The sequence below is a fragment of the Nocardia pneumoniae NBRC 100136 genome (genome assembly GCF_000308755.1).
Taxonomy (GTDB): Bacteria; Actinomycetota; Actinomycetes; order Mycobacteriales; family Mycobacteriaceae; genus Nocardia; species Nocardia pneumoniae.
Window position 1 is genome coordinate 57672 of sequence record NZ_BAGF01000084.1, and the last position, 113382, is coordinate 171053.

At 68.9% G+C, this 113382-nt stretch carries 107 protein-coding genes (2 of these 107 running past the window's edge); 53 read left to right on the forward strand and 54 right to left on the reverse strand.

Going from position 1 to position 113382, the window contains the following annotated elements; genetic code table 11:
* The 3 genes from ON34_RS27095 to ON34_RS27105 all read left to right on the forward strand — a co-directional run.
* Window positions 1-450, forward strand: partial view of a crotonase/enoyl-CoA hydratase family protein gene (locus tag ON34_RS27095; protein ID WP_040784719.1) — the 3' portion only. 306 nt of this gene lie to the left of the window's left edge; only the last 450 of its 756 coding nucleotides appear in the window; its start codon lies off the left edge, out of view; its stop codon occupies window positions 448-450.
* Between the two features lie 178 nt (window positions 451-628).
* Complete coding sequence (locus ON34_RS27100; RefSeq protein ID WP_040784975.1) at window positions 629-1735, forward strand: glycoside hydrolase family 183 protein; 1107 nt, start codon at window positions 629-631, stop codon at window positions 1733-1735.
* A 178-nt stretch (window positions 1736-1913) separates the two neighbouring features.
* The gene (locus ON34_RS27105; RefSeq protein ID WP_040784721.1) at window positions 1914-2588 is read left to right on the forward strand and encodes a class I SAM-dependent methyltransferase; all 675 of its coding nucleotides are present in this window, start codon (window positions 1914-1916) and stop codon (window positions 2586-2588) included.
* 41 nt (window positions 2589-2629) lie between these two features.
* Here ON34_RS27105 and ON34_RS27110 read toward each other — a convergent pair whose 3' ends face one another.
* Complete coding sequence (locus ON34_RS27110; protein ID WP_040784723.1) at window positions 2630-3220, reverse strand: alpha/beta hydrolase family protein; 591 nt, start codon at window positions 3218-3220, stop codon at window positions 2630-2632.
* A 333-nt stretch (window positions 3221-3553) separates the two neighbouring features.
* On the opposite strand from ON34_RS27110, the gene ON34_RS27115 reads away from it, so the two are divergent.
* From ON34_RS27115 to ON34_RS27125, 3 genes are all read left to right on the forward strand, one after another.
* Entirely contained in the window at window positions 3554-5389 is a 1836-nt protein-coding gene (locus ON34_RS27115; protein ID WP_040784725.1) for an acyl-CoA dehydrogenase, read from the forward strand.
* 200 nt (window positions 5390-5589) lie between these two features.
* Window positions 5590-6339 (forward strand): helix-turn-helix domain-containing protein, encoded by a 750-nt coding sequence (locus ON34_RS27120; protein WP_040784977.1) that lies wholly within the window; start codon window positions 5590-5592, stop codon window positions 6337-6339.
* A 68-nt stretch (window positions 6340-6407) separates the two neighbouring features.
* A complete protein-coding gene (locus ON34_RS27125) occupies window positions 6408-7493 on the forward strand; it encodes a glycoside hydrolase family 183 protein (protein WP_040784727.1) in 1086 nt (361 codons plus the stop codon).
* Between the two features lie 61 nt (window positions 7494-7554).
* Here the strand turns inward: ON34_RS27125 and ON34_RS27130 are convergent, their stop codons facing one another.
* The gene (locus ON34_RS27130; protein ID WP_040784729.1) at window positions 7555-8157 is read right to left on the reverse strand and encodes a DUF6069 family protein; all 603 of its coding nucleotides are present in this window, start codon (window positions 8155-8157) and stop codon (window positions 7555-7557) included.
* Between the two features lie 174 nt (window positions 8158-8331).
* Entirely contained in the window at window positions 8332-10104 is a 1773-nt protein-coding gene (locus ON34_RS27135; RefSeq protein WP_245548217.1) for a VanW family protein, read from the reverse strand.
* A 439-nt stretch (window positions 10105-10543) separates the two neighbouring features.
* Here ON34_RS27135 and gnd point away from each other — a divergent pair, with 439 nt between their 5' ends.
* On the forward strand, window positions 10544-11572 hold the full coding sequence (gnd, locus tag ON34_RS27140) for a phosphogluconate dehydrogenase (NAD(+)-dependent, decarboxylating) (protein WP_040784979.1): 1029 nt from the start codon (window positions 10544-10546) through the stop codon (window positions 11570-11572).
* An 81-nt stretch (window positions 11573-11653) separates the two neighbouring features.
* Here the strand turns inward: gnd and ON34_RS27145 are convergent, their stop codons facing one another.
* Entirely contained in the window at window positions 11654-12976 is a 1323-nt protein-coding gene (locus tag ON34_RS27145) for an acetyl-CoA C-acetyltransferase (protein WP_040784732.1), read from the reverse strand.
* Window positions 12977-13181: 205 nt separating this feature from the next.
* On the opposite strand from ON34_RS27145, the gene ON34_RS27150 reads away from it, so the two are divergent.
* The gene (locus ON34_RS27150; RefSeq protein WP_040784734.1) at window positions 13182-14540 is read left to right on the forward strand and encodes a 3-oxoacyl-ACP reductase; all 1359 of its coding nucleotides are present in this window, start codon (window positions 13182-13184) and stop codon (window positions 14538-14540) included.
* Window positions 14537-15427, forward strand: coding sequence for a MaoC family dehydratase (locus ON34_RS27155; RefSeq protein WP_063821746.1), 891 nt, complete (start codon window positions 14537-14539; stop codon window positions 15425-15427). Before ON34_RS27150 ends, ON34_RS27155 begins: the two co-directional genes overlap by 4 nt.
* A 51-nt stretch (window positions 15428-15478) precedes the next feature.
* Here ON34_RS27155 and ON34_RS27160 read toward each other — a convergent pair whose 3' ends face one another.
* The 3 genes from ON34_RS27160 to ON34_RS27170 form a co-directional block, all read right to left on the reverse strand.
* Entirely contained in the window at window positions 15479-16747 is a 1269-nt protein-coding gene (locus ON34_RS27160; RefSeq protein ID WP_040784736.1) for a DUF5685 family protein, read from the reverse strand.
* A 109-nt stretch (window positions 16748-16856) separates the two neighbouring features.
* Entirely contained in the window at window positions 16857-17456 is a 600-nt protein-coding gene (locus ON34_RS27165; protein ID WP_040784738.1) for a TetR/AcrR family transcriptional regulator, read from the reverse strand.
* A gap of 128 nt (window positions 17457-17584) precedes the next feature.
* Window positions 17585-18745 (reverse strand): glycoside hydrolase family 3 N-terminal domain-containing protein, encoded by a 1161-nt coding sequence (locus ON34_RS27170; protein ID WP_040784740.1) that lies wholly within the window; start codon window positions 18743-18745, stop codon window positions 17585-17587.
* Between the two features lie 226 nt (window positions 18746-18971).
* Here ON34_RS27170 and ON34_RS27175 point away from each other — a divergent pair, with 226 nt between their 5' ends.
* From ON34_RS27175 to ON34_RS27190, 5 genes are all read left to right on the forward strand, one after another.
* Window positions 18972-19445: a universal stress protein gene (locus tag ON34_RS27175; protein WP_085997150.1), complete on the forward strand. Its 474-nt coding sequence runs from the start codon at window positions 18972-18974 to the stop codon at window positions 19443-19445.
* Between the two features lie 69 nt (window positions 19446-19514).
* Window positions 19515-20609, forward strand: a complete 1095-nt coding sequence (locus tag ON34_RS27180; RefSeq protein ID WP_040784741.1) for an isochorismate synthase — start codon at window positions 19515-19517, stop codon at window positions 20607-20609.
* Between the two features lie 162 nt (window positions 20610-20771).
* Window positions 20772-20942, forward strand: a complete 171-nt coding sequence (locus ON34_RS35000; protein WP_083889821.1) for a DUF2613 domain-containing protein — start codon at window positions 20772-20774, stop codon at window positions 20940-20942.
* Complete coding sequence (locus ON34_RS27185) at window positions 20923-25290, forward strand: alpha-(1->3)-arabinofuranosyltransferase (protein ID WP_083889822.1); 4368 nt, start codon at window positions 20923-20925, stop codon at window positions 25288-25290. Before ON34_RS35000 ends, ON34_RS27185 begins: the two co-directional genes overlap by 20 nt.
* Window positions 25291-25424: 134 nt before the next feature.
* Window positions 25425-25925 carry a DinB family protein gene (locus tag ON34_RS27190; protein ID WP_174372079.1) on the forward strand — a complete coding sequence of 167 codons (501 nt, stop codon included), beginning with the start codon at window positions 25425-25427 and terminating at the stop codon, window positions 25923-25925.
* Window positions 25926-25945: 20 nt separating this feature from the next.
* On the opposite strand, the gene ON34_RS27195 is transcribed toward ON34_RS27190, so the two are convergent.
* The gene (locus ON34_RS27195) at window positions 25946-27130 is read right to left on the reverse strand and encodes an acyltransferase family protein (RefSeq protein WP_040784742.1); all 1185 of its coding nucleotides are present in this window, start codon (window positions 27128-27130) and stop codon (window positions 25946-25948) included.
* Window positions 27131-27333: 203 nt separating this feature from the next.
* Between ON34_RS27195 and pgfA the strand changes: the two genes are divergently transcribed.
* Window positions 27334-28485, forward strand: coding sequence for a cell envelope lipid trafficking protein PgfA (gene pgfA, locus ON34_RS27200; protein WP_040784743.1), 1152 nt, complete (start codon window positions 27334-27336; stop codon window positions 28483-28485).
* 65 nt (window positions 28486-28550) lie between these two features.
* Here pgfA and ON34_RS27205 read toward each other — a convergent pair whose 3' ends face one another.
* On the reverse strand, window positions 28551-28910 hold the full coding sequence (locus tag ON34_RS27205) for a VOC family protein (protein WP_040784744.1): 360 nt from the start codon (window positions 28908-28910) through the stop codon (window positions 28551-28553).
* 25 nt (window positions 28911-28935) lie between these two features.
* Complete coding sequence (locus ON34_RS27210) at window positions 28936-30180, reverse strand: polysaccharide biosynthesis protein (RefSeq protein ID WP_051023183.1); 1245 nt, start codon at window positions 30178-30180, stop codon at window positions 28936-28938.
* A gap of 248 nt (window positions 30181-30428) precedes the next feature.
* Here ON34_RS27210 and ON34_RS27215 point away from each other — a divergent pair, with 248 nt between their 5' ends.
* Entirely contained in the window at window positions 30429-32267 is a 1839-nt protein-coding gene (locus ON34_RS27215) for an MmpA family trehalose lipid delivery protein (RefSeq protein ID WP_245548219.1), read from the forward strand.
* Between the two features lie 24 nt (window positions 32268-32291).
* Here the strand turns inward: ON34_RS27215 and ON34_RS27220 are convergent, their stop codons facing one another.
* Window positions 32292-33464 carry a glycosyltransferase family 4 protein gene (locus ON34_RS27220; protein ID WP_040784745.1) on the reverse strand — a complete coding sequence of 391 codons (1173 nt, stop codon included), beginning with the start codon at window positions 33462-33464 and terminating at the stop codon, window positions 32292-32294.
* A 112-nt stretch (window positions 33465-33576) separates the two neighbouring features.
* On the opposite strand from ON34_RS27220, the gene ON34_RS27225 reads away from it, so the two are divergent.
* Complete coding sequence (locus ON34_RS27225) at window positions 33577-34362, forward strand: class I SAM-dependent methyltransferase (protein WP_040784746.1); 786 nt, start codon at window positions 33577-33579, stop codon at window positions 34360-34362.
* A 5-nt stretch (window positions 34363-34367) separates the two neighbouring features.
* On the opposite strand, the gene ON34_RS27230 is transcribed toward ON34_RS27225, so the two are convergent.
* Window positions 34368-34670 (reverse strand): hypothetical protein, encoded by a 303-nt coding sequence (locus ON34_RS27230; protein ID WP_040784748.1) that lies wholly within the window; start codon window positions 34668-34670, stop codon window positions 34368-34370.
* 209 nt (window positions 34671-34879) lie between these two features.
* On the opposite strand from ON34_RS27230, the gene ON34_RS27235 reads away from it, so the two are divergent.
* On the forward strand, window positions 34880-36325 hold the full coding sequence (locus tag ON34_RS27235) for an aldehyde dehydrogenase (protein WP_040784749.1): 1446 nt from the start codon (window positions 34880-34882) through the stop codon (window positions 36323-36325).
* On the opposite strand, the gene ON34_RS27240 is transcribed toward ON34_RS27235, so the two are convergent.
* Together ON34_RS27240 and ON34_RS27245 are read right to left on the reverse strand one after the other, a co-directional pair.
* Window positions 36326-36529, reverse strand: a complete 204-nt coding sequence (locus ON34_RS27240; RefSeq protein ID WP_040784750.1) for a hypothetical protein — start codon at window positions 36527-36529, stop codon at window positions 36326-36328.
* A 347-nt stretch (window positions 36530-36876) separates the two neighbouring features.
* Window positions 36877-37827, reverse strand: a complete 951-nt coding sequence (locus ON34_RS27245; RefSeq protein WP_040784752.1) for a GlxA family transcriptional regulator — start codon at window positions 37825-37827, stop codon at window positions 36877-36879.
* A 114-nt stretch (window positions 37828-37941) separates the two neighbouring features.
* Between ON34_RS27245 and ON34_RS27250 the strand changes: the two genes are divergently transcribed.
* On the forward strand, window positions 37942-38694 hold the full coding sequence (locus ON34_RS27250) for an HD domain-containing protein (RefSeq protein ID WP_040784753.1): 753 nt from the start codon (window positions 37942-37944) through the stop codon (window positions 38692-38694).
* 78 nt (window positions 38695-38772) lie between these two features.
* Here ON34_RS27250 and ON34_RS27255 read toward each other — a convergent pair whose 3' ends face one another.
* The 4 genes from ON34_RS27255 to ON34_RS27270 all read right to left on the reverse strand — a co-directional run bounded on the left by ON34_RS27255 (window position 38773) and on the right by ON34_RS27270 (window position 44560).
* Window positions 38773-40605, reverse strand: a complete 1833-nt coding sequence (locus ON34_RS27255; protein WP_040784755.1) for a phosphoenolpyruvate carboxykinase (GTP) — start codon at window positions 40603-40605, stop codon at window positions 38773-38775.
* Window positions 40606-40824: 219 nt separating this feature from the next.
* Window positions 40825-42471, reverse strand: coding sequence for a hypothetical protein (locus tag ON34_RS27260; protein WP_245548220.1), 1647 nt, complete (start codon window positions 42469-42471; stop codon window positions 40825-40827).
* 106 nt (window positions 42472-42577) lie between these two features.
* Window positions 42578-43711 carry a GTPase Era family protein gene (locus ON34_RS27265; RefSeq protein WP_040784757.1) on the reverse strand — a complete coding sequence of 378 codons (1134 nt, stop codon included), beginning with the start codon at window positions 43709-43711 and terminating at the stop codon, window positions 42578-42580.
* Window positions 43712-43777: 66 nt separating this feature from the next.
* Entirely contained in the window at window positions 43778-44560 is a 783-nt protein-coding gene (locus ON34_RS27270) for an SDR family oxidoreductase (RefSeq protein WP_040784759.1), read from the reverse strand.
* 148 nt (window positions 44561-44708) lie between these two features.
* On the opposite strand from ON34_RS27270, the gene ON34_RS27275 reads away from it, so the two are divergent.
* From ON34_RS27275 to ON34_RS27290, 4 genes are read left to right on the forward strand one after another with little or no spacing between them, the layout of a single operon-like run.
* Window positions 44709-46055: a lipase family protein gene (locus tag ON34_RS27275; RefSeq protein WP_051023185.1), complete on the forward strand. Its 1347-nt coding sequence runs from the start codon at window positions 44709-44711 to the stop codon at window positions 46053-46055.
* Between the two features lie 59 nt (window positions 46056-46114).
* Entirely contained in the window at window positions 46115-46927 is an 813-nt protein-coding gene (trmB, locus tag ON34_RS27280) for a tRNA (guanosine(46)-N7)-methyltransferase TrmB (RefSeq protein WP_040784761.1), read from the forward strand.
* Window positions 46924-47652 (forward strand): NYN domain-containing protein, encoded by a 729-nt coding sequence (locus tag ON34_RS27285; protein ID WP_040784763.1) that lies wholly within the window; start codon window positions 46924-46926, stop codon window positions 47650-47652. Before trmB ends, ON34_RS27285 begins: the two co-directional genes overlap by 4 nt.
* Window positions 47652-50642, forward strand: coding sequence for an MMPL family transporter (locus ON34_RS27290; RefSeq protein WP_040784765.1), 2991 nt, complete (start codon window positions 47652-47654; stop codon window positions 50640-50642). Before ON34_RS27285 ends, ON34_RS27290 begins: the two co-directional genes overlap by 1 nt.
* Before the next feature lie 210 nt (window positions 50643-50852).
* Here the strand turns inward: ON34_RS27290 and ON34_RS27295 are convergent, their stop codons facing one another.
* The 3 genes from ON34_RS27295 to ON34_RS27305 form a co-directional block, all read right to left on the reverse strand.
* Window positions 50853-52922, reverse strand: coding sequence for a DUF2339 domain-containing protein (locus tag ON34_RS27295; RefSeq protein ID WP_040784767.1), 2070 nt, complete (start codon window positions 52920-52922; stop codon window positions 50853-50855).
* A gap of 161 nt (window positions 52923-53083) precedes the next feature.
* A complete protein-coding gene (locus ON34_RS27300) occupies window positions 53084-53536 on the reverse strand; it encodes a hypothetical protein (protein ID WP_040784769.1) in 453 nt (150 codons plus the stop codon).
* Window positions 53537-53540: 4 nt separating this feature from the next.
* Complete coding sequence (locus ON34_RS27305; RefSeq protein ID WP_040784770.1) at window positions 53541-53762, reverse strand: hypothetical protein; 222 nt, start codon at window positions 53760-53762, stop codon at window positions 53541-53543.
* A 148-nt stretch (window positions 53763-53910) separates the two neighbouring features.
* Between ON34_RS27305 and ON34_RS27310 the strand changes: the two genes are divergently transcribed.
* The gene (locus ON34_RS27310; RefSeq protein ID WP_040784773.1) at window positions 53911-55101 is read left to right on the forward strand and encodes a helix-turn-helix domain-containing protein; all 1191 of its coding nucleotides are present in this window, start codon (window positions 53911-53913) and stop codon (window positions 55099-55101) included.
* On the opposite strand, the gene ON34_RS27315 is transcribed toward ON34_RS27310, so the two are convergent.
* From ON34_RS27315 to ON34_RS27335, 5 genes are all read right to left on the reverse strand, one after another.
* On the reverse strand, window positions 55098-55466 hold the full coding sequence (locus ON34_RS27315) for a MerR family transcriptional regulator (RefSeq protein WP_040784775.1): 369 nt from the start codon (window positions 55464-55466) through the stop codon (window positions 55098-55100). The two genes, ON34_RS27310 and ON34_RS27315, sit on opposite strands and share 4 nt — an antisense overlap.
* A gap of 25 nt (window positions 55467-55491) precedes the next feature.
* A complete protein-coding gene (locus ON34_RS27320; protein WP_040784993.1) occupies window positions 55492-56136 on the reverse strand; it encodes a DUF1707 SHOCT-like domain-containing protein in 645 nt (214 codons plus the stop codon).
* 138 nt (window positions 56137-56274) lie between these two features.
* Window positions 56275-56940, reverse strand: a complete 666-nt coding sequence (locus ON34_RS27325) for a response regulator (protein ID WP_040784777.1) — start codon at window positions 56938-56940, stop codon at window positions 56275-56277.
* A gap of 19 nt (window positions 56941-56959) precedes the next feature.
* Window positions 56960-58135, reverse strand: coding sequence for a MacS family sensor histidine kinase (gene macS, locus ON34_RS27330; RefSeq protein WP_040784779.1), 1176 nt, complete (start codon window positions 58133-58135; stop codon window positions 56960-56962).
* On the reverse strand, window positions 58113-59465 hold the full coding sequence (locus tag ON34_RS27335) for an AI-2E family transporter (protein ID WP_373291982.1): 1353 nt from the start codon (window positions 59463-59465) through the stop codon (window positions 58113-58115). The genes macS and ON34_RS27335 overlap by 23 nt, the downstream gene beginning before the upstream one ends.
* Window positions 59466-59597: 132 nt before the next feature.
* Between ON34_RS27335 and ON34_RS27340 the strand changes: the two genes are divergently transcribed.
* The 3 genes from ON34_RS27340 to ON34_RS27350 are packed head-to-tail and all read left to right on the forward strand — an operon-like array spanning window position 59598 to window position 62642.
* A complete protein-coding gene (locus ON34_RS27340) occupies window positions 59598-61121 on the forward strand; it encodes an adenylate/guanylate cyclase domain-containing protein (protein ID WP_085997153.1) in 1524 nt (507 codons plus the stop codon).
* A 4-nt stretch (window positions 61122-61125) separates the two neighbouring features.
* Window positions 61126-62214 carry a lysylphosphatidylglycerol synthase transmembrane domain-containing protein gene (locus ON34_RS27345; RefSeq protein WP_040784781.1) on the forward strand — a complete coding sequence of 363 codons (1089 nt, stop codon included), beginning with the start codon at window positions 61126-61128 and terminating at the stop codon, window positions 62212-62214.
* A gap of 29 nt (window positions 62215-62243) precedes the next feature.
* Window positions 62244-62642 carry a DUF3054 domain-containing protein gene (locus tag ON34_RS27350; RefSeq protein ID WP_040784783.1) on the forward strand — a complete coding sequence of 133 codons (399 nt, stop codon included), beginning with the start codon at window positions 62244-62246 and terminating at the stop codon, window positions 62640-62642.
* Here the strand turns inward: ON34_RS27350 and ON34_RS27355 are convergent.
* A complete protein-coding gene (locus tag ON34_RS27355; RefSeq protein WP_245548221.1) occupies window positions 62613-64241 on the reverse strand; it encodes an NTF2-like N-terminal transpeptidase domain-containing protein in 1629 nt (542 codons plus the stop codon). The genes ON34_RS27350 and ON34_RS27355 overlap by 30 nt on opposite strands.
* A 428-nt stretch (window positions 64242-64669) precedes the next feature.
* Between ON34_RS27355 and abmR the strand changes: the two genes are divergently transcribed.
* Together abmR and aroQ are read left to right on the forward strand one after the other, a co-directional pair.
* The gene (abmR, locus tag ON34_RS27360; RefSeq protein ID WP_040784784.1) at window positions 64670-65266 is read left to right on the forward strand and encodes an ATP-binding transcription factor AbmR; all 597 of its coding nucleotides are present in this window, start codon (window positions 64670-64672) and stop codon (window positions 65264-65266) included.
* A 43-nt stretch (window positions 65267-65309) separates the two neighbouring features.
* A complete protein-coding gene (aroQ, locus tag ON34_RS27365) occupies window positions 65310-65765 on the forward strand; it encodes a type II 3-dehydroquinate dehydratase (protein WP_040784787.1) in 456 nt (151 codons plus the stop codon).
* A gap of 28 nt (window positions 65766-65793) precedes the next feature.
* On the opposite strand, the gene ON34_RS27370 is transcribed toward aroQ, so the two are convergent.
* A complete protein-coding gene (locus tag ON34_RS27370; protein WP_040784789.1) occupies window positions 65794-66243 on the reverse strand; it encodes a nitroreductase/quinone reductase family protein in 450 nt (149 codons plus the stop codon).
* Between the two features lie 222 nt (window positions 66244-66465).
* Complete coding sequence (locus ON34_RS27375) at window positions 66466-67599, reverse strand: NAD(P)-dependent oxidoreductase (protein ID WP_444543834.1); 1134 nt, start codon at window positions 67597-67599, stop codon at window positions 66466-66468.
* Between ON34_RS27375 and ON34_RS27380 the strand changes: the two genes are divergently transcribed.
* Window positions 67521-67838: a winged helix-turn-helix transcriptional regulator gene (locus ON34_RS27380; RefSeq protein ID WP_051023229.1), complete on the forward strand. Its 318-nt coding sequence runs from the start codon at window positions 67521-67523 to the stop codon at window positions 67836-67838. The genes ON34_RS27375 and ON34_RS27380 overlap by 79 nt on opposite strands.
* On the opposite strand, the gene ON34_RS27385 is transcribed toward ON34_RS27380, so the two are convergent.
* Both ON34_RS27385 and ON34_RS27390 read right to left on the reverse strand, forming a co-directional pair.
* The gene (locus ON34_RS27385) at window positions 67835-68959 is read right to left on the reverse strand and encodes a glycerate kinase (protein ID WP_040785000.1); all 1125 of its coding nucleotides are present in this window, start codon (window positions 68957-68959) and stop codon (window positions 67835-67837) included. The genes ON34_RS27380 and ON34_RS27385 overlap by 4 nt on opposite strands.
* 398 nt (window positions 68960-69357) lie before the next feature.
* Complete coding sequence (locus tag ON34_RS27390) at window positions 69358-70947, reverse strand: alpha/beta hydrolase (protein ID WP_040785002.1); 1590 nt, start codon at window positions 70945-70947, stop codon at window positions 69358-69360.
* 159 nt (window positions 70948-71106) lie between these two features.
* Between ON34_RS27390 and ON34_RS27395 the strand changes: the two genes are divergently transcribed.
* Window positions 71107-71418 carry a GNAT family N-acetyltransferase gene (locus ON34_RS27395; protein WP_040784797.1) on the forward strand — a complete coding sequence of 104 codons (312 nt, stop codon included), beginning with the start codon at window positions 71107-71109 and terminating at the stop codon, window positions 71416-71418.
* A gap of 84 nt (window positions 71419-71502) precedes the next feature.
* Here the strand turns inward: ON34_RS27395 and ON34_RS27400 are convergent, their stop codons facing one another.
* Window positions 71503-72264 carry a lysophospholipid acyltransferase family protein gene (locus tag ON34_RS27400; protein ID WP_040785003.1) on the reverse strand — a complete coding sequence of 254 codons (762 nt, stop codon included), beginning with the start codon at window positions 72262-72264 and terminating at the stop codon, window positions 71503-71505.
* Window positions 72265-72401: 137 nt separating this feature from the next.
* Between ON34_RS27400 and ON34_RS27405 the strand changes: the two genes are divergently transcribed.
* The 3 genes from ON34_RS27405 to ON34_RS27415 all read left to right on the forward strand — a co-directional run bounded on the left by ON34_RS27405 (window position 72402) and on the right by ON34_RS27415 (window position 74477).
* Window positions 72402-73046, forward strand: coding sequence for a YqgE/AlgH family protein (locus tag ON34_RS27405; RefSeq protein WP_040784799.1), 645 nt, complete (start codon window positions 72402-72404; stop codon window positions 73044-73046).
* A gap of 133 nt (window positions 73047-73179) precedes the next feature.
* Window positions 73180-73707, forward strand: a complete 528-nt coding sequence (locus tag ON34_RS27410; RefSeq protein WP_085997146.1) for a sigma-70 family RNA polymerase sigma factor — start codon at window positions 73180-73182, stop codon at window positions 73705-73707.
* Window positions 73704-74477, forward strand: coding sequence for an anti-sigma factor family protein (locus tag ON34_RS27415; RefSeq protein ID WP_040784801.1), 774 nt, complete (start codon window positions 73704-73706; stop codon window positions 74475-74477). Before ON34_RS27410 ends, ON34_RS27415 begins: the two co-directional genes overlap by 4 nt.
* Window positions 74478-74537: 60 nt before the next feature.
* On the opposite strand, the gene ON34_RS27420 is transcribed toward ON34_RS27415, so the two are convergent.
* The 3 genes from ON34_RS27420 to ON34_RS27430 all read right to left on the reverse strand — a co-directional run bounded on the left by ON34_RS27420 (window position 74538) and on the right by ON34_RS27430 (window position 76932).
* A complete protein-coding gene (locus tag ON34_RS27420) occupies window positions 74538-75308 on the reverse strand; it encodes an ABC transporter permease (RefSeq protein WP_040784803.1) in 771 nt (256 codons plus the stop codon).
* The gene (locus ON34_RS27425; protein ID WP_040784806.1) at window positions 75305-76279 is read right to left on the reverse strand and encodes a daunorubicin resistance protein DrrA family ABC transporter ATP-binding protein; all 975 of its coding nucleotides are present in this window, start codon (window positions 76277-76279) and stop codon (window positions 75305-75307) included. The genes ON34_RS27420 and ON34_RS27425 overlap by 4 nt, the downstream gene beginning before the upstream one ends.
* Window positions 76280-76401: 122 nt before the next feature.
* Window positions 76402-76932, reverse strand: a complete 531-nt coding sequence (locus tag ON34_RS27430) for an EXLDI protein (RefSeq protein ID WP_040784808.1) — start codon at window positions 76930-76932, stop codon at window positions 76402-76404.
* Window positions 76933-77072: 140 nt separating this feature from the next.
* Between ON34_RS27430 and ON34_RS27435 the strand changes: the two genes are divergently transcribed.
* The 5 genes from ON34_RS27435 to ON34_RS27450 are packed head-to-tail and all read left to right on the forward strand — an operon-like array spanning window position 77073 to window position 81703.
* Complete coding sequence (locus ON34_RS27435) at window positions 77073-78752, forward strand: thiamine pyrophosphate-binding protein (RefSeq protein WP_051023190.1); 1680 nt, start codon at window positions 77073-77075, stop codon at window positions 78750-78752.
* Window positions 78753-78803: 51 nt separating this feature from the next.
* Window positions 78804-79460: a hypothetical protein gene (locus tag ON34_RS27440; protein WP_040784811.1), complete on the forward strand. Its 657-nt coding sequence runs from the start codon at window positions 78804-78806 to the stop codon at window positions 79458-79460.
* A gap of 10 nt (window positions 79461-79470) precedes the next feature.
* On the forward strand, window positions 79471-80514 hold the full coding sequence (locus ON34_RS27445; protein WP_051023231.1) for a 3-oxoacyl-ACP synthase III family protein: 1044 nt from the start codon (window positions 79471-79473) through the stop codon (window positions 80512-80514).
* Entirely contained in the window at window positions 80511-80669 is a 159-nt protein-coding gene (locus ON34_RS36355) for a hypothetical protein (protein WP_157172441.1), read from the forward strand. The genes ON34_RS27445 and ON34_RS36355 overlap by 4 nt, the downstream gene beginning before the upstream one ends.
* A complete protein-coding gene (locus tag ON34_RS27450; protein WP_051023193.1) occupies window positions 80666-81703 on the forward strand; it encodes an aminotransferase class I/II-fold pyridoxal phosphate-dependent enzyme in 1038 nt (345 codons plus the stop codon). The genes ON34_RS36355 and ON34_RS27450 overlap by 4 nt, the downstream gene beginning before the upstream one ends.
* A 202-nt stretch (window positions 81704-81905) precedes the next feature.
* Here the strand turns inward: ON34_RS27450 and ON34_RS27455 are convergent, their stop codons facing one another.
* Genes ON34_RS27455 through ON34_RS27460 form a run of 3 tightly spaced genes read right to left on the reverse strand, consistent with a single transcriptional unit; the run spans window position 81906 to window position 82566 of the window.
* Complete coding sequence (locus ON34_RS27455; RefSeq protein WP_040784812.1) at window positions 81906-82094, reverse strand: hypothetical protein; 189 nt, start codon at window positions 82092-82094, stop codon at window positions 81906-81908.
* On the reverse strand, window positions 82091-82261 hold the full coding sequence (locus tag ON34_RS36360) for a hypothetical protein (protein ID WP_157172442.1): 171 nt from the start codon (window positions 82259-82261) through the stop codon (window positions 82091-82093). Before ON34_RS36360 ends, ON34_RS27455 begins: the two co-directional genes overlap by 4 nt.
* Entirely contained in the window at window positions 82258-82566 is a 309-nt protein-coding gene (locus tag ON34_RS27460; protein ID WP_040784813.1) for a hypothetical protein, read from the reverse strand. Before ON34_RS27460 ends, ON34_RS36360 begins: the two co-directional genes overlap by 4 nt.
* Window positions 82567-82788: 222 nt before the next feature.
* Here ON34_RS27460 and ON34_RS27465 point away from each other — a divergent pair, with 222 nt between their 5' ends.
* Window positions 82789-83982: a helix-turn-helix domain-containing protein gene (locus tag ON34_RS27465; protein ID WP_245548222.1), complete on the forward strand. Its 1194-nt coding sequence runs from the start codon at window positions 82789-82791 to the stop codon at window positions 83980-83982.
* A 76-nt stretch (window positions 83983-84058) separates the two neighbouring features.
* Here ON34_RS27465 and ggh read toward each other — a convergent pair whose 3' ends face one another.
* Window positions 84059-85396, reverse strand: coding sequence for a glucosylglycerate hydrolase (gene ggh / locus ON34_RS27470; protein WP_040784815.1), 1338 nt, complete (start codon window positions 85394-85396; stop codon window positions 84059-84061).
* Between the two features lie 229 nt (window positions 85397-85625).
* On the opposite strand from ggh, the gene ON34_RS27475 reads away from it, so the two are divergent.
* Complete coding sequence (locus ON34_RS27475; protein WP_040784817.1) at window positions 85626-86315, forward strand: SDR family oxidoreductase; 690 nt, start codon at window positions 85626-85628, stop codon at window positions 86313-86315.
* 57 nt (window positions 86316-86372) lie between these two features.
* Here ON34_RS27475 and leuS read toward each other — a convergent pair whose 3' ends face one another.
* Window positions 86373-89219 (reverse strand): leucine--tRNA ligase, encoded by a 2847-nt coding sequence (gene leuS, locus ON34_RS27480; protein WP_040784819.1) that lies wholly within the window; start codon window positions 89217-89219, stop codon window positions 86373-86375.
* Window positions 89220-89381: 162 nt separating this feature from the next.
* Here leuS and ON34_RS27485 point away from each other — a divergent pair, with 162 nt between their 5' ends.
* Window positions 89382-89789: an SdpI family protein gene (locus ON34_RS27485; RefSeq protein WP_040784821.1), complete on the forward strand. Its 408-nt coding sequence runs from the start codon at window positions 89382-89384 to the stop codon at window positions 89787-89789.
* Window positions 89790-89816: 27 nt separating this feature from the next.
* Here the strand turns inward: ON34_RS27485 and ON34_RS27490 are convergent, their stop codons facing one another.
* Window positions 89817-90194 carry a cupin domain-containing protein gene (locus tag ON34_RS27490; RefSeq protein ID WP_040784823.1) on the reverse strand — a complete coding sequence of 126 codons (378 nt, stop codon included), beginning with the start codon at window positions 90192-90194 and terminating at the stop codon, window positions 89817-89819.
* A gap of 143 nt (window positions 90195-90337) precedes the next feature.
* On the opposite strand from ON34_RS27490, the gene ON34_RS27495 reads away from it, so the two are divergent.
* A complete protein-coding gene (locus ON34_RS27495) occupies window positions 90338-91084 on the forward strand; it encodes a glycoside hydrolase family 25 protein (RefSeq protein WP_040784825.1) in 747 nt (248 codons plus the stop codon).
* 125 nt (window positions 91085-91209) lie between these two features.
* Here the strand turns inward: ON34_RS27495 and ON34_RS27500 are convergent, their stop codons facing one another.
* From ON34_RS27500 to ON34_RS27510, 3 genes are all read right to left on the reverse strand, one after another.
* On the reverse strand, window positions 91210-93273 hold the full coding sequence (locus ON34_RS27500; protein ID WP_040784827.1) for a PhoX family protein: 2064 nt from the start codon (window positions 93271-93273) through the stop codon (window positions 91210-91212).
* 234 nt (window positions 93274-93507) lie between these two features.
* Window positions 93508-94308, reverse strand: coding sequence for a hypothetical protein (locus ON34_RS27505; protein WP_040784829.1), 801 nt, complete (start codon window positions 94306-94308; stop codon window positions 93508-93510).
* 100 nt (window positions 94309-94408) lie between these two features.
* The gene (locus tag ON34_RS27510; RefSeq protein ID WP_040784830.1) at window positions 94409-94933 is read right to left on the reverse strand and encodes a lipoprotein LpqH; all 525 of its coding nucleotides are present in this window, start codon (window positions 94931-94933) and stop codon (window positions 94409-94411) included.
* 174 nt (window positions 94934-95107) lie between these two features.
* Between ON34_RS27510 and ON34_RS27515 the strand changes: the two genes are divergently transcribed.
* The 5 genes from ON34_RS27515 to ON34_RS27535 all read left to right on the forward strand — a co-directional run bounded on the left by ON34_RS27515 (window position 95108) and on the right by ON34_RS27535 (window position 100871).
* Window positions 95108-96478: a hypothetical protein gene (locus tag ON34_RS27515; RefSeq protein WP_040784832.1), complete on the forward strand. Its 1371-nt coding sequence runs from the start codon at window positions 95108-95110 to the stop codon at window positions 96476-96478.
* Between the two features lie 159 nt (window positions 96479-96637).
* A complete protein-coding gene (locus ON34_RS27520; protein WP_040784834.1) occupies window positions 96638-97657 on the forward strand; it encodes a hypothetical protein in 1020 nt (339 codons plus the stop codon).
* 1 nt (window position 97658) lies between these two features.
* A complete protein-coding gene (locus tag ON34_RS27525) occupies window positions 97659-99185 on the forward strand; it encodes a tetratricopeptide repeat protein (protein ID WP_040784836.1) in 1527 nt (508 codons plus the stop codon).
* Window positions 99182-100444: a CHAT domain-containing protein gene (locus ON34_RS27530; RefSeq protein WP_040784838.1), complete on the forward strand. Its 1263-nt coding sequence runs from the start codon at window positions 99182-99184 to the stop codon at window positions 100442-100444. The genes ON34_RS27525 and ON34_RS27530 overlap by 4 nt, the downstream gene beginning before the upstream one ends.
* A 214-nt stretch (window positions 100445-100658) precedes the next feature.
* A complete protein-coding gene (locus ON34_RS27535; protein ID WP_040784840.1) occupies window positions 100659-100871 on the forward strand; it encodes a hypothetical protein in 213 nt (70 codons plus the stop codon).
* Between the two features lie 62 nt (window positions 100872-100933).
* On the opposite strand, the gene ON34_RS27540 is transcribed toward ON34_RS27535, so the two are convergent.
* The 5 genes from ON34_RS27540 to ON34_RS27560 all read right to left on the reverse strand — a co-directional run bounded on the left by ON34_RS27540 (window position 100934) and on the right by ON34_RS27560 (window position 105408).
* Window positions 100934-101338, reverse strand: a complete 405-nt coding sequence (locus tag ON34_RS27540; RefSeq protein ID WP_040784842.1) for a nitroreductase family deazaflavin-dependent oxidoreductase — start codon at window positions 101336-101338, stop codon at window positions 100934-100936.
* A 197-nt stretch (window positions 101339-101535) separates the two neighbouring features.
* Entirely contained in the window at window positions 101536-101832 is a 297-nt protein-coding gene (locus tag ON34_RS27545; protein ID WP_040784844.1) for a hypothetical protein, read from the reverse strand.
* A gap of 108 nt (window positions 101833-101940) precedes the next feature.
* Entirely contained in the window at window positions 101941-102666 is a 726-nt protein-coding gene (locus tag ON34_RS27550; protein ID WP_040784846.1) for an amino acid ABC transporter ATP-binding protein, read from the reverse strand.
* Window positions 102667-104463: an ABC transporter substrate-binding protein/permease gene (locus ON34_RS27555; protein WP_040784848.1), complete on the reverse strand. Its 1797-nt coding sequence runs from the start codon at window positions 104461-104463 to the stop codon at window positions 102667-102669. It lies immediately after the preceding gene.
* A gap of 150 nt (window positions 104464-104613) precedes the next feature.
* Complete coding sequence (locus ON34_RS27560; RefSeq protein WP_040784850.1) at window positions 104614-105408, reverse strand: LLM class F420-dependent oxidoreductase; 795 nt, start codon at window positions 105406-105408, stop codon at window positions 104614-104616.
* Between the two features lie 214 nt (window positions 105409-105622).
* Between ON34_RS27560 and ON34_RS27565 the strand changes: the two genes are divergently transcribed.
* Window positions 105623-106705, forward strand: coding sequence for an ABC transporter ATP-binding protein (locus tag ON34_RS27565; protein WP_040785008.1), 1083 nt, complete (start codon window positions 105623-105625; stop codon window positions 106703-106705).
* 191 nt (window positions 106706-106896) lie between these two features.
* On the opposite strand, the gene ON34_RS27570 is transcribed toward ON34_RS27565, so the two are convergent.
* Window positions 106897-107421, reverse strand: a complete 525-nt coding sequence (locus ON34_RS27570; protein WP_174372080.1) for a winged helix-turn-helix transcriptional regulator — start codon at window positions 107419-107421, stop codon at window positions 106897-106899.
* 99 nt (window positions 107422-107520) lie between these two features.
* On the opposite strand from ON34_RS27570, the gene ON34_RS27575 reads away from it, so the two are divergent.
* Complete coding sequence (locus tag ON34_RS27575; RefSeq protein ID WP_040784852.1) at window positions 107521-108693, forward strand: thiolase family protein; 1173 nt, start codon at window positions 107521-107523, stop codon at window positions 108691-108693.
* A gap of 100 nt (window positions 108694-108793) precedes the next feature.
* Here ON34_RS27575 and ON34_RS27580 read toward each other — a convergent pair whose 3' ends face one another.
* Together ON34_RS27580 and ON34_RS27585 are read right to left on the reverse strand one after the other, a co-directional pair.
* Window positions 108794-109132 carry a hypothetical protein gene (locus tag ON34_RS27580; protein ID WP_040784853.1) on the reverse strand — a complete coding sequence of 113 codons (339 nt, stop codon included), beginning with the start codon at window positions 109130-109132 and terminating at the stop codon, window positions 108794-108796.
* A gap of 36 nt (window positions 109133-109168) precedes the next feature.
* Window positions 109169-109567, reverse strand: coding sequence for a hypothetical protein (locus ON34_RS27585; protein WP_040784855.1), 399 nt, complete (start codon window positions 109565-109567; stop codon window positions 109169-109171).
* Between the two features lie 107 nt (window positions 109568-109674).
* Between ON34_RS27585 and ON34_RS27590 the strand changes: the two genes are divergently transcribed.
* From ON34_RS27590 to ON34_RS27600, 3 genes are all read left to right on the forward strand, one after another.
* Window positions 109675-110649, forward strand: coding sequence for an o-succinylbenzoate synthase (locus ON34_RS27590; protein ID WP_040784857.1), 975 nt, complete (start codon window positions 109675-109677; stop codon window positions 110647-110649).
* Between the two features lie 540 nt (window positions 110650-111189).
* The gene (locus ON34_RS27595) at window positions 111190-111585 is read left to right on the forward strand and encodes a hypothetical protein (RefSeq protein ID WP_157172443.1); all 396 of its coding nucleotides are present in this window, start codon (window positions 111190-111192) and stop codon (window positions 111583-111585) included.
* A 42-nt stretch (window positions 111586-111627) separates the two neighbouring features.
* Window positions 111628-112068 (forward strand): hypothetical protein, encoded by a 441-nt coding sequence (locus ON34_RS27600; protein WP_157172444.1) that lies wholly within the window; start codon window positions 111628-111630, stop codon window positions 112066-112068.
* 275 nt (window positions 112069-112343) lie between these two features.
* Here the strand turns inward: ON34_RS27600 and ON34_RS27605 are convergent, their stop codons facing one another.
* A complete protein-coding gene (locus ON34_RS27605; protein ID WP_040784863.1) occupies window positions 112344-112856 on the reverse strand; it encodes a TIGR04338 family metallohydrolase in 513 nt (170 codons plus the stop codon).
* A 103-nt stretch (window positions 112857-112959) separates the two neighbouring features.
* Window positions 112960-113382: the 3' portion of a DUF2786 domain-containing protein gene (locus ON34_RS27610; protein ID WP_040784865.1), read on the reverse strand. The gene runs 423 nt beyond the window's last position; the window shows 423 of its 846 coding nt (coding positions 424-846); its start codon lies off the right edge, out of view; its stop codon occupies window positions 112960-112962.

Consider the following 113382-nt stretch of genomic DNA (forward strand, 5'->3'; position numbering starts at 1 on the left):
GTCCCGGTGATCGCGGCGGTGCACGGGCGCTGCTACGGCGGCGGACTGCAGCTCGCGCTCGCCGCGGACGTCCGCTTCGCCGCCCCGGACGCGGCGTTCTCCGTGATGGAAGCCAAGCACGGCCTCGTCCCAGACATGACCGGAGCGGCAACGCTATCCCGGCTGGTCGGCGTGGATAAGGCGCTCCTGCTGGCGATGACCGCGGACACCGTGGACGCCGCCTACGCGGCCAGGATCGGCTTGGTCACGGAGGTGGCGGCCGACCCGGTCGCCGAGGCGGAGAAACTGGCCGACCAGATCGCGGCTCGGCCACGGCACGCCGTCGCGGCCGCCAAGCGGCTGTTCGAGAAGACCTGGCACGCCTCGCCGCGGCGCACCTTCGCCGTCGAGCGTGCCACCCAGCTCCCACTGATCCTGCGGAAGGCAATCAGCAATCTAACAGCAAGATAGCTGAACGCTAACCAGTCTGCGACGAAAGCCCCGAATCCGCCGGTTGCGCTGCTACCATTTGCACGATTTGCCAGCCAGTCGATCTAGCGGTGCGAGGCACACTGCGAAGGAGTCTGTGTATCGCGGGACGTCTGTGTTTCGCACCGCTCCCGGCACGAAACCGGAGGGCTCACAGACCTTGATCAGAACCGCATCCTTGCTGCTCTCGGCGCTGGCGGGTATCTCGGCCCTGCTCTGCCCAGCGACTAGCCCCGCATTCGCCAATCCGAACGCCATCAACCCGATTCCCGTGCTCAACGGCACCACCGGACTGCCCAATCTGGTCGGCCGCGCCAGGGCGGTCTTCCAAGTGACGGGTATGGCCAGTCCGAACAACACCCAGAATTACAACGTGCTCGGGACCGACCTGGGGATCATGTGGGACAACGGGCACGGCGAAATGCTCACCGCGTTCGGCGATACCGCCGGTTTCGGCTTCCCGAATCTGCTCGCGGGCAGCATGTGGGCCTGGCGCAGCAATATCCTGCTCCGCAGCCATACCACGGATCCGGCGGAGGGCATCTATTTCGACAGCGCGGTCCGCGACGTGTTCGGCCAGGCGCGTGATCTGGTTCCCAGCCCGAAGATTCCCTTTCTGGAGATCAGCCGCATTCCCACCGCGGGCATCGCGGTCGACGGCGTGCAGTACATGAGCTTGATGTCGGTGCGGAGCTGGGACGACGTCGGACGGTGGAGCACCAATTTCTCCGGACTGGCCGTCTCCGGCGACAACGGCGAGACCTGGGCGGAATTGCCGGAAACCCGGCGCCCGAACGAGGGCGGAAACGCCAACTTCCAGATGAACGCCTTTCTCGCCGACGGCGGATACATCTACGAATACGGCACCCGATCCGGGCGCAACCACACCGCCCACGTGGCTCGCGTCCGGGCGCATGACATCGCCGATCTCAGCGAATACGAATATTGGGACGGCAACGGTTGGCGTAAGAACGACGTGAATGCCGCGGCACCCATCATGTGGGGTGTGAGCGAGTTGTCGGTGATGTACAACGCGTATCTCGGGCAGTTCATTTCGCTCACCACCGACCCGTTCAACTCCGTGGTGATGCGCCGCGCGTCCTCTCCGGTCGGCCCGTGGAGCGAACCCGAAGTGCTGATCGACTCGCGCGAATTGCCCACCGCCTATGCGCCATCGATCTTTCCGTACCAGACGGGTCGTGATCTGTACTTCCTCACGACCGTGCACAGCCAATACAACGTCGTGCTGATGCGCACGACGTTGTAGCTCGCGACGTACCGATCCAACGTGGCCCGCACCGCCGAGAGTGCCGCCCGGCCGTTGCGACCACGCCGTCGCGACCGACCGCACCGACCCCGGCTTTCCCGGCCGGGGCCTCGACGCCCTGATCGCGCCGCTCGACGCCCCGACTGTAGCCGGGCTCGGCGATCAATAGACTCACGATATGGATGCGGCCGATTGGGACGAGCGCTATGCGCAAACGGAATTGGTCTGGGGCGCACCGCCGAACAACACCGTGGTGGAACACGTCTACGGGTTGGAGCGGCGGACGCCGCCGCAACCCGCCACGCCCGACGGCGAGCCACCGGAGTTTCCCCGCGCCCTCGATTTGGCGTGCGGGGAAGGCCGCAACGCTTTGTGGTTGGCCACGCACGGCTGGCAGGTGCACGCCGTCGACTACTCCCAGGTGGGCATCGACAAGGGACGCACCGTGGCGTCCCGGCTGTCCCGATCGGTCCGCGGTCGCATCACCTGGCAGTGCGCCGACGTCACCGACCTGGACGCGGCGGGCGTCACCGGGCCGTTCGAGCTGGTGCTGATGGTCTTCCTGCACCTGCCCGCCGAGCAGCGCCGCGCGGTGGTTCGCAAGGCGGCTGGTCTGCTCGCTCCCGAAGGCACCCTGCTCGTGCTCGGCCACGACACCACCAACCTGACCGACGGCTGCGGCGGGCCGCAGGACCCCGCCATCCTCTTCACCCCGGACGACATCGTCGCCGACCTCGGCCCCGTGATCGCCGCCAACCGCATCCGCGTCCGCATCGCCGACCGCGTGTACCGCCCGACCGAAACCCGCGATGCCATCGATGCCCTGGTCATCGCCACTCGCCCGGCCGAGTGACACGGACCCGCCCGCTCGACCCGGGACGCCAAAAGCCCAGTTCAGGCCCAGCGTTCCAACCACGGGATGACGGTCTCGGCGATCAGATCGAATCCGGCCCGGAACGCGTGCGCTTGCCCGGGAATGATCCGGACTTCGGCGGCATCGTCGGCATCGGGAATGCCGAACGGGTCGTTCGCGCCATTGACGACCACCACCTCGATGTCTCCCGGGGCGAGTAGCTCGTCCCGGCGGGAGTTCTCCGGCTTGCCCGGCGGGTGCAGCGGGAACGAGAGCGCGAGCACGCCGCGAGCCCTGGCTGCGACGGCGGTGCGGCAGGCGACCCGCGCACCGTTGCTGCGCCCACCCTGGATCAGGGGGATGCGCTTGCGGCCGCGTAGCCGAGCGACGATCTCCAGCCATGCCTCGTCCTGCTTGACCGCCGAACCGGGCGCCCGACGCCCGGCGACCCGATAGGGCTGCACCACCCGCGCCACGGCGCCACCCAGCCGCAGCGCCGAATCACGCACGGCCAGAAGGTCTTTCGTATCCACCCCGCCGCCCGCACCATGCGTCAGCAGCAGCAGGAACGCGGGCCTGCGGGGCTGCTCCAGCTCGACCTCGGCCGGTCCAGCACTCGTCTCGATGCGCATTGTCTCCATCTTGCCTGCTCGGCCTAGTTCTCAGGGCCGCCACCCTGCGCAACCACACCGGCCCAAGCTGCATTTTCGAGCGCAGCGAGACCGAGCACTGGCCGTTCGCGTCGCAGGCGCTGGCAAACCAACACAGCGCCGCAGATCAGACACTGTAAAACGCATCACATTGCCTGCTCAGCTCTTTGCGTCGTCATTACCGGCCGGTAATATGGCGCATAAGTTACCCGCGAGTAGCATGCGGAAAACCGGCACGACTACCCGGTGGAGCGAACAACGGGCGGGAACGGCACCAACCGACCGCACCAACTCAACGGAGAGTGAGTACTGACAATGGGTCACTACAAGAGCAACGTCCGCGACCTGGAGTTCAACCTCTTCGAGGTCCTGGGCCTTGGTTCCATTCTGGACAGTGGCGCCTACGGCGACCTCGATGCGGACACCGTCAAGGAGATGCTGAACGAAGTGCGTCGCCTTGCCGAGGGCCCGCTCGGTGAGTCGTTCGCCGACGCGGACCGCAACCCGCCGGTCTTCGACCCGGCGACCCACACGGTCACACTGCCCGAATCCTTCAAGAAGAGCTACCGGACGCTGCAGGACGGCGGCTGGGACAAGCTGGGCATCGCCGAGGAACTCGGCGGCCTGCCGATCCCGCGCGCGGCCTACTGGGCCATCGCGGAACTGCTGCTGGGCTCGCAGCCCGCAGCCTTCATGTACGCCGCCGGCCCCGGCTTCGCGAACATCTTCTACAACAACGCCACCGAAGAGCAGAAGGGCTGGGCGACGATCGCCGCCGAGCAGGGCTGGGGCGCCACGATGGTGCTCACCGAGCCCGACGCCGGTTCCGACGTGGGCGCCGGCCGCACCAAGGCGATCAAGCAGGAAGACGGCTCCTGGCACATCGAGGGCGTCAAGCGGTTCATCACCTCCGCCGACTCCGACGACCTGTTCCCGAACATCATGCACCTGGTGCTGGCCCGCCCCGAGGGCGCGGGACCGGGCACCAAGGGCCTGTCGCTGTTCTTCGTGCCGAAGTACCACTTCGACCACCAGACCGGTGAGCTCGGTGAGCGCAACGGCGTCTTCGTCACCAACGTCGAGCACAAGATGGGCCTGAAGGTCTCGGCCACCTGCGAGGTCACCTTCGGCGGCCACGGCATCCCGGCCAAGGGCTGGCTGGTCGGCGAGGTGCACAACGGCATCGCGCAGATGTTCGATGTCATCGAGCACGCCCGCATGATGGTGGGCACCAAGGCGATCGCGACCCTGTCGACGGGCTACCTGAACGCGCTCGACTACGCCAAGCAGCGTGTGCAGGGTGCGGATCTGACCCAGATGACCGACAAGGCCGCGCCTCGCGTCACCATCACCCACCACCCGGACGTGCGGCGCTCGCTGGCCATGCAGAAGGCGTACGCCGAGGGCCTGCGCGCGGTCTACCTCTACACCGCCGCCCACCAGAACGCCGATGTGGCGCAGCTGGTTTCCGGCGCCGACCCCGAGCTCGCGGCCCGGGTCAACGACCTGCTGCTGCCGATCGTCAAGGGCGTCGGCTCCGAGCGGGCCTACCAGTACCTGACCGAGTCGCTGCAGACCCTGGGTGGTTCCGGCTTCCTGCAGGACTACCCGATCGAGCAGTACATCCGGGACGCGAAGATCGACTCGCTGTACGAGGGCACCACCGCCATCCAGGCGCAGGACTTCTTCTTCCGCAAGATCGCCCGCGACCGCGGCGTCGCGCTGGCCCACGTGGCCGGCCACGTGCAGAAGTTCATCGACGCCGAAGCGGGCAACGGCCGCCTCAAGGGCGAGCGCAAGCTGCTGGCCACCGCGCTGGAGGACGTGCAGGCCATGGCCGCCACGCTCACCGGCCACCTGATGGGCGCCCAGGAGCAGCCGAGCGAACTGTACAAGGTCGGCCTCGGTTCGGTGCGCTTCCTGCTCTCGGTGGGTGACCTGCTCATCGGCTGGCAGCTGCTGCGTCAGGCCGAGATCGCCATCGCGGCGCTCGACAACGGTGCGACCGGCGCCGACCAGGCGTTCTACAACGGCAAGATCGCCGTCGCGCAGTTCTTCGCGCGCAACGTCCTGCCGGAGCTCACCGCCACCCGCGCCGTGCTGTCCAACCTGGACAACGACATCATGGAGCTGGACGAAGCGGCCTTCTGACGCATCTTCACAACGAAACACGACAAAACGGCCCGGAGATGATCTCCGGGCCGTTCTGTCGTCTAGGTTGTCGATTCGTGACGTCTGATCAGCGCTCGACGCCGATGCTCTCCGGTAGATTGCGTGCTCCCGGGAGGGGGCAGGAACCTCCCGACCCCCACGGTTCGGGGCGGAAGGTGTCGGCAGAGGTGCCCGAGGTGATGCGCAACGCGACTGGCATCGGCGCTTACTTGCGCGAACGACGACTCGCAGCCGGATTGACGCCCGCGCACCTGGCCCAGCACGCCGGACTCACCGAGCCGGTGCTGGATCAAGTCGAAACGGGCGCGGTCACACCGAGTTACCCGCTGCTCGAGCGGCTTTTCGACGCGCTGGAAGTGCCGGCCTGGTACCGCAGGCACATCGTCGTGCTGACTTTGCCGAACTTCTTCGAGGCCGCTTACGGACCCGGACCGGGGGTGCCGACTCCCGACGACCTGGACGACCTGCACAGCCTTCCCGATCCGGCCTGCTATCAGCGAATGCCGACGCAGGATCTGGTGGCGGCGAACTCCGCCTTTGATCGGACCTTTCCGGGAGCCGCCGCCCGATCGAACATGCTGGAGTGGATGTTTCTGGACTCGGCCGCCAAACGGGTGATCGTGGAGTGGGCCGTCGAGGCGCACCTGCTGGTCGACGCGTTTCGCATCCTGTCCCCGCTCGCGCCGCGCGAGCGCGTCGAGGAGATCGCCGAGCGCTGCCGCCGCTCCCCCGACTGGGACCGCATGTGGACCAGCGAGGTGCGCTCCGCGGACATCCCGCGCGGCAGGCTGCTGGTGCGCGACCTCGCCACGCGCCGGGTACGCACGATGAGCATGCGCGTCTACAGCCCCGAACTGCCCGAACGGCCTTGGTGGCTCTACCGGCTGGTGACGAGCGCCCCAACTCGTGGCGCGCATGCGCCGATGTAAGCGACATCGAGGCGGCGAGCAGGCACAATGAGCGAGCAGACTGCGTCCCAGACGAAGGGAATTGCCGGATGACTCGCTCGCTGTCCGCACTTGCCGGTGCCGGTGCGCTCGCAACGGTCCTCGCCCTCGCCGCCGCCGCGCCGGTCGGGGCCGACCCCAACAACGTCATACCGATCCCGGCCCTCAACGGCATCCACGGACTGCCGAACCTGCCCGGTCCGACCAAGGCCGTCTTCCAGGTGACCGGCATGGACAGCCCGAACCGCACACAGAATTTCAATGTGCTCGGCACCGATCTCGGCATCATGTGGGATGACGGCAACGGCCGCATGCTCACCGCTTTCGGCGACAGCGCCGGGCTCGGCTTTCCCAATCTGCTCGCGGGCAGCATCTGGGCCTGGACCAGCAACGTGCTGTTCCGCAGCTCGACACACGACCCGGCCAGCGGCATCATCTTCGACGACGTGGTGCCGAATCCCCTACCCAGCCCCAAGATCCCAGGCATCGAGATCAGTTTGATCCCCACGGCGGGCATCTCGGTGGGCGGCGTGCAATACATGAGCCTGATGTCGGTCCGGGAGTGGGGCGACCACGGCAAGTGGCACACCAATTTCTCCACGCTGGCCTCCTCGCAGGACGGCGGCACCACGTGGACGCCACTCACCACCACACGCCGCGCCAATGTCGACGGTCACGAGAACTTTCAGCAGAACGCCTTCCTTAAGGCGGGCGGCTACGTCTACCGCTACGGCACTCCCTCCGGCCGCAACAATCCCGGATTCGTCTCGCGTGCAAAAGAAACCGATATCGCCAATATCGACGCCTATGAATACTGGGACGGCAAAGCGTGGAAGCCCGGCGACGCGAAGACCGCGGCGCCCATCGTGGGCGGCGTGGCCGAATTGTCGGTGATGTGGAACGACTACCTCGGCCAGTTCGTCATGCTGACCACCGATCCGTCCAACAGCGTCGTCATGCGCACCGCGGCAGCACCCGAAGGGCCGTGGAGCGAACCCAGGGTCCTCATCGATACCCGCGCCCTGCCCACCGCCTACGCACCGATGATCTTCCCGTACCAAACCGGCCGTGACCTCTACTTCATGGTCACCCAGCACACCCAGTACAACGTTCTGCTGATGCGAACACCGCTGTGACAGTGGGGGCGACTCGTGCCAGCCCCTGTCCGCATGAGGCAGCGGTCCACTCGGCCCTTCCTCACTGGGGCACGACGCTCTTGGCCCCCACCATGCGCACCATGCTGAGGATCGGAAGACCGATCACCAAATGTTCGATCCCAGTGGTGATACCCACCCACAGGTCGCTGGACAGGGCCAGTGGAATGATCACCGCCGCGGCGGTGAGGATCCCCACGATCCAGCCGAAGAACAATTCCGGTGACGGAGTACCCAGGCGAAGCAGATACCAGAGCACCCCGGCCAGCAGCGCGCAGATGAAGGCAACCACGGCGAACCAGTACGCGGGCTGGGACATCGGGTTCCACACCCCGAACTTGCCGCTTTCCGTCATCCGGGTGGCGATGATTTCGATGATCCAGGCGCACAGCCAGGCCGCGAGCGCGGTTACCACTGCCGTGGCGAACACGCCGCCGGCGAACATGCCGATGTTGACGTCCGGCCCCTGCTGTGGCCGGGACTGCCGGTCCGGATAATCGGACTGCTGATATGCGCTGTATCCGTGGTCTTGGCCGTACCCGGCACCCTGGCCGTATCCCGGATCACCCCGGTAGCCGGGATCACGGTAATTCCCCGGCTGATAACCGGCTTCATAACGTGCGGTGTGCTGGTCGCGCGGATCCATGGGATTCAACCGCCGATCACCTCCGTCGAGAGCATGCGTGTGCGTCGAGTGTAGGGCCCGGCCGATCAGGCTGCTGGCCGCATTGAGGTGTCCATAGAGAGCACACCACCATCGACGCGATTCCAGCGGCCGCCATGCTTCGACGTTCGAGCAGAGTTGTGGCGGCCGGGAATCTCACTCACACTTGACGACCGGAATCGGGTCGTATTTCACCGTGCGGGTGGTGCGGGAGACTTCGCGTCCGGTTTTGCGGTCGGTGATGACGCGGGTGTCGGAAATGGTGAAGCCGGGGGCGCCTTCGGAGGCGATGCAGTCCTTGCCCTTGGGCAAGGTGATGGTCTTGGGCTCGGTCGGTTTGGTCTTCTCACCGGTGATGGATTCGACGTCCACCGTCTTGGTGCCCCACAGGCGGACGGTCACCTCCGAGTCGGTGACGAAAGCCTCGATGTAGACGCCGGTTTGGCTGTTGTTGCGGAATTTGAGGTCGATCGCGCCATCGAAGACGGTGGCCTCGCGGGCGGCCGGGTAGCGGGAGATGTAGTAGCTGTGCTCGGTATGGCCCGCGTCTTCCAAACCGGCGAAATACGCGGCGTTGTAGAGCGTGGTGGCGAACTGGCTGATGCCGCCGCCGACGGCGGTGCTGGGGCGGCCGTGGTCGATGATGCCGGACTCGACATATCCTTCCGCCGTACCGCGCGGACCGGTGAATTCGTTGAGCGAGAACGTCTCTCCCGGCTTCACGATCGCGCCGTTGACCTTCCTGGCCACGGTGCGGATATTGACGCCGGAGGGTCCGCTGAAGCCGCTGGTGGTGAACGAACCCACGGTCTCGACGATGCCGAGCCCTTGCGCCGCCTCGGTGGTCACTTTCGGTTCGACTCGCTCGTAGACCGCCTGGCCGGTCCGCTCGCCCTGGGCAACCAGCAGCGCGTTGAACTGTTCGAAGGTCTTCGGCCAGTTGATCTTGTCGCCGACCACCGCGGGAACCACCGCCGGTCGACCGCCGGAGACGGCGAAGGTAGCGTCCTTCGGCTCGACCTCCGTGGGCGCGAGCTGCGCGGCGAGCAGGCCGATCGCGGCGTCCTGGTTCACCGACACGGCCAGACCGCCCTGCCCGTCCGGCGCGAAGGTCAGCACGGACGCGATCTGCTCCGGGTCGAGCCTGGCGGCGCCGCCCTTGCCCGCGAACGTGATCGGCGCCTGCACCGCGGGCTGCGCGATCTCGCGCAGCGCCGTGTCCACGGCTTCGGGGCGCACGCTCTGGGGAGCGGGAACGACCGGAAGGTCCAGCGGCGCTGCGGTGATCCAGTTGTCGACCAATTCCGCTCGCGCGGCAGCACTGTCGAGCACGCGTCCCGGAACCGGCGGCACCGCAACAGGCCTCGCCTTGTCGAAGGTGATGGTGCCCTCGACCGTTGGGCGGTCGTGCACCCGCAGTTCGGACAATTGGCGGTCCAATGCCGGTTCGTCGACCGCGCTGACGATCGCTACGTCGCGGGTGGTGAAGAAGGAGGCGAGCCGGGTGAACGGGTTGAGCGGCTGGGAGCCGATCCGCGACCAGGTGGCGTCCCAGTTCACGCCGAGTCCGGCGGAGCTCGGCACGATACCGGTCTGCACGTCGCCGATGCGCAGCGGCAGTTCCCGGCTCGCTCTCGGCTCGAGTTCGGCGCGCAGGCGGGCATCGGCCGCGGACTTGTCCATGCCGCCGATGTCGACGCCCGCCACGACGGTGCCGCGGGGCACCTCGCCCGAGGACAGCGCCCAGTCCACGGCGTATCCGAGACCCGCCAAGGCGAGGACGGCGCCGACCGCGATGCCGACCCTGCGCACCACGGCGGTATCCGGGCGCTTCGGCGGTGGGCTGGAAATCGGACGGCGCCCGGGGGCGCGGCGCGGCGGCGGGGGCGACGGCCGCCGCGGGCCGGTGTGCATGGGCTGAGTGGGCATCGCATCGCCACGCCACCCGACCGATTGGTCTGATTCCTGGGGTCGATCCGCCCCGAGGAGCTGGCGCCATCCGACGTCGCCACCCGCTCCAGGGCCGCGGTCTCCGGTGCTCGGCTGGCTCGTCACGAACCGTCCTCCACGTTCCATTGAATTGTGGACTCGCACGACACGAGTCCTCACCAACGATAGTGGCCCTTACCGACAGGGGTCGGCACAGCACGGATCAGCAGCAATCCCGCGCAAAAGAGCCGGGTACAGCACGCAAAGAGGCCCGCGCAGTTGCCGGGTCGGGGGTCTGGCAACTGCGCGGAGCCACCCCGTTTATCGGAGCACCGGATGTGGCGTTACACGCGCGGGGCAGACCGTGACCGAAGCAACGCGGGAGAATCGAGAAGGACCGCCGCGCCGCAAGACTTCGCACACGAGGGAGATGGATGGCATGCAGCTGGGAATGATCGGCCTCGGCCGGATGGGCGCCAATATCGTGCGTCGGATCGTCGCCGACGGGCACACCGCCGTCGGATACGAGCGTCGCGCCCAGCACATCGACGAATTGCGCGCCGAGCTCGGGGACGGCTTCCAGGGCAGCACCGATCTCGCCGAGTTCGTCCACATGCTCGAGGCACCGCGCGTGGTGTGGGTGATGATCCCGGCCGGCGCGACGAGCGCGGTGATCGACCAGGTGGCCGAACTGCTCGAGCCCGGCGACATCGTCATCGACGGTGGCAACAGCCGCTACCACGAGGACATCCAGCGTGCCGAGCGGCTGCGGCCCAAGGGCATCCACTACCTGGACATCGGCACCTCGGGTGGGGTTTTCGGCCGCACCCGCGGCTACTGCCTGATGATCGGCGGCGAGGCGGAGCAGGTGAAGTACCTCGACCCGCTGCTGAAATCCATCGCCCCGGGTCTGGAAGCGGCCGAGCGGACGCCGGGGCGCACCGGCGAACCCTCCACGGCCGAGCTCGGCTACCTGCACTGTGGACCGGCGGGCGCGGGCCACTTCGTGAAGATGGTGCACAACGGCATCGAGTACGGCGCGATGGCGGCCTACGCCGAAGGCTTGAACATCCTGCACAAGGCCAATTACGGCGCCGAGCACGCGGGCGAGTTCTCCGCGGAGGAGACGCCGCTGGAGCATCCCGAGTACTACCGGTACGACATCGACGTGCCCGAGGTCACCGAGGTGTGGCGGCGGGGTTCGGTGGTCGCGTCCTGGCTGCTCGACCTCACCGCGGCGGCGCTGCACGCCGACCCGGACCTGGAGTCCTACAGCGGCCGGGTGTCCGATTCCGGCGAGGGGCGCTGGACGATCGACGCCGCCATCGATGTCGGCGTGCCCGTGCCGGTGCTGTCGTCGGCCTTGTTCGCGCGGTTCTCCTCCCGGGGCGAGGCCCTTTACGCGGACAAAGTGCTCTCGGCGATGCGAAAGGCATTCGGCGGCCACCACGAGCTTCCGGACAAGTAGGCGATGACAACGCGGCCCCCGATCGAATTCCGATCGGGGGCCATTTCGTCGTGCGTCAGCTACTCCCGGCGCTCGGCGCGATCAGCGCTCCAGGATCGCGACCACGCCCTGTCCACCCGCGGCGCAGATGGAGATGAGAGCGCGGCCGGAGCCCTTTTCGGCGAGCAGCTTCGCGGTGGAGGCGACGATGCGGCCGCCGGTCGCGGCGAAGGGGTGGCCAGCGGCCAGCGACGAGCCGTTGACGTTGAGCTTGCTGCGATCGATCGAACCGAGCGCGCCGTCCAGGCCGAGGCGCTCCTTGCAGTAGGCGTCGGACTCCCACGCGGCCAGGGTGGCCAGCACCACCGAGGCGAACGCCTCGTGGATCTCGTAGTAGTCGAAGTCCTGCAGGGTGAGGCCGTTGCGGGCGAGCAGGCGCGGCACCGCGTAGGTCGGCGCCATCAGCAGGCCGTCGGGGCCGTGGATGTAGTCGACCGCGGCGACCTCGCTGTCGACCAGGTTCGCCAGCACCGGCAGCTTGCGCTCGGCGGCCCACTCCTCGCTGGACAGCAGCACGGCGGAGGCGCCGTCGGTCAGCGGGGTGGAGTTGCCCGCGGTCATGGTCGCGTCGCCCGCCTTCACCCCGAAGACCGGCTTCAGCGTGGCCAGCTTCTCGATCGAGGAGTTCGGCCGCAGATTGTCGTCGCGGGTCAGGCCGAGGAACGGCGTGATCAGGTCGTCGAAGAAACCGCGATCGTAGGCGGCCGCCATGTTCTTGTGCGACAGGTAGGCCAGCTCGTCCTGCGCCTCGCGCGCGATGCCGAATTCCTTGGCGGTGATCGCGGCGTGCTCGCCCATGGACAACCCGGTGCGCGGCTCGGCGTTGCGCGGGATCTCGATGCCGAGCATGCTCGGGCGCAGCTGGCCGACCAGCTTGAGCCGGTCTTTGTTGGACTTGGCGCGGTTGGCGTCCAGCATCCACTCGCGCAGGCCCTCGCTCACCCCGATCGGGGCGTCGGAGGTGGTGTCGGTGCCGCCGCCGATGCCTGCCTCGATGCGACCCGCCGCGATCGCGTCACCGACGGTGACGATCGCCTGGAGGCCGGTGCCGCACGCCAGTTGCAGATCGTGCGCGGGGGTGTAGGGGCTCAGCTTGCTGCCGAGCACGCTCTCGCGGATGAGGCCGTGCTCGCCGACCCGCTTCAGCACGGCGCCGCCGACGACCATGCCGAGCCGCTCGCCCTGCAGGCCGAAGCGGCTGACCAGCCCGTCCAGCGCGGCGGTGAACATGTCCTGGTTGGAGGCGTGCGCGTACGCCTTGTCCGAGCGAGCGAACGGAATCCGGTTGCCGCCCACGATCGCGACCGGGCGGGTCGTCTTACCGGTCTTGGCGGTGCTCTTCGCCGAACTGACTTTGCTGGTCACTCGAGTCTCCAAGGTCTCGTGGATGGATGTCCCGGCGGCCCGGTTCGGCGTGGCTCCACGCAGATCGGCGCACCGTCGCGGTTGTTTACATTAAACTTACTCTGGAGTAAGTTTAATGTCGACACATACCCCGCAAAAGTGCGCCAGCGAACCACGCCGGGGCGACCTCCAACCCGAGAGACAGAACTCAGAAAAGGTAGGAATAGTGGCAGCCAGCAAGAACAAGGGTGCTCCCAACCTCTACGGATCGTTCGTACACTCCGCTCCCGGCGCGTTCCTGGCCAGCAAGCTCGGCCTGCCGCAGCCGGAGACCTTGCGTCGCTACGTCAAGGGCCAGCCGCCGCTGCCCGGTCCGGTGCTGCTCGGCGGCAAGGGCCGGGTCGCAGAGCCGGTCCGGGCGCTGCTGTCGGACTACACCTTCGCCGACGCACTCAGCCCCGAAACCAAGTACGGCGCCCTGGTGTTCGACGCCACCGGCATCGGCACGATCGAGGACCTCTCGCAGCTGTTCGAATTCTTCCAACCGGCCATGCGCAGCATCGCCCCGTCCGGGCGCGTCGTGGTCATCGGCACCACGCCCGAGCTGGCCTCCAGCGTGGACGAACAGATCGCGCAGCGCGCGCTGGAGGGCTTCACCCGCTCGGTGGCCAAGGAGCTGCGGCGCGGCGCGACCGCGCAGCTGGTGTACCTGCACCCCGAGGCTCCGGCCGCCGCGACCGGTCTGGAGTCGACCCTGCGCTTCCTGCTGTCGGCCAAGTCGGCGTTCGTCGACGGCCAGGTCATCCGCGTCGGCAAGGACGACGCGACCGCACCCGCCGACTGGGACCGCCCGCTGGAGGGCAAGGTCGCCGTGGTCACCGGCGCGGCGCGCGGTATCGGCGCGACTATCGCCGAGGTGTTCGCCCGGGATGGCGCCCAGGTGATCGTGGCCGACATCCCGGCCGCCGGTGAGGCGCTGTCGCAGACCGCGAACAAGGTCGGCGGCACCGCGCTTGCGCTCGACGTGACCGCCCCCGACGCCGCCGAGAAGCTGGCCGATTTCGCCACCGAGCGCTTCGGCGGCATCGACATCGTCGTGCACAACGCGGGCATCACCCGCGACAAGCTGCTGGCGAACATGGACGAGGGCCGCTGGAACGCGGTCATCAACGTGAATCTCGCCGCGCCGCATCGCATTACCGAGGGCCTGGTGGCCAGGGGCGCGCTGAAGGAGGGCGGTCGCGTGATCGACGTGTCCTCGATCGCGGGCATCGCGGGCAACCGCGGCCAGACCAACTATGGCGCGTCCAAGGCGGGTGTCATCGGCATGGTCGCCGCCGAGGCGCCGAAGCTGGCGGAGAAGAACATCACCATCAACGCCGTCGCGCCCGGTTTCATCGAGACCGCGATGACCGCCGCCATCCCGCTGGGCACCAGGGAGGCGGGCCGGTTGATGAGCTCGTTGCAGCAGGGCGGCCAGACCGTCGACGTCGCCGAGACCATCGCCTATTTCGCGAGCCCGGCCTCGAACGCGGTGACCGGCAACGTCGTTCGGGTCTGCGGGCAGAGCCTGATCGGAGCATGATGGCCCACGGCGCAGCAGCGGGGGAACAGACACAGGTGATCACGCTCACCGAACCGCCCAAGAACAGCAAGCTGTTCGCCAAGGCGGCGCTCGGCGCGGTGCCGCTGCTGTCGGCGCGCAAGCCGACGGTGCCGGACCGGGCCGTTCAGCTCGAGGGTCTGCGGGTGGATCCGGATCATCTGGCCGCCTACTGCCGGGCGACCGGTCTGCGGTTCGGTGACGCCCTGCCGCTGACCTACCCGTTCATCCTCACCTTCCCGCTTGCCATGCAATTGGTGGTGGCGCGGGACTTCCCGTTCGTCGCGGTGGGCGCGGTGCACGCGGAGAATGTCATCGAGCGCACGCGCGACATCTCGGTGAGCGAGCCGCTGGACATCCGCACGCACATCGAGAATCTTCGTGAGCACCCGAAGGGGCTGCTCGTCGACGCGATCAGCGACGTGAAGGTGGGGCGTGAGCTGGTGTGGCACCAGGTCACCACGTTCCTGCACCAGCAGCGCACCTCGCTGTCGGGCGGACCGAAGCCGGAGCCGAAGCCGGAGGAGGTTCCGCCGCCGCCGCTGCGCACGTTGCGGGTGGACCAGAAGACGATCACCCGGTACGCCGCCGCGTCCGGTGACCACAACCCGATCCACACCTCCGCATTGGGCGCCAAGGCATTCGGGTTCCCGAGGTCGATCGCGCACGGCATGTGGTCGGCGGCGACCGTCCTCGGCTCGGTCGAGGGCCGCATTCCGGAGCAGACCACGTACTCGGTCAAGTTCGGCAAGCCGATTCTGCTGCCCTCCACCGTGAACGTATACGCCGACCAGGTCGAAGGTGGCTGGGATCTGGCGCTGCGCCACCCGAAGAAGGGCTACCCGCACCTGACGGCGACCCTTCGCTGAACAACCGAAGCCGCTGCCGGATTCAGTCGAATCCGGCAGCGGCTTCGTTCCTCAGCAGTCGCAGCCGCAATCGCAGTTGCAGCAGCCGCAATCACAACAGCCGCAATCACAGTCACCGCAATCGCTGCAATCGCAGTTCTTGATCCATGCGTCCTTGCGTTCGCCGGTGCAGGGTTGCGTGTGGTCGGCACAGCAGGCGTAACCGGTGCAGTATCCGCCCAGGATGAGTGCGAGGGATTCACCTAGTCCGGGGCGGCGGGTCGGTGGACGATGACCCGTGCGGTGCATGCGCGGGCGCACCTCGGCGTGCGGCAGTCCGGCGGTGTCGTGGCATACCGAGCAGGTGTGCGCGGCGAAGGTCCCGAGGCCGCTGCCGATCCGCCGCAGCACCGCGGTCAACGGGTCGAGCAGCATCCAGCGGACGGTCGGCACCCGACTCAGCTCGGCCGCGGCAATAGCGGTGCGCAGGTGCGAATTCGATTCCCGCAGTAAGTCGTATGCCTCGGGCAAGGTTGTTCCGGTGGCCGCCAGAGGGTTGAAGGTGTCCCGAGACAAGTCCTCGTCATAGTCCGCGACGGCGTCGGCCAGGTGCGCGATCCGACCGAACTGCCATCCCGCCTCGCGCAGGGCTTCGACATTGTCCGGGCGATCGGCCAGCACGGCGGTGTGGGCGAAGAACGCCGACGCGCACAGCTGGGTGGGTGCGGTGAGCCGGTCCAGCGGATCGGCCGACGACGCCATCGCCGACGTCCAATGCGCGGAGGCGACAAGCGATTCCGGCACGAACCCAGCCGTCCGCGGCCCAGACGGACGCGAACCGCCCACGGCGACCAGCTCTTTCGCCTCCTGCTCCAGTCGCACCTGGGCATCGAGCGCGGCGACGAGCGGTTCGACGTCGAGACCGATCCGCGCGGCGCCCGCGCGCGCCTCTCCCGCCCACCGCCTCGCCGCTTTCGCCAGCGGCCCACGCGCGAGCGCGGCCACCTCACCGTCATCCACGTGATCGCGAATCTTGGCTGACGCCAATAGCAAGGAGGCCGTGGTGGCCAGCTGCACACCGGGTGAGTCCGCGGTGGCCACCGAGGCCCGCCGCATTCCGCGCAGCGGGCACGGCGCCGCCGTGGTGCGCCGCGCCGAACCGGACTGCGCCTCGGTGAGCACGCTCAGCACCAGCGCGTCCTTGTTGGTCGTGGCGCGGGCGAGCTGACCGTGCCCGTCGCGCAATCCGAGACACAACCCGCACAGATGCGCACGCCAATCCGTGCTATCGATGCCATATTTCCGAGCGCCGTGCGCGCACGGCCTGAGCAACCCGAACACTTCCGCCCCGTTCTCCCGGCTCTACCGAAGGAGCCGGTCCGCATTTGTCGAACTCACGCACTCTGGCAGGAGGGCGACGCGGAAGCAACCGCGCTGGGCAAAAGCCGGGCTACTCGGTCTTCTTGCGACCGGCCAGACCGCGCCAGGCCAGGTCATCGAGGAGGTCGACGGCTTCGGCGACCTCGATCCGGCCACTGGCCAGCCGGTCGGCGATGGCCTCGCCCGCGCCGATCACGGCGACCGCGACGACATCGAAATTCGTCCCGGGCTCGGCGTGCTTGGCGCTGGACTCCAGCAGTTTGGCGGTCAATTCGATGACGCGCTCGCGGGCGTTCTCGATCTCCGACGCGAACGCCTGCTGACCGATGGCCTGCCGGTAGAGCACCTGCCAGGAGCGGCGATTGCGGTCGACGAAGCCGAGGAAACCCTCCAGCGCGGTGCGGACCTGCTCATGCGGCGACAGCAGCGGGTTGCCCGCCGGTGCGACGGATTCGATGAAGCGCATGCCCTCGCGCTGGATGCAGGCGCGGAATAGTTCGTCCTTGGAGCCGTAGTACAAATACAGCATCGGCTTCGAAATCTTCGCCTCGGCGGCGATCGCGTCCATCGAGGTGTCGTGGAAGCCTTTACGCGAGAAAACCTCCACCGCGGCGTCGAGCATCTGCTGCTCGCGTACCGCCCGCGGAAGTCGCTTCGTTCCGCCCGCCATCCACACTCCTACCACAGGTGAACCTCATATATTACTCCAAGGTAAGTTCCGGCGGTCCGATTTGCTCACCGGTCGCCCGACTCGACCGTGCGGCTTCCTCGCCCGGCCGGGTCGTTCATGCGACTGCCTCAGCAGCGCGGCAACGCACCCTTGAAAGCGGCCATCCGCAGCACCGAGGCATCCACCTGCGCCATCGGGAGGCGTCCGCTCGACACCGCCTGCTCCAGCCGGTCGAGCACCCGCGGCACCGCGTCGGTGGTGATCCACAGGGCGTTGTCGGCCCCGGCGACGAGTGCGGCCTCGACGGCCTCCTCGATCGACATTCGGCTGGTGATCGCCGCCATCCCGCCCAGGTCGTCGGTGAAGATCGGTCCCTGGAACGGCGCGGCGCCGTAGCCGCGGCCCTCGCGCAGTAGCGCCATGGCCTCGGGACTGATGCTGGCCGGGACATCGGGGGTGGTCAGGCCGGGCACGTCCAGATGGCCGACCATGACCGCCGCGCCCGATCCGACCAGGTCGCGGAACGGCACCAGGTCCACGGTCTGCAACTGCGCCAGCGGCGGCGTGCGCACCGCGCCGGTGTGCGAGTCGCCGGAGCCGGACCCGTGACCGGGGAAGTGCTTCATCACCGTGCCGACACCGACCTCACGCATCGCCCGGATGTACGCGTCCGCGTAGCGGCTGACCACGGCGGGATCGTCGGAGAAGGAGCGGTCGCCGATGACCGTGTCGTCGGGCTGGGAGCTGACGTCGACGTCCGGGGCGAAGTTCACCGTCACGCCGACGTCCTTCAGCGCGCGTCCCCTGGCCAGCGTCGCGCTGTAGAACTGCTCGGGGCTCATGGTCTGCGCCGTCACCCGCGCGGACGGCGCGGGGCCGATCAGGTCGCGCACACGGGAGACGCGGCCGCCCTCCTCGTCGATGGTCACCATGAGCGGAACCCTGGCCGCCTCCTTGACCTGCGTGATCTCGCCCGATCCGAGTAGCGCCTGGTCGGTCCATCCGCCGACGAAGATGCCGCCGATCTGCTCGGTGCGCACCACGTTCGTGGCGTCGGCCGCGCCGGTGACGCCGACGGTCAGCAGCTGGGCCAGCTTCTCGCGGGTGGTGAACTGCGCGAGATAACCGGCATTGCAGTCCGGCGGCGCCGCGGACGTGACCGGGACCGCGGCGGTCGTCGCGTCCGGTGTGGTGCTGCTCGGCGACGCCGAATCGGAGGAACCGCCGTTCGAGCAGGCGGTCGCGATGGCGGCGAGAATGGCGAGGACGAGCAGAGGCGTCTTCCGCATGGAGGTCAACCGTACTCGCCGCGGCGTGGGCGACCGCACCCGCTGGGTGCCTACCCGGCAGGCAACTCGCGGCCTCGAACGCGACGGCGGTCCAGTCGCGCGCGGCGTCGGCGCGACGCGCGGCAATGCTTTTGGCAGCCGTATTTGCGCAGGTGGGACCGGGATTCGGAGCGACAGGGCGGGGTAGTCTCTTGGTATCGCCGTGCGTCTCCCTCAGGAGGTCACCGTGCCCTGCGATCTGATGCTCATCGCCTACGACGGCTCCGAGAACGCCAAGCGCGCCATCGAATACGCCGGACGCTTCCTCACCGCGAATCGCGCCATCGTGCTGACCGCATGGGAGCCGATGGTGCGGCAAGCCGCCCGCCTGTCCGGGTTGTCGGGTGTCATGCAGCCGGAATGGGTGCCCGACGACGAGATGGAGGACATCGCCTACGTCGACGCGCGCGCCGTCAACGCCGAGGGCGTACGGCTGGCCGAGCTGGCGGGCCTGAACGCCGAGGCGCGCACCGCGGAATGCACCTCGACCATCTGGAACGCCATCGTCGACTGCGCCGACGAATTGGACGTCGACATCATCGTCGCGGGCACTCGCGGCGCCACCGGCATCCGTGCGCTCCTGCACAGCAGCGTGGCCGACGCCGTCCTCAAACACTGCCACCGCCCCGTCCTGCTCGTCCCGCCCGGAAAGAATCCCTGACCGCGCGACGGGTGAGACTTGGATCGCTCGACAGCGATGGGACACCGATGACGGGGTTAGTTTGGTCCCATGGATGGGTTCCTGCTTGCTCGCGCCGATGGGGTTGTTCGGGGGTACGGGAGCCGGGTCGTCTTCGACGACGTGCAGCAGGCGGGGGCAGCGCTGCGGGACGGGAGCGCGGAGCTGATCGTGGGCGCGCTGCCCTTCGATCCGCGCAGGCCCGCGGCGCTGACTGTGCCCGAACGCGCCGAGCACACGGCAGGCCCGTGGCGGCCCGCCGCGCTGCCCGATCTGCCCGCGGTCCGGGTGGTCGCCGAAATACCCAGCCCGGCAGAGCATGTCGCGCGGGTGACGAAACTGGTCGAGCAGCTGGGTGACCCGGCGCAGCCGCTGCGCAAGGTCGTCGCGGCGCGATCGGTGCTGGCGGAGGCGGAGTTCGCGCTCGACCCCGAGCTCGTCGCCGGACATCTGCTGACCAGGCACCCGCACGCGAACGTCTTCGCCGTCGACTTGACGCCCGCGGGCCGCGCCGGGGCGACGCTGGTCGGGGCCACGCCGGAAGTGCTGATCGCCCGGCACGGCGACACCGTGACGCTGCGTCCGCTGGCGGGCACGCTGCCGCGGCTGCCCGACCCGGACGCCGACGCGGCGCAGGCCCGGGAACTGCTGGGCAGCACCAAGAATCGCGACGAGCACGCGTTCGTGATCGACTGGATCGCCGATCGCCTCGGGCCGATCTGCGCCGAATTGTCCATTCCCGACAGCCCGGAGCTGATCAGCACGCACGAGGTATGGCACCTGGCGACGCCGATCAGCGGGCGCTTGCGCGACACCTCGATCACCGCGCTCGACCTAGCGGTGCTGCTGCACCCGACGCCCGCGGTCTGCGGCACCCCGACCCACCTCGCCTTGGACACCATCGCGCACATCGAGGAGGATCGCGGGTTCTACGGCGGAGCGGTCGGCTGGTGCGACGCGGGCGGCGACGGCGCGTGGATGGTCGCGATCCGCAGCGCGGAACTGTCGGCCGACGGTCGCACGGTCCACGCGTACGCGGGCGGCGGCATCGTCGCGGCCTCCGACCCGCAGGCGGAGCTGGACGAGACCACCGCGAAGCTGCGCACCCTGCTCGGCGCGCTGCACTGCACGCTGCCCGCGCACTGATCCCTCCGCCTGTGTGGCCGGTCACATGCAGGTCAGGGCGTGCGCGGCGCCGGTCGGCGGGACAAGTCGATGGAGATTCCGCGGCCTGAACGCATACAAATACCGGACGTCCTGCTAGGTTGACCGGGAACGTGCCTGCATCGACGTAATTGGAGTGCCGCGATGAAGTTTGCTGTCCCTGGTGTTGCGAGTGCGGTCGCGGGCGCCGTGCTGGGCGTGATCGGTGTTCTCCTCATCACCATGGCCGTGCAGCAGAACACGCGACCGGAGATCGACCGCAGCGGCGACAAGGACTCCTCGCTGCTGAACAGCGTTGAGTACGGCAGCCGCTGACCCGCTGACCTCCCCTTCACCGGCCGACTCGCTCGGATCTTCCGCGGCGCCGGGGCAGCACAGCACCGCGCCGCTCGGTAGACGTTGGTTCGCCGCGACAGTCGTCGCGGCGTTCCTGCTGACCTTCGCACAGGCGCCCGGACGCACGGTCGCCGACACGAAATACGACCTGGCGCAGAATCCGCTCGGCTTTCTGGAACGCGCGAGCCATCTGTGGAGCAGCCAGGCGCCGATGGGCCAGGTGCAGAACCAGGCCTACGGATATTTCTTTCCGCACGGCGCGTTCTTCTCGCTCGGCCATGTGCTCGGCGTGCCCGCCTGGGCGACCCAGCGGATCTGGTGGGCGCTGCTGCTGCTCGCCGGATTCTGGGGGATCGTCCGGCTGTGCGAGACGCTCGGCATCGGCACGCGTGGGTCGCGCGTGGTCGCGGCGCTCGCGTTCGCTCTGTCGCCGCGGGTGCTGACCACGCTCGGCTCGATCTCCTCGGAGACGCTGCCGATGATGCTGGCCCCCTGGGTGCTGCTCGCGCCCGCCGCACTCGGCATCGCCCAGCGGGACCGGCGGCGCGGCGGAGCCGCCTCTCCCGCGGGCAGCGCGCTGGCCCTTGCGCTGATGGGCTCGGTCAACGCGGTGGCCACGGTGGCCGCCTTCCTGCCCGCGCTGCTGTGGTGGAGTTCCTACCGGCCGAATCGGCGCTGGTGGCGCTTCACCGCGGCGTGGATTCCGCTGCTCGTGCTCGCCACGTTCTGGTGGGTCGTGCCGCTGCTGCTGCTCGGCAAGGTGAGTCCGCCTTTCCTGGACTACATCGAATCCTCGGGCGTGACCACGCAGTGGGCTTCGCTGGGCGAGGTGCTGCGCGGCACCGACAGCTGGACGCCGTTCGTCTCGCCGGAACGCATCGCGGGCGCGGTGCTGGTGACCCAGCCCGCGGCGGTGCTGGCGACCGGCCTGGTCGCGGCGGCGGGCATGGCGGGCTTGGCGCTGCGGTCGATGCCGTACCGGGGCAGGCTCGCGCTGATCCTGTGCGTCGGGCTGGTCGGCATCTGCGCCGGGTTCGTCGGCGAGTTGGGCGGGCCGTTCGCGGAGTCGGTGCGCGTCTTCCTGGATTCCGGTGGCGCTCCGCTGCGCAACGTGCACAAGCTCGAGCCACTGATCCGTATCCCCCTGGTGCTCGGTTTGGCTCAGCTGCTGGCGCGGGTGCCGCTGCCCGGCTCGGTGCCGATGCGGGTCTGGCGCGGCGCGTTCGCCCATCCGGAGCGCGACCGCGCGGTCGCGGTCGCGGCGCTGATCCTCACCGCGCTGGCCCTGTCCACGTCGCTGGCCTGGACCGGCAAGCTCGCTCCGCGCGGCGCCTACGACCGGGTGCCCGCCTATTGGCAGCAGACCGCGGACTGGCTGCGGCAGAATGCCGCCGATACGCGCGCCCTGGTTGTTCCCGGCGCCCCGTTCGGCAGCCAGGTCTGGGGACTGACCCGCGACGAACCCCTGCAAGCGCTGGCCGACACGCCGTGGGCGATTCGCGACGCGGTGCCGCTGAACCCGCCCGGCACCATCCGCGCGATGGATTCGGTGCAGCGGCTGATCGCCGACGGCAGGCCGTCGACGGGGCTGGCCCCGACGCTGGCCGCCCAGGGCATCGGCGTCGTCGTGCTGCGCAACGACCTGGACCCGGAAACCTCCCGCTCCACGCGGCCGATGCTGGCCCACCAAACGCTGGACGGCTCACCCGGGCTGCGCAAGGTCGCCGAGTTCGGCAATCCGATCGAATCGCTGGTGATCGCCGACGGCTTGGTAGCCGACGGGGATCTGCGGCCGCCCTACCCGGCGGTCGAGATCTACCGGGTGGACGCGCGCGGTCCGGGAACGCCCGCCGAGGTGCGCGGCGGCACCGGCGCACCGCAAGCGTTCCCGGGGGCGTACACCGTCCCGCTCGGCGACGTTCCGGTCGTGCAGGGCGGGCCGGAAGTGCTCGAACGACTGCACCGCGACCACGCCGCCCCCGAGACTCCCACCCTGCTGGCCGCCGACGCGACCCGAGCCGGGCTGCCCGTCGGCCCGGTGACCGTCACCGACACCCCGATGGATCGCGAAGCCGATTTCGGCCGGGTGGACAACCACAATTCGGCGCTGCGGGCTCCCGATGACGCGCGCCGCACACACAACCTGGTGCCCGACTATCCGGTGCCCGGCGCGGAGCTGGTGCGCGGCGAATGGTCCGGCGCGACGATCACTGCCTCCAGCTCGGCGGCGGACGCCACCCAACTCGGCGGTGCGGCGCCGGGGAGTTCCACCGCGGCGGTCGTCGACGGTGATCCCGCCACCGCCTGGATCAGCAACGGCACCGAACGCGCGCTGGGGCAGTGGCTGCGGCTCGACCTCGATCACCCGCTCTCGACCGGGCAACTGAGCCTGACCACCAGCTCGGCCGCCATCGGCGATCCGGTCAAGTGGATCGAGGTGCGCACCGCCAATGGCACCGTCTCGGCCCGGGTGCCCGAACCCGGTACGGCGGTTTCGGTTTCGCTGCCCGCGGGCAGGACCGATTGGCTGACCATCACCGCCATCCGCACCGAAGGCGGTACCCGCGGCGGGCAATTCGGCATCAGCGAACTGACCCTGGACGACTACTCCGAGCGTGACGCGCCGGTCCGCGTCGACATCCGGCATCGGACGGTGGTACCGCCCGCCCCGGTGGGCGCGCCGGTGCGCGGGTGGGATCTGGGGCAGGAATTCCCCGGCCGCAGCGCCTGTTTCGACGCGCCCGACCGAGTGCGGTGCAGCAAGGGCCTCGCGTTGGCGCCGGAGGAACCGGGAGCGTTCCAGCGCACGCTCCAGGTCCAGGAGCCGATGACGGTCACCCCGGCGCTGACCGTCCGGACCAGGCAGGGACCCGCGCTGGAGGCGCTGCTGACCGACCACGGCCGCCCCGTGGCCAGGGGCAAGGCCGACGTCGGTGACCTGCGCGGAGCCGCGTTCGCCGCGACCGACGGCGATCCGCGCACGAGCTGGACGGCGTTGGAGGACTCGGTCCGCGATCCGACCGGCGGCAGGCCGACACTCACGATCGAGCTCCCCGAACCCGCGCTGGTGACCGGCCTCGAGCTGACCCCCTCGCTCGGCGGCCTGCCCGCGGCGCCGACCTCGGTGACGGTGAATCTCGGCGACGGTCCACAGGTGCGCGAGCTGGCCGAAGCCGACCCGGGCACGCCGGTGCGCGTCTCATTGCACCCCACCGTGACCGACCGGATCGAGCTCAGCATGCGCACCTGGCGGCCGGTGCTGGACAAGACCGCGCTCGGATTCGCCCAGACCCAACCGTCCGGCCTGGCGGAGGTGGCGGTGCTCGGACCGGAGTACCCCGAGCCCGCGCCGCTGGACCGCGAGCTCACCGTCCCGTGCGCGCTGGGGCCGACGATCGAGGTCGGCGGCCGGATCCTGGCCACCACGGTCACCGCGACCGCCGCCGAACTGCGCTCCGGAGCACCGGTTTCCGCTCGTGTCTGCGCCGACGACGCGGGCGAGCTAGCGCTGACACAGGGCCGGGTCGACGTGTCGGTAGGGCCGACCGATCTGTTCTTCGTGGACCGTCTGCGCTTGGACCGCACCGGGATGGAGCCTTCCGCCGCGCACCGGTCCGACGCGGGAACACGGCTGCTCGTGCTGCCGCTGAGCACCAACGTCGGCTGGCATGCGACCACCGCGGACGGACGCGTCCTCGACCCGGTGGTGGTCGACGGCTGGCAGCAAGCCTGGCTGCTGCCCGCCGACGCCACCGGCCCGGTCACCGTCTCGTTCCCGGTCGACCGCTGGTACCGCCTCGGCATCTTCGGCGGCCTGCTGCTGCTCATCCCGCTCGCCGTTCTCGCCATTCCACGTCGCGAGCGCACCACGAAGCGACCGGATGTCACCGGGATCGAACACGCTCGCATGGCCTCGGATGCGCTTGCGACACAACCGGGCTCGCCCGCGGGTGCAGCCCCGGGCACCTGGGGCCGCAGGTGGATGGGCGCGGCCGGGCTCGCCGGTGCGACCACGCTGATCGCGGGTCCCGTCGGCGCGATTGTCACGGTGATCGCCTTGGCCGCAACTCGTTTCCGGCCGCACCTGGCCCCTCGAGCACTCGTCGTCGTCGCGGGCGTGGGTACCGCGCTGTCCGCCGCCGCGCTGTCCACCGGGCCATGGCGCTCACCCGACGGGTACATGGGCGGGTCGCTGCTGGTGCAGCTGCCCGCGGTGATCGCGATCATCGCGGTGGGAATCGCGGCGCTGCCCCCGCGCAAAGACCAGTCGGATACGAGACGGTCCGCCGAGTCCGGTGATGAGTTCGGCCGACCGGCCTCCGACTGACCGGCCTGCCAACCGCGTCGGCGTGGTCACCGGGCGCGGCTCACGCATGGCGTCCGACGCGGGCAGCCACGCGTCATTGGTGGACGCCGATTCGCCGTGCGCCGCAACGGCAGTCGTTGCTAACGTGACCACGCGTGAACACCTGTGCCGAATGCGGTTTCGTCTACGACTTGGCTTCGGCGGCCGAGGTGCCGTCGCTGGCGCGGGAGCACGCCGTGGAGTACGCCGATCTGCTCGGCGCGGATATCGACAAGTTGCGGCAGCGCGGCAAGCCCGACGTGTGGTCGCCGCTCGAATACGCCTGCCATGTACGGGATGTGCTGCTGGCCCAGCGCGAGCGCGTGCTGACCGCCCGCCGCCTGGACAATCCGGTCGCGACGCCGATGGGTCGGGACGAGCGGGTCGACTACGACGGCTACGCGGAACAGGCTCCCGCGGACGTGGCCCGCCAGATCCGTGACGCGGCCCTGCTGTTCGGCAACGTGCTGGAGCGACTCGGCGACGAGGACTGGGAACGCACCCTGAGCTTCCCCTATCCAGAACCCGCGGATCGCTCGCTGCGTTGGCTCGCGCTGCACACCTTGCACGAACTGCGCCACCACTTGCTGGACATGCACCGGCAACTGGACGGCTGACGCGGTACCCGCGCTGCTGATCAGGGTGCGGGTTGTGGCTCTTCGTCCCGCTTCACCCGGTCCCGCTTGCGGACCCAGCGCCGCACCGGCTCCTCGACCAGCGCGTAGCTGGCGGCGGCCACCGGGAGCGTGATGGCGATCGTGAGAACGAGGACATGGATGAAGTCCCCGGAGAAGGGCAGGATGCCGAACACGGGGAACACGATCGTCAGCACCGCGAGATGCCAGATGAAGATGCCGTAGGACCAGCGTCCGAGCGTCGCGGCCACCGGCGATTCCAGCCAGCGGTGCGGACGCGCCGCCGGGTCGCGCAGCACCAGCGGCGCGAGCAGGGTGAATCCGATGATCGCGCCCAAGCCCATCTTCACCACGTACTGCCAAGGTTCGGCGCGGGTCAGCCCGGCCGGTCCGGCGAGATCGGTCGCGGCGAGCAGAAACGCGACGGTCGCGACCGTCCACATCAACGGCTGGTTCCCCGCGACCTTCCACCACCGTGATAGCCGCACGCTATGGTCGGCGAGTTCGGCGAGCAGCATGCCCGCGGCGAACCACGGCAAATAACCGGGCAGCCAGTTGTCGGCGTGGATGGCGTCCGGCGTCGGCACCGGAATGAAGTTCCAGCCGAGAGTGATCACGGCCCCGGCGAGCAGCACGGGGATCCGCCAGCGTGCCGCCGCGCCCCGCAATCGAACCAGCGCGAAGGCCAGCAACGGCAACACCAGATAGAAGGCCACCTCGACCGACAGGCTCCACATCTGGGTCAGCCCGTCGGTGAGCGTCAGCGGCACGAACACCTGCAGCAGCGCCAGGTTCGACACCCACACCCGCAGTCCCGCGGTGCCCGCCGCACTGGGCAGCAGCACCAGGACCGCGCACACCACGACCCAGTAGGCAGGCAAGATACGCGCCGCGCGATGTCGCAGGTAGTAGCCGGTCGGCGGTGCGGTGTCGAGCCCACGCGCGGCCGCCGCGTGCGGACGCCAGAGCAGGAATCCGGACAGTGCGAAGAACACCGCGACCGCCATGTCGAACCGTCCCCACACCCGCCCGATGATCGGCGTGCCCGAGGCTCCGGTCTGGAAGGCGACATGGGTCAGCAGGACGCCGAGAGCGGCCATTCCGCGCATACCTTCCAGCGCGGGAACGAACGCCCGTGGGCGCACCCGTTCGGTCGCCGGTGCGGTGGTGGGCAGCGTCGCGGTCATCGGGCTCCAGTCTGCCTCGCGAATTCACAGTTGATAACCCGACGTTTCAGATTTCGCGCTAAACTCGGGCGATTTCTCGGCCGTTTCCGGCCTCGACGCCGCATGGTACGACATCGGACTGTTAGTGTCGGGGCTCACGAGTGCCGCGGCCTGCCCGCAGTGCTCGCCGGAACGACCTGTGTTCTACGACGAGGAGAGTTTGCATGGCACTGAGTGCCGGTACCAGAAGGACGGTGGCCTGCCTGCTCGTGGGTCTCGGCGCGTTGCTGATCGTCGCCGCACTGATGATCCCGACCTACACCGTCGACAAACTGGCGAAAACTCCCCTCGATCTGGAGATCACCACGATCGCGACGAATCAGCCCGGTGAGGACAGCCTGGTGCTCGACTCCAAGTCGCTGACCGCGCCGGAGGGTTCCGCCAAAGTCGACACCAACGTCCCGCTGGTCTCGCAGCGGTTCCTCACCGTCGAGGACCCGGCCGACGCCGAGAAGATGACGGTGCAGGCGGGTCAGACGCTGCGGCGCATCGACAAGCAGGGCGACACCGGCCTGCTGACCGCGGTCATCGACCGGGTGACCATCGACCGCAAGACCGGCATGCCGGTCTCCACCGAGCCCAACGGCTCCATCGCGGTCACCACCACCAAGGAAGGCGAGAGCATCGCCGACCCGGTGCAGCACACCGGCCTGCAGTACCGGTTCCCGATCGGCACCGAGAAGAAGACCTACCCGTACTTCGATCTCAACGTGCGCAAGACCTTCGACGCCACCTTCGTCGAAGAGACCGAGATCAACAACATGACGGTCTACCACTTCCAGATGTCGGTTCCCGCGACCAACCTGTGGGACGTGGTGCAGTCGCCGACCAACCGGCTGAGCCTGCCCGCCGCCAAGTGGGGCGTCGAGGGCGGCGAGACCCCGGTGACCATGACCCGGTACTACACCAACACCCGTGACCTGTGGGTCGAGCCGCAGACCGGCACGGTGGTCAAGGGCGGCGAGCAGCTGCACCTGTACTACTCGCGCACCGCGGACAAGCCCGAGGTCACCGCGCTGAAGTCGCACATCGTGTTCGACGAGAACACCGTCGAGTCGCAGATCTCGGTGGCGAAGGAGAACATCGACAAGCTGTCGCTGTACGGCCGGATCATGCCGATCGTCTTGGGCGTGCTCGGTGTGATCGCGCTGATCGCGGGCGTGTTCCTGGGTGTTCGCGGCGGGCCTGCCCCGGTGCCCGCGCGCTCCGGCGGCGCCCCGGGCCAGCGTCCGGGCGGCACCGTCCCTCGGAGTGCGGCCGGTCGCGGCGGCGATGACGCGCCCACCGAGCAGATCCGGATCAACAAGCAACCCTGATCCGGCTGAGCACACCGAATTCGGCTCCCCCGCCTTCTGGCTGGGGAGCCGAATTCGTTCGCGGGTCAAGCGTCCGCGAGTGGATACGCGGTGGGATGGCGCGGTTGGTACAGCAGCATCGTGCCCGCCCCCGGAATGCGCAGGTCCACGCAGCGGCCGAAGCCCCGATCGGCGGGCTCGCCTTCGAAGCGCGCTCCGCGTGCGGTCAACTCGGCCATCGTTCGTTCGAGGTCATCGCACATCAGCGAGATCTCGTGCCGCGGTCGTTCCTCGGTGGGGTGAACACCGAGTTCACTCGGCCCGGTGGCGAACACGAGCCAGCCGCCGTCGGCGTCGACGTTCGGCCAGCGGAGAACGTCACGGAAGAACGCGCGGGCCGCGTCGGGATCGTCCGCATAGACGAGGGTGTGGACCGCGGTGATCATGGGCTCGATCCTAGGTAGGTCCCCGTCAACCGACCGGGCGCAGCGGCTCAGGGCGAGTCGTGCTGTCGGCCGCTCGAAGCACGATGACGGCGACCACCAGGGTGGTAGTGGCCGCGACGGACGCGGCCGTGCTGATCAGCGCCGGGACCGAGCGGGCCAGAGACAGCATCAACGTGACTTCGACGGCCAGTCCCAGCCAGGTGACCAGCGCGAGGGAGGTGCGGTCGACGGCGATGGCCGAGAGCACCGCGCCTTGCAGCACGGCCAGCAGCGCTCCGTGCAGCGCGAACAGCCAGAGCAGGCCTTGGATCGGGGCGTAGTCCTCGCCCGCGAGCAGCGGAGCCAGCGGAGCGGCGAGCGCGGCCCCGAGCACCGCGACGAGGCCGATACCGCTGAGCACCGCCAGTGCGGCCCGGATCGCGCCCGCCGAGGACGTCGGCTGGGCCATTCGCGGATACAGCACGACGCCGACCGCCTGCGGCAGCCAGAACGCGATCTTGGTGGCGATGGTGCCGAGGGCGTAGCGGCTGGCGTCCACGTCGTCGAGCACGATCCGGACCACGATCAGGTCCGCCGACGACAGCGCCATCAGCGCCGCCTGCACCTGGGCGGCCCGCAGAACCGGCAGCACGCCGGTGGCCGCGGGCGCCTCGCCCGCCTCGATTCCGGCACGGGCCGGCTGGGACGGCGAACCGGCGACCGTCCTGGCCAGCAGCGCCGCCGCCGCGATCCCGCAGGCCGCGGCCCACAGCGCGAGCGTCGCGCCGCCGCTCAGCGCCAAGACCACCAGCGCGGGCGCGACCCGGGCGGTTCCCGCCGCGCCGAGCACCACTCCCAACGCCCGAAACCGCTTACTGCCCTGCAAGACCCCCTGCTCGCCGGACAAGAGCACCAGAGCGGGCGCGGCACTGAGTGCCGCGGCCGTGGCGGCCACCCCGACGTTCAGCGCGAGCGAAACCAGCGGCACCAACACCGCCGCCACCGCGGCGACGATCAGCGCGCACCGCCACTGCAATCCGCGCAGCGCCGCCACATTGGCACCCCGGACCAACTCGCGGGCGACCACGTTCTGCAAGGCCAGCGCCGGGACCGCACACAGCAACTGCACCGCTAGCAGACTCGCGAACTCGCTGTACCCGGCAACCCCCAGCCATCGTCCGGCCAGCAGTTGCAGCAGATACCCGGCCACGTTGGCGGTCATCGCCCCGGCCGTCACCCACGTCAAATCCGCCACCACGAGAAACCGACGGACAGCAGACACGCGGCCCATCGTCCCACGCTCGCCCTCGCGCACGGCGAGTGGCTTGCGGCAACGTGACCACTGATTCAGGTCGGCTCGAGCGAGGGTCGCAGTCGATTCGCCAAGCGGGGTCGCGCTGGGAGGAGCAGGAACCTGCGGATGCCGCCCTGGCCGATGCGCGCACGAGCATCAAAAGGCGGACCGCGTGAGCATCCGCGTCAGGCATCCTCGTCCTCTGGGCTCCGCCGGGCAGTGTTCGCGACGTACAGTGCTCAGCCGTGGGTGTGAGCCGTCGGGATCGAGTGGTGGCTGCGGGATACAGCGCGGCGGTGGCGCTGCTCGTGGCCGGACCGCTGCTGAAACCGGGCTATCTGCTCTTGCGGGATGCGGTGAGCACGCCGCGCAGCTATCCGACCGACTCGGCGCTCGGGCTGGGGGACGCGGCGCCGCGGGCGGTGCCGCAGGACGCGTTGCTCGCGACGCTGTCCTCGATCGTGGACGGCGGGCTGATCGTCAAGGTGATCCTGGTCGTCGCGCTGTGGGCCGCGGCGTACGGGGGCGCGGTCCTCGTGCGCGAACTGCTGCGCGCGTCCATCGGCGCACAACTGGCCGCCGCCACGGTCGCGCTGTGGAACCCGTACGTGGCCGAGCGCCTTTTGCAGGGGCACTGGAGTCTGCTGACCGGCTATGCCGCTCTGCCGTGGACGGTGCTGGCCGCCTATCGGCTCCGATGCGCTCTCACTGCGCAGCAGCGCAGGGGCACCGGGACCGCATCGGTGCGACAACTCGAGGTCGGCCCGGCCGACTCCGACGGCCAGTCGTCCGCGTGGGCGGCGCTGGCGGGGTCGCTTGCCGCGGCGGGCCTCACACCGACCGGCGCGCTGCTGGCTGGCTGCACCGCGCTCGCCCTCGTCCGGGTACGGCAATTGCCCGCGACGGTCGCCCTCTGGGTGGCCGCGTCGGCGCCGTGGCTGACCGCCACCGCGCTGTCCGGCGCGGGCGGCGAACCCTCCGACCCCGCGGGTATCGCCGCGTTCGCCGCACGTGCCGAACCCGGGCTCGGCACGCTGGGCAGCTCGGCCGGGCTGGGCGGGATCTGGAACGCCGCGGCGGTACCGGACTCGCGCACCACGCCGCTCGCCGCGATCGGCACGTTCGCGCTGCTCGTGATCGTCGCGCTGGGTGTGCGTGCCGTCGCACGGAACAGCGACGACCCGGACAGCCGCCACGTCCGCCGCGTACTGCTGCTACTGGCGGCGATCGCGGTTCTGTTTCCCGCGCTCGGCGCGACGCCGTGGGGCATGGACGCGCTGGAGTGGCTGGTCGTGCACGTGCCCGGCGCGGGTCTGCTGCGCGACACCCAGAAGTACGTGGCCTTGGCCATGCCCGCCTACGCGCTGTGCGCGGCGGCCGGGTGCGGCGTGCTGGCTCGGCTTTTCTCCGCGACCCCCCAGCCGACGACGGCAGACCAACTCCGGCTGCCGCACCGAGCCGTGACATCCGCTGTCGCAGCGATATTCGTCGCGCTCCTGATGCTGCCGCTCTTCGATCTCGCCTGGGGGGTCGGTGGAGCGGTTCGAGCCGTGCGCTATCCGGACGGGTGGCGGCGGGTCGCGGAACGAGTCGACGATTCCGCCGACATCGCGGTGCTGCCCGCCGGAATGTTCCGCAAGTTCCCCTACAGCGGCTCCGCGCCGGTCCTGGATCCAGCGCCGCGCATGCTGCCCGGGGACGTCTTGCAGACCGGTGAGCTCCTGGTGCGCGGCCGGACCGTGTCCGGCGAAGGAGCCCGCGCCAGACAAGTGGAAGCCCTTCTGCTGCACGGCGGTCCGGCCGTTGATCTGGCGCGCCTCGGCGTCGGCTGGGTGCTCGTGGAACGAACAACCCCCGGCCCGCTCGGCGAATCGGCGGCCACCCTCGCCCAGCTCGAGCCGACCTACGAGGACGCCGACTTCGCGCTGTATCGCGTGCCCGGCGTCATCGAGCGACGCGGGTCGACGACCCAAGAGCGCGCACTCGCCTTTGCAGCTCATTCACTATGGGTCGCAATGCTTTTCGCCGGGCCACTGATCGTTGTCGGTATGCGTGCACGACCCCGGACGAAGATCCGGCGGTAGCTTCGGTCAGCGCAACCCCAGGAGTCAGTCGACCGGCCGCGCCGCGATCAAGCCGGCGGTGTGCTCACCGCGGGCAGCGGCCGCCAGCACCTCGTAGACGCCGTTTCCGGTCTGCTCCCAGGAGAATTCGCGGGCCCGGGAGCGAGCCTTCTCGCCCATGACCGTCCGCGCCGCCGGATCGTCCAGCAGGTCGCCGACGGCGTCGGCCAATTGCGCGACATCGTCCACCAGGACGCCGGTGGCGCCGTCGACGATGGAATCGGTGAGCCCGCGGGAACTCCGGTAGCCGACGGTCGGCACACCGTGTTGGGCGGCCTCGATCACCGCGAGGCCCCACCCCTCCTTGCGCGACGGCAGCACGTGCACCCATGCGCGGGCGAGCAGTTCGTGCTTGCGCCGTTCGTCCACGTGGCCGTGGAAGGTGACGGCGTCGGCGATGCCGAGCTCGCGGGCGTTGTCCTTCAGGTTGTCGGCCCACCAGCCGTCACCGATCACGTCGAGGCGCAGCCCCGGGATGCGGTCGCGCAGCCGGGCGACGGCGGCAAGCGCGTCCTCGATCTGCTTGTGCGGCACCAGACGGGACAGCACCACGATGGTGGGCTCGTCGGTCCGCGTTTCCGCGGCACCCGTCGGCGCGTCGACTGGAACCGGTTCAGCTCCGTTGCGAACCACCGCGATTCGCGAACGGTCCACACCGAGCGCGGCCAGCTCCTCCGCCGAAGGCAGTGACACGGTCAGATATTGGTTGTCCCGGTGAACGCGCGGCGACAGCTGGGATTCGATCCACCAGCCGATGCGGCCGACCAGCCGACCGGCGACCGGCCACTGCTCACGGTGGCCGTGGTGCACCAGCACCACCGACGGCGCCCGGGTGACGACGGTGGCGAAGAAGGGGATCCCGTTCTGGGTATCGATCACCGCGTCCGGGCGCACGCCGCGCAGCGGCCCGAGGCCGACTCGCGCGAGCAGGAGGGCGGCCAGCGCCCGCGGATATACCGTGTAGCGTCCGCCCGCCCGGCTGATGTCGATGCCGTCGATGCGTTCCCGCCGCGGCGCCCCCGGGTAGCGCGCGGTGCGCAAGGTGACCTTGATCCCGCGAGCCGCCAGATGTGCGCCGACCTGCTCGAGGTACCGCTCGCTGCCGCCTCCCTGCGGGTGCCCGGTGTCGCGCCAGCAGAGCAGGAGGACTTCGCGCACGTGGAGCTTCTCTCGGTCGGTGGTCCCGGTGGGAACGTCGGATATCGCGGTACACCCTAACCGAGCCCCCGTCGAGCATGCCCACGATCGGGGTTATGGAAAACTCGGCGCCGTGCTCAAAGCCGAGAAAACGCCCGTACGCAGCAGCTCGCCCCGGTTCGCCCGGCGGGCGACGCTACGCAGGTCGCTGCGGCTGCTCGGCAGTTTCCGGTTCGAGCAGACCGATCCGGCGCTGTTCTACGGCGGCCTGGCCGCCGACAGCGCGGCCATGATCGCGGACTTCTACGCCGACCTCACCGGCCGGTCGCTGGACGGTGCGACGATTCTCGACGTCGGCGGCGGACCGGGCTACTTCGCGGACGAGTTCCTCCGCACCGGAGCGCGCTACATCCCGGTGGAGCCGGACCCGTCGGAAATGCACGCGGCGGGCCTTTCGGTGGCCGGTGCGGTCCGCGGGTCCGGGATGGCGCTGCCGTTCCGTGACGACGCGGTCGACATCTGCTTCTCGTCGAACGTCGCCGAGCACGTCTCGAAGCCGTGGACGATGGCCGACGAGATGGTGCGGGTGACCAGGCCGGGCGGACTGATCGTGCTCTCGTACACGGTGTGGCACGGCCCGTTCGGCGGGCACGAGACCGGGCCGTGGCACTACCTCGGTGGTGAATACGCCGCGCGCCGGTATCGGCGCAAGCACGGGCGGGAACCCAAGAACCGGTTCGGCAGGTCGCTGTTCGCGGTGCGCGCCGCGGACGGATTAAGCTGGGCGGCAGGCACTCCGGCCGAAGTCCGCACGGTCTTCCCGCGGTACCACCCGCGTTGGGCCTGGTGGCTGGTGCGGATACCAGTGGTGCGTGAGTTACTTGTGAGCAATCTGGTTGTTGTGGCTACTAAAAATTAGCTGAACTAAGGCTCCAGCCATCCGCGACGCCAGTGCCGCTTGCCGCACGGCGCGTGCACCGGCTCGCTCCACGGCGATTCCCGCATGGCCAAGCCAACGGTTTCGAGCGTGGTCAGACCGACCAGGTCGGCTAGCATCCCTACCGCGGCGACCGCCTCGGCGGCCTGCATAGCCGCAGTTGCCTGCTCGATTGTCAGGGTGCGGCCGGGTAGGAAGGAGACCACCCATCCTCCGCTGCCGACGCACTTCGCCTGATGCTCGGTTTGATCACTGGTCATCAGCGACCGGCCGATCACTTGCACCGCCATGACTCGGACTCCCCAGTTTGCGGTATCGGTTGGTGAATGGAGCGAGCTGATCTGTCGCTCCAGCATGACGTTTCCAGCAACAGAACGCAATAGTGCGTTCGGCGAAAAGCGAACCGAGAGGTCGGAATTCACACTCGGAGCCAGGGCGCGCGAAAGCAAAACTAGAACAGGTTACAGACAAATTCAGTACAGAACTGTAACGTGTTCTCATGCATTACGACAGCTTGTTCATCGGCGGCCGCTGGACCGCGCCAGCCACCGCCGAGCGCGTCCAGGTCATCTCGCCGGTCACGGTCGAGCCGGTGGGCAGCGTCCCCGCGGTGAGCCGGGCCGACGTCGACGCCGCGGTCGCCGCGGCCAGGCACGCCTTCGACCACGGCCCGTGGCCCGCCACCCCACCGCAGGAGCGTGCCGCGGTGCTCAGTAGGGCCGCACGGCTGATCGAACAGCGTTCGGCCGACCTGCTCGCCGCGCTGACCGCCGAGGTCGGCGCGCCGCAGATGATCGCCATGACGCTCAATCAGATCCCCGCGGTCGCCGCGCTGGACGCCTGCGCCGCCCTGGCCGAGTCCTTCCCCTGGCGCGAAACGCGGGTCGGCGGGTTCGGCACCACGCGGGTGACCCGCGAGCCGCGCGGCGTCGTCGCGGCGATCACCGCGTGGAACGTCCCGCTGTTCCTCGCGGCCAACAAGCTCGCTCCGGCCCTGCTGGCCGGTTGCACCGTGGTGCTGAAGCCGTCCCCGCTCACGCCGATCACAGCCAATATGCTCGCGGACATCTTCACCGAGGCGGGGCTGCCCGAAGGCGTGCTCTCCGTGCTGCCCGCCGAGCCGGACGCTGCCGAGTACCTCGTCTCACACCCCGGTGTGGACAAGCTGACGTTCACCGGAAGCACCGCGGTCGGCAGGAAGATCGGCGCCATCGCCACCGGCCAGCTCAAGAGCGTCTCGCTCGAGCTGGGCGGCAAGTCCGCGGCGATTCTGTTGCCGGACATGGATATCGCGGCCGGTATCCCGGTGCTCGCGTTCTCCGGCCTGATGAACAGCGGGCAGGGCTGCGTCGCGCAGACGCGGATCCTCGCCCCGCGCAGCCGGTACGACGAAATCCTCGACGCGCTGGTCGACCACGTGCGGACGATGAAGGTCGGCGACCCCAGCGACCCCTCCGTGCAGCTGGGCCCGCTGATCTCCGAACGCCAGCGCGATCGGGTGGAGGGATACATCGCCAAGGGCAAGGCCGAGGGCGCGCGGCTGGTGCTCGGCGGCGGTCGGCCGGAGGGGCTCGAGCGCGGCTGGTTCGTCGAGCCGACGATCTTCGCCGACGTGGACAACAAGTCCACCATCGCCCAGGAGGAGATCTTCGGCCCGGTGCTGTCGGTGATCCCGTACGAGACCGAGGACGAGGCCGTTGCCATCGCCAACGACTCGGTCTACGGCCTCGCCGGGTCGGTGTGGACCACCGACATCGAGCACGGCGCGGAGATCGCGGCGCGGGTGCGTACCGGCACCTACGCGATCAACTGGTACGCGTTCGACCCGACCTCGCCGTTCGGCGGCTACAAGGCCTCCGGACTCGGACGGGAGAACGGCCCGGAGGGCCTCGACTCGTTCTGCGAGCAGAAGTCGCTGCTCATGCCGCTCGGCTGGACCGGGTGATCAGTCCGGTGGCATGACCACCCGGAGTATGGGCGCACGGTCGCCGTACAGCCAAGTCGGCGCGTCGACGACCTCGACGCGCCACCCTGGCGGCAGCACCGAGCGCAGCCGTCCCGCGGCCCGGCGCAGCGGGGTGCTCGCGGTCGCGAACTCGAATCCGGCACCCATCCGGGGAATGGACGCCGTCGTCTCCAGATCGGCCATGCTCCAACCGCCTCTCTCGCGCCTCGATCTCGCCGTGCACCGCGGGGATCGCGGTTCCGATGTCGATAGGGAAGTAGGTCAGTCGATCAGTTAACCGCCAGTAATCAGACTGGTGTGCGTAGCAGGAACAATACGTCAAGCATAAGCCATGACTACATACGTTCTCTCGACAAGATTCTTACCCCACCGCGCGGGTTGATAAACCTACTGGAGGGGGTGAATTCGGTAACCGGTCGCCCGATGTCAACGCATTACGCTGATGCACTGCGTGCCAAAGCCATTCACTTCATCGCGGGTTATCCTGGATCGCAAGGCTTTTCACCCGGGATCGCTACGCAAAGCTGTGGTCACCGGCCCAGCGAGCGGCGATACGCGGCCGGGGTGGCTCCCGTCGCCGCGCGCAGATGCACCCGCAGGGCGGTGACGCTGCCGAAACCCGCTTCGGACGCGACGACTTCGACTGGCAAACGAGTAGTTTCCAGTAGCTCGCGGGCGCGGGCGGTGCGCTGGGCGTCCAGCCAGCGTCGCGGCGTGGTGCCCACCTCCGCCTTGAATCGGCGGATGAAGGTGCGCTCGCTCATCAGCGCGTGCGCGGCGAGCGCCGAAACATCCACTGCCGCAGCCGGTTCGGCGACGGCCCAGGCCAGCGTGGCGGCGAGGCCGCCATCGGCGCCGCGAGCGCCGGATCGATCCGGAATGTATTGCGCCTGACCGCCTTCCCGATGCGGCGCAGTCACGTTCCACCTGGCCAGCTCCGCGGCCGCATGCGCGCCGAGCTCTCTGCGGACGATGTGCAGACACAGGTCGAGACCGGCCGAAAGACCAGCCGACGTGAGCACGTCGCCGTCGTCCACGTACAGCGCCGTCGGGTCCAGTTTCACCGCGGGATACAGCTCGGCGAACTCGTCGCAGTAGGCCCAATGCGTCGTCGCGGGCCGCCCGTCCAGCAGACCCGCCTCGGCGAGGATGAACGCGCCGACGCAGATGCTCACCATCGTCGCGCCGCGTTCCGCGGCCTCACGCAGCGCGGTGAGCGCCTCCCGCGGCGTGGGCAGCGTCGGAATGCCTATCCCGGGGAGGACGACGATATCGGCCTCCGTGAGCGCCTCGAGCCCGTGCTCCACCCGCAATTCGAAGCCGTTCGGCGTCCACACCGGCCCCGGGCGCAACCCGCACGTGCGCATCTCGAACCCGCGCGGCTCGCCGGTCTTACCCGGCCCGTGCCGGAACGCCTGCACGGCGGAGGCCAGGTCGAAGGCCATGACGCCGTCCAGCGCCAGTGCGACCACATTCTTCATCAATCACCAGTTTGGCACGAATCCGAGCATTACTGTCATTTCCGCCACTCGTCGCAGCCCCTGCTACGCGGTTGACTGAAGCGCGCAGGGAGTTTCGACGACGAAGGAGAACCCGTGGCCGCACCGACGGGCATCGACTGGGCATGGGCCACCCGCACCGGTGGCGCGCTGACCAAAGAGCAACGCCTCAGGCTGGCCGTCGAGACCGCGCGAACGCTGCCCGCCGCGGTGCCCAACCGGGTCCGGCTCGCGCTGGGTCGGCGCGGACGCGGCAAACTCGACTTCGCCGGCCTGCGGCTGCCCGACTCCGCGCTGGCCGTGGCAGCGGAAACCGAAGCACGCGAGTCCCTTTCGCCGCACGTGCTGCATCATTCGCTGCGCACCTACTACTTCGGGCGAGTTCTCGCCGATCTCGACGGCGCCAGCTACGATGACGAACTCGTCTATGTCTCCTGCCTGCTGCACGACCTCCAGCTCGAACACCCCACGCCGGGACGATGTTTCGCGGTGACCGGCGGGGAGCGCGCCGCCGCGTTCGCCCGGGAGGCGGGCGCCGACCCAGCGCGCGCCGAGGCGATCGGCGCGGCCATCGCCGCCCACATCACGCCCGGCGTCGCCGACGATCTCACCGACCCGGGCGGCTTCGTCTCCGCGGGCGCATCGGTGGACGTGATCGGCGCGCGGCTGGCGGAACTGGACCCGGACTGGGTCGCCGACCTGCTGCGACGGCACCCACGCCAGGATCTCAAACGGCACCTGATCGCGGCCTTCGAAGCGGAGGCGAAAGCCGTGCCCGACGGCAGGGTGCGCTGGCTCAACGGCGCCGGGTTCCTGACGATGGTCCGGATGGCCCCGTTCGACGAATAGCGCCAAAAACCTTGGCGCACAAGCAAACGCCCGCACCATCGACCAGATAGTGCGGGCGGTGCTACTTTTGGAGGAGTGTCAGCCCAGACGCTGCTTGAGCGCTTCGAACTCGTCGCGCACGCCGGAAGGCAGCTTGTCACCCACGAACTCGAACCACTCTTCGATCAGCGGGATCTCTTTGCGCCACTCGTCGGCGTTCACCGCGAGCGCCTCGTCGACGTCCTTGGGGTCGACGTCCAGACCGTCCAGGTCGAGCTGCGCGGCGGTCGGCACGTTGCCGATCGCGGTCGCCTCCGCCTCGGCGGAACCCTCGATGCGGCCGATGATCCACTCCAGCACGCGGGAGTTCTCCCCGAAGCCCGGCCACAGGAAGCGGCCGTCGTCGCCGCGGCGGAACCAGTTGACGTAGAAGATCTTCGGCAGCTTGGCGGCGTCGGCGTTCTTGCCGATGTTGATCCAGTGGCCCAGGTAGTCACCGACGTGGTAGCCCATGAACGGGAGCATGGCCATCGGGTCGCGGCGCACCGTGCCGACCTTGCCCTCGGCCGCCGCGGTCTGCTCGGAGGACAGCGTCGCGCCCATGAACACGCCGTGCTGCCAGTCGAAGGACTCGGTGACCAGCGGAACCGTGGTCTTGCGGCGACCGCCGAACAGGATCGCCGAGATCGGCACGCCCTGCGGGTCGTCCCACTCGGGGGCCAGGATCGGGCACTGGGCCATCGGCGTGCAATAGCGCGAGTTCGGGTGGGCGGCGAGCGTCTCGGTTTCCCGCAGGTACCAGTCGTTGCCCTTCCAGTCGATCAAATGATCGGGCTCGCCCTCCAGGCCCTCCCACCACACGTCGCCGTTGTCGGTCATCGCGACGTTGGTGTAGACCGTGTTGCCCGCCTCCATGGTGGCCATGGCGTTCGGGTTGGAGCTGCGGTTGGTGCCCGGCGCGACGCCGAAGAAGCCGTACTCCGGGTTCACCGCGTACAGGCGGCCGTCCTTGCCGAAGCGCATCCAGGCGATGTCGTCGCCCAGGGTCTCGGCGCGCCAGCCCGGCACGGTCGGCTGGATCATCGCGAGGTTGGTCTTGCCGCAGGCGCTCGGGAACGCGGCGGCGATGTAGTAGGCCTTGTTCTCCGGGGAGATCAGCTTGAGGATCAGCATGTGCTCGGCCAGCCAGCCCTCGTCGTGGGCCATCGCCGAGGCGATGCGCAGCGAGTAGCACTTCTTGCCGAGCAGCGCGTTGCCGCCGTAGCCGGAGCCGTAGCTCCAGATCTCCCGGTCCTCCGGGAAGTGGGTGATGTACTTGGTGTCGTTGCACGGCCACGGCACGTCGGCCTGGCCCTCCTCCAGCGGCGCGCCCACGGAGTGCAGCGCCTTCACGAACGGCCGGTCGGCGCCCAGCTTCTCCAGCGCGGCGGCGCCCATGCGGGTCATCACGCGCATCGACACGACGACGTACTCGGAGTCGGTGATCTCCACGCCCAGCTTCGGGTCCTCGGCGCCCAGCGGGCCCATGCAGAACGGCACCACGTACATGGTGCGGCCCTTCATCGATCCGCGGTACAGCTCGGTCATCGTGGCGCGCATCTCGGCGGGATCGACCCAGTTGTTGGTGGGGCCGGCGTCGGCCTCGGTCTTGGAACAGATGTATGTGCGGGACTCCACCCGGGCCACGTCGGAGGGGTCGGAGAGGGCGAGGAAGGAGTTCGGCTTCTTCCTCTCGTCCAGGCGCTTGAACGTGCCCGCCGCGACGAGCTGCTCGGTCAGCCGGTCCCATTCCTCATCCGAGCCGTCCGCCCACACCACTCGATCCGGCTGGGTGAGTTCGGCGACTTCTTGTACCCAGGCGAGTAGTTCGCTGTGCTCGGTCGGCGCCTTGCCGTCGGATCCACGAAGACCAGGAATGGTCGCTGACGTCATGAAAACTCTCCTGAGATGGGCGGCCACTCGATGCTTCGCCGCCTGGCCCAAGGCCCATGACCAGCGCGAATGCACCCAGCGCCACCGTTGGCGGGAAGGCGCCCGCTCCGACCGGTCGTCAGCGCACCCTCACCGGGCGGCAGATCAGGACTCAGCGGAACGCCCAAGTTCCTGAATAGAGGTTAACGCCATGTGACGACCCGTACGGCATCGGGTTCATCACTGTGTACCCAATTGGTCGCTCGTTTCAACAGGCGGGATCCAGCGGTCGAGGATCCGGATATCCCGCTCGCATGCGGCGAGTTGACCGGGTTGTTCGGCCGCCGTCCGGCGCAGCTTCGCCTCCAGTTCGGCGACGCGACGATCGATGTCCACCATTCGCGCGGTGCTTGCCTGCACCACGATATCGGCCAATGCGGTCTCGGTTTCCACGAGCGCGGTCGCCACCCGCTGCTCGAGCTGGGCTTTCACATTGACCAGCGCGTCGGCCACCCATTGCCGGATGTGCGCTCGATCGGCCAACTGACCACGGGCACGGACCACCCAGGCGGCGGCGCTACCGCCGAGTAGCAGCGTGACGGGGACGGTCGCGACATCGAGCGCGGGCACCAGCGACAGTGGAGCAACCAGCAGGCGACCGAGGCCGACACCCGCCGACGCGCCGAGCGCGATCATAAGGTGATCTTCGACACCCCGGTGTCTCGGCTCCGGATCCGGGCCCACCCGAGGCGCCGGATCACGCCGTCGCGGTGGCAGAGCGCGGTCCGCGTCCTCGATCCGGTCCCCGAGTTGGGCCAAGCGGTGGTCGATGGTGTGGTCGACAGCGCCGGTCAGCTCGGTCACCGCCTGCTGGAGCCGGTCGGGATAGCCGCGGAGCTGGGCGGGACGCAAGCGATCCAACTCGGCGCGCGCCGCGGTGTGCAACGTGCGAATCCGCGCGCCGATATCGGTCATCAGGTCGACCCGGGCCAGGTGCAGTTGCCCGCGCAGGGTGGACATCGCGGTCGCCCGTCCGCCGTCGCGGCCCGCGAGCAGCACCGCGCGTTCCTCGCGCAGCCGTGCCAAGTCGGCACCGGAGCGCAGCGCGGCCACCTGCTCGATCACTCGCTGGCGCGTATCGGCCAGGACGCGGCCGGTGACCGCGGCCAATCGGTCGCCGGTCGTCGCGGCGGCGCCCGAGGCCGCCGCGGTCAACTGCGCGTGCAGGGCGCCGAGACCGGAGCGATCCAGCAGCCCGGCGTCGCCCGCCGTGCGGGCCGCCGCGGCGAGCCGCGCCGAGACCGGCAGGATGTCCAGGTCGGCAGCGCCCTGGGCGGCCAGCAACTCCAGGTTCCGCGCCCGCACCGCACGCCAGTCCTGGTAGGCGTGGATGCCGTTCATGGCGAGCAGAACGCGGGTACCGTCCGCGCGGATCCGGTCGATCATCTCCAGCAGGTCCGCGCCGATGGTGGTGCCCGCGTCCAGCAGAATCAGCGTCAGCGCCGACGGCGCGGCAAGGGACGGCGAGGTCGTCTCCACGGCCACGCGGGCGTCCGGAATCGGCTCGGACAATGTGATCCGCGGCTCGAAGCGGGCCAGCTCGGTGCGCAGCAGTGTGGTGTTGACATCGGCGGGACCGATCACCGTGACCGTGCTCGCGGCGCCGGAGCCGTGCACCGCCCGCAGCAGTGGCAATCCCTGCGGATTCCACCGCGCCACCACGGCCTCGACCTCGGGCGAGAGGACACGCGCGGTTCCGGAGTCCACGGTGTGCCCACTGTCGGTCGGTGCGCCGGGGTCAGCGGCTCGGCCGGTGCCGGAGTCCACGGTGTGCCCGCTGTCGGTCGGTGCGCCCGCGTCGGCGGCTCGACCGGTGCCGGAATCCACAGTGTGCCCGCTGTCGGTCGGTGCGCCCGCGTCAGCGGCTCGGCCGGTGCCGGTGCCCGACGCCGATCCTGCTGTGTGGGCAGCCTCGGTCGGTGCATCCGAGGGCTCAGAGACCGGCACTGCTCATCCGCTCCCATAGTCGGACGTAACCGTTGTGCACGCGCAAGGCGGCGCGGCGGGCGGCGGGGGGCATGTCGCTGGTGACGACGGCGCGCCACCGGGCGGCGCGGGCCATCGCGTCGTCGGCGTCCGAGGGCGCCGGGGCGGGATAGCCCGCGGCGAGGTGAGCCACCTCGGGCCGGGCCAGGCCCGCGCACAGCCCGAGCCAGGCAGCGTCGTCACCGTAGAGATAGGCCTCCAGGAGGTCGCGGGCACGGCCGCCCTCCTCCGGGACCGCGCGGGCGGCGAGCCGGGCCAGTTCGTCGAGCAGTTCACCGCCACGCAGCGCGGAGACCTGCTCGTAGCGGCGGTGCAGCAGCCGGTGCAGCGCGTCGATGCCGCTGGCGGCGTGCAGGATCTGCAGCAGCGCCTGCGGGGCGAGTTCCGGATCATGGCGCAGGGCGGTGCAGGCGCAGACCACGCCGTACAGGTCCCAGCGCCGCAACAACTGCTCGCGCTCGGCGACATCCGGCCCCGGCGCGACGAACAGATCCGGCGACAGCACCAGCGCGGGGTCCGCCTCGGTGGCGAGCTTGCGCAACAGCCTCAGGTCGGCGTCGGTCATCGCGCCCGCCCTGGTGCGCACCGCCAGCGACGCGACCACCGGAACGACCGGAACCCGCAGTTCCCTGCCGTATTGTTCGGCCGCCGCCACCGCGTCGCCCCAGCGGGACCCGATCGCGTCGGCCTTGTTCAGCACCACGACCGTGCGCTGCGGCGGCAGGGTGGCCAAGATTCTGCGGTCGGCGGGCGTCGGCGCGGCCGACAACACGTAGACGACGATGTCGGCGTCGAGTTCCGGATCGGGCACCCCCGGCTCGTCCACCGGATCGGTCTCCACCGCGGACAGCAGCGCGAGCGCGTGCAGCACCGTGGTCCGTCCCGCGTGGGAGCGCCCGGTCACCTGGATGCGCGGCGGTTTGCGCCACGCGCTGACGGCCGCCGCGGCGGCATAGCCGATCTGCGGGTCCCGTCCCGCTCCGAAACGCAGTTCGGCGAGCAGCTTGTCGAGCTGATCGTGGTTGAGCGAGGGAACGCCCCGCCCCCGCAGTGGCCCGTCGGATTCAGTGGCTGTCGGCATGCTGCACACCCCCTTGTTCGGTGCGCAATTCTGTCAGAAGTCGCGGCACCGGACCGGCTCGACCGTTCAGCTGCCGCTGAAGAATTTGTTCGCGGTCCGCACCGCCCAGTTCGGGGCGTATTTCGCGACCGTGGCCAGCGCCTTCGCCTGCGCGCCGATCTCGTAGTGCACCTTCGGCAGCCGGGTCCGCTTGCGGGTGGCCGCCCAGATTCCGGCGGCGACGTCATCGGCGGTCAACCGCACACCGAGCGACTTCGTCGTCCCGGTCGTCACACCGTCCACCATCGCGGTGGCGACGAACAACGGCCAGATCGCGATCACCCGGATGTCATAGGGTTCCCACTCGAGATCGAGCGCTTCGGTCAAGCTCTTGACCGCCGCCTTGGTCGCGCCGTAGCTGGCCAGCTCGGCTTGGCCGTAGATCGCCGAGGCCGAACAGAGGTTGACCACCTGAGCGCCGGGAGTGTCCCGCAGATAGCGGAACGCGCTGTGCGTTCCCGCCAGCACGCCGATCAGGTTGACCTCGACGAGCGCCCGGTGAGCGGACAGATCGATCGACTCGAACGGCCCGGCGCGCAGGATGCCCGCGTTGTTCACCAAGATGTCCAGCCGCCCGTTCTCGGCATCGAATTCCGCGAGACGCTGCGCCCACTGCGTGTCGTTGGTCACATCGAGCACGCCAGTGCGCACGCTGCCGCCCTTGCCGGTGATCTCGGCGGCGAGCCGGGTCAGACCGACTTCGTCGATGTCATAAGCCCCGACGTGATACCCCTGTGCGGCGAAAAGGAGAGCGGTCGCCCGCCCGATCCCGGCTGCTGCACCGGTGATGAACACGGTCGGTCTGCTCATGCGTGGAATTCTAGGACCGCAGTCCGATATCCAGGGGCTTCCCAGACCTGTCATCGCTCATATACCCTTCTATGGTCGCATCGTTATCAAAACGCAACATTTGGATAACGCTTTGAATTCAGACCGACCTCGACGCTGAGGAGGTGTCATGACCGCGGAGGTCATCGGCGCTGTCGACCCGGACCCTGCTTGTACCGGGGACCGCGATCCCCTGCTGCCGAGCGTCGACCCGTTCCACCGGCCACCGAAGGGCTTCGCGGCCAAGCCGCCGGGCACCATCCTGCGCAGCAGGAAGATCGACGTGGCGCTGTTCGGCATCATCCCGCAGCAGGTCTCGGCCTGGCAGCTGCTGTACCGCAGCTGTGATCTGCACGGCGCCCCCGAGGCGGCGATCACCACGGTCCTGCTGCCGCACGACGCGGAACCGGACGAGGACCGCCCGCTGCTGGCCTTCCAGACCGCGATGGACGCCGTGACGGAGAAGTGCTCGCCCTCGTACGCGCTGCGCTATGGAGCCCGTGCGCTCGGCTCGATCACCCAGTTGGAATGGCTCCTGGTCGCGAACGCGCTGCGACGCGGCTGGGCGGTCAGCATCGCCGACCACGAGGGTCCGCACGGAAACTTCGGCGCCCCGCGCGAGCCCGGCTACCGAGCGCTCGACGGGATCCGCGCCGCCCTGCGCTTCGCGCCGCTCGGTCTCGCCCCCGACACGCGGGTCGCGGTGTGGGGCTACTCCGGCGGCGGCATGGCCAGCTCGTGGACGGTCGAGATGGCGCCGACGTACGCCCCCGAGCTCGACATCGTCGGCGCCGTGCTCGGCGCCCCGGTCGGCGACCCCCGCCAGATATTCGACCGGCTCAACGGCACCGCCTACGCGGGGCTGCCCGCCATCGTTATCGCCGCCCTGCGCAGGCTGTATCCCGCGCTGAGCAGGCTGATCGACCACGAGCTCAGCCCTGAGGGCCATCGGTTCGTCGTCCACGCGGAGAACGCGACACCGGTCGGCGCGGTCCTGGGGCTCGCGCACAAGAAAGTCGACGACTTCCTCAGCCGCCCGCTCGCCGAGGTGCTCGACACGCCGGAGCTGACGGCGATGTTCGATGACCTGCGCCTCGGCAACGCGACACCGGTCTGCCCGCTGCTCGTGCTGCAACCCGTGCACGATCAGGTCATCCACGTGGAGGCCGTGGACGGCCAGGTGGAGCGGTACCGCCGCGGCGGCGCCATGGTCACCTACGTGCGCGACCGGCTCAGCGAGCACCTTTCCCTGCTGCCGCTGTCCACTCCGGTCAGCCTGGACTGGCTGGCCGACCGGTTCGCCGGGCAACCGGTGAGCGACGTCGGCGACACGACCGTGTGGTCGGTCGCCGCCTCGCCCTCCGGCGTGCGTGGCCTGCTGGAGATGGCGGTGACCGCGGCCAAGGTCGCGCTGGGCCGTCCGCTGCGCCAGCAGCAACCGACCGCGTCCAGGATCGCGCCCGCGCGCGCCGCCTGACCTCCCGCTCGGCGGTCCGTGCACAACCGCCTGCCGCGCTGATCGCTGGATGCTGGACAATGGAGGCCGTGAACGACGCCGTGAACCATACTGCCGAATCCGTTCCGGGCCCGCCGTCCACAGTTTCGGCTCCGGCCGAAGGCGGGCCTCGGCACAAGACCGGCTCCCGCCTGTACCCCCGCGTCACCAGCTTCCGGTCGCGCAGGGGCGCGCTGACCGCGACCCAGCAGCAATCCTGGGACCGGATGTGGCCGACGATCGGTCGCGAGGTGGCCGACGAGCCACTGGACGCGGCCGCCTGGTTCGGCCGCGAGGCGCCGCTGGTCATCGAGATCGGCTGCGGCACGGGCACCGCGACGGCCGCCATGGCGCAGGCAGAGCCGCATCTGAACCTGATCGGCATCGAGGTATACCAGCCCGGCCTCGCGCAACTGGTGCAGCGCATCGAGCGCGAAGGGATCCAGAACATCAGGCTGCTGCGCGGCGACGCGGTCGACGTGCTGGAGAACATGATTGCCCAGGAGTCGCTGACCGGCGTCCGAGTGTTCTTTCCCGACCCGTGGCCCAAGGCGCGCCACCACAAGCGGCGGCTGCTGCAACCCGCGACGGTCGCGTTGATCGCCAACCGCCTGAAGCCGGGCGGTGTCTTGCACGTCGCCACCGACCACGCCGGCTACGCCGAGCACATTCATCAGGTCGGCATGGCGGAGCCGCTGCTCAGAGGGTTGAACGAGGCCACGGGCGGAGACAGCGCGCAGCACCGCGCGACCGCGCCGATCGGTTTCGAACGGCCCGTCACGAAATTCGAAGGCAAGGCGCATCGCGCCGGTAGCGCCATCACCGAGCTCATATGGGGGAAGATCGACCAATGAGCGTCAGTGAGATGGCCCACGAGGTGGTCGATGTTGCCGGGGAGGTGCACGGAGGCGGAGCCGAAGGCCTGGGCGGCGCGGCGCCGGACGTGCGCCGGGTCCTTCTGGTCTGGGACGCCCCGAACCTCGACATGGGCCTCGGCGCCATCCTCGGCGGGCGGCCGACCGCCGCCTACCGCCCGCGTTTCGACGCCCTCGGCCGCTGGCTGCTGGCCAGAACCGCCGAGCTGTCGGTGGGCAGCGTGCATCGCGTCGAACCCGAGGCGACCGTGTTCACCAATATCGCGCCGGGCACCGCCGACGTCGTGCGGCCGTGGGTGGAGGCGCTGCGCAATGTCGGCTACGCGGTCTTCGCCAAACCCAAGATCGACGACGACTCCGATGTCGACGCCGACATGCTGGCGCACATCGCGTTACGCAGCCGCGGCGCCGGTCTGGCGGGCATCATGGTCGCGTCGGCCGATGGCCAGGCGTTTCGCGAACCACTGGAAGAACTCGCCGCCAAGGGCGTGCCGGTGCAAGTACTCGGCTTCCGCGAGCACGCGAGTTGGGCCGTCACATCCGATACCCTCGAATTCATCGACCTCGAGGACATTCCGGGCGTATTCCGTGAACCACTGCCCCGGGTGAGCCTCGACTCGCTGCCCGACGAGGGTGCCTGGCTGCAGCCGTTCCGGCCGCTGTCGGCACTGCTCACCTCTCGCCCTGCGCAAGGAGTCGCTTAGTGTTCACACGCTGGGGCGATCTGGCCTACCGGCTGCGCTTCGCCGTCATCGGGATCGTCAGCGCGGCCCTCTTGGCACTAGGCGGATACGGCTTCGGCCTGGAACACCACCTCAGCTCCAGCGGATGGGACGATCCGACATCGGAATCCGCGGAGGCGGCGCGAATCTCCGACGCGGCGTTCGGGCGCGACCACAGCAGCGACGTGATCGTGCTCTACACCGCGCCCGAGGGCAAGACGATCGACGATCCGGCGTTCCGGCAGAAGATCGTCGACAGCCTCAACCGGCTGCCCAAGGAGCACCCGGACGAGATCGCCAAGGTCAACGGCGCCTACTGGCAGACCGAGACCGGGCAGGGATCTCCTTCGCTCTTCGGTTCGAAGGACAAGAAGTACACCTTCGCCTCGATCGCCATCGTCGGCGACAACGACACCGAGATGGTGCGCAACTTCCGGAAAGTGAAGGACGTCTTCTACATTCCGGGCGTCGACGTCCAGGTCACCGGCTTGCAGGCGGTCGCGGGCACGCTCAATGACACCATGGCCGCCGACCAGAAGCGCATGGAGATGCTCGCCATCCCGGCGGTCGCGGTGCTGCTGTTCTTCATCTTCGGCGGACTGGTCGCGGCGGGCCTGCCGCTGGTCGTCGGTGGTCTCACGGTCATCGGCGCCAACGGCATCATCATGTTCCTGACGAAGTTCACCGAGGTGAACTCGTTCGTCTCCGGCGTGGTCTCGATGATCGGCCTCGGCTTGGCCATCGACTACGGCCTGTTCATCGTGAGCCGTTTCCGTGAGGAACTGGCCGAGGGCTACGACACCCGGGCGGCGGTCCGGCGTTCGGTGATGACGGCGGGCCGCACCGTGGTGTTCTCCGCGACCATGATCATCGCCAGTCTCGGCGGCATGCTGCTGTTCCCGCAGGGCTTCTTGAAATCGGTGGCCTACGGCACCATCGCGACGGTCTCGCTGGCCGCGCTGACCGCCATCACGATCCTGCCCGCGATGCTCGGCGTCCTCGGGCCGCGCGTGGACATGCTGGGCCTGAAGAGATTCCGCAAGACCAAGACCGCGGAGGAGATCGAGAACGGCTTCTGGGGCAGGATCACGCAGTGGGTGATGAAGCACCCGCTGAAGATCGCCGTGCCGATCTGCATCGGCCTGCTGCTGCTCATCATTCCGGTGAAGAACCTGGCCTTCGGCGGCATCAACGAGCGATACCTGCCGCCGGACAACAAGACTCGCGTGGCACTGGAGGAGTTCTACGACGTCTTCCCCCTGCGGAAGACCGATCCGGTCCAGCTGGTCATGGTCTCCGACGACAGCACCGCGGTCGGCAAGGTGTGGAAGCAAGCCAGCGAGGCTCCCGGCCTCACCGGCAAGTTCGAGGTGCCCAGCCGCTCCAACAGCCAACCCGACGTCTACCGGACGAGCGCGACGCTGGAGGATTCGGAAAACGCCGATCCGACCATCGAATACCTGCGCTCCATCGACGTTCCCGACAACGTCCAGCTCTACGTCGGCGGCCAGCCCACCATCCAGAAGGACAGCATCGACGCGCTGCTCGGCCGCATGCCCGCGATGATCGCGCTGGTCATGTTCGTCACCACGCTGCTGATGTTCCTCACCTTCGGCTCGCTGGTGCTGCCGATCAAGGCCGCGCTCATGAGCGCGCTCGGGCTCGGCTCCACGCTGGGCATCCTGACCTGGATCTTCGTGGACGGCCACGCCGCGAGCCTGCTGAACTTCACGCCGCAGCCGATCATGTCGCCGGTGCTGGTGCTGATCATCGCGGTGATCTACGGCCTGTCCACCGACTACGAGGTCTTCCTGCTGTCCCGCATGGTCGAGGCGCGCACGATGGGCGCCTCCACCACCGAGGCGGTGCGGGCGGGCACCGCGCACACCGGCCGCATCATCACCGCGGCAGCGCTGATCCTGCTCGTGGTGGTCGGCGCGTTCGCGTTCTCCGATCTGGTGATGATGCAGTACATCGCGTACGGCTTGATCGCGGCGCTGTTCATCGACGCCACCATCCTGCGCATGCTGCTGGTGCCCGCCACCATGAAGCTGCTCGGCGACGACTGCTGGTGGGCCCCGGCCTGGATGAAGAAGGTCCAGCAGAAGATCGGACTCGGGGAACCCATCCTCGACGACGAGCGCCCCGGCGGCGGCGATGTCGTCGACCTGGTCAAGACCACGCCGGTCACCGACCCGGTGACCATGCAGATCCCCGCGGTGACGGCCGCCAACAAGGTGCCACGCAGGCGCAAGCCGCGCACCGTCGCGGAGATCGAGGCCGAGGCGCCCACGCAGCGGCTGGACCGCACGCCGCCGCCGACGCCCATGCCGCAGACCGCTCCCGCGCCCGCACCGCACGATCCGACCAGGAGGCGTCCTACTCCACCGACGAATTCCGCGCCGCGGCCGAGTGATCCGATCCGTCCGCGGCGGATCGGACAGATCCCGAAGGCCGCGCACTTCGCGCCGGATCAGGCCGAAGCGCAACCGGAGCCGATGTCCGCGACGACCTATAACGCCGTAGGACCGCGACTGGCTCCGTCCGCTGGCACGCCGCGGGATCCGAACCGGTCGCACGTCGGCACGCCCTCGCTGGCCCTGCCGGAGCACGAGCCGCGGCCCATCGTCCCGTCCGTCACGCCTCCGCCGCGCCCGATCCAGGCACAGGAGCCACTCTCGGGAGTCGCGCAGGACCCCACCGTGGATCTGCCGCACCAGCCGTCCACGCCGCCCGACCCTCGGCCGCTGTCGCGGGAGACGGGTGGTGCCGCGCATCGCGCACCCGAGAGCGGGCCGACTGCGGAGCCGGACAACGGCCCGGACACCAACCGCAGCAGCATCGAGAACTGGATGGCCGAACTCCGCTCCTCCCGCCGTCAGAGCGTGCGGCAGAGCGAGGGACGGCACCATGACAGCGAGGGCCGCACGGTCAGCGTGAACGAACTGCTGCGCCGCCGCGAACGCGAGTGAGCGACCGAGCGCGCCGGTGCGAACGCCGCTGCGCCTCGGACGATGCGCCGACTCCACGACAGCCCCACCATGATCCGGGCCGACCTGGCCAGTTGGGTCGCCCATGTGCATCGCCGGAGCGCTCCGCCTGTCCCCGACCGCCCAGGACACCGAATGCCCATACCTCATGGGAGGTTCGGGACATTCGGTCGGCATGCGATGTGGTCGAGATCAACCAGCCGCCGCGTCGCTGTCCGCTCCCGCGTCGGCGAAGGCTCGGGCGTATCGGGTTCCGGCCAGCAGCAACAGGATGCCGACGACCAGGAACGCGGCGACGCGGACGATCCCGTCCAGGGTGGCCAGGTCGAAGAGGAACAGTTTGGCCAAAGCGGCCGCGGTGACCAGCAACCCGGATCCGAGGGCCAGTTTGGCCACGGCGGTTGCGTTGGCAAGCCTGCGTAATCCGAACAGGAGTGCGGCGGTGGCACCCGCCATCCACAGAATGGTCGCGGCGCTGTGGCCGATGAGGAATCCGTTCCGGGTGCCGGTCGCGACGCCGATGGACACCGTCGCCGCGGTCACCGCGTAGAGCCCCGCGACGCTCGCGGCGATCCACTGCAACTCGCCGCCTGCCGCCAGACCGGGCAGCCGTCGCGCGCACCACAGCGCCACCGCGACCACCGCGAGGGCCAGCACCGCGCCGAGCACGGTCGCCGAGCCCAGATTCGCCTCCGAACGAGCTTGCGAGGCAAGAGTTTCCGGACCCGCGACATTCAGCAGCGCGAACCCGCCGAGGACGGCGAATGCCGCGCCGATTCCGGCCGCGACGCGGGAGCGCTGCTGGCCCGCCACGCCGAGAACGGCCAGCGCCACCATGAGCAGAGCGATGGGCAGCGTCTTCGTGTCCGACACGCCGACGCACGCCTCGAGCAAGGCAATCGAGCCCGCCACGGCGGCGACAACCGTGGTATGGCGCGGAATACGCAGCTGTGCGCCGAGTTTCGGCAGCATGGGCGCCGCGGCGACGAGCAGCAGCACCGCGGCGGCGACCGACGCCACCAGCACGGCAGCGCGCCGGTCGTCGTACATGCCGGGCGCCACCAGGATCGGGACCAGCGCCGCCGCCATCGTCAGCGAGGCGGTGAGGTCGGCGGACCGATGCCGGACGACGACGATCGTCCCGATGAGCCCGACCAGCGCGACCGCCGCCGCGGCGACGAGCAGCCAGGTCCGCTCACCCGCCGCGGGAGTACCGAGTACGGCGCCAACGAGGAACACGAACGTCGCGAGGACCGCGGGCATCGTCCGCGCCGCGTGCAGATGCGGCCAGTTCCGCGGCAGGTGAACCGGCACGCAGGCCACCTGCACCACGATCAAGAACCCCAGCAGTACCAGGCGGCTGGTCAGCACCGGCGACAGCGCGGCAACGGCGAGCACCACGAGCACGGCCAACGGCTGCGACCGCCACCGCATCGCGAGACCGACGCCGGCGGCGGCGACACCGAAGGCGACCGCGAGTCCGAGCACCGGATGCAGCCAGTGGTAGATCGCGGTGACCGCGACCACGTCGAGGTAAGCACCGGCGATGCCGGTGGCCGCCAAGGCGATCCCGCCGACCCGTCCTCCGGTCTGCCCGAAGACCCGCACGCCCGCGCCCACCAGCGCCGCCGAGAACACAGCACCTGCGACAACCCTGGGCACCGGCCCGAAGAATCCCGCCTGCGCGGCCAGCACCAGCAACATCGCGACGCCGATCAGCGTCACCGCGACACCGGCCAACGCCAGGATCCGGCTGATCACCCCGTCCCGCTGCCACCATGGCGTGTGCGGCACTCGCGGCCCAGCGCGCGGTGGGACGGGCGGCGCGACTCCCGGCATCGGCCCCCGCGCGTTCGGCGGCCAGGGCGCGCCGCCACCCCATGCCCCGCCGGGCGGGGCGAAACGAGGAGCATACGGGGGCGGCGGCGCGGGAATCGGCGCACCAGCCACCGAAGAAGGACCGGGCCAAGGCGGCGTGGCCGATGCCACCGCATTGGGCGCACCAGACGTCGTCGGTCGACCGGGCATCGGCTCGATCAGCGCCTCCCGCGGATGGGTGTCTGGAACCTCCGAAGCTGTTCCTTGGACGACGGATGGCGTGCGCCCCAGCTCCCCGGTAACCCCCTCACCTGCGGCAGAATCCGCGGCGACCTGCTCGCGCAGCAGTTCCAGATCACGCCCGAGCACACCGAGCCGCGTTCCCAGCGTGGTGAACTCGCCGGACAGCCGCGCGAGCAGCGCCGGATCGAGAGAGGTAGTCATGCCTTCATGCTCGTTCCCACCACGCGCGCAGGCATGAGTAGTAACCCCTGTAGACAGCCGAGATCTACCTGATCGTCGCCGGATCGCCGGTGCCGCGGGCGCACCACACACGACCGGCCCCCACCCGGGCAGACGAGTGAGGGCCGGTCTTCGCCAGATGGTCAGTAGGCACGCAGGCCGATGACCTCGTGCACGGCTTCGATCACCGCGGAACGCGGCGGCATCCGCAGCACGCCGGGCGCGGGCTCACCGGCCCAATGCCAGCCGAGCGGTGAGTCGGAACTGGGCAGCAGGAGGGTCCGGCCGCCCGGGACCACGGTGACCTGGTGACCGGCGAGGCAGCGCCGGATCGGGACCTCCACGGGCCGTGCGGGGCTGGGTGGCGTGACGAGAAAGGTCCAGTTGCGTTCGCCCGGATCGGCGATCACGGGTGCGGTGTGGTGGCGTTCCAGCTGGGTCAGGACCTTGCGGCCCAGTTCCGGCGGCATGACGATCGCGCCGATGATGGAACCGGTGGTGATCATCGGGCGTCCGGCGAGAAGCTGAACCGGCAGCCCGTAGGTATGCCGCAGCAGGCGCGCGACTTCGTGGGGCGAATGACAGCTCTCGAACATGGCCCTACCCCGCCCCGAAGAAGCCGGATCCGCTGACGACAACGGACATTCGGCATAGCAACTCGTGCCGGTCGCGCACCCGCCGCCGGGAGAACGCGGGTAGGGCGCTGACCAGGCGTGCCGATCGAGTGGTGCTGTGGCGCGCCGGTCGCGTGGTCTGTGCATCGAGCCCGCACGCGCGATCGGCGCGTCCGGCCTGCACGGTGTTGTTCGGCATGGTGATCATTGCCGCCGCCCTTTGCTGTCAAAGTTGCAGAAAGGCAACGGTATTCCAACTAGCAGCCAACTAGTCGTACGCAATGTCCCACTTCGGTCGAGTTCGATGGCATAGCGTCGTACCCTGAAACCCAGATTTAACAAAAGGACTTGGGTACATGGACGAATCGTCGATCGGAGTTCGGATCCGCCAGTTCCGCGGGAAGGCGCTCACCCAGCGCCAGCTCGCCGACCAGGCCGGGGTCAGCGTGGATCTGGTGCGCAAGCTCGAGCAGGGCGGCCGCCAGACCGCCTCGATCGCCAGCTTGCAGAAGATCGCGCGCGCCCTGGACGTGGATATCGCCGATCTCATCGGCAAACGCCACGGCGTGCCGTCCGCCAACCCGGACGCGGGCATCGTCGCCATCCGCCGCGCGCTGACGCCGGTCGACGACCTGCTCGGGGAGACCAAGGAGGAAGAGGCGGTCAGCCTCGACGACGGTCGCCGAGCGGTCGAGTACGCCTGGGGCGCCTACTGGTCGGGCCGCTACGAGCTGCTGACCTCCATCCTGCCGCCCGGACTGACCCAGCTGCGCGCCACCGTGCACGCCGCCCGCAACGGTTCGGTCGCGCCCGCCAACGAGCTGCTGGCCAGGATGTACTGGGTAACCGGCTGCACACTGGTGCATCTCGGCCAGACCGATCCGGCGTTCCTCGCGATCCGCCAAGCGCTCGGCGCCGCCGAGCTGGGCAACGACCCGCTGCTGCTGGCCACCATCCGCGGCTCGGTCGCCTGGCAGTTGCTGGTGCAGGGACGCTACGACGAGTCACGCGGTGTCGCGCTGAACGCGGCGGCGAATCTGGAGCCTTCCGGCGACGTCACGCCCGCCCATCTGTCCGCCTACGGCTCGCTGGTGTTGCAGGGCGCGACCGCCGCGGGCCGGGCGCAGGATGTGCAGAGCGCGTTGGCGCTGGTCGAGACCGCGAGCGAGGTCGCGCTGCGGATCGGCGGGGATCGGCAGGACTACGAGACCTATTTCGGCCCTTCGCAGGTGGTCATGCAAACCGTCGACGTGAACGTCTCCTCCGAGCGTTACCCGGAGGCGCTGGCCGCCGCCAAGGACATGCCGGTCAACGGAAGTCTCCCGCAGGCGTCCCGGGCCCGCCACCTGGCCGACACCGCGGTCGCGCTGACCCGCACCGGCCAGCACCAGCGCGCGCTGGACGCGCTGCTGACCGCGGAACGGGTGGGCGGAGCGGACTGGCTGAAATACCAGACGCTGCCCCGGCATATCGTGTCCGAACTGCTCGACCACGACCGGCGGGTGCCGCTGCGCGCGTTCGCCCGCCGCATCGGGGTCAACACCTAGGTCGCCGGACGCTCGGCCGCCCGGTCGATCACCTCGTCCAGCACCTCGCGCGACCGCACGAGATCTTTGATCGTGCGGGTGATCCGCTCCCGCTCGGTCCGCAGCTCGGCGACGAGCGCAGGGGTCGCGTACTCGTTGGGGCCGCCGTCCGCATCCCGCATGCACGGCAGGATCCGGGCGATCTTCTTGCTGGTCATGCCCGCCGCGAGCAGTTCCTGGATGTGAATGACCCGGTCCACCGCGCGCTCCGGATAGTCGCGATGACCGCCCGGTGTGCGATCGGACGCCAATAGCCCCTGCTGCTCGTAGTAGCGCAGGGACCGCTCACTGACGCCGGTACGCTCGGCAAGCTCCCCGATCCGCATCCGCCACCTCGACTTTCGCGTCGGCTCAGCGCCCCGTCAATCGGCGCCAGTGCGCCAGGAACGGATGCTTGGCGGTGACCGATCCCAGCCGCATCCGGCCGTGCACCACCAGGTGCAGCGGGCCGAGCGGCGGTCCGGTGCGGACCTTGTTGTTCACGCTGGAACCGATCAGTTCCAGCCCGTTCAGGTCGACGGTGGCCTCGGCCGGAACGATCAGGGTGACCGAACCGCAGTAGTCGTCGACGCGGATCTCGACCACCTGGGTCGACATGATGGCCTCGGTGAAGTCCAGCGTCACACCGGACAGCCAGTTGTTCAGATACAGCCTGGGCGCCACCTGCCAGGGGCCGCGGCGATTGACCGCGGACAGACGCGAGCGGATCACGGTGCCCGCCGTGTTCGAGCCGGGCACCGGCTGGACCGGCTTGCCGAAGGCGGGCGAGGAGTTCACGAAGGTCGACGGCGGTGCGGCGGGCCTGCCGATCAGGCGGACGCCGGGCAGGTCGATGAGCACGGCGTTCAGTTCTCCGCGTGTCTTCGCGGCCAGCGCGGTGTCCATCCGCTCGGTGAACTCACCGAGCGAGAGCATGCCCAAGCCGACCGCGCGCTGCAGGAGCTGTCCGACGTGTTCGCGCTCCGCGTCCGACACCCGCAGTTCCCGGTCACCCACCGTGTACACCGCCGGGTTGTCGCCACCGGAGCCGACCGCATTGGATACCGATTCGGGGCCGACCATGCAATCGAGATTACCGAGCGCGCGGCCACGGCCGCATCAGGGCGATCCCCGATTCCGCCGTACTTTCCCGGACTACTCGAGTCCCTGTTCGATGGCGTATCGGGTCAATTCGACCCGGTTCGCCAGCTGGAGTTTGCGCAGCGTCGCCTGCACGTGGTTCTCCACCGTGCGATGGCTCAGGCCCAGCCGCGCCGCGATCTGCTTGGCGGACAGTCCTTTCGCCACCATCCGCAGCACCTCGGTCTCCCGCTCGGTGAGGGCGGGACGATGCGGCTCGTCGGGCTGGGCCGGAGCGGTCGCCATACGCCGGTACTCGCCGAGCACCAGACCCGCCAGGCCCGGCGTGAACACCGCCTGACCGGCTGCGGTGGCGCGAACGGCGTCGATCAGCTCCGCCGCCGACGCGCTCTTGACCAGATACCCCGAGGCCCCGGCCTTGATCGCGTCCAGGACGTCGTCGCGCTCGGCCGATGCCGAGAGCACCAGCACCCGGGTCCCCGGGGAGACGCGCAGCACCTCGGCGGTGGCCTGCGCCCCGTTGCCGTCGGGGAACTGCATGTCCATCAGCACCACGTCCGGCTGCACGGCCGCGGCCCGCCTGGTCGCCGCGCCGACGCCGTCGGCCGTGGCCGCCACGTGGAATCCGGCCTCGGTGAGATCGCGGGAGACGCCGTCCCGCCACATCGGGTGATCGTCCACCACCATCACCGAAATGGTCCCGGCCTCCTGGTCCGCCATCCGCGCCTCCCGTCTTCCCTCATCTCGGCACCCGGAATTCCCATTCCGTGCCGAACCCGACGCCGCCATCGATCTCGGTGAGCAGGTCCGCGCTGCCGCCGAGCGCCGCGATCCGCCCGACGATCGACCGCGAGACCCCCATCCGCCCTTCGGCTTCCGCCTCGGCCAACCGGCCCGGCGGGATGCCGACACCATCGTCGCGCACACTGACCACCAGTTCGTCGCCGGTGTCCTCCAGCAGCACATATGCTTTCGCATCCGGTCCGGCGTGCAGCTCCACATTGGACAGCGCCGTGGCCACCGCCGCCGCGATCTCGTTCGCCACCCAGCGCCCCACCGGCACCGGATCGCCCGGCGTCGACACCGACACCTTCGGCGTGGACTGCGCGGTGAGCAGCGGACGCAGGTCCACCTCGGCTCCGCCTTCGTCTCGGCGATCGCCCTGCTCGGAGATCAGCACCCGCAGCGCGATCTCCTGCTCACCGGCGCGCCGCGCCAGTTCCCCGGTGGGACCGCCGATCTCGCTGCCGCGGCGCTTGATGTAGCTGAGGACCTGCAACACACCGTCGTGCACCTCGCGGGAAAGACGTTCGCGCTCCTCGGCGGCCGCGGTCAGGCGCACCGCGCGCTCGAGTTGATCCTGTGCGCGGCGCGCGGTGTTGGCGGCCAGCCCCAAGGCAAGGCCCACCGAGACGAGCACCGGCACCGTCGCATCTGTCCACACGTCCTCGCCCCACTGGTCGCGCACGGTCAGCGACACCGCGGCGATCAGCGCGCCGGACAGCACGCCCGCGATCGGTCCGCGCAGGATCGCCGCGCCGATCACCGCGTTGGTGGCCCACAGCGTGGTCGGCAGCGTCTGGTGTCCGTGGTACCAGCCGTAGTCGGCGACCAGCCTGGTGGCGGCCATCAGACCGATCACCACCACGTGATCGCCGATCACCACCCAGGTGCGCAAGCGCGCGACGCCGGGGAACTGCCACTGCGACAACATGATCGCCGAAGCCCCCGACCACACGGCCATCAGCGCGATGAGCACCCAGCTCAACCGCTGGTTGCTGTAGTACGGCACGGAGGCGATCTGCTGACCGACCGCGTACAGCAGCGTGACCAGCCGCAGCGCCTGGGCGGCCCGCCACAGCGGCGTGGTCGCCACGTCGGCCGAGCGCAACTCAGGTGTTCGCCGCGCCGTCATCGGATTCCGCGCCCGCATCGGATTCCGCCCGTTGCCTCGCCGTGCCTGCCCGTTCCGCCGTTTCCTCCCCGCCCGCTTTCCCCGCGTCCTGTTCCACGGTTTTCCGCTGCGCCGCCTGCCGGTGCGCCGCCTCGACCAGGGTCGCCGCCACGTCGAACCGGCTGGGATCGGGCCGGTCCGGTTCGGCCGAATACAACCTGCGATGGTCCTCGCCGGTCCGCAGCTCCTCGAACAGCTCCTCCGGCCCTTCCAGCAGCGACCGGATGGCGGTGTTCATCACCGCGACGAACGGCACCGCGAGCAGACCCCCGGCTATCCCGCCGATCACCACCCCCGCGGTGATGGCCAGCACCACCGCGAGGGGATGGATGCTCACCGCGCGGCCGAGCAGCAGCGGTTGCAGCACATGGCCCTCCAGCTGCATCACCGCGATGATGATGCCGAGCACGATCAGGGCGGTGACCAGCCCCTTGGTGACCAGCGCGATGAACACCGCGATGAATCCGGCGAGAAACGCGCCGATGATCGGGATGAACGCGCCGATGAACACCAGGGAGGCCAGCGGAAGCGCCAGCGGCACCCCGAGGATCGCCAATCCGGCGCCGATGCCGATGGCGTCCACCGCGGCGACCACCACGGTCGCGCGGACGAACCCGACCAGCGTGCCGAACCCGAGTTGCCCCGCGGTGCGCACCCGCTCGCGGTGCTCGGTCGGCACGATCCTGGTGACGAAATCCCAGATCTGATCCCCGCCGTAGAGGAAGAAGATCAGGATGAACAAGGTCAGGAAGGTACCGGTGAGCAACTCGCCGATGACGGTCGCGGTGGTGAGCGCCCCGCTGGTCAGGCTGTCCTGATTGGACTGGATGGCCTTGACGATGGCGTCGCCCGCGTTGCGGATCTGCTCGTTGCTCAGGTGCAGCCGTCCATTGATCAGCCAGTCCTGGATCTGATGGATGCTGTCGGTGAACTTGGCCGACAGCTGCGGCACACCGGCGACGAACTGCTCGACGACGAACGTCATGATGCCAGCGACCACACCCAGCGACCCGACCAGCGCGACGAAGACGCCCAGCGCGCGCGGTATCCCCAGTCGCTGCATCCAGTCCACCAGCGGCGCCAGCAGCGCCGCCGCGAGCAGCGCGATGGCGAGCGGAATGACCACCGTGGCCAATTTCTGCACGATCGCCGTGATCGCGATCGCCAGCGCGAACAGCACCAGCAGCCGCCAGCCCCACTCCGCGGCGACCCGCACCACCGGATGCACCGTCTCCGCCGCGGGCCGCGACAGGGTGATTTTCCGCTCTGGACTCGACTTCGGCTCGGTCACCTCCGTGAGCCTAATGCGCACACCTCGGACGTAGTCGGTCGTCCGCCCTGCCCGTCGGCACCCGGACATGCCGTCTTGTCGAAACGCTAGATTGGTCTGGTGTCGGCGCCCTTGGAAGCGGTCAAACAGACCATGCGAACGCGCTGGCCGCTGTACCTGACATCGATGCTGCTGGCGAACGCTTTCGGCGCGGTTCTGGTATGGGCGTTCATCCAGTACGGGCTACCCGTCCCGGAGGGTGAGCCCTCCGGTGTCAGGCGCACCGGCCTGCTGATCCCGGCCCTGGTCTTCCTGACCGGCGGCCTGCTCAGCGTGGCCGCCTCCGCTCTGATGCTGCGGCCGGTGATGCGCTGGCAGATGCGCGGCGGACCGCCCAGCAGGCAAGAGCAGATGGCCGCGCTGCACGCCCCGCTGCGTCAGGCGATCCTGCATCTCGCGCTGTGGTTCATCGGCGGAGCCGTCCTCGCCGCACTGATCATCAGGGACACCCCGGCGCTGGCCGGCGCGGTCGTCGTCACCGAATGCATGGCCGCGACCTTCGTGTTCGGGTTCACCTACATGCTGGGCGAACGCATCCTGCGGCCGGTCGCGGCCCAGGCGCTGACCGAGGGGACCTTCGACCACACCCTGACCCCCGGCATCGGCACCAGGATGGCGATGACCTGGGGGCTGGGCACCTTCGCCCCCACCATCGCGATCGTGCTGCTGTGCGTCACCCAGATCTCCTCGGATGTGAAGTTCTCTGCGCAGTCGCTCGCGCTGTCCATCCTGCTGCTGTGCGGCGTGGTGATCATGCAGGCGCTCGCGCTGTCCATGCTCACCGGTTCCAGCATCTCCGACCCGGTGCGCCAGCTCAGCCAAGCCATCGACCGGGTGCAGGCGGGCGCGCGCGACGTTCAGGTCGAGGTCTTCGACGGCAGCGTCATCGGGCTGCTGCAGGTCGGCTTCAACCGGATGATGGAGGAGGCCGCCAAGCGCCGCCAGCTGCAAGAACTGTTCGGCCAGCACGTCGGCGAGGACGTGGCCCAGCGGGCGCTGGACTACGGCACCGAACTCGGCGGCGAGACCCGGTTCGTCGCGGTGCTGTTCGTCGACATGGTCGGCTCGACGGCGACCGCGGCCGAGCGCCCGCCCACCGAGGTGGTGAGCCTGCTCAACGAGTTCTTCCGGATCGTGGTGGACGTGATCGACCGCCACCACGGTTTCGTGAACAAATTCGTCGGCGACGCGGCGCTGGCCATCTTCGGCGCGCCGCTGGATCGGCCGGACGCGCCGACCGCCGCCCTCGCCGCCGCCCGGGAACTGCGCGAGACCCTGCGCGAGGTTCCCGGCCTCGACATCGGAATCGGCGTTTCCGCGGGTCTGGCCGTCGCGGGGAATATCGGTGCCGCGAACCGCTTCGAATACACGGTGATCGGAGACCCGGTCAACGAGGCGTCCCGGCTGACCGAACTGGCCAAAGAACGGCCCGGCCGGACGCTGGCGTCGGGCAGCGCGCTGTATTTCGCCGAGGAAAGCGAGCAGGAGCAGTGGGAAACCGGCGACGAGGTACAGCTGCGCGGCAGACGCAGGAAAACGCTCCTGGCCTGGCCACGGGAACGGGCCGACGACGCGCCCGAGGGTACCGATGTCGAAACGGCGCGTTCGTTAGGCTGACCGCGTGACGGCCAACGGGGAACGGGCAGGAGAACCTGCGCCGCCGCCCACGGCGGATGCCCGCCGTGGCCGATTCCGGTGGCTGAAATGGGTGCTCGGAGCCGCCCTGCTGGCCTTGCTGATCGCCGAGAGCGTGTATCTGTGGCCCCGCCTGCACGAATCCTGGCGCAAACTCACCGAGATCCACTGGGGCTGGCTCGCGGCCGCGATCTGGCTGCAGGCGGTATCCATGAGCGGTTTCGCCAGGGTGCAGAAACAGCTGCTCAGCGCGGGCGGGGTGGCGGTGAGTCAGCGGAAGTCCGTCGCGGTCGTCTACGGCGCGACCGCCATGTCGGTCACCCTGCCCGCGGGCCAGGTGTTCTCCACCGCGTTCACCTATCGGCAGACCAGGCGCTGGGGCGCGAGTCCGATCGTGGCCTCCTGGCAACTGGTGTTCTCCGGTGTGGTCGCCGCGGTGGGGCTGGCGTTGCTCGGCGTCGGCGGCACGCTGCTCGCGGGCGGGACCGTCGGCCCGCTGAAGCTGATCCTCTCGCTGGCCGCCGTCGTGGCGCTGGTGTGGGCGGGCAATTACGTCTCGCGCAATCCCGGTTCGCTCGAATCGCTGCTGCGCAGGCAGCTCGCGCTGGTCAATCGGCTGCGCAAGCGCCCGCAGGACCAGGGCACGAACAAGATCGCCGAGGTGCTCGACCAGCTGGAGTCGGTGGATCTCGGCAAGCGCGACGGCGTCCTGGTGGCGGTGTGGGCGCTGGTCCATCGGTTCGCCGACGTGGCCTGCCTGGGCGCGGCCTGTTACGCGGTCGGCGCCGATCCGCGGATCGCGGGTCTGCTGCTCGCGTTCGCCGTCGGCAAGGCGGTCGGGTCGATCCCGTTCGCACCCGGCGGCATCGTCTACGTGGACGCGACGCTGATCTACGGTCTCACCGCCGCCGCGGGCCTGCCCGCCGCGCAGGCGGTCGCCGCGGCGTTCGTCTACCGGATGGTGAGCTTCATCCTGGTCGCCATCGCCGGCTGGATCGTGTTCCTGTTCCTGTTCCGCACCCGGCAGGCCGAGGACGCGGAGTTCGAGAAGGAATTCGAGCAGCGGCGGCTGTGAGCAGCTGTGGCCGCACTACGCTTGCCCGCGTGAGGAAACTGCTGCCGCTGGTCACGGATGCGCTGCTCGTCGTCGTCTTCTGCGCGATCGGCAGGCGCAGCCACGACGAAGCCGTGCTCGCCGGACTGCTGCGGACCCTCTGGCCGTTCGCCACCGGACTGGCCGCGGGCTGGCTGATCGCCGCGTCCGGCCGATGGCGGCGCGGGGCCGACGAAGCCCGGTTCGACGGCACGGCCCTGTGGCCCACCGGTGTCGTGGTCTGGATCGGCACCCTGGTCGGCGGGATGCTGCTGCGCGTGGTCAGCGGTCAGGGCACGGCGGTCAGCTTCGTGCTGGTCGCGGGCACCGTGCTCGCGCTGTTCCTGCTCGGGTGGCGCGCCGCGTTCGGCGCCCTGCGATCACGGTTCCGGGGTCGCCAGCGCCTGTAGCATCCTGGCCGCCATTCGCGCGGTCGCGTCCCTGCTGTCCACGTCCTTGATGTGCACGGCGAAGACCAGATCGCCCATGCCCCCGATCAGCCATCCGTCCCGTCCGGCGATCGCGGCGAACGCGTTGACGTCCCGGTAGCGGCGCACGCTTGCCAGCTCCGGCGCGTTCGTGGCGTCGCGCAGCAGGCCGCGCAGCCGATCGGTGGTCTCCGGCGACAGCGGAGCCAGCTGGGCGTCGGTGGTGCTCGGCCGGGCGACCTCGATCATCGGCGGCGGCACCGAGCCGCGCGCGATCGTGGCGGCGGCGATCGCCATGCCGAACGGGCTGGCCAGCACCGCGTCCGAACCGGCGCCCTGGGAGACCTGCTCGGCGCTGCGGCCGGCCACGGCCAGCCGACCGGTCACCTCGTCCAAGCCGGGCACCTTGAAGTCGATGCCGACGCCGAGCGCGGTCGCCGCCTCGGCCGCGTCCTGCACCGAGACCTCGTGCGGCGCCTTGCCCTTGGCCACCGCCGCGACCGTGCGGAACAGTTCCATCGCGCCGCCGACCGGATACAACCCCGTGAACGCCACGGGGCCGTGCTCGCTGGCGTAGCTGTTCTGCGCGACCGCGACCACCGCTCCGCTGGACGGCTGGATCGCCACGATCGAGGCGGGCGTGCCCACGCTGACCACCGCGTCCTCGGCGGCGCGCTGCAAGCGCTGGTCCATGGTGCCCGCGATGTCCGGTCCCGGCGGCCCCTGCTGCCCGGCGAGCTGTGTGATGAACCGGCCGTCCCGCTCGAATAGCTGGACACCCCAGCCCGAGTGCGCCTCCTGGCTTTCCTGCTGCACTTTGCGCAACGCGTCCAGCATCGGCGACCAGACCCTGCGGTCGGCGGAGATCAGCCGCGGCTGCTTCTCCATCACCACGCCGGGAATCGGCGCCATGCGCGGTTCCAGGATGGCGAAGTCACCCTCGCGCAGGTTCACCGCGATGATCGGCTTGCCCTGCGAGCTGGCCAGCTGCTGCATCAGCGACGGCCCGGTGATCAGCGGCGCGACCGGCTCGATGGCCTTGGCCAGTGCGTCGGTCGAGGCCACCGGGTCGGGCATCTTCGCGGGATCCAGCTTGATGACGTTGATGACCTGCTCGGTCATCAACGGCTCACCGACGATGTCGTTGACCCGGGGGGCAGGCGAGGGCAGCGTCCGCACCAGCCGGACCATCCGGTTGTGCGCCAGCTGCGGCATGACGACCGCGGGCTCCCAGGAGATCCGCCAGCCGATGGCCAGCTTGCGCACGTTGCCCTGCAGGCTGTAGTTCCAGGTCTTCTTCTCGCCGAAGCTCCACTCGACGTCCATGCTGAAGATCGCCGACTGCGCGTCCAGACCGATGAACTGGGTCTTGCGGTAGTCGACCTTGCCGGGCTGGAGCCCCTCGAACATTTGCTTCATCGTTGCCGAAGCCGCAGTGGGGTACGACGTCAGGTCCGCCGCCTTGGCGTAGTCCTGATCGTCGAGCAGATCCGTGAAGCGCTGTACGACTACCTCGGCTTCATTCTGCTTCTCGTGTATCCCACACGACCCGATCGCGAGCGCGAGCGATGCCACCGCCATGAGTGCCATTGCGCCCCGAACGCGAAAGCGGCGGGATCCCCACACATCCATGTCGCCCACTCTTCACTCTTGTCACTCCAGTAACAAGACCACCGTACCCGAAAAAGACCAGACCGCGATGCCTCCGTAGCGCGGACGTTACCCATGCTCAGCATCCCAATTTTGCCCCGGGATCTCGCATCTCGGGGGGCCTTTCATGATCATCGCCCAGCCGCACGAAGGCAAACCGGCGCCGCTACCGTACCGGCCTTCATCAAAAGCCGTGCGGTTACCGCCGTACCGGACGTTTCGGATCAATAAATACCCCTCCGCGCCCCGATCGAAGCGCGCGGGCCCCTGTTCGCACAGAGCGGAACCCCTGTGCGCGATTGCGAAGTAATCTTGTAATCAATGAAAGTCGAGCACCACAGTAAGTAGGTGACTGTCCCATGAGAAACACACACCGCGGGCGCGGTTTCGGACGACCGGGCGGCTGGCAGCAGGCGGACCTGCCGGACCCGGCGGACGTGCCGGATTGGTTCGCCGGAAGGTTGCCAAGCGACTGGTTCACCGGCCCGCCGGTGATCGAGGTGGACCGGGACGAGATCGTCGTCATCGGTGAGCTGCCGATCCCGCAGCCGGAGAAGCGGCAGGACGACGACGCCGAGGCGCAGACCGACGAAGTTCCGCGCGCGACCAAAGAGGGCGCCGTGGCCCGGTTCCGCGAGTCGACCCGCCCCGCTCGCATGCAGATCGCGAACGAAGCGCAGCACCGCTACCGGCGCAGCGTCGCCTGGGGCGTATCGGTGGACGGGGAGCGGATCATGTTCACCCACCTGGCCGTTCCCGTCATGACCCGGCTGCGTCAGCCGGAACGCAAGGTGCTCGACACCCTGGTCGACGCGGGCGTGGCCCGTTCCCGCGCCGACGCGCTGGCCTGGACGGTGAAGCTGGCGGGCAAGCACGCGGAAGCGTGGCTGGAGGAACTGCGCGTCGCGATGCGCAAGGTCGACGACCTGCGCTCGGAAGGACCGCAGGGGCTGTAGCCGCGCCCTCCGCCCATGCCGGGTCGGGTCTACTGTTGCGTGCATGGCTGAGACCGTCGGCGCGACGCCGGGCCCGATCCTCGTCCTCAACGGCCCGAATCTGAACATGCTCGGCACCCGGCAACCAGAGGTGTACGGGTCGGCGACCTTGGACGACGTGGTGGAACTGTGCAAGCGGACCGCGGCGAAGTTCGACCGGGAGGTCGTCGCCTTCCAGTCCAATTCCGAGGGCGCTCTCATCGATCGCATCCATCAGGCGCGCGGCGCCGAGTCGGGCATCGTGATCAATCCCGGCGGACTGACCCATACGTCGGTGGCTTTGCGGGACGCGTTGGTGATTCCGGAACTCCCCATCGTCGAGGTGCACATCAGCAATGTGCACGCGCGTGAGGAGTTCCGGCACCACTCGTACATCTCTCCGATCGCCACCGCCGTGGTCGCGGGCATGGGGATCCAGGGCTACGCCGCCGCGATCGAATTCCTGGCGCGCTCGGCCTGATCGAACCGGCTCCGCGCGCGGGTTCGGCTCACTTGGCGAGCTGGAAAACCGGAAACCCGGGCGCGATGGCGGCGAGTTCCGCGTCGGTGGCGTCTTTGGTCACGCCCTCGAAGAACTTGCCGACCTCCCAGCCCCACTTCTGCAGGTACAGGCGCAGCAGCGGCACCTTGTCGGCGTCGGCCACCTCCGTGGCGGTGAACGCCTCCACCTTGCGACCGAGCCGCAGCTCGCCCCCGCCCGCGACCCGCAGGTTGCGCACCCACTGCGTGTGCCCGCGCGGCGCCACCAGGAAGCGCTCGCCGTCCTCGCGCACCAGCAGATTGACCATCGTGGTCCGCCACTCACCGCTCTTGCGCCCGCGCACCGCGAGCAGCCGCGAACCCATCACGCTGATGCCCAGCTTGGGCAGCAGATCGAAGATCCGGTTGAGGACCAAATCCAGTCCGGCGGGTCCGATGTAGCGGGTGCTGTGGTCCATAGTTCCTACTCCTCGTTTGCGAGCACTGCTCTCTATAGCGAGAAGTGTTCCACGTTTGCCGCGGTGAAGTCAAGAGCACTGCTCTCTCTTTCGCTTCACATCGGCGCGGCGGACATGGCGGACCGGGAGGCGGGGTAGGCGTGGACGCCGGAGTAGGCGGGGAGGACGGTGCAGGCGCGGCCGACTCTGCGGGGTGGGGCGCGGCCTACCCGTCCGCGGGCATCAGGCGTCGCCGCGCATCAGCGCGTAGGTGGAAACCGCCTTGCCCGCCTGCTCGCTGGCGGCGACCGCCTTGCGCCAGAAGGATTGGGAGGTGTGCGAGAGCGTCGCGTCGACGCCGACCTCCTCGCTCGCATCGATGACGTGCTGGGCGCCCGCGTCCATCATCTTCAGGCTGGCAAGGGTGGCCCATCCGCCGTTCTGGTTGGCGACCGAGAACTCCTCCATGAAATACGGGAACGCGGCGGCCGAACGGATCGCGAACGGGACGAACGCGGCGATGTCGTGGCCGGAGCGATCGATCATCGCGGTCGCCTGGTCGAAGGCGAGCAGCCACGGATGGAAGATGGTCAGCAGCCCCTGATAGAAGACCTGCGCCAGGCCGTCGTCGGCGCCGAGGTACTCCTGCGGGCTCAACGGGCGCAGCAGCTCGGCGTGGGCGTCGAAGACCTCCCGCGGGCCGCTGTAGAAGATGTACGACGCCGGATGCGTGATGTTGTCCCCGGCCGACATGACGCCGCCGGAGAGGAACCGCGCGCCGTGCGAGCGAACCCACTCCGCGCCCTTGCGGGCCTTCTCCGGCGAATCCGAGGACAGGTTCGCGATCACCTTGCCGTTCAGGTGATCGGTCGCCGGACCGAGCACGTCGTACATGGCCGCGTAGTGGGTCAGGCTGAGCACGGTGACCTCGTTGGCGTCGAGCGCGTCGGCGACGGTCGCGGCGCGTTTCGCGCCCAGTTCGACCATGGCGTCCACCTTCTCGGGGCTGCGGTTCCACACTGTCACCTCCACGCCTGCGTCCAGGAAAGCCCGGACCATCGCCTGGCCCATCGGACCCAGCCCGATGACGGAGACGGCGCGTGTGGTGGTCTGCTCGGACATGATGTGTCCCTTCGGTTGTCGTTCGCATTGCTGTCGGCGCCGGAATTCATCGTCGTTCCCGCAGGTAGAGTCGGGAAGACCGAACGTGCGGGTGCGGTTGCTTACCTCGAGGTTCGAAAACAGGTCAGAGGAGCGCGGTGGACGTGAGCAGTGACGCGGATCACGATGTGTGTGGCATGACGGTCGCCATCGATGTCGTCGGCGGGAAGTGGAAACTGCACCTGATGTGGGTGCTCGGGACGGGCCCGCGGCGATTCGGCCAGATCCGCAGGCTCCTCACCGGGGTCAGCGAGAAGGTGCTCGCCGAGAATCTGCGCCAGCTCGAAGCCAGCGGCGTGGTGCACCGCGAGGTCTATCCCGAAGTCCCGCCGCGGGTGGAATATTCGCTCACCCCGCTCGGTGAGGAACTCGCCGTCGCCCTGCGCCCGCTCGAGGAGTGGGGCGACCGGCACCGCCGCGAACTGACCGCGAACCTGTTGGCGTCCGCGAGTTAGGTCAGCTGCTCGGCGGCGATACGCGCGCCGACGCCTTCGAGCAGCGACGCCGCGTCGGTCATACAGCGTGCCGGGTCGGGTTCCACGTCGGCCAGCGCATAGCAGTCGGCGAAGCCCGCGGCCCGAATCTCGTCGGGCGCGAGGAGAGTGCGGCCGACCACGGCGATCACTGGAACACCCGCCTCGCGAGCCACCGCGCACACGCCGACGGGAGCCTTGCCGTGCAAGCTCTGTCGATCGAGCGAGCCTTCGCCGGTGACGACGAGGGTGGCGGTGGCGAGTAGGTCGCGGAATTCGAGGAGTTCGAGCACGACCTCGATGCCGCTGCGTACCCGCGCACCCAGCACGGCCAGCGCTCCGAAACCGGTGCCGCCCGCGGCGCCCGCACCGGGATGGTTTGCGAAGTCAGGACCGGCGACGGACGCCCACGTGGCGAGCGCGGATTCGAGCATCTCCGACTCCGCCGGACCCGCGCCTTTCTGCGGCGCGTATACCGCGACCGCACCGTGCGGCCCGAGCAGCGGGTTGTCGACGTCGCAGGCCAGCGTGAATGTCGTGGCGGTGATGCCAGGGTGCAGAGCGGAACGATCCAATTCGGTGGCGCTTGCCAAAGCGGCTCCGCCGGTAGGCAATTCCCGCCCGTCGGCGTCCAGGACGCGCGCGCCCAGCGCCCGCAGCATGCCCGCGCCTCCGTCGGTGGAGGCGCTGCCGCCGAGACCGAGCACGATGTCGGTCACACCATGGTCCATGGCATGCGCCAGGACCACGCCCAACCCGTACGTGCTCGCGCCGAGCGGATCGAGCCGCCCCTCGGGCATGGCCGACAGACCGACAACCGCCGCCAGTTCGACGACGGCCCGCGACCCGTGCCGGGCGTAGGCGGCACGACGGGGCACACCGGTCGGTCCCGGCGCCGTCAACTCCACGCGCGTCCAACCCGCGGCGACGAACGCCTCGACCGTGCCGTCACCACCATCGGCGACCGGAACGAGCCGAGCATCGACATCCGGCGCGCCCCGCGTCAATCCCGCGGCCAGGGCCGCCGCCACCTTCGGCGCGGAAAGCGATCCCTTGAACTTGTCGGGAGCGAGAATCACCCGAGGAGTGGATACCGATGCCATCCCCACATTCTCGGACCCGACCGGGTCAGGCGCACCACGACTCGTCCGCCGCCCGGCATCGGGATCGGCGCGACCGACGACACCCACGGTGTCACGTCCGGCGTCCACAACCCCACACCCGCACCGAAGCGCGTCCGGGGCCGAATCGATCGATCCCGCGCCCACAACGGCGCAGGCTCGAGTTCGACGCGCCTGCCGGGCATCGGGTCATCGTGCCGACCTCGTCGACCAGCGCGCCCCATGCCGGACCGAGTGAAGGCAAGGCAGCCGCTTATCCGGCGCGCTGGACCTTGCCCTGGCACGTCCCGGCAGCATGACTGAGGTCGAGGGCTCTTCGGAGCCAATGGGAACGCCAGGATCCCCGGAGAAAGAGACCGGAGCAGCACCGCTCGGTGCGCTCAGTTGCCCGGCAGCGGAGCCTGGTCCGCCTGTGTGATGGTGACCTTCCCGGTCCGCAAATAGGTGAGCACGGCCTCGTCTACCGCGGGATTGCCGCGACCGAACGTGCCGTGATCGCCGCCCTCGACGGTGACCAGCGCCCCACCCAGCGCCTTGGCCATGGCCGGGCCGCCTTCGTATTTGGTCAGCGCGTCGTGGCGGCTTTGCAGCACCAGCGGCGGAGTGCGCAGACCCGCCCCGGTGATCGGCACCGGCTTCGTCACGGGCTTCCAGGAACCACAGGCCATTCCGGAGCGGACCAAGTCGGCGCGTGCGTCCATGGCGTTGCCGCCGGAAACGATGGTGCCGACCGCCGAACCGAGCAGTTCCGGCCTGCCGGGCACGGCGTTCTCGTTGCAGGTGATCGCGCTGAACACGAACCGCCCGGTGGAGTCGGTCGCGGTCGCCCCCTCGATGGCACGCAGTCGCTGCACGTTCGCCGGATCGGCTGCGGCGTCGGCCATCGCGCGGGCGAAGGTCGGCCAGAACGCGCGGGTGTAGGTGGCCACCGTGGTGGCCCCGAGCAACGGCACCTGCGCGGAGACGCCACCGGTCACCAAGGTGCGCAGCAGGTTCTGCAATTTGCCCAGTTGCTCGACGCTGCCGTCGTAGCCGCCCCTGGCGATCTCGGCCAGCGGCTCGGGCAGCGCACCGGGCAGGTCGGCGAGGCTCGCTGGCGGCGGCGTCAGGTTGGCGTACCAGCCGCCGCCCTGGGCGGCCGCCAGCTGGACCCACGTCCGGTAGACCTGCAGGGCGGTGTCGCCGAGGCGGTACTCGGCGTTGTGCTCGGCGATCCAGGCGAACAGATCGTCGAGGCGCTGTTTGCCCGCCACCTGCTGCTGGGCGAACTCCTCGGTCCACACCCAGTCCGGGTTGACGTTGGAGTCCAGGATCATTCGCTCCACCCGATCGCCGAACAAGGTCGCGTACACCGCGCCGAGGTAGGTGCCGTAGGACGTGCCGAAGTAGCTGATCCGCTCCAGCCCGAGCGCGGCACGCACGGCGTCGAGATCGCGTGCGGTGTTCTCGGTGGTGATGGTGTCCAGATAGCCGGGCTGCGCGGCGTCGCAAGCCTTCTTGATGGCGTCGCGGTTGCCGCCGCCCAGCGAGACCTGTTCCCCATCAGCGGTTTTCGTGCCTGTCCCGCATTCCAGCGGTGTGGCCCAGCGCAGCCCGCGCGGCTGGACCGCGATCCGGTCATAGTGTGCGGCGAGTTCGGCGGGGAACGCCTCCGACCGGCGCGCCCAGTAGTCCAGCGCGTCGGCGCCGGGGCCGCCGGGATTGGCGAACAGGACGCCTTCTCGCGTGTCGGTCGCCGCGATCCGGCTGACGGTCACCTCGATCGTCGGCCCGTTCGGCTCGGCGTAATCCATCGGAACGCGGACGACGACGCACTGCACGCCGCGGTCGGCGGTGACGGACCCGTCCGGGCACGCGCCGAACACGACACCCGGCGCGGCATTCGCGAGGCCGGTGACGATCGATCCGCCGAGCAGAGCCGCGGCGGCGACGGTGGCCGCGACCCGGGAAACCCGCAGTGTCCGCATCATGTTCCGTACCTCCCCTGGCCCGCCGCGCTCGCGCGTGAACCGGCTGGCGACCAAGAGCATTCTGCGCAGGCCTGCCGGGACAGACAAGTCGGTGGCGGGATTTGGTCCGGTCGAGCATGTGGTTTACCCCGATCGCGGTGCACAGAGTAGCGTCGAGCCATGTCGACCGAGGTCAGCAACAACACCGCACTGGAACGTTTCGAGATCTACGTCGACGGTGCGATCGCCGGCTATGCCGAATACCAGGACACGGCCTCCGAACGCGCGTTCGTGCACACCGAGATCTATCCGCGGTACGAGGGCCAGGGCTACGCGCGGCTGTTGGTCGAGACCGCACTGAACAGCACCCGCGACGACAAGCTCGGCGCGCTGCCCATGTGCCGCACGGTCCACCACTTCATCGAGACCCGCCCGGAATACCTCGTGATGGTGCCGCACTGGGCGCGCGACCGGCTGAACCTGCCCCAGTGAGCGAGCGCAGCGAGCGAACCATCGACACAGCCGCCGGTGCGGTCATGACGGAGCCGAGCGCCAGCGAGGCGTAGGCATGACCGCTCAGTACGCGCCGACCGCGCCGTCGAGCGCCGCTTGCAGGTCCTTGCGCACCAATCGGGCGATGTCACCGGGCCGGGCGGGTAGGTCGAGCACCGGAACGCCGAAGTAGAAGCTGGCCGATTTGGCCTCCTCCTTCGTCGGCTGCACCGCCGGGTCCTGGCGCGGCCCGTAGCTCAGCCCCATGGACAGCAGCGCGGGCTCGGCGCCGAGTTTCATCGCGCGGAACGCGATGTGCCCGATGCCGCTGCCCACAGCCTGCACCTGGGTGGGGTCGATGTCGTTGCAGGTGCCCTCGGGGAACACCGCGATGCCGTCGCCGCGAGCCATCCGCTCCGCGCAGATGTCCATCATGCGCTGGCCGGCCGCGTTCACCGCGCGGATGCCGTGGTCCTTGCCGCGGAACACCGGGATGCCGCCCATCATGTCGATCTTGCGGCGCTGGTCGGGGTCGACGAACAGCTCGTCCTTGGCCAGCACGCGCACCCGCCCGATCACCCGCCGCAGGCCGCTGCGCCAGGCCGCCGCGGCGACGGTGTAGGGATCGTTCTCGGATAGGTGGTTGATCGCGATCAGCAGCGGCCGACCCTGTTCGATCACCGCGCGGAGCGCTTCGCGCGCCCCTTCGGCGTAGCTGACCCGGGGATGGTAGCGGCGGCCGAGGATGGCGTACGCACCCCACGCTTTCAGCCGGTTCTGGCGATGATCTCGGTAGAAGTCGTACACGGTGTCGCTGTTCTCGAGGCGCACCTCCGGCGGTTCCATGACCTTGGACTCTACGGTGTCGCGGCGGCACCGCAACGCGGCGTCCGGCCGCGGGCCGATGGCCGCCCGGCAAATCCGGAAGACAGAAGTGGCCCGCAGAAGGCGCATTGTGGGCGAACAGCTGAGATGATGTCGGAGTGGCACGCGCAGAAGACCCGGATGATCGGAAGACTCGCGGCGGACACGGCGACCGCAGGCGGCGCGATTTCCGGCCCGGCGAGCAGGTCGTCCGTGCCGGGACGCTGCTGGTGTCGGCCACCGAGTTGGTCGAACCCACCTTCCGGCGCACCGTCGTCTACATCATCGAGCACAACGACGCGGGCAGTCTCGGGGTCGTGCTCAACCGTCCGAGCGATACGGCGGTGCACGACGTGCTACCCCACTGGACGGACGCGGTCGCGGCGCCGCGCACACTCTTCATCGGCGGCCCGGTGAAACGGGACGCGGCACTGTGCCTCGGCACCGTCCGGGTGGGCGCGCGGATCGAAGGCGTGCCAGGGCTGCGGCGCATCGACGGGCGCGTCGTGCTGGTCGACCTGGACGCCGATCCGGAACGGATCGGCCCCCTCGTGGAGGGCATCCGGATCTTCGCGGGCTACGCGGGCTGGACCTTCGGCCAGCTGGAAGGCGAGCTGGAGAACAACGACTGGATCGTGCTGTCGGCGTTGCCGTCCGACCCGATCAGCACGGGGCGCCCTGACCTGTGGGCGCACGTGCTGCGCCGCCAGCCGCTGCCGCTGTCCCTGCTCGCCACCCACCCGATTGAACTGGAACGCAACTGAGAACGTGTACTCCTCGAAAGGACAGTAAGGAGACACGGTATGAGACACGAAAACTGATCTGGCGAGAGCATGGGTGACTCTTCGGGTGCGCCCTCACACCGGCCCCGTAACACAGGCGGAGAGGGATCTAGTTGTGCGCAACGAAACGGATGGGCCCGACGATCAGTCCGAATTGATGCGGGCTCTCTATCGCGAGCACGCCACCCCGCTGTGGCGGTACACCCTCGGCCTGGTCCGGGATCCGGGGCGAGCAGAGGACATCGTGCAGGAAACTTTGCTGCGGGCATGGCAACGCCCGAACGTCTTGGATCAATCCACGACGTCGGCGCGCGCGTGGTTGTTCACCGTCGCGCGGAATCTCGCCGTGGATGAGCATCGCAGCGCCCGCAGCAGGCGCGAGTTCCGCACCGACAACCCGCCCGAACGGGCCGCCCCCGACCAGTCCGACCGCGCACTGGACGGGTGGCTGGTCGCCGACGCCCTCGGCAAGCTCAGCGCCGACCATCGCGAGGTGATCGTGCGGGCCTACTACCGAGGACTGTCCACCCAACAGATCGCCGAGGAACTCGACGTCCCGCCGGGCACGGTGAAATCCCGGATGCACTATGGCATGCGCGCATTGCGACTGGCACTACAGGAGATGGGGGTGACGAATCAATGACGGATATCACCGACGACTACACCACGTGGGACGCACCGTATGTGCTCGGCTCCCTCACCCGCGATGAGCGTTTGGAGTACGAACGCCACCTCTCCGGCTGCACCGAATGCCGCGCCGCCGTGGCAGAGCTGGCGGGTCTGCCCGGGATGCTGGCCTTGGTCGAGACCGAGACCGCGCTGGCGATGATCGAGCCGCCCGCCGCCGAGCCGGTTCCGTCGATGCCGCCACCGCCGCCGATGCCGCAACTGCCGCCGATGCCGCGACCGCCGACGGCGCCACTACCGCCGCCGCGGCTCGCCGACGCCGCCGAACGGCGCAATCGGCGGCGCAGCCGGTGGACGTCGGTCGGCATAGCGGTGGCCGCGGCCGCGGCCGCGGTGGCGATCGCCCTGCCGATCGCCGTCACGATGTCGGAGTCGGACCGGGCGGACACACCGGGTACCACCGAGCAGGCATTCGTCGAACGCCCCATGGACCCGCTGGAGACGACGCCGGTCTCGGCGAGCTTCAAGCTCTTTCCGGCAGGTGAGCAGACCCGGCTCGTGATGACCTGTAGCTATCCGCCAGGGGAGCCGCAACGCTACAACTGGGAGCTGGCCCTGTACGTCACCCGCACCAACGGACAGCAGCAGAAACTCGACCAGTGGCCAGCGGGCCCCGGCACCGAACTGACCATCGATCGGACCATCGACGGTCCGCCCGATCAGGTCCGCTCGGTCGAGATCCGCGCGGCGAGCACCGGCAAGGTGTTGCTGGCAGGCACGATCTGATCGATCGAACGATCCCCCGCGGTGACATTGCCCGCGGGGGATCGTCGTGCGGCCACCCGATCAGCGCGTCTGACGCCGGAAGATCGAGGACGACCACAGGTACCCGACCACGGTGATGCCCACGCCCCAGGCGATCGCGATGATGCCGTTGTTGCCGATCTCGGTGCCCATCAGCAGTCCGCGCACGGTCTCGGTGAACGGCGTGAACGGCTGGTATTCGGCGAACTGGCGCAGCCCGGCGGGCATGGTGTCGGTGGCGACCAGACCGCTGCCGAGGAATGGCAGCATCACCAGCGGGAACGGCGTGTTGCTCGCGCTTTCCGGGTTCGGCGCGAGCAGGCCGAGCGCCACCGACAACCAGGTGAGCGCGAACATGATCAGCGCGAGCAGTGCGAACGCGGCGATCCACTCGACCACGTTCGCGTTCGGGCGGAACCCGATCAGCAGCGCGATCGCGACCATCGCGGCGATGCCGACCATGGCCTGGATCAGCGCGCCGACCACGTGGCCGGTGAGCATGGCCGATTGCGCGATGTCCATGGTGCGGAAACGATTCACGATGCCCTTGGTCGTGTCGGTGGCGACCGACACCGCGACCGAGACCGTCATATACGCCGGAATCATCAGCAGCATGCCGGGGGCGAGATAGTCGATGTAGTTTCCGCCGGAGGACTTCTCCAACGCGCCGCCGAAGACGAAGTTGAACACCAGCAGCAGGATGGTCGGCATCACGATGACGCCGAAGGTCATGCTCGGATAGCGCTTGGCGCGCACGAGGTTGCGACGCAGCATGGTCGCCGAATCGGCGAGCGCGTAGGACATGGTGCTCATCGCACGGTTTCCTTTTCGGTGGTGGGGTGACCGGTGAGGGTGAGGAATACGTCGTCGAGATTGGGGGTGTGCACCGAGAGCCCCTCGACCTCGATCTGCTCGTAGTCGAGCCGATCGAGCACCGACCGCAGCGATTTCACGCCGCCGTCGCTCGGTACCGCGAGGGTGAGGTCCTCCTCGTCGTCCTCCGGCGTCGGTGCGGTGGCCCCCAGTGCGTCGGCGGCGGCGAGCAGGGCGGACCGATCGGCGAACGACAAGCGGATATGCCCGCCCGGCACCAGCCGCTTCAGTTCCGCGGCGGTGCCTTCGGCGACGATCTTGCCCCGGTCGAGCACCGCGATGCGGTCGGCGAGCTGGTCGGCCTCCTCCAGATACTGGGTGGTGAGGAACACCGTGACGCTGTAGTCGTCGACCAGTCCGCGAATGATGTCCCACATCGATCGCCTGCTGCGCGGGTCGAGCCCGGTGGTCGGCTCGTCCAGGAAGATGATGCGCGGATCGCCGACCAGGGTCATGGCCAGATCCAAGCGCCTGGTCATGCCGCCGGAATAGGTGGACGCGGTCTTGTCGGCCGCGTCCACCAGGTCGAAGCGCTCCAGCAGTTCCGCGGCCAGCCTGCGGTTCTCGCGGCGCGGCAGATGATGCAGATCGCCCATCAGCAGCAGGTTCTCCCGCCCGGTGAGCAGTTCGTCGACCGCGGAGAACTGGCCGGTGACCCCGATCTGCGCACGCACCTGCTTGCGCTCGGCGGCGAGATCGTGCCCGCCGACCCGGATTTCACCGGAGTCGGCGTTGATGAGCGTGGTGAGGATCTGCACGGTGGTGGTCTTGCCCGCGCCGTTGGGGCCGAGCAGCGAGAAGATCGTGCCCTCCGCGACGGTGAGATCGATGCCGTCGAGCACCACCTGCTCGCCGAACGTTTTACGCAAGCCCCGTGCCAATACGGCGGGCGCGCGATGGCCGTTCACCATGAGTCTTCCTTTCGAAAATAGATGCCTTCATGCGAATGTGAGCATGTTTCACCTGCACCGCGCCCGAGGTCCGGGGCGGCGATTGCCGGTGGGTTATTCGGTTGTCGTGCCGGGTGCGCGGACTAGATGTCCAGATCCTCGATCTTCGGCCCCTCGGCCAGGTCGACCACTCGCTGATAGAGCTTGTCGGGGATCTGCCCCTTCAGCTCCTCGGGCGAATCCACCACGACGAAGATGAACTCGCCCCAATCCTGCTGCCCGACGCCGAGCAGGCGCCGCCAGCTCTTCGGGTCCCGCCAGTCCTTGAGCCACTTCGCACCCGCGTCGGCCGGGTACTCGTCCCAGTTCGAATACTGGGCGTGCATCACGTATTTGCCCTTGCGGCTGCGGTACACCTTGACGTGCTCGATCCGCGTATCGTTGACGTCGTGCCATTCGCCGAGCAGGGTGCCGGAGAAGCGGACCTGTCGCACACCGTCGTGACCGACCTTCAGCACCACCTCGTCGAAGCCCTCCAGCCGACCCTCCTCGAGTTCGATGAACCGGCGCAGCGCCGTGACCACCGCTCCCGAGAGATTGCCGCCGACCAACTCCTGCGCACGCTGAAAGAGTGGCAGGTCGTCATCGGCAACGTAGATCGTCTTGTTGGGCATGAACTCACTATACGTAGATGTATACGTACACGCAAGAACGGCGGCCGCCTCTTCTTCTGATCCGCCGTTGAACCATCCGGCGGCCCAGCCCGTATCACTCGTGTACGCAGCCGAATGTTCGTCAGCGGAAGGGAGTGCCGATGCGGGTCGTGGACTATCTGGTGCAAGCGGTTTCGGCACTGGGCGTGCGGCACATCTTCGGCGTGGACGGCGCCAACATCGAGGACTTGTACGACGCGATCTTCGACGCATCCGATGACGTCACCGGCGTGATCGCCAAACACGAGTTCTCCGCGGCCACCATGGCCGACGGCTACGCCCGCGTCAGCGGCGGATTCGGCGTCGTCGCATCGACCTCCGGCGGCGGTGCGATGAATCTCGTTGCCGGACTTGCCGAATCGTTCGCATCGCGGGTTCCGGTGCTCGCGTTGGTCGGGCAGCCACCGACGTCACTGGAAGGCAACGGCGCCTTCCAGGACACCAGCGGACGGGCGGGCGCCATCGACGCCGTCCGCCTGTTCGGCGCGGTCAGCACCTATTGCGCGCGCGTGGCGACCGGCGCCGACCTGCCCGATCAGGTGGCCAGGGCGGTCGGCGCCGCCCGGCGCGGCGGGCCCGCGGTGCTGCTGCTGCCCAAGGACGTGCAGCAGGCCGACGCGGGCGACGTCGCGCCGTTCCGCTTGCCCCCCAGGACGCATCGATCCGACCGGGCCGCAACGGCCCGCGTGCGCGACGCGCTCGCCCGGGCCAGGCACACCGGAAAGATCGTGATCATCGCCGGTGACCAGGTCGCCCGCGACGACGCGCGCGGCGAGCTGGCCCGCCTGGCCGCCGCGCTGGACGCCGCCGTCGGCGTCGCGCCGGACGCGAAGGACACCTACGACAACGCCGACCCCGCGTTCTGCGGCGTCGCGGGCACCATGGGTCATCCCGAGCTGGCCGCGGCCATCCGGTCCTCGGCCCTGTGCCTGCTGGTCGGCACCCGGCTGCCGGTCACCGCGCGCGCCGGGCTCGAGTCCCTGCTCGGGGAATGCACGGTGGCGAGCGTCGGCGTCGCCCCGCCGTACGTCCCGGCCATCCACGCGACCAGCACCGATCTGTCGCGCACCCTCGCCGATCTTGCTGCCGAATTCTCCGGTGGCACAACCGGTTCCGAACGAGCTGGCGCGGCGCAACCTCCGACGCCGCTGCGTGTGCCCGACTCCTCAGGTCCCGGCCTGCGCTACCGGGATCTGGTGGAGACGATCGAGATGGCACTGCCGGAGGGCACCGACGTGTTCGCGGACGCGGGCAACACCGGCGCCGCGGTGGTGCATCATCTCCGGGTCCCGCGCGGCGGACGGTTCGTCGTCGCGCTGGGCATGGGCGGAATGGGCTACGCGTTCGGCGCGGGGATCGGCTCCGCGTTCGCGCGGAAGGCGACGGCGGACGGCACGCGGCGCACGGTCGTCATCGGGGGTGACGGCGCGTTCTTCATGCACGGCTTGGAAGTGCACACCGCGATCGAGCATGCCCTGCCGGTCACTTTCATCGTGCTGAACAACAACGCGCACGCCATGTGCGTGACCAGGGAGCAGCTGTACTACCGGGATCGCTACAGCTTCAACCGATTCCGTCCCGCATACCTCGGCGCGGGCGTCGCGGCCATGTTCCCCGAGCTGCCCGCGTTCTCGGCGCACACCGTGGGCGAACTCGACCGCGCCCTGCGGTACTGCCTGGGAACCGAAGGGCCGTCGTTCCTTTCGATCGACTGCGACCCCGACGAGATCCCCCCGTTCCTGCCCTTCCTGACGACCATCGAGCAATCCAGAAAACCCTGATGAACGAGGCACGCGCCGCTCACGCGCCGCGCCTGCCGAGAGGAGTGCACCGTGACCACAAGCTCCCTGCCCGCGCTCAGCGACATCCCGGAGATCCCGCCGAGTGTGCTGCGCATCGAGAACTCCGACAAGGACGCGACCACTCCGATCATCATGGACATGCTGCGATCGGTGTACCCGCACGACCAGATCTACGGCGATTACTGCCCGGTGCAGGCCTACATCGCCGCACCGCCACGCGAGGTGTACGAGTACCTCGCCGACACCAGGTCGCTGGAGGAGTGGACCTACAGCCTGCGCGGGTTCGTCGAGACCGAGGAACCCGGACTCTGGCTGGCCTACGACCGGCTCGGCTCCGAGACCAAGATCTTCACCCGGACTGTCGCACATCCGGATGCGATGACCGTCGACTACCACTGCGCCTGGGATCAGGGACAGCACCTGTGGATGATCTACCTGCTGCGCGTAGTCGACGCGCAGGTGGTGTTCAACAAGCCGGGTTCGGTGGTGCTGTGGACGAATTGCAAGCATCCGTTCTACGACGAGAACCCCTACCCCGAGACCGCGCCGCCGCAGCGGCCGGTGTGGGTCGGCGACTTCTGGGAGATGTTCTCGGCTGGTCATCAGCTGGAGATGGACAACCTCAAGGCGATCTGCGAGTACCGGGCCGCGCACGGCCTGCCCATCAAGCCCGACTGGATGAAGTGAGACACACGTGATCAACCCCCCGCACCAGGACACCTCGGGACTACCGCCGGTCAGCCTCGTCGACGTGTCCAGCTACCTGCCCGGCGAGCCGGTCGGCACCGAATACTTCACCCAGTTCGCGCGCTCGGACCGGATGGCGAAGAACGTCATGTTCCGCGCGCCCAAGGGCCGCCACCACGTGGCACGCGACGAGACCGCGGTGGACATGGTCGAGCGGGCCGTCGCGCCGCTGATCGAGCGCCACGGCGAGGACGCCATCGCCGACGTCGACGTGCTGATCACCCATACCCAGCTGCCGGACAACCCGGTGCTGGGCTGCGGTCCCGAAGTGGCGCGGCGGCTCGGCCTGCGCCCCTCGTTCGTCTACGACGTGCACAACGGCGGCTGCGCGGCATTCGTGCACATGATGGCGATGGCTCGCATGGTGTTGCAGACCACCTCCGCCCGCACCGCGCTGATCGCGGCGACCCAGAACTGCGCGGGGCCGGTGTTCACCCAGACCGAGATCCGCAAACTGGCCCAGGCTCCGGTGCCCGGCGACGGCTGCGGTGTGGGGCTGCTCCGCAAGGACGACAGCGCGCCGATTCTCGACATCGAATGCCGTACCTATCCCGAATTCGCCGGGGACATGGACTTTTCCACCAACGGCGACCGCAAGTACTGGGAGCCCGGCGAGGGGCAGGGCTGCGTCAGCTTCACCGAGTCCAAGGTCACCAAGGTGTTCGCCCGCGGCAACCGCCTGGTCCCCGAGGTGGCGCTCACAGTGTGCGATCGGATCGGTGTGAAGGGCAGCGAGGTCGACGCCTTCGTCACCAACCAGCCGAACCGCCTGTTCCTGCGCAACTGGCACGACGCGTTGGAGCTTCCGCCGGAGCGGCATCCGGACACCTTCGACTCCTGCGGCAATCTGTTCGCCGCCGGTATCCCTGTGACCCTGGATGTGGAGAACCGCGCGGGACGGCTGGCCAACGGATCGCTGGTGCTGATGGCGGCATTCGCGCACGCGGGCGACTTCGCGGGCGCGGCCGCCGTCCGCTGGGGTGCCGCGCGATGAGCGCGCGCATCGCCGACGGACCTTCCCGACGTCATCGCATCGCACGGGCGCCGCTGGATCTGGAGTACTGGGCGGACCGACTACCCGACGAATGGCAGGGGCCGACAGCGGCGTTCGGATTCGCAGCGCCCGTCGGCTGGGGAGGTGCGCGATGACCGTTCGCATCGCCGACGAGACACGGCCATCGCGGCGGCACCTGCCCTCCAGGACGCCGCCGCGATTCGACCTGAGCCTGAGCGAGAATCCGTTTCCACCGCTGCCCTCGGTGCTGCGGGCCGTGCACACGACGCTCGCCCAGGCGAATCGGTATCCGGAATTCCTGCCGCGGCGGCTGCCGACGCTGATCGCAGAGCACGTGGGTGTGCGGGCGGATCAGGTCGTGGTCGGATCGGGCGCTACCGGAGTGGCGATGCAGATCATGCAAGCGCTCATCCCGCCGGGAGCGGAAATGGTATACAGCGCGCCGACTTTCGACGGGTACCCGATCATGTGCGAGATGACCGGCGTGGCGGGCGTGCCGGTGCCGCTCGACAAGGCGGGGAATCAGGATTTGCGGGCGATGCTGCGGGCCATCGACAAGCGGACCGCGCTGGTCGTGGTGTGCCGCCCGCACAATCCGACCGGGACGGTGATCCCGGGCGGCGACCTGAAAGCGTTCCTGTCCAGTGTGCCCGCCAGAGTGCCGGTGATTCTGGACGAGGCATATGTGGAATTCCTGGGTGCCGGGGAGTTCGTCGACCCGGTCGCGCTGATCGGGAAGCATCCCAATCTCCTGGTGCTGCGTACCTTTTCGAAGGCGTACGGCTTGGCCGGGCTGCGCATCGGTTATGCCTTCGGCGGAACCGAGGTGATCACACGGGTTCGCACACTGCAACTGCCCTTCGGGATGAGCGCGGCCGCGGTGGCCGCGGTCGCCGCCTCGTACGCCGCCGAACCCGAACTCACCGCCCGCACCCTCCGCATCACCGAAGCGCGGGACACACTCCGCGCCGCGCTCCTGACCAGGGGAATCCCGGTCCCGGAAAGCCACGCCAACTTCCTGTACCTCCCCGGCCCCGGCATCGTCACGGCCCTACGCCGCGCGGGCATCGCCGCCAAGTCCTACCCCGACGGCAGCGCCCGCGTCGCCGTCGGCGACCCAGCCGCCGACAGCGCCGTCCTCCAAGCGCTGACCCGAACCTCGACATAGCCGTATTTGTCGAACTTCGACGGGAAATAACGCTGAATCCGTACGGCCAGCGGCCCCGCCATCCTTTGACGGGCCGGGCCAGCTGCCGTCCGCAACCTACGGCTGTTTCCTCATCGCCGCCGATGGGTGTATTCCGGTCCGCGAAGGAGATCCAAAGGTCAAAGGCGTTGCGCACAGTGCGCCGAGCACTTTCGCCTGCGGCTCAGTCAACGCCATCGGTCACGTCTTCCATGGGAATGCCTTGGCGGCACAGGTATTCGGTCGCGGTGCGCTTCCTAGGGCAGGCCGGGACGCAGTGCTCGTGGATGCCGATGATGCCACGAGCCTGGCGGATGTCGATGCCCGGAACCGCGGCATCCTCACACCCCTCGCCGACGAGTCGTCTACTCATCGCAACACCACCGACCCGTGGCCCAGGGCGGCGAGGAACTGATCACAGCTGTGTGCGGCGTGATAGGTGAGCGCGAACCGGGCATGCTCGAGGTTCTCGATCACCTGGTTCGTACACGACTGTGCGTGCCAGCGGTCGAGCACATCCGGGTGGGCGACAGGGTTCATCGGAAGCTCCTCGCAGGCCGCATACGCCCCGCTTCGATGAGGATGTCGATCGCTGCGCCCTTGGCTGCGCATGTGCGAGCGTCGCAATCAATGTGATCCTGCGTCACCCAGTGGGCCTCATCGACCAGGTACGGCCTTTTCGGCGCGGCGTGGGGAGATAGGCCTTCCGGCATTTCGTCAGCGTGCTCGAGTTCGGGTATCTGCCAGCCCAAGTCGATGAGCCAGGGCAGCACCCAGAACAGGAGTAGCACCATCCCGACGGCGGCGACTGCGACGATCAATACGACGGCAAGTTCTTCGGGCATCTCGTCCCCCTGGCGCGTGTATGTTCCGTTGAGTTGGAAGCACCCGGTGCCGGGAATCTGCCCCCGCGGCGTTGGGTGCTGCGGTTCACGGTATGAACGCGCCAAATACTGATCAGGTACATTCCGTACCCCATGCCACCTGGTCCGATACGCTTTACTCATATGGGTTGAGTGCGGAGGAGGGGCACCATGCAGGAACCCCGGGGTGAAGCATCTGTCGGCATGCGAATCAAGAGGCTGCGCGAGCGCGCGGGCATGTCGAGGCCCGTCCTGGCTGGTCTCGTCGGCCGGTCGGCGGAGTGGATCAAAGCCGTTGAATCGGGCCGTCTCCAGTGTCCGAAGCTGCCGATGCTGCTACGAATCGCACGGGCCCTTGAAGTCAAGGATCTTGCCGAGCTGACCGGCAACGGTCACGCCGTGTCGGTGGCGGTGTTCGCGGGCGAGCAGCATGAGGCGCTGGCCGAGGTGCGTCACGCGCTTACGGACTATCGGATGGCGGCCGGTGCACGCCCGGCCAGTGCCGAGCATCTGGCTATCCGGTTGGATCAGGCGTGGAAGATCCGTCATACCAGCCCCGATCACCGAACCCAGTTGGGAGCGTTGCTACCCGGCCTGATCAGGGACGCGCAGCAAGCCGCCCGTATCCCGGGGCCGGACCGCAGGAAGGCACGCCGCATCCTCGCCGCCGTGTACCAGCTGGCCGACTTCTATGTCGCGTATCAACCTGCCCCGGAGCTGGTTTGGCTGGTCGCCGACCGAGCCATGAACGAGGGCTTCGAAGCCGACGACCCGTACGTGATCGCGTGCAGCACATGGGCGATGGTGCAGGCGCTCCGGGACTCCGGCCGCTGGGAAGAGGCGGTCGGACTGGCACGGGACGCCCTGGATCAACTCGCGCCCTATCTCGACAGGGATGGGACACCGGACGATTGGCGGGGCATCGCGGGCGCTCTCGAAGCCGAGGTGGCGTACGTGCATGCTCGCCGCGGCCGTCACGGGGAGGCGTGGGAGCGCTGGGAGTCAGCCGACGAGATTGCCCGGAACTTGGGGCCGAGCTATCGGCATGTGCAGACGTCATTCTCCATGCCGGTGATGGCCGCGCACGCGACGACACTCGGGGTGGAACTACGGCGCTCAGCGGAAGCGCTGCGTGCCGCGAGGGACTTGGATGCGGAGACGATCGTGTCGGTGCCGCGCCGCAGCCGCCACTACATCGAGGTGGCGCGCGTGTACGCGCAGCGCCGGGAGAACGCCGCTGCGTTCGCGATGCTGGTGAAGTCGGAGCAAACAGCGCCGGAGACCATCCGATACAACGGGTTCGCGCGGGAAATGATCCATGACCTGGTGCAGCATCCGCCGACAGGAATGAGCCGTGACATGCAAGACCTGAGCCGCCGCATCGGCGTACCCGTGTAGCAGCTGCTTGAGGGCTATTGCGCCGTCGCAGGCCGGATGGGTTGGTGTGTTCCTGCGGTGCGATGAGGCGGGGAATCTATCCGAGCCAATCCAGCACGGACGCCGCCGTCCAGGACTGCTGCATGCTGCCGAGTGGTTCGCCGGTGAACGGCTCGTAGTACTCGGCGAAGGCGCCGTCGCTGGCCTGGCGCAGGCCCTCGGCGCGCAGCATGAACGAACGCTCGGCCCAGCCCCGCCTGGCGAAGACCCAGGAGAACAGCCAGCTCATCACCGGCCACACCGGGCCGCGCCAATACTCGCGCTGGCGGAAGTCCTTGGAGACCGGCGAGGTCGACGGCGGCAGGGCGTAGCGCAGATCCGGGTGCCCGCAGAAGCGTGGTCCCTCGAACAGCCGCAGCAGGCTGCGCTCGGTGTCGCGGGGCAGCCCGCCGCACAGCAGCGGCGCGAACATCGACAGCGTCTCGGTGTTGATCCACCGCCGCAACCGCACGTCGAAGTCGCGGGCGGCACCGGTGCGGGCATCGGTGGTCGCGATGACGCCCGCGCGAAAACGGTCGGCCCACGCGTACAGGTCGCGCACGTCGGCGTTGGGCTGCTTGTACTCCTCGCCGATGTTCGCCAGGACCTCGCAGGCCAGCGAGAAGATCCCGGTGACGAACACGTCCTCGACGGCGAAGCTCATGGTCGAGGCGAGCTGGTAGTCGTCGTAGCCCGCGCGGCGCATCTGCTCGACCAGCCATAGATAGCGGTCGTACTCGCGGTCGGTCGGGCGCTGGGTCGGATCGGAGATCACCAGCACGTCCTCGCGACGGTAGGGCGGCAGGTCGCCTGGGATCACGTTCTCATAGGCGCGGTCCCAGCGCGGCGAGTTGTCCATCCCGGACTCCCAGCCGTGATACAGGGTGATCCGGCCGGTCTCCTTCGGATCCCGGGCGTGCGCCAGCCAGCGGTGCCAGCGCACCAGGTCCGGCCAGCGCCGGTTGAGGAACTCCTCGGCCACCGCCCTGGTAGTGCGCCCGTGCCTGCGAGAATGATCCAGAATCCGCTGCACCGCGATGGCGTGCACCGGTGGCTGGGTGATCCCGGAGGTGTCCGGGCCGTCCGGTGCGTTGGCGGCCAGCTTGCGGCACTCCCAGCGGGCCGGACCGGGAAAATAGCCGTCCACGCCGTTGGCGAAGACGATGTGCGGGATCATCCCGTTCTTCCACTGCGCCGACAGCAGCGTGTCCAGCTCGACCACCGCGCGCTCCACGCTCAGCGGAGCCAGGCCCACCGCGACGAACGCCGCGTCCCAGCTCCACATGTGCGGATACAGCCGGGGCGCCGCGGTGGTCATCGTGCCCAAGTCGTTCCCGCGCAGCAGGTAGGCAGCGCGGGCCGCGAGCTGGGTTGGGGTGAAGCCCGGGTGTGCCATCCCCCTATTCTGCGATGTCACCCGCAGATATGCCCGCTCAGCGGTGTCCGTTTCGGCCCCGTCCCGTCGGCCGGTGGCCGGATCGTCTTCGGCGGTTCTCACTCTCGAATGCCCCATCCCGTGATCGCTGCTCGAGAATTGTCAGTCGACTCATGCCCGCATGGCTAGTCCTTCGTCCAGTGCTACGGGTTTTTACGCCTTAGTTCCACCGCCGGTTACGGTGGGGCTCATGACTTCCGCCGCGACCTCGAAACCGACCGCGTTGATCACCGGCGCCAGCCGCGGGCTCGGCGCCGCCATCGCCCGCGAGCTCGCACCGACGCATGACCTGCTGCTCGGCGCCCGATCGGCGCAGGCGCTGCGCGGCATTCTGGCGGAGCTGCCCGCCGCGACGGGCTGGCCGGTCGAGTTGACCGACTATCCCGCCGTCGCCGCGGCGGTCGCGCCGATCCAGCGGCTGGATGTGCTGGTGCACAACGCCGGTATCGCGGACCTGGGTACCGTCGCGGGCTCCACGGTCGAGCAATGGCGAAACACCTTGGAAGCCAACCTGATCGCCGTAGCGGAGCTGACCAGGTTGCTGCTTCCCGCCTTGCGGGCGGCCAACGGCCATGTGGTGTTGATCAACTCGGGCGCCGGGCTGCGGGCGAACGCGGGCTGGGCCTCGTATGCCGCGAGCAAATTCGGGCTGCGCGCGTTCGGTGACGCACTGCGGCTGGAAGAACCCGATCTGCGCGTGACCTCGATTCATCCGGGTCGCATCGATACCGATATGCAGCGCGAGATCATCGCCGGAGAGGGCCGCGAGTATCGCCCTGAGGAATTCCTCACACCGGAGACGGTCGCGTACGCGGTGCGCGCCGCCATCGACACCCCGCGCGACGCGCATCCCACCGAGATCGTGCTGCGGCCGTACTGACCGAGACGGCGTGGAGGCACGCTCGGCGCACGGCCGCGCCGCCGACCGACGGTCGCCTCAGGCGACGATGTTCACCAAACGCCCCGGCACCACGATCAGCTTGCGCGGCGTCGCTCCATTGAGCAGCTCGGTGATCTTCTCGTCGGCCAGCGCGGCCGCCTCGATCGTCGCGTTGTCGGCGTCCGCCGCCACCTGAATCCGGCTGCGCACCTTGCCGTTCACCTGGATCGGGTACTCCACCGACTCCTCCACCAACAGGGCGGGGTCGGCGACCGGGAAGGGGCCGTGCGCCAGGGATTCGGTATGGCCCAGCCGTTCCCACAGCTCCTCGGCGATGTGCGGGGCCAGCGGAGCCAGCATCAGCACCATCGGCTCCACCACCGAGCGCGGCGCGCCGCCCGGGTAGGACTTGGTCAGGTGGTTGGTCAGCTCGATCAGCTTGGCGCCCGCCGTGTTGTCGCGCAGGGCGGCGAAATCCTCGTCCACACCCGCGATCGTCTTGTGCAGCAGCCGCAGCGTCTCGTCCGTCGGCGCGGCGTCGGTGACCCGCAGCGCGCCGGTCTCCTCGTTCACCACCAGCCGCCACACGCGTTGCAGGAACCGGTGCGCGCCGACGACGTCCTTGGTCGCCCACGGCCGCGAGGTGTCCAGCGGACCCATCGCCATCTCGTAGAAGCGGAAGGTGTCCGCGCCGTACAGATCACACATCTCGTCGGGAGAGATGGCGTTCTTCAACGACTTGCCGATCTTGCCGTACTCCTGGAACACCTCGATCTCGGTGCCGGTGGCGTCGGTCCAGAAGAACGTGCCGCCCCGCTCGACGACCTCGGCGGCGGGCACGTACGCGCCACGCGCGTCGGTGTAGGCGTGCGCCTGGATGTAGCCCTGGTTGAACAGGCGCCGGTACGGTTCGCTCGCCGACACGTCACCCAGGTCGTACAGCACCTTCTGCCAGAACCGGGCGTACAGCAGGTGCAGCACCGCGTGCTCGACGCCGCCGACGTACAGGTCGACGCCGCCCGGGTCGTTCGCGCCGTGCTCGGCGGGACGCGGGCCCAGCCAATACGCCTCGTTCTCCTTGGCGCAGAACGTCTCGGCGTTCGTCGGGTCGGCGTAGCGCAGCTCGTACCAGGAACTGCCCGCCCACTGCGGCATGACGTTGGTGTCGCGGCGGTAGCGCTTCGGCCCGTCGCCCAGATCCAGCTCGACCTCCACCCAGTCGGTCGCCTTGGCCAGCGGCGGGGACGGCTCGGAATCCGCGTCGTCCGGGTCGAAGGTCACCGGGGCGAAATCGTCCAGCTCCGGCAGCCGCACCGGCAGCATGGATTCCGGCAGCGCGTGCGGCGCGCCCTGCTCGTCGTAGACGATCGGGAACGGCTCGCCCCAATAGCGTTGGCGGGCGAACAGCCAGTCGCGCAACTTGTACTGGATGGTGCCCTTGCCGTGGCCGTCGGCTTCCAGCCGGGCGATCATCGCCGCCTTGGCCTCCTCGACGGACATGCCGTCGAGGTAGTCGGAGTTCACCAGCACGCCTTCGCCCGCGTGGGCGCCCGTCGCCAGGTCGCCGCCGCTGATGACCTCGATGATCGGCAGCCCGAGCACGGAGGCGAACTCCCAGTCGCGGTGGTCGTGCCCTGGCACCGCCATGATCGCGCCGGTGCCGTAGCCGCTGAGCACGTAGTCGGCGATGAAGATCGGCACGGCCTTGCCGTTGGCCGGGTTGATCGCGTAGTTGCCCAGGAAGACGCCCGTCTTCTCCTTGTTCTCCTGACGCTCCAGATCCGACTTCGCGGCAATCGACTTGCGGTAGGCCGCAACGGCGTCGGCCGGTGTGGCGGCGCCGTCATTGGTCCAGCGCGGGTCGGTGCCCTCCGGCCACGAGGCCGCGGTGAGCTTGTCGACCAGCTCGTGTTCCGGCGCGAGCACGACATACGTGGCGCCGAACAGGGTGTCGGGGCGGGTGGTGAAGACCTCGATCTGTTCGCCGTCGGCGTCGAACTTCACCTGCGCGCCGCGGGATCGTCCGATCCAGTTGCGCTGCATGGTCTTCACGTTCTCCGGCCATTCCAACCGGTCCAGGTCGTCGACCAGTCGATCGGAGTAGGCGGTGATGCGCATCATCCACTGGCGCAGCCGCTTACGGAACACCGGGAAGTTGCCGCGCTCGCTGCGTCCGTCGGCGGTGACTTCTTCGTTGGCCAGCACGGTGCCGAGGCCGGGGCACCAGTTGACCACCGAATCGGTCTGGTACACCAGCCGATACGAGTCCAGCAGCGCGCCGCGATCGGCGGGCGACATCGTGTTCCAGGACCGGCCGTCCGGCACGGCCCGCGCGCCGGAGGCGAATTCCGCCTCCAGCTCGGCGATCGGGCGGGCCCGGTTCAGGTCCACGTCGTACCAGGCGTTGTAGATCCGCAGGAAGATCCACTGCGTCCAGCGGTAGTACTCCGGATCGGTGGTCGCGAAGCTGCGGCGCCGGTCGTGGCCGAGGCCGAGCCGGTCCAGCTGGCGCTGCATGGTGGCGATGTTCGATTCGGTGGTCACCCGGGGATGCGCGCCGGTCTGCACCGCGTACTGCTCGGCGGGCAGGCCGAACGCGTCGTAGCCCAGCGCGTGCAGCACGTTGCGTCCGTGCATCCGGTGATAGCGGGCGAAGACGTCCGTGGCGATGTAGCCGAGCGGATGCCCGACGTGCAGCCCCGCGCCCGACGGGTACGGGAACATGTCCTGGATGAACAGCTTGTCGTCCGGAGTGGGGCCGGCCAGCGGGCCGACCGGATTCGGCGCATGAAAGGTTCCGCGCTCGTCCCACGCCTGCTGCCATCGGCGTTCGATGCGCCCGGCAAGCTCCGCGTTGTACCGGTGCTCTGGTACATCGCTTTCGGTTGCACGTGTGTCCTGCACGGTCCTGCCTTCTTGTGGTCGCCGATCCCCGTCGAACTTCGCCTATCAGGGTAGAACGTGTGGTCGGCAGGACCGAAAATCGGGCTGGCCTGGACTTCCTGGCGCGTTCGCTGCGCACGGCCCGTCGGCGGCGGTTCGGCACCGATGCGCTAGCCTGCATGGGTGTTCGTCGTCGCTCTCGTCCTGTTCGTGCTGGCTGTGGTGGCCGTCGCCACCGGCGCACTCGGGCTGACCGGCCGTTTGCCCCGTAACCGTTTCTTCGGGGTGCACACCGAGGCCGCGCTGTCGAGCGATGAGACGTTCCGCGTCGCCAACCGTGTCGCCGCGCCCACGTCGATCGCGGCCGGGGCGCTGTTGTTCGCCGGTGGTCTCGTCGCGCTGGCTGCCAGCGGAATCGTGGCGCTCGTCGTCGCGGCCGGTGCCGCCGTCGTCGCGCTGTTCACCCTCGGCGCGGGCGCTACCGCCGCTGCTCAGGCCGCCGACGCCATCGCGCCGCCCGCCGAGGTCGGGGGCTGCGGCAGTTCCTGCGGCGCGTGCTCGCTTCGCGACGCCTGCCAGCCCGCAGGTTGATCGGATACTCCGGGCGGCGAGCCACCGCTATTCCGCGCAGGCTGGTGGCGTGACACTGCGCGACAGCGGGCTGTCCACCGGAGTGACGTAGAGCACGCACAGTAATACCGGCACCGACCCCAGGTTGCGGGCCACATGCGGGTAGCGCGGCCCGCTCGGCTCCCGGAAGACCCGCCACCGACGGTAGGTCACCGGCGCGCAGTCCGCTCCGGGATGGTGCAGGGTCCCCCGGGCGACCAGGACGAACAGTGTGCCGTCGTGATAGTGCCAGCCACTGGTGCCGCCGGGTTCGATGAGCGTCTGGCGCAGAATGAACGCCCGCCGACCCAGAGTGAACCGGAACAGCACCCGACTCGCGGTGCCCTGCGCGGGGGCGGGATTCCGCTGATATTCGAACCGCGTCATCAGTCGATCGAACCACTCACCGCGCCATGCCCACCCGCCCAGGCAGGCAGATCCGGGCGGGTCCCGATCAATAGTTAATTCTTAGCAACTATCTCATCTGTACCTCTAGTCGCATCAGACACAGCTGGCTATCGTCGAACGGCATGAAAAGCCCTGTGGTGAGTTCGGCTCTACGCTGCCTCGGCATCGCGCTATCACTTTTCCTGCCAGCTGGCATTCACACAGCTACCATTTCGGCCGCGGCGCCGACCGGCCCCGATGTGTCGTCCTGGCAGCACCCCGAGGGGCGGATGATCGACTGGTTCGCCGTCAAGCGGGCGGGGCACGACTTCGCCATGGTCAAGGCCACCGAAGGGCTCAGCTACGTCAACCCGTACTTCGTGACCGACAGCCTGCTGATGTTCGCCGCGGGCATGGCCCGTGGCACCTACCATTACGCCCGGCCCGCCTTGCCGCCCGAACCGCAGGCCGCGATGTACGCGTCGGTGGCGCTCGGGCAGAACGGTCCACACGACCTGCCACCGGTGCTCGATCTCGAGGATTCCGGCGGCCTCGCGCCACCCGCCCTGATCGACTGGACTCGCCGCTACCTGGCCGCAGTGCAAGCCCTCACCGGCCGCGTCCCGATCATCTACACCTATCCCAGCTTCTGGCGCACGGCGATGGCCGACACAGCCGAGTTCGCCGGATACCCGCTGTGGATCGCCGACTATCGCGGCAATGCCCAGCCCGAAGTGCCCGGCGGGTGGTCGAACTGGACGTTCTGGCAGACGACCGACCGAGGCGCTATCCCCGGCATCGCGGGCCGGGTCGACCTCAACGTCTACAGCGGCGCCCAAGGCGATCTCGCCCGCTTCGCGAACATGGGCGGCCTCACCGGAAGCGGCTGACCGCACCTTCCCGACGGGTGCGGAGGTGGAGCCGCTACCCGCCCAGTCGAGTAGCGGCTCCACCCATGGGGAAAGCCGCGGGAGAAACGGCCGTGGTTGCAGGGTGGCCGGTCGCGGCTGAGGTGTCAGGCGCCGATTCGGCCGCCGTCCTTCTTCCACACCGCCACGACCGAGGGGCGCGGCTGGGCCGTACCGCCGTCGGGCCAGTGCGAGAGGGGGTTCTCCGGGGTCGCGTCGTCGGCTTCGCCCGGGTGCTGGACGCAGACGATGACCCGCGATTCGGTGACCACCGGACCGCACGTCTCCGCGCCGCGCGGAACGGTGAGGAACTGCTTGGTCTGACCGCGGTTCGGACCGTCGAGCACCACGGAGAACAAGCCGTCGTTCGACTTCAGGGCGTTGCCGTCGGTGGCGATCCACAGGTTGCCGTACGGGTCGAAGGCCAGGTTGTCCGGGCAGGAGATCGGGCTGACCTTGGACTTGTCGTAACCGGCGAAGTAGGTGTCCGCGGCCGCGGGATCACCGCAGACCAGCAGGAGCGACCAGGTGAACGTGGTGCCGGTGTGGTTGTCGTCGATCTCCAGCACTTGGCCGTTCTTGTTGAGTTTGCGCGGGTTCGCCTCGTCGGGGCCCTGCTTGCCTTCCGCGCCGCGATTGTCGTTGTTGGTCAGCGCGACGTACACCTTGCCGGTGTACGGGTTGGCCTCGAAGTCCTCCGGGCGGTCCATCTTGGTGGCGCCGACCTTGTCGGCGGCCAGCCGGGTGAAGACCGCGACCTCTTCGGCGCTCATGCCGTCGACCAGCGACTTGCCCTTGCCGTCCGCGCCGGTTTCGAGCAGCGGAATCCACTGGCCGGTGCCGGTGAACCCCCGGTCCGACGGCGTGGCGCCGGTACCGTCGATCTTGTCCGGGTGGTCGCCGGTGAGCTTCGCGACGTAGAGCGTGCCCGCGTCCAGGATGGTCAGGTTGTGCCGCATGCTGGACGCGCCGGTGCCCGGCTGGATCTGGCGCGAGGACACGAATTTGTACATGTACTCGAACTTTTCGTCGTCGCCGGTGTAGGCGACGACCTCGCCGTTCTTCGTGACGTAGATGTTGGCGGCCTCGTGCTTGATCCGCCCCATCGCGGTGTGCTTGATCGGCGTCGAGTTCGGATCCCACGGGTCGACCTCGACCACGTACCCGAACCGGTTGGCCTCGTTGGGTTCCTGCGCGAGGTCGAAGCGCTTGTCTGCGCGCTCCCACTGGTTGGCGGTCTTGCCCGCGGTGAGGCCGTAGCGCTTCAGCCTGACGGTGGCGGCGGCGTCGGTCACCTTGTCGCCGTTGGCGAAGTAGCCGTTGAAGTTCTCCTCGCCGGAAAGCACTGTGCCCCAAGGCGTCAGGCCACCGGAACAGTTGGCGAAAGTGCCGAGCACTTTGGTGCCGGTCGGGTCGGCCGAGGTCTTCACGAGATCGCTGCCCGCCGCGGGGCCGGTCAGCGTGAACTCGGTGGTCGCGGTGATCCTGCGGTTGTACTTGCCGAAGACCGGAGCCAGCTTGCCCGAACCGGATTCGCCCTTGACCTCGACCACGCTCAGGCCGTGCGCGGCCATGGTGACGGCGATCTGCTCGTCGGTCGGAGCGTCTTTGTTGTAGCCGCGGAACATGTGCGGGCCGGTGGTGTACTCGTGGTTGACCACCAGCAGGTAGCCGTTGGCCTGGCCCTCGATCGGCAGCAGGGCGGCGAAGTCGTTGTTGTAGCCGAACTGCTGGGCCTGCGCGGCGGCGGTCTGCTTGTCGAAGTCGAAGGCGGGCGCGTCCGGGAACAGCGGGTCGCCCCAGCGGATCACGACGGACTGCTCGTAGCCGTCCGGGATCACCACGGCGTCTTCTTTGTTCGGCGCGACGGCGGTGAAGTCGGTGCCGGTTCCGGGCGGGCCCGCGGGCTTGGTGGATCCCGCGGGGGCCGGTTCGTCGTTGCCGCAGGCCGCGAGCGCGCTGGCCGCGCCGACCGCGAGGACGGCGGCAGCGCCACCCTTGATCATGCCGCGCCGGTTCAGGGAGCTGACGATGTCACCGAAGTAGGCACCGGCGGAGGTGTTGGGCGCCTCGTGGAAGCACGCGTTGGCGCACTTGTACTCACACGTCACGGCGGCGCGCGACGACTGGCCGTCGTGCTTCACGAAAAGGGCGAGTGGTTGAAGACTCACGGTGACTCCTGGGTTGGGCCGACGGGCGCACGGTAGACCATCCGCACCATCCGGAATAGACGACAAAGTGAACAGCCGCCCAATTAGGTAACCCTCAAATTGCCCGGTTACCGCGCAAAGCGAATGCCGCGTCGATTCGATATCTCGAATCGACGCGGCATTCCCACTGGCGGTTAGGCGGATGTCTCGCCTTCACTCGCCCCCGCGCTGACGGAGTTCGTCGGACCGCCCACACTAGGCGTTCACCGGAAGGGCGATGACGACCTCGCTCTCGTTGTCGGGCAGATAGTGCGCCTGCACGACGCGCCCCATCTGCACCTGCCCCACACTGCCGGGGGCGAGGAACTTCGTCACCCGGGTGGCGAAGGTGGATCCGTCCGGCCGGGTGACCACCAGACCGAGTTCCACCTCGGAGTGACCCTCACGGATCGCGCCGGTGACCGACAGCGATTGCACCACCGCCTGGGTGGCGATGCCGCGCTCGGCGATGTCGAGCTTGTGCCGGGTGGTGATGCCCTTGCGGATCAGCGACTCGTTGATCACGTGCTGCGCGGCGGACGCGTCGCCGGACAGGTCGACCTCGACCTTGTCGGTCCGGTCGGGCAGGTAGCGCACCGGAAGCACCACGCCGGGGCGCAGCAGGGCCAGCTCGGTGAGCGGCACGATCAGCTTCGCCGACGAGTAGAAGGTCTTGCCGTCCGCGCCCTCCACGCTCAACTCGATGCGGACCTGCGGCTGGTCGTTGACGGTCAGCCCGGTCTCCCGCACCGAGCGGACCGTGCCGAGCCCCGTGAGCCCGGCGCGGAACTCGGCGCTGTTGCGGCCGGTGAACGCCGCGGCGATGCCTTCGCCCGTGAAGGAGAAGACCAGCGGCACCAGCGTGAACGCGAGAATCGGCAGCGCCATCTCGAAGCCGAGCCAGCCCATCCCGGAGGGCTCGTATTCGCTGGTGGGGACGTAGGTTACCGCGTGATAGACGTAGTAGCCGATCGCCGCGGCGCCGAGAGCGAGGGCGAGAACACGGATCTTTTTCATGACATTCCTTCGGTGATGAGAAGTTTCGGGATTCGCCGCCACCCGTCATCCCGGTGTGAAGACCGGGATGACGGGTCGCGGATCGGGGGGCATGCGGCGATCAGGCGCCGACGATGGACGAGCAAGCGAAGGTGATGTCGAACTTCGACGTCTTCGGACCCGCCAGCGGGTTGGTCAGGTCGGGGGCGCCGACGCCCTCGCCGGTGACCTTGTAGGTGTTGCCGTCTTTCACCAGCGTGGCCGAGCCGCCGGGCATGCCGTTGCCGAAGCCGACCGCGTAGGGCAGGCCGTTGTCGCCGCCCTTGCTGCCCGCGATCGCGACCGCCTGCACGGTGTCGGCGCCGGTGATGGTCGCGCTCACCGAGAGGTTGCCGTAGGCGGCGTTGTCGGTGTCGGTCAGCGCGAGCGCCAGCGTGCCGCCCTGCTTGGCGCAGGTGGTGGTGAACTTGGCCTCGAGCGCCTTGCCGTCGACCGACGCGATCGACTTGCCCGCCGGGGCCGCCGGGCCCGGCTTGGCCGAGGAAGGCGCGGGCGAGCTGCTCGCGTTGTCGCTGCAACCGGTGACCAGCAGCGCGACGGCGGCGGACGCGGCGAGAGCGGCGGAGGCGAAACGGATGGTGTTCATGGTCTGTCCTTGTGGTTCGTGGGCGCGGCGCCCTGGTCTTCGTTTCGTTCGGCCCGCGGTGCGAAGCCGATGAGAGAAAGTTAGAAACGATTCGCGCCCTACCGATCCCAGGTTTTCCGGTGATGCGGTCGGTGGAATATCCATTAACCTGGTGCAATGCGACGACCGCGCGCCATGGTGCTCGATGAGGTGTGGCGCAGGCTCGACGGCGTCGAGGCGCTCAGCGGCCCCCATGGCGGTCCGCTGCGCCGCACTGTGAAGCTCGTGCTGGACCCGCTGGTGATCCGGCCCGTGCAGCATCCGCTGTGCGCCGGGCCGATCCTGACGGCCGACGGCGCGGTGCTGCTCGAGGCGCGCATCCAGGCCGCGGCCGACGTGCTGCGCGCGACGGCGGCTTGGTTCACGGTGCTCAAGCAGGTGCGGCGGACGCTGCGGATCACCGAGGGGCATCCGCAGGATCTGTACTTTCAGCGCTGCTTCGAACTGGCGACCACGTCCGGTGCGCCGGATCCGGCGCGGGGGCCCGCCATCGCCGAGGCCGTGCTGCGCGAGATCCACGAGTACACCGCGGGGCGCACCACCCAAGCGCTGAAGGAGTACCTGAACGACCACACCACGGGCCAGGAGCTGACCGAGCTGCTCGATCTGGCCTGGCGTCGCCGCCCGCTGACCAGCCCGTCCGGCGGTGAGCACGCCGCCGAGGTGGACGCCCTGCTGGAAGCCTGCGCCGCCGCACGACTCGGTCAGGACGCGCCCGCTGCGCAGCCCGCACTGGATCGGCTGATCGGCGGCCACGCCGGTACCCACACGGGAATTCAGCTGTGGCGCAAAGAGTCCGACCCGTCGGCGCGGGAACTCGGACTCACCGCGCATCCGGTGCCGCGGCGCCCGGAGGTCGGCGCCTCCGCCTCGAAATCGACCCTGGGTCTGCCGTTCGATCGCAGCGTCTACGAGCGCGTCTTCACCGTGCTGCAGGCCTCCAGCGACCGCGCCGAGCTGCCGCCGATTCCGGAACTGGTCGACGCCGAGATCGCCAGGAGTTGTGCGCCGTGGGCACTGTTGGACGAGTCGTTGCGCGTCGCGGCGACGGCGGGTACGAGGCTGGCGCGCGGGCTGGCGCCGATTGATCAGCGGCACCGGCGAGCTGCGGGTCACTCGCGTCTGCGTGTGGCCGAGACCGGTTCGGAGACCGCGCGTTCCGCGGCGCACCAGGTCGTCAACGGCCGCTGGCAACGGGAGGCGTATGTGCTGCAAGCCCGTCGGCTGGTGGTAAACGCCGGTTCCGCCGAGCCGCCCTCCGGCCCGCTGGCCGCCATCGCCGCCGAGCTCACTACGCCGTGGCGGCCCTACCTGCGGCGGCTGTGGGTTCGCCTGCACGGCAGGGACGTCCGGGAGTACGCGATATCCGACCCCGACGAGCTGTGGGATCTGCTCGACGGCGTGGCGCGTTCGGTCATCCTCGACCATCGCACGCGGGTCAAGCGGGCGCTCAGTGTGCGGGCGGGCGCGGACGAGCCGGACGCGGCGGAATCGAAGGCGAGCTGATGAGCGAGCGTAGCGAGCGAACAATCAACACAGCCACGTTCGTGGTCATGGCGGAGCCGAGCGCCAGCGAGGCGGAGTCATGAGCGAGCGTAGCGAGCGAACAATCAACACAGCCACGTTCGTGGTCATGGCGGAGCCGAGCGCCAGCGAGGCGGAGTCATGAGCACGACCGTACGGATCCGGCATCGAGACGGCCTGTGGATCGTCGCCCCGGACGACGCGCCCACCGTCGTGGACGACACGGCCGGAATCGACGTGCTGGTGCTCGAAGTGGCGGGTGGGCATCTGACCTGGAGCCTGCTCGCCGGGCACGCGACCCCGGCCGCGGTGATCGATGACCGCTCGCTCGCCCAGGAATGGGTCTGGGCCGTTTACGGCCAGGAAGTATCTCTCGCCCTCGACGAATTGGACGCGGACACAAGGGAATACACCGTAGAACCCGCATTGCCCGACCTCGCGGCACGCATCTGGCGGCTCGCCTACGCCCGCTGGGCCGCGCGCTGGTGGCCCGCCTCCACCCTCGACGGCATCGCCCCCCTGGACGAGCACCTGCTGGAGGACGAGATCGCGGCATTGAGCGAGGAATGCGAGCTGATCGTCGACGGAGCGGACGTACTCGAGCAGACACCCGGCCGCGCCGAGACCCTGGGCCGCGCGGAGGACTACGCGCTGGCCGCCGGGCCGGTCGCGACAGTGGCACCCGGCGCCCTGATCTTGGCCAGGGGCACCGCGGGATGGGACTGGCGGCGCTGCCCACCAGGACTGCTCGATGCCTCGGAGCGCGCCGTGTCGTGGGAAGTGGTGCGCGCCGCGGGCGCGACGATCGTGCGGGTCAGCGCGGTCGCCGCACCGTTGTCGGCCGTGGATGTCCCGGCGCACCTGCATCCCCGTGCCCGCGTCCAAGCCGCCGACGCGGTCGACGTGCCCCTGATTCGCGACGGTGAACTCTGGCATGCGGAGACAGCCGCACCGGCCGGATCGGAGTCGGGTGTGGCCGTGCAGATCTACGTGCCCGGTGTCGGCGCGGACGAGCCGGAAGCGGATGCCGTCGACCGTCGCGCCCGGATCCGTGCGCTGGTCATGGCGCGGCTACGCCGCACGGCCGATGCGCCGGACAATCCCGTGGAAAGCCCGTTGCTCGCTGAAATCGCTGCTGCTGCCTCCGATTCGGACTTCTGATATGACCGATGAGACTCCGGACGACGGTCGCGAACTGCTCGCCACGGGCGCCGCGGCCTATGCGCGCGGCGACACGGCGGAGGCCAAGCGCCTCTTCGAGGACGCCGCGGACAAGACCACCGGCGACATCCGGCTAGGCGCGATCATCAACGCGGCCAGCATGGCCGACGAACTCGGCGATCACACCGCCTCGCTCGCTCTCTATCGTGCGGCGCTGGCCGAAATGCCCGAGCACGCACCGCGTTTGCGCCCGAACGCACTGGTCAACATGTCGCAGGCGTTGCAGCATCTCGGTGCGCTCGACGAGGCGCAGGAGGCACTGGAGCAGGCGCGGGCGTTGCTCGCCGACAACACCGACACCGACCTGGGCGTGCTCCGCGTGGCCTGCCTGCTGTCGTTGACCGCGGTCGCACTGCACCGCAAGAACTGGGCCTACGCCGCCGAACTGGCCACCGAGTCGCTGGAGGCGGCACGGCGTTTCGCACCGCAACTGGCCGGCCACCCGCTGATGAATCTCGCCGCGACCTACTTCGAGACCGGACGCCGCGATCTGGCCATCGATTTCGCGCGGCAGGCGCTGGAGGCGTTCGCGTCGGTGGACGACCGCAACGCGGTCGCCGAGACCGAACAGAACCTCGCGACCATGCTGATCCGCGTCGAGCGATACGACGAGGCGGAGGCTCCCCTGCGGTCGAGTCAGGAATATTTCGAGCGCGCCGGTCTCGGTTATCGCGCCGGAATCGGGCTCAAGACGTTGGGGTTCCTCGCCGAGGGCCGCGGCGATCTCGCGAGCGCGCAGGAATGCTACGGCCGGAGCTTGGCCTACTTCATCGAGTCCTGCGCCGTGCTGGACGCGGCCGACCTGCGCATGCGGCTGTCCACGGTGGCCTTCAAGACCGGGCGCCCGGCCGAGTGCGAGGAGCTGTTCGCCGCGGCATTCGCGACCTACGCCGAGCGCGGCCTCGGACTGCACTGCGCCCAGCTCGATTTCTGGCACGCGACGCTGTTGAACGACGCGATCGCCGCGTCCGAGGCGCCGACCGCGGAAATGCTCGCGCAGGCGGTCGGCCTGGCCGTTCCCGCGGCCCTGGCGATCGATGCGGTGCGCTACACCCTGCCCAACGGAACCCAGCGCGAGCAGTGGAACCGTCAGATCGCCGACCCCGCCATGCGGCTGGCATTCCGGTTCGCCTACCTGTCCGGCAACGGGCCACTGCTCGCCGATCTCATCGAAACCCAATGCGCTGGAACCAGCTTGGCGATCGACCGCTCCGAACGCGACCGGCCCGCGCGGTTGCCCCTCACGTTGTTCGAGGCTCCGCCGGAGTTCGACGACCATCCCGGCAGCGCCGCGCTGCAACTCGGCGCCGCCCTCGCCGAGGTCGCGGCCGGTGCGGGTCTACCGGTCGCGCCACCGCCGCGCCTGGCGCTGGCCGCGGAAGGCCGGATCGCGCTGGCGCCGTTCATCACCGCCGCCGAACAGCGCTACGGCCGGGTGATCCGCGACGATCGGGTATTGACGATATGACGCCGACGGTGGTCGTCCGCATGGCGGACGCGGGAGACGTGTACGTGTCGTGGCGGTGGGTCGGCGACAGCGCGCAGCGTGGCGCGAGCATGCTGCCGGAAGAACCCGCCATGCGGGCAGTGGGCATGCTCGCCGACGCGCTGCCACGACCCGGCGAGTCCGGTGGCCTCGAGCGCGCGCTGACCACCGGAGCCTTCGCCGACTATGAGCGCGAATACGCTGTGGCACAGGCACTTTCCCGGGCACTGCTGCCCTACGGTTTGGCCGCTCAGCTCTACGAATTGTGGCAGCGCGGCGTGCGTCCGCATATCCGGCTGCAGCCGTCGCCGCGTGTCGCGCAGGTGCCGTGGGAGTTGATCGCGCCGGACCGCGATGTCCGGCTGGTCGACATCGCGGACGTCAGCCTGCTCGCCCCGGCGAGCGTCGTGCAAGCGCCAGGGCGCATCGCGCGCGAATGGACGCGGACGCAGGCGAGTCCGGTGGTCGCGGTGCTGGACCCACGGGTGCCCGGGTTCCGCGCCGATTCGACGCTCGGCTCTGTGCTCGGCCGCATGACGGCCGACACCCCACTCGCGCAGCGCATCGCGGACTATGCCGGGCAGGGCAGGCTGCGGCCCGCGGTCGATGACCCGGTGAAGGTCTTCCGCCGCACCGATGTCGACCGCGCCTGGCTGGGCGCCACCTTGCGCGAGGGGGCCAGCCGCATGATCTACGTCGGGCACGTCACCGCGGCCGCGCCGGAATCCGGCCGCAGCGAGGACGCCGAGCTGCACCTTTCCTGCACGGCCGAGGCCGTCGGCTTCGCCGAGCCCACCCGCACGCACCGGCCGTTGTCGGCCAAGGATCTGCTGCTCGGCACACACACGATCGCCCCCGATCCCGTTGCCGGGCCGCACCTGTGGCCGATCCCGAGCCGGGTGGCGCTGATCGCCTGTGAAAGCGGCGGCGACCTGCGCTTCAGCGAAGCGCTCGGCCTGACCGCCGCGATGATCAGCGGCGGCGCCGAGCTGGTCACCGCGAGCAGGTGGCCGCTGCCGACCGACCTCGCCTTCCAGCGCATCGCGGGCGCGCCGCCCGAAGCCCACCCGCTCCAGCAGGCCATCTGCGCCATCGACGCCGCGCACGAACAGCCCGACCCGGTGTCCGCACTCGCCGAGTGGCAGCGCGCCCGATTGGCCGCCTGGCGCGACACCGGCGGAATGCAGCACTCGCCGGTGCTCTGGTCGGCGTTCGCGACCGTGTGCGCCAGCAAACCATAGATCATCCTTTCCATAGACCGCTCTACCTGCATCGCGGGCGCAAAAGTCCGACGAAAACGGGTATGCCGCTACTCATGCGCACCCGAATCCGGAGGCGGCACCATTCGGAGCTGGAGCCAGCTAGGCTCGGACTCCTTCAGCCACAGCGTGTTCTGACCAGGAGTAGCTACACCATTCGGATGACCGTCTCGACCGGCCACTGAGGAGCCAGCTCATGCGTTACTACGCCGTCTACGACACCGACGGGAATATCGCGACCATCCTCGGTCAACCCGACCACGCCCCTCCGCTGCGTCCCACGGGCCACCAGCTGACCGAACTGGCGGTTCCCGAGGGAGTCATCGAGCCGGTGGACCCGGGCAACCTGATGACGCTGCTCGAAATCGCCGCGAACTACCGCGGCGGCGCGTCGACGCCTCCCAACTGACGAGGTACCTGATCGCCGCCGCCGGATTGTCGCTGCGGCTGGGCAGGGAACCCAGGTGGACGTCAGGCCCGAGTGAGGGCGACCACCGGGATGACGCGCGAGGTCTGCATTTCGTGCTCGGCGAAGAACGGGTAGGTGTTCTTGAGCATGGCCCAGGACACAGCGCGGTCGTCGCCGGTGAGCGGGGTAGCCAGCGCGGGATAGGTCTCCTCGCCCACCTCGACGGTGACGCGCGGATTCTTCCGCAGGTTCAGGTACCAGTCCGGGTGCCGCGGCGCGCCGACGTTGGAGCCGACGACCAACAGGCGGTCGCCGTCGCGGTGGAACATCATCGGGGTGGTGTGCAGGGCGCCGGAGCGGCGGCCGGTCGTGGTCAACAGGACCAAGCGGTCGCGATGCATGCCCTCGATGTCGCCGCCCGCACGGAACTGAGCGATCGTCCGGCGATTGATTTCCTTGACGTCCATGGTTCACCTCCCTCGGATGTGGTGGACCAGGCTCAGCTTTCCCCCTGGACGCGCGCCGCGTCCGGAAAACGCGCGGATTGACGTCGCGACCTGTGCGTTCATCCGTTATGGGGAGCCGGTGCCGATCACCACCTGGGTGAACCGCAGCGAATCTCGTGTTCGTCGATCACCCGCCGCAGAACCGGGGCATCGACGAGTCAGTGTTCGTCGAAGTGACCGTCGTGGGCCGCGTGACGGTGACCGTCGTGGATGTAGTCGACGTGGTCACCGTGCTGGACGGCCTCGTGGCCGCAGTTGGGGCCGTGCTGATGCGGGTGATCAGCGCACTCGGTGTGCCCGGACGGCTCGCATTCGTCGTAGTGACCTTCGTGTTCGCGATGGAGATGACCGTCGTGGGCGTAGTCGGTGTGATCGCCGTGCTGGAAGGCGGTGTGGCCGCAGTCCGGGCCGTGGACGTGCTCGTGGCCGGTGTGCTGCTCATGCGCTGTGGTCATCGAATTCCCCTCTTTCCTTGCACGGATAGCTGGAATCGTGATGCACGATACATTAGCAGATGCGCATCAATAGAGATTGCCCTCGGTGTGCTGGGGCACGGGCACTGCTCACAGCACCTGGGAGAGGAACCTCTGCAGACGCGGCGTCCGCGGGTCGTCGAACAGCGCGTCGGGCGAGCCGGTCTCCACGACCTGCCCTTGGTCCATGAACACCACGCTGTCGGACACCGTGCGCGCGAAACCCATCTCGTGCGTCACCACGATCATCGACATGCCACCGGAGGCCAGATCGGTCATCAGTGCGAGCACCCCTTTGACCAGCTCGGGGTCCAGCGCCGAGGTGGCCTCGTCGAAGAACATGATCTCCGGCCGCATGGCCAGCGCCCGTGCGATCGCCACACGCTGCTGCTGGCCGCCGGAGAGGTTGGCGGGCCTGCTGTCGGCCTTCTCCGCCAATCCGACGATCTCCAGCTGTTCGACGGCAAGCGCCCTGGCCTCGTCCTTGGACAGGCCGCGCAGCTTGCGCGGGCCCAGCGCGACGTTCTCCGCCACTGTCTTGTGCGGAAACAGGTTGAAGTGCTGGAAGACCATGCCGATGCGCTGGCGCAGCCGGTCCGGGTTGTCGGTGAGCACGGACTTGCCGTCCAGCAGCACGTCGCCCTGATCCGGTTCGTACAGCCGGTTCAGCACCCGCAGCAACGTCGATTTGCCGGAGCCGGACGGCCCGATGACGGTGGCGGTCTTGCCCGCGTCGACATGGATATCGATGCCGCGCAGCACATGGTTGTGCCCGAGCGTCAAATGCAGGCCCGTGCCGGTGAGGGAGGCACTCATCTATCCGCGCCCTTCCGTGATCGTTGCGGTCTCGATCGGGTCGATCGGCCGGTCGGGACGTCCGGTGCGCATCCGGCGGTCGATGTAGTTCACCAGGTGGGTGAGCGGGACGGTCAGCAGCAGGTAGACCAGGCCCGCGGCGACCAGCGGCGAGAGGTTCCCGGTCTGCGCGTTGAGGTCGCGGCCGACCGCGAACAGCTCGCGCTGGGTGGCGAGCAGTCCCAGGAAGTAGATCAGCGAGGAATCCTTGATCAGGGCGATGAACTGGTTCATCAGCGCGGGCAGCACGCGGCGCACGCCCTGCGGGATCACCACCAGGGTCATCGCCTGCCGGTAGCCGAAGCCGATGGCGCGCGCCGCTTCCAGCTGACCCGCCTCGACCGATTGGATACCGGAGCGGAAGATCTCGCCGATGTAGGCGGAGGCGAGCAACGCGAGCGCGACGGCGCCGAGCCAGTACGGGTTGTTGCCGGTGAGGTTGCGCACCACCGGGCCGACGCCGAGACCGATCAGCAGGATGATCACCACGGCGGGCAGTCCGCGGAAGATGTCGGTGTACACCCGCGCGGGCCAGCGCAGCCAGCGGGTCCGGGAAATCCCCGCGACCGCCAGCAGCATGCCGAGCAGAGTGCCGAGCGCACCCGACACCACCGCGAGGATCAACGTATTCGGCAGGCCGGTCTTGAATAGATCGGGAAAAGCCTTGCGGTACAGCGACCAGTCGAAGAACGTGTCCTTCAACTGCCGCACCGTCGATTTCGGCGCGTTCTGCTGGGTCTCGCCCTGCTGCTGGTCCGCGGCGAGCGCGGCGAAGTCCGGCAGTTGCGGTGTGGGCGCGGCCTTGGAACCCGGCTTCCAGCCCGGCGGCAATTCCCTCGGCACCCAGTCGCTGTAGAGCCTGGCGTAGGTGCCGTCCGCGATCACCGCGTCCAATCCGCTGTTGAGCGCATCGATCAGGGGCTGGTTGTGCTTGGCGACCGCGTAGCCGACGAAGTTGTCCAGGCTGAACGTGTTCTGCGACACCGAGATACCGTCACCGGGCTTGATCGCGCCTTCGGCCTGGGCGGACGGCGCGACCCACGCGTCCACCTGGCCGGACTTCAGGTTGGCGTAGGCGGTGTTGTAGTCCGGGAACTTCACCGGGTTCAGGCGCAGCTGGTTCACCACGAACTCGTCCTGCACCGTGCCCTGCACCACGGCGATCCTGGTGGCGCGGTTGAGATCGGAAAAACCTTTGATAGCGGCGCCATTCGGCACCACCAGGGAGAAATAGCCGAAATCGTAGCCATTGGTGAAACCGACCAGCTGGCGGCGTGCGTCGGTGGTGGTGATGTTCGACGAGCCGACATCGAAGCGGCCGCCGGACACCTGGGCGAGCAGCCCGGCGAACTCGGTGCCGGAGAACTCCACTTGAAGGCCGAGCTTGGCGCCGATCGCCTTCAGCAGCTCGTTGTCGAAGCCGGTGAAGGTGCCCTGCCGGTTGACGCAGATGCTCGGCGGTGCGTCCGAGAGTGTGCCGACGCTGAGTTTGCCGGGCGTGATCAACCCGAGCTTCGAGACGTCGATCGAAGCCAGCGGCACGGTCGTCGCGGTGGTGTATCGGTCGGTGCCCGCGGTCGCCGAGGAGGCCAGGTTGGTGGGCGCGGCGGACGCGGCGGCCAGGCCCGGTGGTGCGCAGAGGTTGCGCTCGGTCGACGCGTCGTCCGATCCGGAACCGCACGCCGTCGCGCTCAGACCGACGGCAAGCAATATCACGGCGATCAGCGCACGAGACCGCACAGCGGGCAGAACAGCCATGACGGACAACCCTAGCCGCGGGAATTTGCTATTTCGCGGCTACCCCGAGGCCGCTACGGCGGGAATCCTTGGCCGCGCGGTGGTCGAGACTTTCGATCACGCTGATCCGAATGCCGCGCCGTCGCGGATCGGCCGAGCGGGCAATCCTGCTCAGGCGATTCCGCTGACGGGTTCCGGGTTGACTTCGTCGCGCCACCGGATGGCGGTTTCGAGCTCGCTGAGGTCGTAGTCCGGGCCGCTGACGCCGACGGTGAACGTCGTCACTCCCGCGTCCACGAAGCTCGCCGCCCTGCCCGCACCTGGCCATTGCACCGACCGCTCGATGCGCGCCTGGTCGGTGCCGAGCGCGGCGCAGTGGTCGGCGAGCACCTGGTTCTTGTGTGCGAGCAGATCGAGGTCGGCGAAGGTATGCCACATGTCGGCGTACTGGGCGACCAGCCGCAACGTCTTCTTCTCGCCACCGCCGCCGATCAGGATCGGGATGTCGCGGGTAGGCCGCGGATTCAGCTTGGGCAGCCGGGCGGTTATCCGGGCCAGGTTCTCCTTCAACAGGGCCAGCCTGGTGCCAGGGGTGCCGAAGTCGTAGCCGTACTGGTCGTAGTCCTTCTGGAACCAGCCCGCGCCGATGCCGAGAATGAGGCGCCCGCCGCTGATGTGGTCGACCGTGCGCGCCATGTCGGCGAGCAGGTCCGGATTGCGGTAGCCGCCGCCGGTGACCAGCGCGCCGATCTCCACCCGCTCGGTCTGCTCGGCGAACGCGCCGAGCATCGTCCAGCATTCGAAGTGCGCTCCGTCCGGGTTGCCGGTGAGTGGGAAGAAGTGGTCCCAGTTGAACACGATGTCCACGCCCGCGTCCTCGGACCGCAGCACCGCGTCGCGGATGAGCCCGTAGTCGGGCGCGTGCTGCGGCTGCAGCTGAACTCCGATACGAACTGGACGACTCATGCGTGCTCCTCGTCGCTCGGGCGGATTCCCCGATCGAGGCTACCGGCGCGGTCGGGTTCCCGCAGGCGGCGTTTGCGGCGCGTCGACGCGCCCGGTCGGCGGTACCTGCCGCCCGCGCACAACTCGCCCGCGCGACGCGCCGACCCAGTAGGATCGTCCCGCCCTTACTCGGATCGTCCGGCACGTTCCTGCCGGGATGGGATGTGAATTCGTCATGGCCACGGTGACCTTCGACAACGCGACGCGGCTCTACCCCGGCGCCGCCAAACCCGCGGTGGATCGGCTGAATCTGGAGATCGCGGACGGTGAGTTCCTGGTGCTGGTCGGCCCGTCCGGCTGCGGGAAATCGACCTCGCTGCGCATGCTCGCCGGGTTGGAGGACGTCGACGACGGCCGCATCCTGATCGGCGCGAACGACGTGACGCACGCCGAGCCCAAGGAACGCGATATCGCCATGGTGTTCCAGAACTACGCGCTCTACCCGCACATGACCGTCGCGGAGAACATGGGCTTCGCGCTGAAGCTGGCCAAGGTCGCCAAGGCGGAGAAGGAGAAGCGGGTCCTGGAGGCGGCGAAGCTGCTCGACCTGGAGCCCTACCTGGACCGCAAGCCGAAAGCGCTGTCCGGCGGCCAGCGCCAGCGGGTCGCGATGGGCCGCGCGATCGTGCGTCAGCCGCAGGTGTTCCTGATGGACGAGCCGCTGTCCAACCTGGACGCGAAGCTGCGGGTGCAGACCCGCACCCAGATCGCGCAGTTGCAGCGCAGGCTCGGCACCACCACGGTGTACGTCACGCACGACCAGGTCGAGGCGATGACCATGGGCGATCGCGTCGCCGTGCTGAAGGACGGCCTGCTCCAGCAGTGCGCCACGCCGCGCGACCTGTACCGCGATCCGGCCAATGTGTTCGTCGCGGGCTTCATGGGCTCCCCCGCCATGAACCTGTTCACCCTTCCGGTGACCGATGGCCGGGTCGAGCTGGGCGGGCATGCGGTACCGCTGCCGCGTTCGGTCGCCGACGCGGCGGGAAGCACCGTCACGGTCGGCATCCGGCCGGAACACTTCGACCTGGGCAACGGCTCCGGTATCGAGATGGAGGTCGACGTGGTGGAGGAGCTGGGCTCCGATGCCTACATCTACGGCCGTACCGTCGCCGGAGACGGCAACGGCGGCGCCGGGGAAACCATTGTGGCGCGCGCGGACTGGCGCAATCCGCCCGCGAAGGGCACCCGCCTGCGGCTGGCGACCGATCCCGAGCACATCTACTTCTTCGACATCGACGGCCGTCGGCTCAACTGAGCGCTGACCGAGCGACCCGCTCGCCGAAGGGCTCCCGGCGAGCGGGTTCGGCCGTCTATGTCGGTCGGCAACCCGGCCCGGATCGCGTCGAACGCTCGGCCGACCCGCGGACGGGATACGGTCGTGTCCGTTCGGCCGCCCATCCAGGCACCGCGCAGTTGCCGTCCGGTCGACGGTCCTGGCCGCGGCCGCTAGGCATCCTCGCCGGACCGGCGTTTCCGCTGGCGGACATACTCCTGGTTGAGCCGCACGCCGAGCTCATCGAGCTCGATCTCGCGGCCGGACTCGCTGCGCACCTGCACCCGCACCGGAGCGCCGGTCGCCTCCTCGACCAGCAGCAACGGCGCCGGACCCGCCTGTAGGTACGCGTCGCCCCACTGCATGAGCGCGAGCACCGCGGGCAGCAGATCCCGCCCCATCGGCGTGAGCACGTACTCGTGCCTGGTGCGCTTGCCCTCCTCTTGATACGGCTGTTTCGCCAGCAAGCCCGCCTCGGTGAGTTTGCGCAACTGCGTGGCGGCGGCCGCGTCGGTGATGCCGACCCGGCTGGCGAACCCGTCGAACCGGCGGGTCCCGTAGTACGCCTCGCGCAGGATGAGCACCGCCGAGCGGGTGCCGACGATCTCGAGCGCCTTCGCGATCGAGCACTCGTCGGCCTTCCACGCGCTCAGATCGGCCAACGGTCCTTCCATCACTGCTGCCATGACGAACATCATACCGATCCTGACTTGCCTCAACTATCGCCAGAGTTATCCTGGCTATGTGTTAATAGAGCCAGGCATGGCGGCCGGGCTCTCGGTCCGGAAGGAAGCACCATGAGAGACGCGGTGATTGTCGAAGCGGTTCGCACCCCGATCGGCAAAGGCAAGCCGAACGGCGCACTGCACACCATCAACGCGGTGGACCTGCTGGCCCACAGCCTGCGCGAGGTGGTGGACCGCAGCGGCATCGATCCCGCGCTCATCGACGACGTGATCGGTGGCATCGTCACCCAGGTCGGCGAGCAGGGCGCCAACATGACCCGGCGGGCCGCGCTGGCCGCCGGATATCCCGAATCCGTCCCCGCGACCACCGTCGATCGGCAGTGCGGCAGCAGTCAGCAGGCGATCCACTTCGCCGCGCAGGGCGTCATCGCCGGCGCCTACGACGTCGTCGTGGCCGCGGGCGTCGAGGCGATGGGCCGAGTTCCCATGGGCGCCAACCTGGTCGGCTCGGACGACGTCTCCGGGGCCGGTTTCGCCGAGCGATACCCGGAGGGCCTGGTGCCGCAGGGCATCAGCGCCGAGCTGATCGCCGCCAAGTGGGGGCTGACCCGCACCCAGCTCGACGAGTTCGCGCTCGGCAGCCACGAGAAGGCCGCCGTGGCCACCAAGAACGGACTGTTCGCCAGGGAACTCGCGCCGATCAACGGACTCGCCACCGACGAGGGCATCCGGGTGGGCAGCACGCTGGAGACGCTGGCCGCGCTCCGTCCCGCCTACTACGACCCGGCCATGGCCGCCCGGTTCCCGCAGATCGGCTGGGAGATCACCGCGGCGTCCGCGAGCCAGGTGAGCGACGGCAGCGCGGCGGTGTTGATCATGACCAGCGAGCGCGCCGCGCAACTCGGGCTGAAACCGCTCGCCCGGCTGCACAGCTTCGCCGTGGCCGGTGACGATCCCCTCCTGATGCTGACCGCCGTGATCCCGGCGACCAGGAAGGTGCTGCAGCGCGCCGGACTGCGGTTGTCCGACATCGACCTGATCGAGATCAACGAGGCGTTCTCGCCGGTGGTGCTGGCCTGGGCGCACGACACCGGGGCGGATCTGGCCAAGGTCAACGTCAACGGCGGCGCCATCGCGATCGGTCACCCACTCGGCGCGTCCGGCGCCCGCCTGATGACCACGCTGGTCCACGCCATGCAGGATCGCGGCGCCCGCTACGGCCTGCAAACCATGTGCGAGGCAGGCGGTCTGGCGAACGCCACCATCGTGGAGCGGCTGGGTTGATCCTTTTCGCCACCGGCACCGCGTGTTCGCGACGGTCGAACGCGAGCATGCGGGCCGGTGGCGCCGCCTGCCGCGCGCACGCTGTGCCGCGAGCGGAGAACTAGAACGACACGAGTATCACCGCGATCAGGAAGCCGACCAACCAGGATTCCAGAATCAGCGGCACCGCGATCAGCGGCGTCCATGCGATCGGCCGTCGGTCGCGCACTTTGTCCAGGGCCGAGACGACCGCCGCGAGCACCGACGCCGCGATGCCGGTCCAGCCGACGACTTGCGCCCACCACAGGTATCCGACGCCCCCGCCCTGCTGTCCGTCGCGCAAGAGCACTTCGTAGAGCGGGACGAAGCAGGCCATCACCCAGCCGAATCCGAGGACAACCACCGAACCCAGCGCCACGCGCAAGGCATCGATCGTTCGCCGCCGGAGGTGCCACGCCATTGCTTCAGCATGACCGGTCCACGGACGCAGGGCATCTCAACCGCCGGTGTAGACCTGGGAAGCCAGCGCGAGGCCACCGGCGAACGACAGCGCGATCAGCGCCATCGCCAGCACCGGCCAATACCACATGTACCAGCGCTTGATCGCGGCCAGAATGAGCATCACGGTCACGCCGGCGATCGCGATCGCCGTGCCGCTCCACGACACGGCGAAGGCCCAGCCGAGGTATTCGGTACGGCAGTTGTCCTGGCCGCACGGATCGGCGGCGAAGGCGAAGAAGACGGTGCAATAGGCGGCGGCCAGTCCGAGGACCACCGCCGCGCAGTACAGCACTACGGCGAGCACGACGTCCCAGGTTCGCACCGGCCGCTGCCCGGCTACCGGCCATGACGGCGTGCCGGGCGGCCATGGCTGCGGGGTGCCGGTGTGGATCATGACGCCGACGATCCCCTATCGCGGCCTGCCGTCGGCTCCGGGAAACTACTCGAGTCCGGATGCGCAATCTCCCGATCCGCCGTGGCGGCCGCATAAGCTGATCGGCGATGAGCGACTCCGCAGCGCAGAACATCGTCTACGCCATACCCATGCGCACCCGTTTCCGTGGCATCACGGTGCGCGAGGGCATGCTGATCCACGGGCCGCTCGGCTGGGGCGAGTTCTGCCCGTTTCCCGAGTACGACGACCGGGAGGCCGCCGCCTGGCTGGCCACCGCCCAGGAGCAGGTGACGACGGGCTGGCCCGAGCCGGTACGCGACCGGATACCGATCAACTGCACCGTGCCCGCCGTCGAACCGGAGCAGGCGCACGCGATCGTCGCCCGCTCCGGATGCCGTACCGCCAAGGTGAAAGTCGCCGACCACCCGCAATCGCTCGCCGAGGATCTGGCCAGGGTGGAGGCGGTGCGCGACGCGCTCGGCCGCAACGGCGCGATCCGGGTCGACGCCAACGCGGTCTGGGATGTCGACACCGCGGTGCGCCACATCCAGCAGCTCGACAAGGCGGCGGCCGGACTCGAGTACGTCGAACAGCCGTGCCGCACCATCGAGGAACTCGCCGCGGTCCGCCGCCGCGTGCACGTGCGCATCGCCGCCGACGAATCCATCCGCCGCGCCGAGGACCCGATGCGGGTCGCGGTCGCCGGGGCCGCCGATATCGCCGTCCTCAAATGCACTCCCCTGGGCGGAGTCCGCCGCGCCCTGCAAGTGGCTGAGGCGGCCGGACTCCCCTGCGTGGTCTCCTCCGCTCTGGAAACCAGCGTCGGCCTCGCCGCGCAACTCGCCTTGGCGGGTGCGCTGCCCGAACTCGATTTCGCTTGCGGCCTGGGCACTTTGAGCCTCCTCACCGGTGACGTGACCCGCGGCTCGCTCCGTGCGGTCGACGGCTACCTCCCTGTCCCGCGCACCCCGCCGGAGCCGGAACCCGAACTATTGGAAAGCCATCGCCACCCCGACGCTGATCGCACCGCCTGGTGGGAGGACCGCTTGGCTCGCGTCAGTGCGCTGATCCCGCCCGCGTAACGGCACGAGAACCACCGCAGTTCGCCGCCATCCGCTCGCGGACGACGCGGTTGCCTCCCTCCGTTCGCGACGCATTCCCCGCCAGCAGCGCACGTGCCCTCCAACGCGGCCTTTGGCGGTATGAGGACTACCTCAACAGCTTCATCGGTCAGGATTGATCTGGATCCATACAACAAAGTCCAGGCACCGGGTAGCGAGTATCACGCTGCGCGGCCGTAATGCGCTGGCGCGGTTACGAGCATTCGAGCGCCCTCAACAAAGGGGCAGCCGTGACATGCGCTCTACTAACGCGGGTCAATGAGCGTCTCACTCGTCGGGGGTGCCGACAACGATCGTGTCAGCAGCCGAGTCGAGCCGCCCCTGGACTTGACCGGAGGGCGGATAAAAATAATCGCTGAACGATGGAACCGCTCAGGGTGCTTCGACGTCCAACCAGATGAAGAACCGAAGATTCCATCAACTGCGGTAGGCGCGAATAACGAAGTACGCGAGGAGTATCGGGACGGTCGCGGGTGGCGTGCTGGCGGTCTTGATGACCACTTGTGTGGCATTGCCGCCGCCGACGCGGCGCCCGGGCCGGGCAACGCCAACTGCCACGTGGACGCCGTGAAGGCCATGAATCCGCACAATTCCAAGGGGACGCCGACCGACATCGTCGGAAAGGGCAGTATCACGTGCACGGCGGACATCGACTCGCTGTACATCGATGTCGAACTCCAGCGCAAGGAGGGTGGAAGCTGGAAGCGGGTCGCCAGCGGCCACAACGAGGCCACCAAACCCACCGCGGGGACCAAACTCGTTGCCCAAGGCGCCACCACCTGCGCGGACGGGGAGTACCGGACGGCTGCTCGCGGGGGCGGCGTGTATGGCGGAGTACCCTCGCAATCCTCGGCGTGGAAGTACTCGGACACGGTGGTGAATCCGTGCGGTAAGTAGTGCCGATGCGGGGCAAGATTGCGAGTGGGCTGGGAGGCCGGGGTGAGTGGGACGGAATGGGAGATGTTCTGCTCGGAGGTGTTCGTCATCGCCGAGCGTTACGCCATCCAGACGTTTTCGCATCCCGGCACCCTAGTGCTCTCCAGCGAATCCTCGTCCACGGAAGCCGAAGTGCGCGGGGCCAATCCACACATCAAACTGGTGGATATGGGTGACGCCGCGGTGCGCATCGAAACGGGCTGGTGCATCCGCGCCATCGCCGACTACGAAATCCAATCCGAGGACAAGCCGTCCCAGGCGGCCGAGGCGGTGGAGGCGATCATTCTCGGGGGCGCCGAAGAGTATGTGATCACCGATGACGACAACCGGTGGGTGGCGTTCGGGTGGTGTATTCGGGGGAAAGATCTCCTGATGTCGCAACCCCCGCACATCACCTCGGGACGAAAAGCGGTTCGTCGGCTCCTGCCGTGGCGGTCGGAGTGACCGTGCGGCCAAGGAGCTCGACCAAGCCGACCCAGCTGCCGTCGGTGTAGCGTGCCCAGCCGTGGAGTCGGCCGGGCACGGTGGCGGTCGAATCGAGGCCACCGACCCCTCACGCGCATCGGCACCTTGTCCCGTCCGAAGCCGTTGGGTGGATGGTGGGGATGGCTTTGGATAGATTCGACGAGGACGGGGATCGGGGGATCGACGGCGCGGGCACGAAGAAGGCGAGCGGGTCCAACGAGATTGTGCGGGAACCAGACAGCGCCGGGGCAGGCTCAGCCGATCCGGACGCCACAAGCCAGCATCGTGGTGCGCAGCAGCAACGCCGCCTCGGGGCCGACGACGCCGTCGACCAATTCCACATAGCGGTCGCAGAATTCCGGGCCGTGCGCGGCCACGGAGCCCGGCGCGGACTCCAGGTGATGCGCCAGTTCGTGCAGGATCACCAGTTCCCGCAGCGCCCAGGCGGTGCCGCCGGTGTGCAGCGGAACCGCCAGGACGTTCCCGGCCGCCTCGTAATGCGCGGCCGTTGTTCCGGCGCGTGAGCGAACGCGCACCGCCACGGCGGCCCGCTCCCAGCGCGCCCGTACCCAATTGAGCGCCAGCACCTTGTCCGTATAACTCTGCACGGATTCCACCGAGGCGAAGCGGCGCTCGATCGGCAATGTGAGTTGCGAACCATAGAGTTCGACGGTGCGCACCCCGTGCTCGTCCGCGCGATCGAAAACCCCACGTATCAACTGCTCGGCGTCGTAGACCTTCGCACGTTGACTGTCGCGCACGGTCATCGCCGCGCGGCCGATCCCGCGGTGCGCCTCGCCCTGTCGCAGGGTCGTGCCGACCGAACCGCGGCAGCCGCTCGCCCAGCGCAGCCCGTACCGTTCACGCTGGTCAACCGCCTTCGGAAGAGGTCAACTTGGTACGGGCGGCGGGCAGTTCGGGAGAGGTGCCGATCCGTGCGGCCCGGCCAGCGCGATCCCCCGCCGCCCGCGCCGCCGCCGAATGCCCGGTGGACGCCTGCGGCCCGCGCCAGGTGCCGCGCGCCTCGGATGTCCTCGCGTAGAAGTCCGTGAGCTCGATCTCTTTGTTCCGCAGGGCCAGCGCGGTACCGGTCACCTCGGCGCCTTGCGGCAACACCTCGGCTTCGACCTCCGCCTTCACCTCCGACAGCCGCCTGCCGATCCGCGCGGCGAAGGCCATCTGGAAATTCAACCGCGCGGTCACGCCCGCGACCGGCGCTTGCACCCTGCGCCGGACCTGGCGGCCCCACCGCTTCTCCACCACGATCTTCTCGACGGTGGCCGACCGGTAAGC

Excerpts from the sequence above, each read along its gene's own strand:
- ON34_RS27105 (WP_040784721.1), top strand. The coding sequence starts at position 1,914 with ATGGATGCGGCCGATTGGGACGAGCGCTATGCGCAAACGGAATTGGTC.
- ON34_RS27110 (WP_040784723.1), bottom strand. The coding sequence starts at position 3,220 with ATGCGCATCGAGACGAGTGCTGGACCGGCCGAGGTCGAGCTGGAGCAG.
- ON34_RS27115 (WP_040784725.1), top strand. The coding sequence starts at position 3,554 with ATGGGTCACTACAAGAGCAACGTCCGCGACCTGGAGTTCAACCTCTTC.
- ON34_RS27120 (WP_040784977.1), top strand. The coding sequence starts at position 5,590 with ATGCGCAACGCGACTGGCATCGGCGCTTACTTGCGCGAACGACGACTC.
- ON34_RS27125 (WP_040784727.1), top strand. The coding sequence starts at position 6,408 with ATGACTCGCTCGCTGTCCGCACTTGCCGGTGCCGGTGCGCTCGCAACG.
- ON34_RS27130 (WP_040784729.1), bottom strand. The coding sequence starts at position 8,157 with ATGGATCCGCGCGACCAGCACACCGCACGTTATGAAGCCGGTTATCAG.
- ON34_RS27135 (WP_245548217.1), bottom strand. The coding sequence starts at position 10,104 with ATGCCCACTCAGCCCATGCACACCGGCCCGCGGCGGCCGTCGCCCCCG.
- gnd (WP_040784979.1), top strand. The coding sequence starts at position 10,544 with ATGCAGCTGGGAATGATCGGCCTCGGCCGGATGGGCGCCAATATCGTG.
- ON34_RS27155 (WP_063821746.1), top strand. The coding sequence starts at position 14,537 with ATGATGGCCCACGGCGCAGCAGCGGGGGAACAGACACAGGTGATCACG.
- ON34_RS27165 (WP_040784738.1), bottom strand. The coding sequence starts at position 17,456 with ATGGCGGGCGGAACGAAGCGACTTCCGCGGGCGGTACGCGAGCAGCAG.
- ON34_RS27170 (WP_040784740.1), bottom strand. The coding sequence starts at position 18,745 with ATGCGGAAGACGCCTCTGCTCGTCCTCGCCATTCTCGCCGCCATCGCG.
- ON34_RS27180 (WP_040784741.1), top strand. The coding sequence starts at position 19,515 with ATGGATGGGTTCCTGCTTGCTCGCGCCGATGGGGTTGTTCGGGGGTAC.
- ON34_RS35000 (WP_083889821.1), top strand. The coding sequence starts at position 20,772 with ATGAAGTTTGCTGTCCCTGGTGTTGCGAGTGCGGTCGCGGGCGCCGTG.
- ON34_RS27195 (WP_040784742.1), bottom strand. The coding sequence starts at position 27,130 with ATGACCGCGACGCTGCCCACCACCGCACCGGCGACCGAACGGGTGCGC.
- pgfA (WP_040784743.1), top strand. The coding sequence starts at position 27,334 with ATGGCACTGAGTGCCGGTACCAGAAGGACGGTGGCCTGCCTGCTCGTG.
- ON34_RS27205 (WP_040784744.1), bottom strand. The coding sequence starts at position 28,910 with ATGATCACCGCGGTCCACACCCTCGTCTATGCGGACGATCCCGACGCG.
- ON34_RS27210 (WP_051023183.1), bottom strand. The coding sequence starts at position 30,180 with ATGGGCCGCGTGTCTGCTGTCCGTCGGTTTCTCGTGGTGGCGGATTTG.
- ON34_RS27230 (WP_040784748.1), bottom strand. The coding sequence starts at position 34,670 with ATGGCGGTGCAAGTGATCGGCCGGTCGCTGATGACCAGTGATCAAACC.
- ON34_RS27235 (WP_040784749.1), top strand. The coding sequence starts at position 34,880 with ATGCATTACGACAGCTTGTTCATCGGCGGCCGCTGGACCGCGCCAGCC.
- ON34_RS27240 (WP_040784750.1), bottom strand. The coding sequence starts at position 36,529 with ATGGCCGATCTGGAGACGACGGCGTCCATTCCCCGGATGGGTGCCGGA.
- ON34_RS27245 (WP_040784752.1), bottom strand. The coding sequence starts at position 37,827 with ATGAAGAATGTGGTCGCACTGGCGCTGGACGGCGTCATGGCCTTCGAC.
- ON34_RS27255 (WP_040784755.1), bottom strand. The coding sequence starts at position 40,605 with ATGACGTCAGCGACCATTCCTGGTCTTCGTGGATCCGACGGCAAGGCG.
- ON34_RS27265 (WP_040784757.1), bottom strand. The coding sequence starts at position 43,711 with ATGCCGACAGCCACTGAATCCGACGGGCCACTGCGGGGGCGGGGCGTT.
- ON34_RS27270 (WP_040784759.1), bottom strand. The coding sequence starts at position 44,560 with ATGAGCAGACCGACCGTGTTCATCACCGGTGCAGCAGCCGGGATCGGG.
- ON34_RS27275 (WP_051023185.1), top strand. The coding sequence starts at position 44,709 with ATGACCGCGGAGGTCATCGGCGCTGTCGACCCGGACCCTGCTTGTACC.
- trmB (WP_040784761.1), top strand. The coding sequence starts at position 46,115 with ATGGAGGCCGTGAACGACGCCGTGAACCATACTGCCGAATCCGTTCCG.
- ON34_RS27285 (WP_040784763.1), top strand. The coding sequence starts at position 46,924 with ATGAGCGTCAGTGAGATGGCCCACGAGGTGGTCGATGTTGCCGGGGAG.
- ON34_RS27295 (WP_040784767.1), bottom strand. The coding sequence starts at position 52,922 with ATGACTACCTCTCTCGATCCGGCGCTGCTCGCGCGGCTGTCCGGCGAG.
- ON34_RS27300 (WP_040784769.1), bottom strand. The coding sequence starts at position 53,536 with ATGTTCGAGAGCTGTCATTCGCCCCACGAAGTCGCGCGCCTGCTGCGG.
- ON34_RS27305 (WP_040784770.1), bottom strand. The coding sequence starts at position 53,762 with ATGATCACCATGCCGAACAACACCGTGCAGGCCGGACGCGCCGATCGC.
- ON34_RS27310 (WP_040784773.1), top strand. The coding sequence starts at position 53,911 with ATGGACGAATCGTCGATCGGAGTTCGGATCCGCCAGTTCCGCGGGAAG.
- ON34_RS27315 (WP_040784775.1), bottom strand. The coding sequence starts at position 55,466 with ATGCGGATCGGGGAGCTTGCCGAGCGTACCGGCGTCAGTGAGCGGTCC.
- ON34_RS27325 (WP_040784777.1), bottom strand. The coding sequence starts at position 56,940 with ATGGCGGACCAGGAGGCCGGGACCATTTCGGTGATGGTGGTGGACGAT.
- macS (WP_040784779.1), bottom strand. The coding sequence starts at position 58,135 with ATGACGGCGCGGCGAACACCTGAGTTGCGCTCGGCCGACGTGGCGACC.
- ON34_RS27340 (WP_085997153.1), top strand. The coding sequence starts at position 59,598 with ATGCGAACGCGCTGGCCGCTGTACCTGACATCGATGCTGCTGGCGAAC.
- ON34_RS27355 (WP_245548221.1), bottom strand. The coding sequence starts at position 64,241 with ATGGCGGTGGCATCGCTCGCGCTCGCGATCGGGTCGTGTGGGATACAC.
- abmR (WP_040784784.1), top strand. The coding sequence starts at position 64,670 with ATGAGAAACACACACCGCGGGCGCGGTTTCGGACGACCGGGCGGCTGG.
- aroQ (WP_040784787.1), top strand. The coding sequence starts at position 65,310 with ATGGCTGAGACCGTCGGCGCGACGCCGGGCCCGATCCTCGTCCTCAAC.
- ON34_RS27370 (WP_040784789.1), bottom strand. The coding sequence starts at position 66,243 with ATGGACCACAGCACCCGCTACATCGGACCCGCCGGACTGGATTTGGTC.
- ON34_RS27380 (WP_051023229.1), top strand. The coding sequence starts at position 67,521 with ATGACGGTCGCCATCGATGTCGTCGGCGGGAAGTGGAAACTGCACCTG.
- ON34_RS27385 (WP_040785000.1), bottom strand. The coding sequence starts at position 68,959 with ATGGCATCGGTATCCACTCCTCGGGTGATTCTCGCTCCCGACAAGTTC.
- ON34_RS27390 (WP_040785002.1), bottom strand. The coding sequence starts at position 70,947 with ATGATGCGGACACTGCGGGTTTCCCGGGTCGCGGCCACCGTCGCCGCC.
- ON34_RS27395 (WP_040784797.1), top strand. The coding sequence starts at position 71,107 with ATGTCGACCGAGGTCAGCAACAACACCGCACTGGAACGTTTCGAGATC.
- ON34_RS27400 (WP_040785003.1), bottom strand. The coding sequence starts at position 72,264 with ATGGAACCGCCGGAGGTGCGCCTCGAGAACAGCGACACCGTGTACGAC.
- ON34_RS27415 (WP_040784801.1), top strand. The coding sequence starts at position 73,704 with ATGACGGATATCACCGACGACTACACCACGTGGGACGCACCGTATGTG.
- ON34_RS27420 (WP_040784803.1), bottom strand. The coding sequence starts at position 75,308 with ATGAGCACCATGTCCTACGCGCTCGCCGATTCGGCGACCATGCTGCGT.
- ON34_RS27425 (WP_040784806.1), bottom strand. The coding sequence starts at position 76,279 with ATGGTGAACGGCCATCGCGCGCCCGCCGTATTGGCACGGGGCTTGCGT.
- ON34_RS27430 (WP_040784808.1), bottom strand. The coding sequence starts at position 76,932 with ATGCCCAACAAGACGATCTACGTTGCCGATGACGACCTGCCACTCTTT.
- ON34_RS27435 (WP_051023190.1), top strand. The coding sequence starts at position 77,073 with ATGCGGGTCGTGGACTATCTGGTGCAAGCGGTTTCGGCACTGGGCGTG.
- ON34_RS36355 (WP_157172441.1), top strand. The coding sequence starts at position 80,511 with ATGAGCGCGCGCATCGCCGACGGACCTTCCCGACGTCATCGCATCGCA.
- ON34_RS27450 (WP_051023193.1), top strand. The coding sequence starts at position 80,666 with ATGACCGTTCGCATCGCCGACGAGACACGGCCATCGCGGCGGCACCTG.
- ON34_RS27455 (WP_040784812.1), bottom strand. The coding sequence starts at position 82,094 with ATGAGTAGACGACTCGTCGGCGAGGGGTGTGAGGATGCCGCGGTTCCG.
- ON34_RS36360 (WP_157172442.1), bottom strand. The coding sequence starts at position 82,261 with ATGAACCCTGTCGCCCACCCGGATGTGCTCGACCGCTGGCACGCACAG.
- ON34_RS27460 (WP_040784813.1), bottom strand. The coding sequence starts at position 82,566 with ATGCCCGAAGAACTTGCCGTCGTATTGATCGTCGCAGTCGCCGCCGTC.
- ON34_RS27465 (WP_245548222.1), top strand. The coding sequence starts at position 82,789 with ATGCGAATCAAGAGGCTGCGCGAGCGCGCGGGCATGTCGAGGCCCGTC.
- ggh (WP_040784815.1), bottom strand. The coding sequence starts at position 85,396 with ATGGCACACCCGGGCTTCACCCCAACCCAGCTCGCGGCCCGCGCTGCC.
- ON34_RS27475 (WP_040784817.1), top strand. The coding sequence starts at position 85,626 with ATGACTTCCGCCGCGACCTCGAAACCGACCGCGTTGATCACCGGCGCC.
- ON34_RS27490 (WP_040784823.1), bottom strand. The coding sequence starts at position 90,194 with ATGACGCGGTTCGAATATCAGCGGAATCCCGCCCCCGCGCAGGGCACC.
- ON34_RS27495 (WP_040784825.1), top strand. The coding sequence starts at position 90,338 with ATGAAAAGCCCTGTGGTGAGTTCGGCTCTACGCTGCCTCGGCATCGCG.
- ON34_RS27505 (WP_040784829.1), bottom strand. The coding sequence starts at position 94,308 with ATGAAAAAGATCCGTGTTCTCGCCCTCGCTCTCGGCGCCGCGGCGATC.
- ON34_RS27510 (WP_040784830.1), bottom strand. The coding sequence starts at position 94,933 with ATGAACACCATCCGTTTCGCCTCCGCCGCTCTCGCCGCGTCCGCCGCC.
- ON34_RS27515 (WP_040784832.1), top strand. The coding sequence starts at position 95,108 with ATGGTGCTCGATGAGGTGTGGCGCAGGCTCGACGGCGTCGAGGCGCTC.
- ON34_RS27520 (WP_040784834.1), top strand. The coding sequence starts at position 96,638 with ATGAGCACGACCGTACGGATCCGGCATCGAGACGGCCTGTGGATCGTC.
- ON34_RS27525 (WP_040784836.1), top strand. The coding sequence starts at position 97,659 with ATGACCGATGAGACTCCGGACGACGGTCGCGAACTGCTCGCCACGGGC.
- ON34_RS27530 (WP_040784838.1), top strand. The coding sequence starts at position 99,182 with ATGACGCCGACGGTGGTCGTCCGCATGGCGGACGCGGGAGACGTGTAC.
- ON34_RS27535 (WP_040784840.1), top strand. The coding sequence starts at position 100,659 with ATGCGTTACTACGCCGTCTACGACACCGACGGGAATATCGCGACCATC.
- ON34_RS27540 (WP_040784842.1), bottom strand. The coding sequence starts at position 101,338 with ATGGACGTCAAGGAAATCAATCGCCGGACGATCGCTCAGTTCCGTGCG.
- ON34_RS27545 (WP_040784844.1), bottom strand. The coding sequence starts at position 101,832 with ATGACCACAGCGCATGAGCAGCACACCGGCCACGAGCACGTCCACGGC.
- ON34_RS27550 (WP_040784846.1), bottom strand. The coding sequence starts at position 102,666 with ATGAGTGCCTCCCTCACCGGCACGGGCCTGCATTTGACGCTCGGGCAC.
- ON34_RS27555 (WP_040784848.1), bottom strand. The coding sequence starts at position 104,463 with ATGGCTGTTCTGCCCGCTGTGCGGTCTCGTGCGCTGATCGCCGTGATA.
- ON34_RS27560 (WP_040784850.1), bottom strand. The coding sequence starts at position 105,408 with ATGAGTCGTCCAGTTCGTATCGGAGTTCAGCTGCAGCCGCAGCACGCG.
- ON34_RS27565 (WP_040785008.1), top strand. The coding sequence starts at position 105,623 with ATGGCCACGGTGACCTTCGACAACGCGACGCGGCTCTACCCCGGCGCC.
- ON34_RS27570 (WP_174372080.1), bottom strand. The coding sequence starts at position 107,421 with ATGATGTTCGTCATGGCAGCAGTGATGGAAGGACCGTTGGCCGATCTG.
- ON34_RS27575 (WP_040784852.1), top strand. The coding sequence starts at position 107,521 with ATGAGAGACGCGGTGATTGTCGAAGCGGTTCGCACCCCGATCGGCAAA.
- ON34_RS27580 (WP_040784853.1), bottom strand. The coding sequence starts at position 109,132 with ATGGCGTGGCACCTCCGGCGGCGAACGATCGATGCCTTGCGCGTGGCG.
- ON34_RS27585 (WP_040784855.1), bottom strand. The coding sequence starts at position 109,567 with ATGATCCACACCGGCACCCCGCAGCCATGGCCGCCCGGCACGCCGTCA.
- ON34_RS27590 (WP_040784857.1), top strand. The coding sequence starts at position 109,675 with ATGAGCGACTCCGCAGCGCAGAACATCGTCTACGCCATACCCATGCGC.
- ON34_RS27605 (WP_040784863.1), bottom strand. The coding sequence starts at position 112,856 with ATGACCGTGCGCGACAGTCAACGTGCGAAGGTCTACGACGCCGAGCAG.